We start from the raw sequence: 113,618 nt of genomic DNA on the forward strand, positions 1-113,618 counted from the left end.
GAGACGAGCTGACGGCAACGCAGGTTCAGTGGCAGGCCCCCACTCGCAGGGGCCGAGGCAGTTGACGGCGACGCGGGTTCGGTGGCCGGAGTTGGCGCATCGGCCGAGGCTCCAGAGGCGCGAGCTGGTGTCGGCGGGCTGACGGCGCCCGGCCGGGAGCGGAGCGCGTTCCGTTCTGTGGGCGGCCGCGAAGTCACCCGGCGCCGCTCGGCATCCGACCCCTGACGCGGAGCCCGATCCGTGCCGTGACCGACCGTGCGCTCGCCCGCTGCCGCCGCGCGCCGACAACGCTCGACCCGACACGAAGCCCGACCAGTGCCGTGCGCGTCCGCGAACTCGCCCGCTGCCGGCACCCGGAGCCTCCGCCCCGTCAGACCGACAGGCTCCGCGTGATCGCCCGGGCCGCCGCGCACAGCCGGGCCCCGATGCGGTCCACGTCCAGGCGGCGGGTGCCGCCGGTGACGGAGATCGCGGCGATCGGGCGGGAACCGCGGTCGGCGGCGTAGACGGGGGCCGCGACCGCCGAGATGCCGATCTCGGCCTCCTCCAGGTTGACGCCGTAGCCGCGGGCCCGGGTGAGCGCGAGGTCGCGGGCGAGCTGGCCGGGGAGGACCAGGGTGCGCGGGGTGAGGCGGGGCAGGGTGCGGCGCGGCGGGCGGGGGTCCTGGGCGAGGAAGACCTTGCCGGTGGCGGTGCAGTGGGCGGGGAGCCGGCCGCCGGTGCGGGAGACGATCGGGGTGGCGCGGCGGCCGGTGATCTTCTCCAGGAAGAGGGTGTCGGTGCCGTCCGGGACGGCCAGGTGCACGTTCTCGTGGGTCGCCTCGTGCAGATCGCCCAGGTAGGGCAGCGCCACGTCCCGCAACTCCCGTACGGACGGCGAGGATTGGCCGAGGACGAAGAGGGCGAGCCCGATGCGATAACTGCCGTCCGCCATGCGCTCGACCAGGCCGAGCCGGACCAGTTCGCCGATCAGCCGGTGTGCCGTCGGTTTGGGCAGGCCGGTGCGCACGGCCAGTTCGGCGAGGGAGAGCGCGGTGCCGGCGTCGCCGCAGGCGCGGAGCAGCAACACCCCGCGTGCGAGCACCGACTTCGGCAACTGCACGTCCGTCATGGACCGATGGTGGTCGCATGCGCGCACGGGTGACAAGGTGTGGGTCACGGTGAGTCGCGACCGCAATCGAAGCGGTATCTCTACGAGGTGCGCAGCGGTACGTCGACGAGCATCGGGCGCGTCAAATCGGCTACCCCGGCGACCAGTTCACGCAGGTGGTCCGCGCTCTCCGCCCGGATCGCGTCGACCCCGAAGAAACGCGCGGCCAACGTGAAGTCCAGGGCACCGAGTTCGGTGCCGGGGCAACTACCGTTGCCGCCCATCGCCTTGTAGGTGTCCTGGAGGGTGCGGTAACTGCCGTTGCCCATCACCACGAACAGCACCGGTACTTGCTGGCGCGCCGCGCTCCACAGTCCCTGGAGTCCGAAGAGCGCGCAGCCGTCCCCGAGGACCGAGACGACCGGCCGCCCCGGATCGGCGAGCGAGCGGCCGACGGCGGCGCCGATGCCCCAGCCCAGGCCGCCGCCGACGGTGTGGGTGTAGCTGCCGGGCCGGTCGAGTCGTAGCAGCCGGCGGAGCAACAGGCCCACGGTGATGGCCTCTTCGACGACCACGGCGTCCGGCGGCAGGCCGCGTGCGACGGCGTGGGCGGCGGCCCAGGGGACAAGGGGCGCCGCCGAGTAGGCGGCACGGGCGGCGGACTCGGCGCGGGCCCGTTCGGCGGTGTGCCGTTCGCCGGCGCGCAGGACGCGGGCCTTCGCGGTGTGGTCGGGGACCTGTTCGCGCAGCAGCTCGGCGAGCCGGTGCAGCGAGGGCGCGAGGGCGCCGACCAGACCCGCGTCTGCTGGGAAGTTGCGGCCGATCTCGTCGGCGTCCGAGTCGAGTTGGACGACGGTGATGCCGGGCGGCAGGGCGGGCCCGGGACTGTAGTGGTGGGGCGTGAAGGCGTGGGCGCCGACGATCAGGACGGCGTCGTAGGCCGAGAGGGCGGCCCGGATCGCGTCGTGGCGGGGCGGCAGCATCCCGGCGTAAAGGGGGTGCGTGGCCGGGAAGTTGAGGCAGTCGGCCATCGGCTGGTGGTGAACCGTCGCCCCGCAGGCCTCTGCCGTGCGGACCAGCGCGGCCACCGCGTCCTCCCGGCCCACTCCGTCCCCGGCGACGATCGCGGGACGGGCGGCGCCACCGAGCAGCACGGCGGCCCGGTCGAGTCCGGCGGCGGGTCCCGGCCGGGGCAGTGCGGTGCGGGCGGGTACCTCGACCTCGGTGTCCTCGGTCAGCAGGTCCATGGGCAGGGACAGGAACACCGGTCCGGCGGGCGGCCGCCTGGCCTGCGCGAAGGCGCGGCGCAGGGCGAGGGGCAGGTCGCGGGCGTGCTGGATGTCGTACGTCGCCTTCGCCGCAGGGCGGGCGAGGCCGAGGAGGTCGCCGGAGAGCATGGGGTCCTGCTGGAGGTGGCGGCGGTCCTGCTGGCCGGCCGTGACCACGAGCGGGGTGCGTGAACGGCGGGCGTTGAGCAGGCCGATGAGGCCGTTGGCGAGTCCGGCGGCGATGTGCAGGCTGACGAAGGCGGGGCGGCCGGTGCCGCGCGCGTAGCCGTCGGCCATGGAGACGACGGCGCCCTCGTGGACGCCGAGGACGTACTCGGGGGCGTCTTCGGTCTCCGACAGGGCTGCCAGGAACGGGAGTTCAGTGGTGCCCGGGTTGCCGAAGATCCGGTCCACGCCCTCGCCGCGCAGGATGTCGAGGAGGGCGAGGGCGGGACGGTGACCCATGGGGGCTCCTCGGGGGACGGGACCGCTGACCGGTTCGCCGGTCAGCGTCGGGGTCCCGTCCCCGCGAGGCAAGGGCAGCGTGTCGCTCAGCGATACGTCGACACGTCAGCGCGCGTCGGTGAACCGCTCGCCCTTCTCGGCCTTCTCCACGAGCAGCGCGGGCGGCGTGAACCGCTCCCCGTAGCGCTCGGCGAGCGCACGCGCGCGTGCCACGAAGCCGGGCAGGCCGCCCTCGTAGCCGTTGATGTACTGGAGCACCCCACCGGTCCAACCCGGGAAGCCGATCCCGAAGATGGACCCGATGTTGGCGTCCGCGACGGACGTCAGGACGCCCTCCTCCAGGAGCTTGACCGTGTCGAGCGCCTCCGAGAACAGCATGCGTTCCTGCATGTCCTCGAAGGGGATCTCGGCGCCCTCGCGGGTGAAGTGCTCGCGCAGGCCCGGCCACAGGCCGGCGCGCTTGCCGTCGTCGCCGTAGTCGTAGAAGCCCGCGCCGCCGCTGCGCCCGGTGCGCCCGAACTCGTCGACCATGCGGTCGATGACGGCCTCGGCGGGGTGTCCCGGCCAGGTGCCGCCCGCTTCCTCCACGGCCCTCTTGGACTCGTTGCGGATCTTGCGCGGGAGGGTGAGCGTCAACTCGTCCATGAGGGAAAGGACCTTGGCCGGGTAGCCCGCCTGCGCGGCGGCCTGTTCGATCGACGCGGGCTCGATGCCCTCGCCGACCATCGCGACGCCCTCGTTGATGAACTGGCCGATCACCCGTGAGGTGAAGAAGCCGCGCGAGTCGTTGACGACGATCGGTGTCTTCTTGATCTGCCGGACCAGGTCGAAGGCGCGCGCGAGGGCCTCGTCGCCGGTGCGCTCGCCCTTGATGATCTCGACGAGGGGCATCTTGTCGACGGGCGAGAAGAAGTGCAGCCCGATGAAGTCGGCCTGGCGCTCGACGCCTTCGGCGAGGACGGTGATGGGGAGGGTGGAGGTGTTGGAGCAGAGCAGCGCGTCGGGCTCGACGATGTGCTGGATCTCCTGGAACACCTTGTGCTTGAGGGAGGTGTCCTCGAAAACGGCCTCGATCACCGCGTCGCAGCCAGCGAGTTGCTGTGGATCGGCGGTGGCGGTGATGCGGGCGAGCAGCGCGTCGGCCTTCTCCTGGGTCGTACGACCGCGGGAGACGGCCTTGGCGCACAGCTTCTCGGAGTACGCCTTGCCCTTTGCCGCCGCCTCCGGAGTGACGTCCTTCAGGACGACGTCGATGCCCGCGCGGGCGCACGAGTAGGCGATGCCGGCGCCCATCATCCCGGCGCCGAGGACGGCGACCTTGCGGACCGGGCGGGACTCGATGCCCTTGGGGCGGTTGGCCCCGGAGTTGACGGCCTGGAGGTCGAAGAAGAACGCCTGGATCATGTTCTTCGAGGTCTGCCCGGCGGCCAGCTCGACGAAGTAGCGGGCCTCGATGAGCTGGGCGGTCTCGAAGTCGACCTGGGCGCCCTCGACGGCGGCGGCGAGGATGTTGCGCGGGGCCGGGTAGGGGGCGCCGTTGGTCTGCTTGCGCAGGCTGGCGGGGAAGGCGGGCAGGTTGGCCGCGAACTTGGGGTTGGCCGGGGTGCCGCCCGGGATGCGGTAGCCGGGCTTGTCCCAGGGCTGGGCCGACTCGGGGTTGGCGTCGATGAAGGCGCGGGCCTTGGCGATCAACTCGTCCGGGGTGGCAGCCACTTCGTGGACGAGGCCGTTGTCGAGGGCGCGCCGCGGGCTGTACTGGGTGCCCTGGAGGAGGACCTTCAGCAGGGCGTCGGTGATGCCCAGCAGGCGTACCGTGCGGACGACTCCGCCGCCTCCGGGGAGCAGGCCGAGGGTGACCTCCGGGCAGCCGATCTTCGAGCCGGGCGCGTCCAGGGCGATGCGGTGGTGGCAGGCGAGGGCGAGTTCGTAACCGCCGCCCAGGGCCGCGCCGTTGAGCGCGGCGACGACCGGCTTGCCGAGGGTCTCGATGCGGCGCAGGTTCCGCTTGATGGCGAGGCCGCCGTCGAGCAGTTCCTGCGCGGTGTCCGGGGTGACGCGGATCAGGTCGCGCAGGTCGCCGCCCGCGAAGAAGGTCTTCTTGGCGGAGGTGAAGATGATGCCCCGGATGGACTCCTGCTCGGCTTCGAGGCGGTCGGTGACCGCGGCGAGGGAGTCGCGGAAGGCCGCGTTCATGGTGTTCGCGGACTGGTCGGGGTCGTCGAGGACGAGGGTGACGACGCCGGTGTCGTCCTGTTCCCAGCGGATGGTGGTGCTCTCGGTCATGAGGGGGTTCTCCGTAGAAGTCTCTGGTCGCCGCGGAAGCCTCGGGTGGCCGCAGAATTCCCTGTCGGCCGCTGGGGAGTTCAGATGCGCTCGACGATCGTGGCGATGCCCATGCCGCCGCCGACGCACAGCGTGGCGAGGCCGTAGCGCTTGTCCTGGCGCTCCAGTTCGTCGACGAGCGTGCCGAGGATGATCGCGCCGGTGGCGCCGAGCGGGTGGCCGAGCGCGATGGCGCCGCCGTTGACGTTGACCTTGTCCAGGGACAGGCCCATGTCCCGCACGAAGCGCAGGACGACCGCCGCGAAGGCCTCGTTGATCTCGACGAGGTCGATGTCGTCGATGGTCAGGCCGGCCTTGGCGAGGGCCTTGCGGGTGGCCGGGGCGGGCCCGGTGAGCATGATGGTCGGCTCGGAGCCGGAGACTGCGGCGGAGACGATCCGCGCGCGCGGGGTGAGGCCGTAGCGCTCGCCGACCTCCTTGGAGCCGATGGCGACGAGGGAGGCGCCGTCGACGATGCCCGAGGAGTTGCCCGCGTGGTGGACGTGGTCGATCTTCTCCACCCAGTGGTACTTCTGCAGGGCCACGGCGTCGAAGCCGCCGAGTTCGCCGATGTCCGCGAAGGACGGCTTGAGCCGGGCGAGGGAGTCGGCGGTGGTGCCGGGGCGCAGGTGCTCGTCGTGGTCGAGGACGATCAGGCCGCTGCGGTCCTTCACCGGCACCACGGACCGCTCGAAGCGGCCCTCCTTCCAGGCCGTGGCCGCGCGTTCCTGCGAGAGGGCCGCGTACTCGTCCACGTCACGCCGCGAGAATCCCTCGATCGTGGCGATCAGGTCGGCGCCGATGCCCTGGGGCACGAAGTTGACGGCGAGGTTCGTCATCGGGTCGTTGAACCAGGCGCCGCCGTCCGAGGCCATCGGCACCCGGGACATCGACTCGACGCCACCGGCGAGGACGAGGTCCTCCCAGCCCGAACGCACCTTGGCGGCGGCCATGTTGACGGCCTCCAGACCCGAGGCACAGAAGCGGTTCTCCTGTACGCCGGCCACCGTGTCCGGGAGTCCGGCGGCCACGGCGGCGATCCGGGCGATGTCGGAGCCCTGGTCGCCGACCGGTCCGACGACGCCGAGCACGATGTCGTCGATCGCGGCCGGGTCCAGGTCCGGGAAACGGTCGCGGATCTCGTGGATGAGTCCGACGACCAGGTCGATGGGCTTCGTGCCGTGCAGGGATCCGTTCGCCTTGCCGCGCCCGCGCGGGGTGCGGATCGCGTCGTAGACATACGCTTCGGTGCTCACTGCCAAGCCTTTCACTGAGGGTTTTCGAGGACGTGTCGAGGTGTTCCCCGATCAGCGTCCTCAACGACGTCGGCAAGCCGGGGGACGTCCCAGTCACGGGCCACGTCCGAGGTGTCGGCGCCCGGCAGGGCGGGCCCGCCGCGCACCGAGGTGGGGGTTCCGGAGAACCGGGGTGCGGGGGCGGGCTGGGTGATCCCGCCGTGTTCGGTGAAGGTCCCGCGCGCGGCGAGGTGCGGGTGCTTCGGGGCCTCGCGGAGCGACAGCACGGGCGCCACGCACGCGTCCGTGCCCTCGAAGACGACGGTCCACTCGTCTCGCGTACGACTGCGGAAGCGGGCCGCGACCGCCTCGCGCAGCTCGCCCCAGCGCGCCCAGTCCCGGCGGGCGTCCGCGAAGTCGGCGAGGCCGAGGAGGCGCGTGAACTCGTCGTAGAACTGCGGCTCCAGGGCGCCCACCGCCATGTGCCTGCCGTCGGCGGTCTCGTAGGTGCCGTAGTACGGGCAGCCGCCGTCGAGGAGGTTGGCGGCGCGCCGGTCCTGCCAGTGGCCGGCGGAGAGCATGCCGTGGATCATCGCGGAGAGGTGGGCGGTGCCGTCGACGATGGCCGCGTCGACGACCTGGCCGGTGCCGGTCACGCGCGCGTGGTGCAGCGCGGCGAGGACGCCGACGACGAGGTAGAGCGAGCCGCCCGCGTAGTCGCCGAGCAGGTTGGCGGGCGCGGGCGGGGGCTCCTCCGGGCTGCCGATCATGCCGAGGGTGCCAGTCAGCGCGATGTACGCGATGTCGTGCCCGGCGCGGTCGGCCAGGGGGCCGTCCTGGCCCCAGCCGGTCATGCGGCCGTAGACGAGCCGGGGGTTGCGGGCGCGGCAGGCCTCGGGGCCGACGCCGAGGCGCTCGGTCACGCCGGGGCGGTTGCCCTCGATCAGGATGTCGGCGCGTTCGACCAGGTCGAGCACGCGCGCGGGGCCGTCGGATGCCTTCAGGTCGACGAGGACCGAGCGCTTGTTGCGGTTGGTGATGTCGTGCTCGGGAGGCACCCCGAGTCCGGGGCCGCCGGGCCGGTCGACGCGGACGACGTCGGCGCCGAGGTCGGCGAGGAGCATGGCCGCGAAGGGGCCGGGGCCGATCCCGGCCAGCTCGACCACGCGCACGCCGGAGAGCGGGCCGTGCCCGGGCGTCGTTGCCGCTGTCATCCAGCCCCCCAGCTGTGACACAACTGATGTAACACCAATGATGTTAGGAACGCGTTCCACTCGACACAAGACCCTGACGAGCAAGCGCTTAGTCAAAGTACCGCCGTCGACCACACCTAGCCACGGCCGTCCGCGTCCAGCTCGGCGATCAGGCGCTTCGGGGCGATCGCCCGGTAGCTCTCCTCCACCCAGTCGCACAGCAGCTCGGCGGCCGGGGCGCCCTCCTCGGCGAGCGGTATGCGCACCCAGCCCGCCTTGCCGAGGCCGTAGCCTGCGGGTTCGGCGCCGGGTGCGGTGAGCGCGTGGGTGTGGGCGGTCTCGTCCTTGAGCTTGACCGTGAGCGCGAGCGGGTAGCTGCCGTCGTCGACGCCCAGGAAGACGAACACCTTCTTGTTGACCTTCGCGACGCTCTCACCCCACGGGAACTCCTCGACGGCACCCGGCAGCCCGAGGGCGAACTCACGCACTTTCGCCCACTTCTTGAGGGCGTTCCTGGGCACGGCCACCTGATACCTCCGGGCTCGTCGTCGGGCTCCGCGCTCTTCACGCTAGCCTCAGCCACCGACAGCGGCGCGGGCTGCGGGACCCAGGAGTGTCATGAGCAGGCTGAACAGGACGGACCGTCCCTACGACATCGTGCTCTTCGGAGCCACGGGCTTCGTCGGCGCGCTCACCGCGGAGTACCTCGCCGCGCACGCGCCCCAGGGCCTGCGCTGGGCGATCGCCGGCCGCGACGAGCTGAAACTGAAGCGGCTGCGCGAACGGCTGCCCGGCGGCACGGCGGTGGGCGTCCTGCGCGCCGACGTCGCCGACCCGGCCTCCCTGCGCGAACTCGCCGAGCACGCGCGCGTGGTGGCCACGACGGTCGGCCCCTATGTGACCTACGGCGAGGATCTCGTCGCCGCCTGCGCGGACACCGGCGCCGACTATCTCGACCTCAGTGGTGAGCCGGAGTTCGTCGACCTGACGTACGTCCGTCACGACGCACGCGCGCGTGAGACCGGCGCACGGCTGGTGCACGCGGCCGGCTTCGACTCGATCCCGCACGACCTGGGGGCGTATTTCACCGTCCAGCAGTTGCCGGAGGGGGTTCCCCTGACGGTGGACGGTTTCGTGACCGCCGACGCCATGTTCTCCGGCGGTACGTTCGCCACGGCGCTGACCCAACTCGGGCGCGGCCGGCAGGTGCTGGCCGCCGCGCGGGACCGGCGGCGCCACGAACCGCGGCTGGTGGGACGCCGGGCCACCGCACCCTCCGGGGCACCGCGGTTCGCCGGGGAGGTCGGCTCCTGGGCGGTACCCCTGCCGACCATCGACCCGCAGATCGTTCAACGATCCGCGAAGGCCCTGGACCGCTACGGCCCCGACTTCCGCTACCGCCACTACGCGGCCGTACGGCACCTGCCCGTGGCGCTCGGCGGTGTCACGGCCGTCGGCGCCCTGGCCACCGCCGCTCAACTCCCGCCCGCCCGCCGCTGGTTGTCCGACCGCCTCAAGCCCGGCAACGGACCGAGCCCGGAGAAGCGCGCCAAGAGCTGGTTCTCCGTGAAGTTCGTCGGCGAGGGCGGCGGCCGACGCGTCTTCACCGAGGTCTCGGGCGGCGACCCCGGCTACGACGAGACGGCGAAGATGTTCGCGGAAGCGGCCCTCTCCCTCGCCCTCGACGAACTCCCGCCCACCGCGGGCCAGGTGACGACGGCGACCGCGCTGGGCAACGCCCTCATCGAGCGCCTGCGCGCGGCGGGCATCGTGTTCCGGGTGGCGGCGATCCGGTGAGTGTGTCGGTTCCGCGTGTCACGATGGGCGCCATGGAGACGCCGTACACCGACTGGATCACCGTCGCGGCCTACGAGAACCTGCCCGGCCGCCCCTCGCCGTGGGCGGCCACGCGCGCTTGACTGCGTGAGCGCGGCATCGACTGGATGCCCTTCGCCCAGGACGAGTTGAGCTGGGGTCTCGCCTGCGCCATCGGGCCCGACGGCCACTGGCACGGCTGGTTCGACGTCCGGGTGCGCGCCGACGCGCTGCGGCGCCTCGGACTCCATCCGGACCAGCCCACCGCCGAGGTCGTCGGCCCGTCCCCGCCGGGCTGGTGGCACGCCGACGCGGAACGCCGGGCCTCGAACTGCCGCCACTGATCCGGGAGTTCGAAGTACCCCTCGGGATGGTCTATAGTTGATCACGAGCCGGTCGCCGGAACACCCGGAGCCTGGTTACGCGTTGGTGGTCCAAGGAAAGACGTCCCGCTTCCTGCGGGGAGATGCAGGTGCAAGGCCTGCCCGGCGCTCAAGTCCGAGCCCCACACCGGTTGTTGCGGTGTGGGGCTCGTGTGTTTCCCGCCCCCGCACGCGCGCCCGGCTCACGGCCACAGCGTGTAGATCATTCCGCCGATCCAGGCGAAGCCCGCCGCCACGGACAGGGCGAGCGCGATCGTCACGGCGCGCTCGATCGGCTGGCTCGGGTGGGCAACGGGCTTCGGGGAACGGTGAGTTGTCATGCGGCACAGCCTGCCGATCACCCGGGTGCGGCCACATCCGTACAAGTACTCAGAACAGGTACTCAGAAGCGCCACGCCCCACGTACTCAGGCGGTGGCCTCCCGCAGTGCCCGCCGGCACAGCGCGTCCGCCCTGCGGGTCGTCTCCGGGAGGCGGTACTCCGGGGTCAACGCGAGGGTGTGGGCACAGGCGTTGTCGAGGGTCACCCGGTGTCCGACGGAGACGAAGACCGGTTTCACGCCCTCGCGGGTGCGCAGCGCGCGGCCGACCTCCTCGGCGTCCGCACGGAGCGGGGACGCGGAGCCGCGCGGGGCGCCCGGGTCGTCGTAGGTGAAGGTGAAGGGGTTCTTCGCGACGCCGATCGTGGGCAGGCCGGTGAGGACGCCGAGGTGGCTGGCGAGGCCGAAGCGGCGCGGGTGGGCCAGGCCGTAGCCGTCGCACACGACCAGGCCCGGCGGGCACGGCAGGGCGTCCAACGCGGCCAGCACCGTGGGGATTTCACGGAAGGCGAGCAGGCCCGGCACGTACGGGAACGAGACCGTGCCGACGGCCGTGGCCTCGGCGACGACCGTGAGGTCCGCCGCGTCCAGCACGACCGCCGCTGCCACGACCACGTCCCGCTCGTCGTCGTAGGCGACGTCGACTCCCGTGACATGCCCGGCCCTTGGCGGCGGCCCCGGTTCGTCGGTCACCACCCGCTCCCGCAACTCGTCCTGGACGGCGCGGGCCTGCTCCTCGGTCGCGGGCCAGCCCGCGGGAATGCGTACGGTCGTCATGGTGGTGCCGAGCGTACGGGGATCTTCGGCGGCGGGTGCCAACAAAATACGCCGCACTCGCCGCACCGCCCATGGCCCTCAGTCCTCCAGCCGCGCCACGCGCCCCTTCTCCCCCGCCGCCCAGCAGCCCAGGTCGGCCGCGCAGTCCACGGTGTCGTACGAGCCGGTGTCGACGGTCTTCCAGGTGCGGCCCGCGTCGGTCGTGACGTCCGTGCCCGTGGGGCCGACCGCGAGGGCTGTGGAGCGGCTGTGGGGCAGCCAGGTCACGCCGGAGCGGTAGGCGGGCGGCGGGGTCGTGGCGGGAGCCCAGGTGCGGCCGCCGTCGCCGGTGACGGCCGCCGCGAGCGGTGACGGCTGGTCGGCGTTGTAGTCGCCGCCGACCGCGAGTCCGTGCGTACGGTCGCGGAAGGCGAGCGCGAAGACACCGCGTGCGGGGTCGCCGGCCGGGATCGGCGTGTCGGTCGCCGTCCAGGTGAGGCCTCGATCGGCGGAGTGCAGGACACGCGCGCGTGCACCCCCGCCGGTGGCCAGCCAGACGTCCCGGGGCCCGGAGCTCACCAGGCACTGGCCGCTGGCCGCGAAGCCCGCCTCGCCGTCGAGCGCGGCCGGCATCCCGGTGTTGGGCAGCACCTTCCAGGAACGGCCGCCGTCGCCGGTCGACAGAATGCGGAACTTCCCGTCCACCGGGTCGCTCATCGCGAGACCGTGGCGGCTGTCGAAGAAGGTCATGCAGTCGTAGAAGGCGTTCGCGTCGGTGTTGCGGAAGGACTCCGTCCAGGTCGTCCCGCCGTCGTCGGTGCGGTAGACGCGGGACGCCTCGCCCTCGCCGATGGCCAGCACGACCGCGCGGCGCGCGTCGAACGCCTCGACGTCCCGGAACTGGAGGTCTGCCGTACCCGGCGGGGAGACGTTCCGCCAGCTGGCCCCGCCGTCGGTGGTGCGCAGCACGGTGCCCGCGGTGCCGGCCACCCACGCGGTGTTCCGGCTGACCGCCGACAGTCCCCGGAAGCGCACACCGGCGGCCCCGCTGTCCTTGAGCTCCCAGTGCGGCGCCCGGTGCGCCGTGTCCCGTGCCTGCGCCGGTACGGCGGTCAGTACGGCCAGTGCCGCCGCGCACATCACCCCGGCCGCCGCTCTCCGGTACGTACGTCCCACCCGTCGCGTGTTCCCCATGCGCCTCATGGCGGGCGAAGCTAGCCCACTCCCAGGAGGCCGTCCAGATGGCCCACGCCCGCCTTGGGCGCATATGGGCGACGGTGACAGAGGTCACTGGAAATTCATGTGCACGGATTGGCTCGTTCCGGCGTCTCTTCCAGTGCGGACCCATCCACCCGGAGGTCCGTTCCGGAGTCCTTTCGGGAGTCCTTCCGGCCGTCACCGCAGTCCGCACCGCCGTCACACAAGGGAGCAAGGCGTTGTCCATCGCAATCGAGCAGCAAGTAGAGGCCCGCCTCGTCGCCGCCGCACCGCGGATGCCGAGCATTCCCGCCACCCTGCACTACGACCGGCGCGACCCCTTCGCCGTCCGGATGACCTTCCCGGCGCCGGCCACCCTGGAGGGCGTCGAGGTCTGCTGGACCTTCGCCCGTGAACTCCTGGCGGCCGGTCTGCACGGCGCCGAGGGCCACGGCGACGTCCGGGTGCGGCCCTACGGCTTCGACCGCACCGTCCTGGAGTTCCACGCCCCCGAGGGGACCGCCGTCGTGCATGTCCGCTCGACCGAGATCCGCCGCTTCCTGCGGGCCACCGGCGAGCTGGTGCCCGCCGGTCTCGAACACCTCCAGCTCGACCTGGACCACGACCTCGCCGAGCTGATGCGGGACGCCTGCTGAGCCGACACCCCTACCCCAGCAGCGAGTTCAGCTCGCCGTAGCCCAGGCCTCCCACGACCGCGTCGTAGGTACCCGTGTCCAGCAGCTCCCGCGTGGCACGGCGGACCACGGCGTACGCGGCCAGGGCGACGCTGGAGCCCGCGCTCACGCGGGCGACGCCCAGCGCGGCCAGTTCGGCGACCGGCGGTGCGCCGGGGCCGACCAGCACATTGAGCGGACCGTCGATCCCGTCGGCGAGTTCCTTGACCGTTCCCGGTTCGACGGCCCCGGGGACGAAGATCCCGTCCGCGCCCGCGGCCCGGAAGGCGGCGGCCCGCTCCAGGGTCGCGTCCACTCCCCCGGCGCCCCGCAGAAACGTGTCGATGCGCGCGTTGACGAACAGCGCCACCCCCTCCGCGTCTGCGGCCTCCCGCGCGGCGGCGATCCGCTCGGCCTGCTCCGCGACCGGACGCAGGACGCCCTCACCGCCGTAGAGCGCGTCCTCGATGTTCACCCCCACCGCGCCCGCCGCGAGCACCGCGCGGACCGTGTCGGCGACGCCCGCCGGGTCCTTCGCGAAGCCGCTCTCGATGTCGGCGCTCACCGGCACGTTCACGGTCGAGGTGATGCGGGCGACCGCTGCCATGGACCGGTCCAGGTCCAGCCGGTCGCCGTCCGCGACGCCCAGGGCCCAGGCGAGGCCCGCGCTGGTGGTCGCCACGGCGGCGGCGCCGGCGTCCTCGACGAGGCGGGCGCTGGCGGCGTCCCAGGCGTTCGGCAGGACGAGCGGACGCCCCGGCACATGCAGCGCGCGGAAGGCCAGCGCCCGGTCACGGAGAATGTTCTGGTTCGTCATACGGCCCACTCAAGCAGCCGCCGGCGCCCGTCGGCTGGCAGGAATCCGACATCGACGTGTCGGCCGGGAGGCGCCGTTTTAATTGCGTTGACAGGCGACAGCGGCCCTCCGTAGCGTTTCTCCCGGTCCTGTTGCCGTCGATTGGAGAAGGACGTTGCTCGTCTGAGGTTCTGAGACACCGCGTCACACACCCCTGAGGTGTGTCCGTCGTGTTCGACCTCGGCGTCCGAGCCGTCCTCCGGAACAGGGCCTTCTCTCTGCCCTCCGGGACCAGCCTCCCGCCCCGCGGTGTCTCGCAACGCGTCTGCCCCGACCGCATCGAGCACCCGCGAGGCCCGCATGAGTTCTTCCGTCACCTGTACGTCCCTCTCCTTCGCCTGGTCCGACGGCACCCCCGTCCTCGAAGACCTCGACGTCGCCTTCGGCCCCGGCCGAACCGGGCTCGTCGGCGTCAACGGATCAGGGAAATCAACCCTGTTGAAGCTGATCGCGGGCGAACTCACCCCGCTCGACGGCACCGTGCGGGTCGCCGGCGAGGTCGGCCACCTCCCGCAGAACGTCACGCTCGACACCGCCCTGCGCGTCGACGAGACCCTCGACATCGCCGCGCGCCGGGCCGCCCTGCACGCCATCGAGGCCGGTGACGCGGCCGAGGAGCACTTCGAGACGCTCGGCGACGACTGGGACGTAGAGGAGCGCGCCCTGGCCACACTCGGCGAACTCGGCCTGGGACACATCGACTTGGACCGCACCATCGGCGAGGTGTCCGGCGGCGAGTCGGTCCTGCTGCGGCTGGCCGCGCTGCTGCTCGACCGGCCGGACGTCCTGCTCCTCGACGAGCCGACCAACAACCTCGACCTGTACGCACGCAAGCGGCTGTACGCGGCCGTCGCGTCCTGGCCGGGAGTGATGATCGTGGTCAGCCACGACCGCGAACTCCTGGACCTCGTCGACCAGATCGCCGATCTGCGCTCCGGCGGGATCACCTGGTACGGCGGCAACTTCTCCGCCTACGAGGAGGCCCTCGCCACCGAACAGGAGGCAGCCGAACGGATGGTGCGCGTCGCCGAGTCCGACTTCCGCAAACAGAAACGTGAACTGGTCGACGCCCAGGTCAAGTTGGCCCACCGCAGGCGGTACGGGCAGAAGATGTACGACCAGAAGCGCGAGCCGAAGATCATCATGCAGGCGCGCAGGCGGTCGGCGCAGGAGTCCGCGGGAAAGCACCGCATCATGCACGAGGAGCGGCTCACCGAGGCGAAGGAACGGCTCGACGAGGCGGTGGAGGCCGTACGGGACGACGACGAGATCCGCGTCGACCTGCCGTACACGGCCGTACCGCCGGGCCGTACGGTCCTGACCGTCCTGGACCTCGAACTCGCCTACGGCGCGCGGGTGTCCGGGGGGCTCGATCTGCGCGGGCCGGAGCGGATCGCGCTGATCGGGCGCAACGGCGCGGGCAAGACGACGCTGCTGCGCACGATCGCCGGGGAGCTGGCGCCGGTGTCGGGCGAGGCGACGGCGCATGTCCCGCTGCGGTTCCTGCCGCAGCGGCTCGACGTCCTCGACGACGACCTGACCGTGGCCGAGAACGTGGCCCGGTTCGCGCCGGCCGCCACCAACAACCGGGTCCGGGCCCGGCTCGCCCGCTTCCTGTTCCGGGGTGCCCGCGCCGACCAGAAGGCGGCGACGCTGTCCGGCGGCGAACGCTTCCGGGCCGCGCTGGCCGCGCTGATGCTGGCGGAGCCCGCCCCGCAGCTGCTGATGCTGGACGAGCCGACGAACAACCTCGACATGGCGAGCGTGCGGCAGCTCACCACGGCGCTGGAGTCGTACGAGGGCGCGCTGATCGTGGCCAGTCACGATCTGCCGTTCCTGGAGTCCGTCGGCGTCACCCGCTGGCTGCTGCTGGACGGGGAGCTGAAGACGATCACTCCGGAGGAGGTGGAACACCTGGTGTAGGAGGGGGCGGCGCATCTCAGGAGGGGCACAGCCTCACGGGAGGGGTTTTGTCGGCACGGACGGGTGACGCATGATGGCCAACCGGTGCCGCGTCGCCGGCACCGAAACGATCCCGCCGATACGGAGTCCCGCTCGTGCCCAGCCACAAGGCCCTCGTCCGCCGCCCCAGCCCGCGTCTGGCCGAAGGGCTGGTCACGCACATCGAGCGGGAGAAGGTCGACGTCGAGCAAGCCCTCGAGCAGTGGGAGGCGTACGTCCAGGCGCTGCGCACACACGGCTGGGAGACGATCGAGGTGGAGCCCGCCGACGACTTCCCCGACTCCGTGTTCGTCGAGGACACGGTCGTCATGTACAAGAACGTGGCGCTGATCACCCGTCCCGGCGCCGAGTCCCGGCGCGAGGAGACCGGCGGGGTCGAGGAGGCGGTGGCCCGGCTCGGCTGCTCGGTGAACTGGGTCTGGGAACCGGGCACCCTGGAGGGCGGCGACGTCCTCAAGGTCGACGACACGATCTACGTCGGCCGGGGCGGGCGGACGAACGCGGCCGGTGTGCAGCAGCTGCGGGCCGTGTTCGAGCCGCTCGGGGCGCGTGTGGTCGCCGTCCCCGTGAGCAAGGTGCTGCATCTGAAGTCGGCGGTCACCGCGCTGCCCGACGGCACCGTGCTCGGGCACATCCCGAAGGTGGACCGGCCCTCGCTGTTCCCGCGCTTCCTGTCGGTGCCCGAGGAGGCCGGTGCGCACGTGGTGCAGCTCGGCGGCGACAAGCTGCTGATGGCGGCGAGCGCGCCCAAGACGGCCGATCTGCTCGCCGACCTCGGCCTGGAGCCGATCGTGGTGGACATCAGCGAGTTCGAGAAACTCGAAGGCTGTGTGACGTGCCTCTCGGTCAGGCTCCGGGATCTGTACGCCTGACCGGGTGAACGGATCACCCGTTCGGCGCCGGACCTGCGGTCCTGGCGAGGTTCGGGATTCCCCGGCGACGCGGCCTGAACAGCGATCTTTACAGCGTCCTTAACCTACGGTCTCGTAACCTACGGTTTCGTAGCCTACGATTCCGTAAGTTGCACAGACCCCGGCACCGCTCGCCGGTTTGTTCAGATTTGCACCACGTCCCCCTGGAGTCCCCGTGACGATCACTTCCCCGCACCTCGGCAGCCCCGCAGTCTGGACCGACGCCAAGCTGCTGTACGCGTTGGAGGAAGTCGTCGAGACGGAGCTCAACCGGCACCTCAAGGTCACCAAGGACTGGATGCCGCACGAGTACGTGCCCTGGAGCGACGCCCGCAACTTCCCCGGCTTCTTCGAGGACGGCGAGGCCTGGGACAAGGAGCAGTCCAAGGTCACCGAGATCGGCCGCATCGCCCTCGTGGTGAACCTCCTCACCGAGGACAACCTCCCCAGCTACCACCACGAGATCGCCTCCCTGTTCGGCCGCGACGGCGCCTGGGGCACCTGGGTGCACCGCTGGACGGCGGAGGAGGGCCGGCACGGCATCGTCATGCGTGACTACCTGCTCGCCTCCCGCGCGGTCGACCCGGACAAGCTCGAAGCGTTCCGCATGCAGCACATGAGCGAGGGCTTCGAGTCGGACAACCGGCACTCGATGCTGCACTCCGTGGCCTACGTCGCCTTCCAGGAGCTCGCCACGCGCGTCTCGCACCGCAACACCGGACACCAGTCGGGCGACCCGGTCTGCGACCGCATGCTGGCCCGCATCGCGACCGACGAGAACCTCCACATGGTCTTCTACCGCAACCTCCTGAAGGCCGCGTTCGAGCTCGCCCCCGACCTCACCATGCAGGCCGTGCGCGACGTCCTCGTCAACTTCCGGATGCCCGGTCACGGCATGCCCGGCTTCGAGCGCTTCGCCGCCCAGATGGCCATCGGCGAGGTCTACAACCTGCGCATCCACCACGACGACGTCATCCAGCCCGTGCTGCGCTTCCTGAAGGTCATGGACATCGACGGTCTCGGCCCCGAGGGCCTGCGCGCCCAGGAGGAGATCGGCCTCTACATGGGCGGCCTGGACTCCGAGGCGTCCAAGTTCGACGAGAAGCTGGCGACCCGCAAGGCGCGGATGGCGGCGCGCGCGAGCGCCTGACCCGACCGGCCCCGGCCCGCCCGGCGATCTATTTGCCGGTGCGGGCGGCCGCCTTGCTGCGGCATCATGCGGCCATGCGTGAGAACAGCACGTCAGGGGCGGCCGTCGACTTCCTGCTGGGCCTGATCGACGGCGGGGACGCCGAGCGGGTGCGGCGGCGGATCGGGCTGCCGGAGCCGGAGGACGACAGGAGTGCCGAGGCACGGCGCAACGTCCTGATGTGGTCCTGGACGAGGACGCCGGTACCGGCCTCCGTGCTGCTGTGGGTGCTGGAGGAGGACGACCCGGAACTGAATCTCAGCGTCTGGCGGCACGTGTCGGCGGACAACGCGATGCGGCGTGCCATCGTCCGGGGCGTGCCGTTCGGTCCCGCCGGCGAGGGACCGTTGACTGTTGTCGGGGGCCTGGGCCGGGAGCTGGAACCGCCGGTGCCCGAGGACTTCACCCGCTTCGGCCTGGTCGGCGCCCTGCGCGAGGGCACCTCCATGCAGGCCGCGCGGACGGCCGCGTCGATGGTCCTGGGGCGCTCCGACTGGCAGGCGGTCACCGAGGCGGACCGGGACCGCCCACTGCCCGGCTACGCGCGCTGGGCCCTGGCGATACGCCCGGACTGCCCGCCCGCGCTGCGCGCGCAGTTCGGCACGCACCGCAAGTTCACCCACCGGGTCGAGCAGGCCGGAGTGCTGGACGGCCCCGCCGACTACGCGATCTCCTGGAGCCCCGCGTCACACGTGCTGAACGTGCTGTCCACAGGTCAACTGCTGTTCCCCACGCGCGTGGGCGAGGCCGAGGACGCGCTACGGCCGCTGGTGCGCGACCACTTGGCCGACCGCGAGGACGCCTGGGCGGTGCTGGCGCAGCTGATCGACACGTTCCAGGGGAACGCGGCGGAGCTGGTGGTGACGGCGGCCGCGATCGCCTGAGCCGGGCCGAGGGGGGCGGGGCGGCTGGATTCGAACCAGCGTGCCCCGGTTCTGGAGACCGGTGCGTCTGCCTCTGCGCTACGACCCCGCCCTTGGGGCCAGAGCGTAATGCCTTGGCCCGATGTCAGTGGGGCCTGGTACCAATGAGCCATCGGGGGAACTGCGGCGCGGGGGGCGTGGGATGGCGTACGGGGAGCGGGGTCGGCGTACCCCTGTGGTCGATCTCGCCGACCGCAGGGCGCTGGATCGGTACCGGCCGGCCGACCCGGCGAAGGTCGCGGAGGCGCGGCGGCTGAAGGAGGCCGCGCTGCTGGACTTCGGGCTGACCGAGTCGGCGGTGGCGTCCTGGCTGTACGCGAAGTGCCATCACCAGATCCCGACCACCGCGGTGGACACCGCGGCCGTGGTCGCCTCCGGCGACGGCTCCTGCCTGCTGCTCTTCAACCCGGACTTCTTCGTCGGACTCGGCCTGGACGGCGTGAAGTTCGTGCTCTTCCACGAGGCCCGGCACCTGGTGCAGCGGCACCTGTTCGCCGATCCCGAGCTGCGCGAGGACCCGGTGTTCGAGCTGGCCGCCGAGGTCTCCATCAACCATGTCGCCCTGGTCCGGCTCGGCCGCCCCGAGCTGCCCCTCCTGGACGGCCGCCCGACGGGCATCGACCCCCGGAAGATCCACGGCCTGTACCAGGACGACCTCACCGCGCACGGCCTGGAGCCCGTCCCCTACGAGGAGTTCGTCGCGACCGACATGAAGGTCTACGGCGAGCTCAAGCGCATGGCGCATCCTCCGGTCCCGGAGCGGCGGCTGTGCGTGCACCTGCTGGACGGCGGTGTACCGGCCGACCAGGAGACGGTGGACGCGGTGGCCTCGTCCGCGCTGCTGAACTCCCTGCTGGCGGCGCGGCGCGGACACGCGGGCGCGGAGCGGGAGTTGCTCGACCTGATGGGTCGTACGGAGGACGGTTCCGCGCGGGCCGCCCGGATCTGGGGGAACCTGGGCGCCGGCGTCCTGCGCGGCGAGACGGCACGCACGCGTGCGGTCCACTGGTGGCAGCGCTGGCTGGTCGACGTCCTCGGCTCTAAGCTGCGCGACGGCGAGCGGCTGGTGTACCCGAAGAAGCGCGGCGCCCTGCTCGCGGCCCTCGGCCAGGACCCGATGCTCTCCCGGCGCGGCCCGGTCCGCGACAAGGTCCTGGTCATCGCCTACGACACCTCGGGCTCGATGCCCCAGCACGTGATCACCTGGCTCACCGAACTCGTCGGCCGCATCGACGGAGTCGAGGCCCACTGGCTGTCCTTCGACGCCGTGGTCGTGCCGTTCAAGCCCGGCGAGAGGGTCTACGGCGGTGGCGGCACGAGCTTCCAGGCGGTCGCGGACTACGTGGAGGGGCGCACGGAGGTGAACGGCCGCCGGTTCGACGTCACCCCGGACGCGGTCGTGATGCTCACCGACGGGTACGCGCCGCCGATCGCACCCGCCGAGCCGGACAAGTGGATCTGGCTGATCACCGAGGGCGGCAGTGAGTGGCCCGAGACGCACACCCCCGCGATGGACTGCCATCGCGTCACGACAGGATCGCGGTAGATGAGCACGGATACAGGACAGTCGACGACCCCGGCGGCCGGGCGCGACCGGCGTGAGCCGTCGCGTCTGGAGTCCTTCATCGACGCGATGATCGACCTGGGGCAGACCGGGCAGATCTTCGGCGAGCACGGCATCGGCAAGACGGCGACGTTCTTCTCCCACATCGCCCGCGCCCACCCGGGCACCGCGCTGGTGTACGTCCCGGCGGCGAACCTGACACCGGACGACCTGCTGATCAACGCGCCGGTACGGGACCCGGGCACCGGCGAACTGGTGCTGCGGCAGCTGGTGATGAGCCAGTTGAAGCCGGGCACGCCGTTCGTGCTGCTCATCGACGACTCGCTCCAGGCGGGCGACACGATCCAGTCGCAGCTGATGCAGATCGCCTGCAACTGGACGCTCGGCGAGCACGATCTGCGGGCGCTGGGCTGTGTCGGTGTCTTCCTCACGGACAACGAGTCGCTGACCGAGACCTCGGCCCGGCGCGGCGACCTCGCGCTGCTCGACCGCATGGTCACGATGCGGATCACGGCGAACGACACGTCCTGGCGCCGGCATCTGGCCGCCAAGTACCGCCCCTGGGACCTGAATCCGGTGTTCGCCGTGTGGGCGTCGCTCTCCCCCGCGCTGCGCGAGCTGCTGTCCCCGCGCACGCTGGACCATGTCCTGGCCAACGCGAAGGAGGGTTTCCCGCTCCGCTGGGGCCTGCCCCTGATCGACGGCGAGCGGCTGCGGCTGGCCGAGCCGGGCCCCGACGGCAAGCCCGGGCAGAACCGCACGGCGGAGATCCTCGACCGCCTCGCCCAGGCCCTCGGCGTGCCCAACCCGGCCACGGTCCCCGACCCGGTACGGCAGGTGGTGCGGGCCGCGCTGCGCAACCGCTGGACGGTGCTGCTGCAAGGGCCGCCCGGCTGCGGCAAGACGGAGCTGGTCCGGGAGACGGTCCGCGCGGGCCTGGGCCGGGAGCCGCTGTACTTCTCGCTGCCGGTGACGAACGTCGAGGACCTGTGCGCCCCGATCCCGTCGCCGGACGGCACCCTGGGCAATCTGCTGGCCGCGAACTTCACCGGGCCGGACCCCAAGGCGATCGTCTGGGACGAGTACAACCGCCCCAAGGACAAGGCCGCGTTCGCCAAGCTCATGGAGATCACCCAGGAGTGGTCCCTCGCGGGCCGCCGCATCGAGAACCTGCGGGCGCAGATCGCCGTCCAGAACCCGCCGTACCACCTCGGCCGCAAGTTGCTGGTCTCGCGGAACAACATCGCCCAGGCGACCCGGTTCACGGCCTCGCTGACGGTGGAGCCGGAGGACATCCCGGCCAACGAGTGGCTGCTCGCGCGGTACGGCGCGGACGCCGAGACGGTGCTGGAGTGGTGGAAGCACGACATCGACGACGACGGCCGCGCCTGGATCACCAAACGCACCCTGGAGCGGCTCATCAAGCTGCACCGCAAGGGGCTGCCGCTGGAGATGGCGACGGTCTACCTCGGCGACGGCGAGTACGCGCCCGTGCCGCTCACCGCCCTGATCGACCGCTTCAAGGGCCGCACGGTCACCGGCCTGCGCGAACTGGCCCGCGACGCGGACCAGTGGGAGGCCCGGCTGCGCCGCGCCGCCGACCACACCGACGAGGGCGGCGACGACAGTGACGTGGTCCACCAGATCCTCGCCAACGCGGAGCTGTCCCAGCTGAAGAAGCACCGCGCGGTGGTGGCCCGCATGGTCGCCCTGCTCCCGGCGAAGCTCCGGGCGACATATCTGGTGGGGGCGTCGGCCCAGCAACAGCGGTTCTGGACCGACATATTCACCGGGATGGCCCGTCGCTGACCCCGTGCTCGCCCTCCCCGGGGCGCGCCGTGCGGTGCACGCTGCGTACGGCGGCCACGTCGGGGGCGAGCGCCGGTGCCGGGAGGTGGGCGGTGAAGGTCTCCAGGCGGCGTTTGATGCTGGCGGCGATGCCGTGGCCGAGGACGAAGCGGGTGGGGGTGATGGCGCGGGGTGCCGTGTCGAGGAGGCGGTGGGCCTCGCGGCTGCGCATCCCGGTGTGGGACAGCACGAGGTGGGTGAGACGGTGCTCGGCGGCCACGAGAGTGTGGGCGATGGTCTCGGCGGCGGACAGATCGACGTGGTTGTCGGCCGCGCCCAGCACACCCGCCGCCCGGACCCGGCCGAGGTCCAGCAGACCGACCCCGGCCGCGGTGGCCGCCGTCACCAGCCGTGCCGCGGCTGCCGGCCCGATGCCGTTGCTGGCGACGGACAGCCGCGTGAGCCGCCCGTACGGCGCCCGCTCCAGGGCGTCGGCCAGTCGGAGGGCGCCCGCGTCGCCCAACTGGGCGGCGGACACGTAGAGTTCGTCGATCGCGCCCTCGGCGACAACGGCGGCGAGGGGCACGGCGCCCTCCGCGCCCAGCGGGTTGCCGCCGACGAAGAGCCGCTCGATACGGCGCCCGTTGCCGGCGGCGGCCAGCAACGCGTCCGCGAGGACGGTCGTGCCCGCCGGGTCGAGCCCCGTCTGCACCAGGTCCAGTGTGCGCAACGACCGCGCGGACTCGATGAGTTCGGCCCCCGCCCGCCCACCGCCGCTGCCCAGCGGATTGCGCTTGAGCCACACACCGGTCACGACCTGCGGCGAGGCACGCAACCGGTCGGCGATCCGGCAGGCACCACCGGCCGTGATCCCGTTGCAGCCCAGGTAGAGCGTCTCGACCTCACCGCTCCCGGCGGCCACGGCCTCGGCACCCTCGTCGCCGAGCCCGTCCGTACCGAGCAGCAAGTGCCGTACGGGCGACGGTCCTTGGGCCAGTGCCTCGGCGACGCGTGCGGCGCCCTCCGCGCCCAGCCCCTGTTTGCACAGATCGAGCCGCCCGTCCGGCAGCGCCGTCCCCACAGTGAAGTCCAACCGCTCGCCGGCCGGCCTCCCGGCCCGCAACCAGTCGAGCAGCGGCCCGAGTTCGGCGGCCGGGCGCGGCGGGACGTACACCACACCGGCGAAGCCGACCTCGCCCGTGTCCTCCGTGTCCCCGCTCACCACGCCGCCTCCCGATAGTCCTTGAGGAACACCCCGGACACCGGGTCCCCCGACTCGCCGCGCACGATCGGGTCGTAGACGCGGGCCGCGCCGTCCACGATGTCCAGCGGGGTGCGGAAGCCGGACCCGGCGATGCGGCTCTTCTTGGGGGCGGGGTTCTCGTCGGTGATCCAGCCCGTGTCGACGGCGCACATGTGGACGCCCTGTTCGGCGAGTTCGGCGGCGCTGGTGCGGGTGAGCATGTTGAGCGCGGCCTTGGCCATGTTGGTGTGCGGGTGCCCGGCCGTCTTGTTGCGGACGGCGAACCGGCCCTCTACGGCGGTCACGTTGACGACGTACCGGCGCGGATGCGGTGACGCGAGCAGCAGCGGCAGCAGCCGGTCGCACAGCAGGGCGGGGGCGAGCGCGTTGACGAGCTGGGTCTCCAGGACCTCGGCCGGGTCGAGGGCGCCGAGCCGTGCCGACCAGGAGTTCTCCGGGGACGGGTCGGGCAGCAGTCCGGCCTCGTCGGCCTCGCGCAGGGCGACGGGCAGCGCCGAGGCCCCGCCCGCGAGCATCCGCATCGGTGTGAACCCCGGTGCCTGCCGGGCCCCTTCGGGCAGTGCGTCGCGCTCACCGGCGGCCAGCAGGGCGTACGACCGCGGGGGCCGCCGTACGGTCTGGGCGGCGTTGTTGACGAGGATGTCCAGGGGTTCGCCGGTCTGCCGCAACTCCTCGCACAGGCCGAGGACCTGGCGCGGGTCGCGGAGGTCCACCGCGAGCACGGTCAGTCGGTCGAGCCACTTCTCGCTGCCGGGCTCCGCGCGGAAGCGGCGCACGGCGTCGTGCGGGAACCGTGAGGTGACCTGCACCTCCGCGCCGTCCCGCAGCATCATCAGGGCCAGTTGGAAACCGATCTTCACCCGCCCGCCGGTGAGCAGCACCCGGCGCCCGCTCAGATCCGTGCTCAGCGCACGGCGGGCGGTGTTGTCGGCGGCGCACTCGGGGCACAGCCGGTGGTAGAAGGAATCCACCTGTCGATAGGGCGACTTGCAGACATAGCAACCGCGCGGCTTGCGGTACTCACCCTCTGCGTCCGCCTGGGCAAGCTCGCCCGTCGGAGCCAGCGGAGCGTCCTCGCGCCGGTCCACCGCCCCCGTCGCCGTCGCGGCCATCGCCGCCGAGTCGGCCGCGGACATCTCGGCACCACGCGCCTTGCGGCGCCGCAGCCGTCCGTCCCGGGCGAAGGACGCGGCGACCTGCTCCGCGCGCAGGCGCACCGGATCGTCGACGGGCAACTCCCGCAGCCTGCCCACCACGTGGTGGAAGGCCGCGAGTTCCGCCTCGGTGATCCCGCCCTCGTCAGTCATCGATTCCCGCCCCGGCCGTACTCCGAAGTGGGCCCCGGCCGGATTCGAACCGACGTATCCGCCGTGAGAGGGCGGCGAGTCTGCCTCTGCTCTACAGGGCCCGCGAACGCAGCCCGGGGATCGGATTCGAACCGATGTGATTCGTCAGAGCACGACGTGCGCCTGCCTCTGCGCTACGCCCGGGTGCGCCCCCGGATCCTAACCGCACGCCCCCAGGCGAGCGGCATCGATAAACGCCCCGGTACCCGTCAGCGCGAGGAGCGTCTAAGCTCCAGGCGCTCCTTCTCCGAGAGGCCGCCCCACACGCCGAAGCGTTCGTCGTTGTCGAGGGCGTACTCCAGGCAGACGGAGCGGATGGGGCACATGCCGCAGATGCGTTTGGCCTCCCGGACGGAGCTGCCGGGCTCGGGGAAGAAGAAGTCCGCCCCGGTCTGCGCGCACAACGCCTCCTGCTGCCAGTCCAGGTCGGGCGCGGTGATCGTGTCGATGTGCATGACCAGAAGCGTGCAGTGCGGTGAAAAACGTTCGATCAACGCGGGATCAACGCCGCGCTCCGAGGCCTCCGGCCACCCCGATGGTGGCGCCGCGCCCGAACCGGCGCACGGCGGCGCGCGGAACCGGAAGAAAACACGGAGAACTTCCGCGGTCACCGAGGGTGAACAAATCGGTCGAGCCGACTCACCACGCCGCACCGGCAGCGATTGTCAGTGGGCGGTGCAAGACTCGGCAGTGCAGAGAACGGGCCCCCTCAAGTACGGGACCCTTCAATGAGGAGGGCAAAGATGCTCACCACCCGTTTCGTCAACGGCGCTCCCAACTGGCTGGACGTCGGCTCGCCCGACATCGACGGCGCCATCTCCTTCTACGGCGGTCTCTTCGGCTGGCAGTTCCAGTCCGCGGGACCCGAGGCCGGCGGCTACGGCTTCTTCCAACTCGACGGCAAAACGGTCGCTGGCGGTATGCCACTGCCCCCGGAGCACGACTCGTCCGCGTGGACCGTGTACTTCCAGAGCCCGGACGCGGAGGCCACGGCCAAGGCGGTGGAGCAGGCGCACGGCGCGGTCCTGTTCCAGCCGATGGACGTGATGGGCGAGGGGCACATGGCGGTCCTGAGGGACCCGGCGGGCGCCGCGTTCGGCATCTGGCAGCCGGGCCGGACCAAGGGTGTCGACGTGGCGGGCGACCCCGGTTCGCTGACCTGGGTGGAGCTCTACACACCGGACGTCGCCGCGGCCGCCGCCTTCTACCACTCCTCGCTCGGCCTGGAGACCTCGGCCGCGCCCATGCCCGGCGGTGACTACACCTGTCTCAACCCGGCGGGTGCCGGTGAGGAGGCGATGTTCGGGGGTGTCGTCCCGCTCGACTTCGACGCGAACGGCGCGGCCTCGGGGGCGTACTGGCTGGCCTACTTCGAGGTCGCCGACGTGGACGCCACCGTGGCCAAGGCGGTGGAGAGCGGCGGCAAGGTCGCCGTGCCCGCCGCCACCATGGAGGGCGTCGGCCGTATGGCCCAGCTCACCGACCCGCACGGCGCCCGCTTCGCCGTCATCAGGAGCGAGCCGCCGCAGAGCTGACGGCGCGTCCCGGGGGCAGGCCTACGCGGAGGCGCGGCGGACCAGTGTGGTCGGCAGGATCACACTGGACGGCGCGCCTCCGACGCCCTCGCTGGTGGCCCGGCGGTCGAGGCCGCGCAGCAGCAGGCGGGCCATCAACCGGCCCATCTCCTCTATGTCCTGACGGACCGTCGTGAGCGGCGGCTCGGTCTGCTCGGCGACCGGCAGCATGTCGTCGAAGCCGATCACGGCCACGTCCTCGGGCACCCGCAGCCCCTCCTCGCGCAGCACCTTCATGGCGCCGTAGGCGGTGAGGTCGTTGGCGGCGAACACGGCGTCCACGTCGGGGCAGCGGTCGAGGAGTTCCCGCATGGCGCGCTCACCGCCGCCCGGGGTGAAGTCGCTCTCCACGATCAGCCGGGGGTCGGCGTCGACCATGACGTCCCGGAACCCGTCGAGCCGGTCCACCGCGGACGTCTGGTCGAGGGCGCCGGTGATGTGCGCGATCCGGGTGCGGCCGAGCGCGACGAGATGGCGTACGGCCTCGCGGGCACCGCCCCGGTTGTCGCAGTCGACGTACACGGTGGGCCCGGTCGCGCGGGTTCCCTCGCTCCAGGAGGGCCGGCCGCCGAACACCGTGGGGACACCGGCCCGTTGGATCAGTCCGGGCAGCGGGTCGTCGAGGTGGAGGGAGAAGACGAGCGCGCCGTCCACATGTCCGCCGGCGAGATAGCGGCCGACGCGGGCGTGGTCGGCACGGCCCTCCGTGAGGAGCAGCACGAGTTGGGAGTCGTGAGCCGTCAACTCCTTGCTGATACCCCTCAGTTGCATGGCGAAGAAGGGGTCGGCGAAGACCCGGGTCTCCGGTTCGGCGATCACCACGGCGATGGCGTCGTGCCGCCTGGTCACCAGGGAGCGGGCGGCCTGGTTGGGGACGTAGCCGAGTTCCTCCACGGCCTGCCGGACCCGTTCGACGAGCGATTCCCGCACCCCGTCCCCGCCGTTGACCACCCGGGACACGGTGGCCCGCGACACCCCCGCCCGCGCGGCCACGGCCTCCAACGTGGGGCGCGGTGCTGTCTCGGTCACTTCTGGACCCCTCCTCGATGCTGCGGATCAGGATAGCCGCGGGCGAAGCGGACGGTGAGAGCGCTCCCAACTCGACAAGATCCCATGGTTCACCCCAGCAGATTCACCCGCCGCCCGACCCCGTCCCCCTCCGCCCGCCGGTACGCCAGCCAGGCGAGTGCCAGGTCCTGCCAGGGCAGGCCGAGGGGGGCGTACACGGAGCGGGCGGTGGCTTCGGTGCGGCCCGGATGGTCGCCGCGCAGTACGTCGCCGAGTGTCGTGTCGATGTCGGACGCTGCCAACGCGTCTACGGACGCGACCAGTCGGCGATCGTCCACGACGACGAGCGCCGCGTCGAGCAGATCGGCGGCCAGTTCCCACCTGCCGGGTTCGTCGGCGGCGAGGCTGGTGAAGTGCTGGCCCGCACGGGTGTCCGCGAGGGACAGCGGTGGGGTGCGGGACCAGGTCGCGAGGAGCACGATGTCGGCGGCCGAGGCCACCTCCGTCGCCGAGCCCAGCACCTTGCCGCCGTTCCGTAGGGCGAGGTCGGTCGCGCGGTCGAAGTCCGTGTCGTGGACGAGGAGTTGACCGTACGGCCGCAGGACGTCCAGCCCCCGGAGCATCGACTCGGCCTGCGCACCGGCTCCGATCACGCCCACCACCGCGTCCTCCGCCGGGTGCGCGAGAACGTGGGTGCCGAGGGCCGCCGCCAGTCCGGTCCGCCAGGCGGTCACCGTCGCCGCGTCGAGGAGGGCGAGCAACTCCCCGTTCGTGCCGTCGCGCAGGCACATCACGCTCCCCGACCCGGCCCCCGCGCACTTCACCACGTGGAGGGAAGCGGTGGCGGTACCGGGGAACAACGGCGGTTCCGTGCGCGCCCGTTGAACCGGAACCGCCGTGGCCGCCCCCGTGGTGAGGAAGCCGTGCCGCAGCGCGGCTAGGCAGGCCGCGGGTTCGAAGAGGGCGTCGAGGTCCCCTCGCGTCAGCAGGCGGGGCATCCCGTCAGGATCCCTCGGGATCCTTCTTCGCACGGCTCGGCTGCACCCGCTTGGGCTCCCCCGGCATCTTCGGGTACTCCGGCGGATACGGCAGATCGCCTAGCCCGTGGTCGTGTTCGTCGCGGCGCGCGAGTTCGAGGAGGGCGTCGAGGGAGTAGCGGTGGTCGTCCATGTCGGCGTGCACGTCGCCGAGTTCGGCGAAACGGGCCGGCATGGTCGCCAGGTCGAAGTCACGGGGGTGCGCGGTACCCACCTCGTCCCAGCTCAGCGGGGCCGAGACGGGGGCGTGCGGGCGGGGTCGTACGGAGTAGGCGGAGGCGATGGTGCGGTCGCGGGCGGTCTGGTTGTAGTCGACGAAGATGCGTTCGCCGCGCTCCTCCTTCCACCACTTGATCGTCACCTGCTCGGGCATCCGGCGTTCCAGTTCGCGGCCGACGGCGATGGCCGCGCGGCGGACCTGGGTGAAGGTCCAGTTGGGTTCGATGGGGACGAAGACGTGCAGGCCGCGTCCGCCGGAGGTCTTGGGGAAGCCCTTCAGACCGCCGAACTCGTCGAGTACGGCACGGAGTTCGTGGGCGGCGCGGACGGCGTCGTCGTAGTCGGTGCCGGGCTGCGGGTCGAGGTCGATGCGGAGTTCGTCGGGGCTGTCGACGTCGTCGCGGCGCACCGGCCAGGGGTGGAAGGTGAGCGTGCCGTACTGGGCGGCCCACAGGACGGCGGCCTCCTCGGTGGGGCACATCTCGTCGGCGCTGCGTCCGCTGGGGAAGGTGATGTGGGCGCGCGGAATCCAGTCGGGCATGTTCTTGGGCGCCCGTTTCTGGAAGAAGTTCTCGCCCTCGACGCCGTCCGGGTAGCGCTCCAGGGTGGTGGGGCGGTCGCGCAGGGCGCGCAGGATTCCGGGGCCGACCGCGAGGTAGTAGCGGGCGAGGTCCAGCTTGGTGAAGCCGCGCTCCGGGAAGAAGATCTTGTCGGGACTGGACAGCCGTACGGTCCGGCCGCCCGCCTCCAGTTCCACCGCTTCGCCCATGCGAGCCACGGTAGGCCCGCCGCCCGGACATCGCACACCGGGCGACAAGCGACGTACGAGCGCAGAATCGGAACCATGGATCTGCCGGTGATGCCGCCCGTGAAGCCGATGCTCGCCAAGTCGGTGGCGAGGATTCCGCCGGGCATGCACTACGAGGCGAAGTGGGACGGCTTCCGGGCGATCGTGTTCCGCGACGGCGCCGAGGTCGAGCTGGGCAGCCGTACCGGAAAGCCGTTGACCAGGTATTTTCCCGAGCTGGTCGAGGCGTTGAAGGAGCGGGTGCCACAGCGCTGTGTGCTGGACGGGGAGATCGTGATCGCGCGGGAGGGGCGGCTCGACTTCGACGCGCTGACCGAGCGCATCCACCCGGCCGAGTCGCGGGTGCGGACGCTGGCCGGGCGGACCCCGGCGTCCTTCGTCGCCTTCGACCTGCTGGCCCTGGCCGACGAGTCGCTGGTGGACGTGCCGCTCGCCGACCGCAGGGCGCTCCTCGCCCGGGCGCTGTCGGGTGTGACCGCACCTGTGCACCTCGCGCCCGCGACCACCGACATCGAGGTGGCGCGGCGGTGGTTCGAGCAGTACGAGGGGGCCGGGCTCGACGGTGTCGTGGCGAAGCCGCTGGATCTGCGCTACCGCCAGGACGAGCGCGCCATGTTCAAGATCAAGCACGAGCGGACGGCGGACGTCGTGGTCGCCGGGTACCGCCTGCACAAGAGCGGGCCCGTGGTGGGTTCGCTCCTGCTCGGTCTTCACGACGACCGGGGCACCCTGCAGCACGTGGGCGTGTCCGCCGCCTTCACCATGAAGCGGCGCGCCGAGCTGATCGAGGAGTTGGAGCCGCTGCGCATGGACGACCCCGCGGGACATCCGTGGGCGGCCTGGGCGGAGGAGGCCGCCCATGAGAGCGCACGGCTGCCGGGGGCGCCGAGCCGCTGGTCGGGCAAGAAGGACCTCTCCTGGGTGCCGCTGCGGCCGGAGCGGGTGGCCGAGGTGGCGTACGACCACATGGAGAACGGCGCGCGCTTCCGGCACACGGCGCGTTTCCGCCGCTGGCGCCCGGACCGCACGCCCGAGAGCTGCACCTACGCACAGCTGGAGGAGCCGGTCCGCTACGACCTCGCGGAGATCCTGAGACCTCCGGACTGAATCCTTCCGGATCTTCCGGTGGGCCGATCGGCCCATTCGACGCGCACAAACACAACCGAGCGGGTATGGCCACCAATGAACTTATAAGCGCACAATCGAAAACACAGACTGGTGGCAACGGTGGGCATGGGACAGAAGGCGCCCCGGCGTCGCGGCGCGAGACGAGCGGCGCTGCTGGCCGCCACGATGACGGCCTCCCTCGCGGTGGGCTGCACGGCGCATCACGGCGCCACCGTCGACGACGGACGCGGACAGACCCAGTCCCCCACGCAGAGCCCGGCCGAGAGCCCGAGCTCGGTCGCCCCCGCCGCCGGTCCGGTGCTCGCGGTGAAGATCGACAACGTGCCCGCGGCCCGGCCGCAGACGGGCCTGGACTCGGCGGACATCGTCTACGCCGAGCAGGTCGAGGGCGGACTCAGCCGGCTGATGGCGGTGTTCGCCACCAAGCTGCCCAAGTCCGTCGGACCGGTACGCAGCGCCCGGGTGTCCGATCTGGAGCTGCTGCGCCAGTTCGACGACCCGACGCTCGCCTTCTCCGGGGCCCAGCACAAGCTGCTGCCGCTGATCGACAAGGCACCGCTGCGGTCCGCGTCGCCCGACGAGGTGGCGAGCGCCTACTACCGGGGTGTCGACAAGTCCGCCCCGCACAACCTCTATCTGCGCCCGAACAAACTGCTCTCGTCCGCCCCCGGCGCGGCGGCCCTGACGACCGGTTTCCACTACGGCGCGGCTCCCGCGGGCGGAAAGACCACCACCTCCCGCACCGTGCGCTATCCGGCGGCCCGCTTCACCTTCACCTGGTCCGGGTCGCGGCACCGCTGGCTGGTCACCGAGGACGGCACGCCCACCGTGACGACCGCCGGCAAGCGGCTGGCCCCGGCGACGGTCGTCGTCCAGTACGTGAAGATCCAGAAGTCCGTCTATCACGACGTCCTCGGCAACAACACGCCGTACACCGTGACCGTCGGCTCCGGGAAGGCGGACGTGCTGCGGGACGGCCGTACCTTCAGTGTCGACTGGAAGCGGCCGGAGGCGACGGGCGGAACGGAGTTCACCACCTCCGACGGCACGCCCGTGAACTTCGCCAAGGGCCAGGTCTGGGTGGTGTTCGCGAAGGCCTGACAGCAGTGGCCCGAGCGTCAGCGGTGGGCGGCGAGGGGCTCCGTGGGGTTGCGGAGCCCCTCCGCCGCGTCCGAGACCCGTTGGATGAGGTCGAGGAAGACGCCCTGTTCCTCGGCGGAGAGCGGGGCCAGGAAGACCTGGTTCATCCGGGCGGTGCGGACGGCGAGCTTGCGGTGGACGCGCCGGCCGTCGTCGGTGAGGCAGAGCAGGAAACGGCGGCCGTCGCGCGCGTCACGTACCTTGTCGAGGAGGCCGCGGCCGCTCAGCCGGCTGATCACCTCGGCGACGGTGGACCGGTCCAGGCCCACCCGCTCGCCCACCGTGCGCTGGTCGAGCCCCGGTTCGGCGACGAGCGCGTTGAGCACCGCGAACTGCGGGGAGGTGATCTCCTCGGAGACCATCGTGTTCCACAGCAGGTAGTGCGCCTGCTGGAGCCGCCGGGCGAGGTGCCCGGGGTGAATGGTGAGATCCACCGCGCCCATGTGCCCTCCCGAAGTCATATTCGTCCGTGCACTGAACGATACCCGGGGACCCTGGGGCCGAGTCCAGACCTGTGCACGGAGCCGACCTGGGGCTTCTCTCAGGTCTTGACGCGAGGGCCCCGCAGTGGCAGCGTGAAGGAAACTTCACCGAAATGCTCAGTGCCCTGACGAACTGCGGCGATCTTGACCGCATGGACTGCTGACCGGGCGCTCGGACGGGACGGAGCTTCACGGATGGACAAGGTGGTCGCCACCGCCCTGGAGGCAGTGGCCGATGTGCCGGACGGAGCGACACTGGCCGTCGGCGGCTTCGGGCTGAGCGGTGTACCGAACGTGCTGATCCAGGCGCTGTACGAGCGCGGGGTCGGCTCGCTGGGCGTGGTCTCCAACAACTGCGGGGCACTGGAGTCCGGCCTCGCCGTGCTGCTGGCCGCCGGCCGGATCGCCCGGGTGACCGGCTCCTACATCGGCGCCAACAAGGAGTTCGCCCGCCAGTACCTGGCCGGGGAACTGGAGGTCGAGCTGATCCCCCAGGGCACCCTGGCGGAGCGGCTGCGCGCGGGCGGGGCGGGCATCCCCGCCTTCTACACCCCTGCGGGGGTCGGCACCCAGGTCGCCGAGGGCGGACTGCCCTGGCGCTACGACGGCTCCGGCGGCGTCTCCCTCGCCTCCCCGCCGAAGGAGGTACGGGACTTCGACGGCACCGAGTACGTGCTGGAGCGCGGCATCCGCACCGACTTCGCCCTGGTGCGGGCCGCGAAGGGCGACCGGCACGGCAACCTCGTCTTCAACAGGTCGACCCGCAACTTCAACCCCCTCGCCGCCATGGCGGGCCGGGTGACGATCGCCGAGGTCGAGGAGCTGGTCGAGCCCGGCGCGATCGACCCGGACGCGGTGCATCTGCCGGGGATCTTCGTGCAGCGGGTGGTGGCCCTCACCCCCGAACAGGCCGCCGACAAGCGGATCGAGCAGCGGACGGTGAGCAGCTGATGGCCTGGACACGCGAGCAGATGGCGGCCCGCGCGGCGCGCGAACTTCAGGACGGACAGTACGTCAATCTCGGCATCGGACTGCCGACCCTGATCCCCAACTACCTCCCGCCGGGCGTCGAGGTGATCCTCGAGTCCGAGAACGGCATCCTCGGCACCGGCCCGTATCCGACCGAGGACCAGGTCGACCCGGATCTGATCAACGCAGGCAAGGAGACCGTGACGGTCCTGCCCGGCGCCTCCTTCTTCGACTCCGCGCTCTCCTTCGGGATGATCCGGGGCGGTCACATAGACGTCGCCGTGCTGGGCGCGATGCAGGTGTCGGCCGGGGGCGACCTCGCGAACTGGGCGATCCCCGGCAAGCTGATCACCGGGATCGGCGGGGCGATGGACCTCGTCCACGGCGCCCGCACGGTCATCGTCGTGATGACCCATGTGGCCAAGGACGGCTCCCCGAAGATCCTCAAGGAGTGCGCGCTGCCCCTCACCGGGAAGGCGTGCGTGAACCGGGTCATCACCGATCTCGGTGTGATCGACGTGACGCCGGAGGGGCTGGTGCTGACCGAGACCGCGCCCGGTGTGACCGTCGAGGAGATCGTCGCCAGGACCGACGCCGAACTGACCATCACGGAGGGCCTGTTGTGAACACCGTCTACATCGTCGACGCCGTCCGCACCCCGTTCGGCAAGTACAGCGGAGGCCTCGCCTCGGTCCGCCCCGACGACCTGGCGGCCCACGCCCTCCGCGAACTCCTCGCCCGTACCCCGGACTTGGACCCGGCCCGCGTCGAGGACGTCTACTTCGGCAACGCCAACGGCGCCGGGGAGGAGAACCGCGACGTGGCCCGCATGGCCGGCCTCCTCGCGGGTCTGCCCACCTCCGTGCCGGGCGTGACCGTCAACCGGCTGTGCGCCTCCGGCCTGGAGGCGGTGATCCAGGCGGCCCGCGCCATCGCGGTCGGGGACGCCTCCATCGCCGTCGCGGGCGGGGTGGAGTCGATGACCCGGGCGCCGTACGTCCTGCCCAAGTCGGACCGCCCCTTCCCCGCAGGGCACACCGAGCTGTACTCGACCACGCTCGGCTGGCGCATGGTCAACCCGGCCATGAACCCGCAGTGGACCATCCCGCTCGGTGAGAGCGCCGAGCTGATCGCCGACAAGCACAAGATCAGCCGCGAGCAGCAGGACGAGTTCGCGCTCGCCAGCCACAGGAAGGCGGCCGACGCACAGGCCGCGGGGCTCTTCGACGGCGAGATCGCCGCCGTCCCGGTCCCGCAGCGCAAGGGCGACCCGGTCGCCTTCGCCGCCGACGAATGCGTACGGCCGGACGCCTCCCTGGCGGCGATGGCCAGGCTCAAGCCGTCGTTCCGCACGGAGAACGGGACCGTGACCGCAGGCAACGCCTCACCGCTCAACGACGGTGCCGCCGCGCTGCTGCTGACCGACGAGGAGGGTCTCAGGGCCACCGGCCGTCAGCCCCTCGCCCGGGTCTCGGCGACCGGTGTGCACGCGCTCGACCCGGACTACTTCGGGCTCGCTCCCGTCGAGGCCGTGAACCGCGCACTCGCCAAGGCGGGCAAGGGATTTGACGATCTGTCGGTCCTCGAACTCAACGAGGCCTTCGCCGCCCAGGTGCTCGGATGTGTCGCGGAATGGCCGGAGTTCGACCCCGCGATCCTCAACCCCCAGGGTGGTGCCATCGCATTGGGCCACCCCCTCGGCGCCTCCGGTGCCCGGCTCGCCGGCACCGTCGCCCACCAACTCGCCCGCAAAGGGTCAGGAGTTGGTGTCGCCACCCTCTGCATCGGCGTGGGCCAGGGCCTCGCCCTTGTCCTCGAACGGTAGGAACCCCCCATGGCTCTCACCCAGCACGACATCGACCTCGAAATAGCGGCCGAGCACGCGACGTACGAGAAGCGGATCGCGGACGGCGCCCCGGTCGAGCACCACCCGCGCCGCGACTACGCCCCCTACCGCTCCTCACTCCTGCGCCACCCGAAACAGCCGCCGGTCACCATCGACGTGTCGAAGGACCCGGAGCTGGTGGAGCTCGCCTCCCCCGCCTTCGGTGAGCGGGACATCACCGAGATCGACAACGACCTGACCCGCCAGCACAACGGGGAACCGATCGGCGAGCGGATCACCGTCTCCGGACGGCTGTTGGACCGGTCCGGACGGCCGATCCGCGGCCAGCTGGTCGAGATCTGGCAGGCCAACTCGGCCGGCCGCTACGCGCACCAGCGCGAGCAGCACGACGCCCCGCTCGACCCCAACTTCACCGGTGTGGGGCGGACGTTGACCGACGACGAGGGCAACTACCGCTTCACCACGATCCAGCCGGGCCCCTACCCCTGGCGCAACCACCTCAACGCCTGGCGTCCGGCACACATCCACTTCTCCATGTTCGGCACGGCGTTCACCCAACGGCTCGTGACGCAGATGTACTTCCCGAGCGATCCGCTGTTCCCCTACGACCCGATCATCCAGTCGGTGACGGACGACGCGGCCCGGCAGCGCCTCGTCGCGACCTACGACCACAGTCTGTCCGTGCCCGAGTTCTCGATGGGCTACCACTGGGACATCGTGCTCGACGGCCCGCACGCCACCTGGATCGAAGAAGGACGCTGACCCGCCATGACGAAGATCGACACGAGCCGCCCGGAGTCCGTGCTGCCGACCCCGTCGCACACGGTCGGCCCCTTCTACGGCTACGCGCTCCCGTTCCCCGGCGGCGGCGACATCGCCCCGGTCGGACACCCGGACACCATCACCGTCCAGGGATACGTCTACGACGGCGAGGGCAATCCGCTGCCGGACGCCTTCGTGGAGCTGTGGGGTCCGGACCCCGAGGGCAATCTGTCCACGACCGACGGCTCGATCCGGCGCGACCCGGCCAGCGGCGGCTATCTCGGCCGCAACGGCGTGGAGTTCACCGGCTGGGGCCGCATCCAGACGGACGCCAACGGCCACTGGTACGCACGGACACTGCGCCCCGGCGCGCGCGGGCAGAACGCCCCGTACCTCAGCGCGTGCGTGTTCGCGCGCGGGCTGCTGGTACACCTCTTCACCCGGATCTACCTCCCGGGCGACGAGGCCGCACTCGCCGGTGACCCGCTGCTGTCCGGGCTGGACCCGGCGCGGCGCGACACGCTGATCGCGCAGGACGACGGCCGGGGCACCTACCGTTTCGACATCCGCCTTCAAGGCGAAGGCGAGACGGTCTTCCTGGAGTTCCAGTGACTTTTGCCGACCCGTCGGACACCGGCCTGCTCGCCCCCGGGTGGACCGGCTCCCCCGCCGCGTCCGCGACCGGCGACACCGCGTACCTACGAGCGCTGCTCGACGCGGAGGCCGCGCTCACCCGCGCCCAGGCGGCGCTGGGCCTCGCCCCCGCCGAGGCCGCGACGGCGGTGACGGCCGCGGCCGACGTGGCCCGCTTCGACGTACGGTCCCTCGCGGAGCGCGCCCGCGGCGGCGGCAACCCGGTGATCCCGCTGGTCGCCGATCTGACGAAGGCGGTCGGCACGGAGTACGGCCCCTACGTCCACCGGGGCGCGACCAGCCAGGACATCATGGACACCGCGACGATGCTGGTCGCCGCCCGCACCCTGGACCTGGTCCTGGCCGACCTCACGCGTACGGAGGTCGCGCTGGCGGGGCTGGCCGCCGCCCACCGCGACACCGCGCTGCCGGGCCGCACACTCACCCAGCACGCCGTACCGACGACCTTCGGTCTGAAGGCCGCCGGATGGCGGTCGCTGGTGCTCGACGCACGGGACCGGGTGCGGGTGGTGCGGGACCGGCTGCCCGTCCAACTCGGTGGCGCTGCAGGCACATTGGCGGCTTTCTCGGCATACGGCGCCGAGGACCCGCTCGCGCTGCCGGAGGCGTACGCGCTTGAACTCGGCCTGGCCGCACCGCTGTTGCCCTGGCACACACTGCGCACGCCGATCGCCGATCTCGCCGGGTGCCTGGCCTTCACGGCGGGCGCGCTGGGCAAGCTCGCCGCCGATGTGCTCGTCCTGGGCCGCACCGAGATCGCCGAGGTCTCGGAAGGCAGCGGCGGGGGTTCGTCGGCCATGCCGCACAAGGCGAATCCCGTACGGTCCACACTGATCGCCGCCGCCGCACGGCAGGCACCGCAGCTCGCGGCCGTCCTGTACGGCTCGTTGGTCGCCGAGGACGAGCGGCCGGCCGGGGCCTGGCACGCCGAGTGGGAGCCGTTGCGCGCATTGCTGCGGCTGGTCGGCGGTGCGGCGCGCGATGCCGTCGAACTTGTCGAGGGGCTGCGGGTGCACCCGGATGTGATGCGTGAACACCTCGATGTCACCCACGGGTTGATCGTCTCCGAGCGGCTGTCCGCCGAGCTGGCACCGTTGCTCGGGCGGGCCCGGGCGAAGGAGCTGCTCACGGAGGCCGCGCGGCGGACGTACACGGAGGACCGTCCGCTGGCGGAACTGCTCGCCGAGGAGCCCGAGTTGAAGGACCTCGATCTCTCCGCACTCACCGACCCCGCCCGCTACACGGGTTCCGCCGGAGCCCTCACCGACCGTGCGCTGGAGCGACGTTGACCGAGAAGCTGCTCAACTTCCGTGCCGAGGGACCCACTTCCGCTCCCCCGCTGCTGCTCGGGCCCTCGCTGGGTACGTCGTACGCGCTCTGGGACAAGGTCGCGCCCGAACTGTCCATCACCCACCGGGTGATCCGCTGGGACCTGCCGGGACACGGTGGTTCGGCACCGGATCCGATCGGCCCCGGGGCGACCGTCGGTGACCTCGCCGATCTGGTGCTCGCGCTCGCCGACTCGCTCGGGATCGGCCAATTCGCCTACGCGGGCGTGTCGTTGGGCGGGGCGGTCGGACTGCACCTGGCTGTGCACCACCCGGAGCGGGTGTCGTCGCTCGCCGTCATCTGTTCCTCGGCGCACTTCAACGGGGCGAAGCCGTGGGAGGAACGGGCCGCGCGAGTACGGAGCGAGGGGCTGGGCTGGCTGGCCGACAACGCCGACTCCCGTTGGTTCACGCCCGGGTTCACCGTGCCGGAGCTGGTGGCCGACCAGCGGGCCGCCGACCCGGCCGCGTACGCCGCGTGCTGTGACGCGCTGGCCGCGTTCGACCTGCGGTCGCGGCTCTCCGAGATCGGTGCGCGCACGCTGGTGATCGCGGGGCGTGAGGATCCGGCGACGCCGCCGGCGCATCTGCGGGAGATCGCCGACGCGGTGGCGGGCGCGGCCCTGGTCGAGATTCCGGGCGCCTCGCATCTGGCGCCCGCGCAGTGCCCGGAGGCCGTCCTCACGGCGCTGCGCGCGCACCTGGACGGGGGTGCGAGGCGGGGAATGGCGGTACGGCGCGAAGTACTCGGCGACGAGCACGTGGACCGGGCGCAGGCCCGGCAGACGCCGTTCACCGCGCGCTATCAGGACTTCATCTCGCGGTACGCGTGGGGGGAGATCTGGACCGACACCACGTTGTCGCGGCGCGAGCGGAGCATGGTCACGCTGACGGCGTTGATCGCACACGGGCACTACGACGAACTGGCGATGCATGTGCGGGCGGCTCGACGCAATGGGCTGACGGCGGAGGAGATCGGGGCTGTGCTGTTGCAGAGTGCGGTGTATTGCGGGGTGCCTGCGGCGAACTCGGCGTTCGCCGTGGCGCAGCGGGTGTTGGAGGAAGACGGCGACTGAGGGGGTGGGGGTGGCGTTGTGAGTCGGGTGCGGCTGCGTCGTGGCTGGTCGCGCAGTTCCCCGCGCCCCTAAAGACGTGGGTCGGCCCGCGTTTTTAAGGAGCGCGGATTTCCCCGCGCGCCTAAAGACATGGGTCGGCCCGCGTTTTTAAGGAGCGCGGACTTCCCCGCGCGCCTAAAGACATGGGCCAGCCTGTGTCTTTAAGGAACGCAGATTTCCTCTGACGCCTAAAAACTTGGGCCAGCCTGTGTCTTTAAGGAACGCGGACTTCCTCGCGCACCTAAAAACTTGGGCCAGCCTGTGTCTTTAAGGAGCGCGGATTTCGTCGGGCACCTAAAAACTTGGGCCAGCGTGTGCTTTTAGGGGCGCGGGGAACTGCGCGACCAGCCCCCACCGGCCCGCAGCCGAAAGACGACTCACCGCAATCCCCGCCCCGTCTCCAAGACCTCCCTCGCCTGCGTAGCGAGGCCGTCCGCGCCGCACGAACGCGCCAGTGTCAGACCCCTGTTGATCTCCGCCACCGACCGCGCAGCGATCCCGTACTCCACCCGCGCCGCAGCATGCTCGTACTGGCAGGGCGAGGACTCCAGGTAGGCGACCGCCTGGGCGGCCAGCCGAACCGCGCGCTGACCGGTCTCCAGCGCGGCAGCGCACCGCAGGGCCTCGCCGATGGCCGTGTCCGTGCCGAAGCGTTCGGCGCGGCGGCGGGCGTCGGAGGCGAGCTGGGCGGCGCGGGTCGGGTCCTCGACGGCGAGGGCCCGGGCGAGGTCGACGGCCCACGGGACCAGGACCGGGTTGTGGTGGCTGCGTGCGCTCGCGGCCTTCCCGGCCTCTTCCAGTTCGTTGATGCCTTCCTTGGTCCGGCCGACGGCGATCAGGAGCCGGCCGCGCACACAGCGGGGATCGGGCAGCACGATGGTGGACGGGTACGGCGGTGCGAAGCCGTACTGTTCGGCGATCGCCCAGGCCTCCTCGACATGGCCGCGGGCAAGCAGCGTGTCGACCAGGTTGCAGGTCGCCGACCAGTACAGGGGCAGTCCGCGGCCGACCCGCTCGGCCAGCCGCAGGGACTCGCGCAGCGAGATCTCCGCCTCCCGGAGCCGGCCGCGCCTGCGCAGGCCGAGGCCGAGATAGGCGTGCGCCAGCGAGAGGTGGCCGCCGCTCCAGCCGGCCGTCTCGTAGGCGCGCAGCGCTTCGTTGTAGAGGCTCTCCGCGCGGTCCAGGCGGTCCGTGTAGGCGTAGGCGCTGGCCAGCATCATGAGGATCTCGAGGCCCCACTCGGTGTCGGTCCAGCCGAGGCCCGGGGCGAGCCGTCCGTTGACGAGGGCGCGGTCGCAGACCTCGACGACCTCCTCGGCGTTCTCGCCGTGGGTCATGGCGTCGAAGCCGCGCAGGATGAACAGGGCGCGCTCGGAGTTGTCGCGGCCGGTGCAGGTGGCGGCGAGTTCGGCGAGCCGCTCGGAGCGTCCCGGGGAGGTGCCCTCGCCGGCGTGGATGCCCTCCCACATGTACTGCACGGCCTGCAGCCGCATCCGGGCGGTGCCCTGTTCGTGCCGGGCGGCCTCCGCCTCGACGGTGCGGACGGCCTCCTCCAGCTGGTTGTTGTGGGTCAGCGCCTGGGACAGCCGGAAGACGGCGTCCACGCGCGCGTGCCCGTCGAGGCCGGGCATGGCGAGGGCGCTCTGGATGTGGCCGATGGTGGTGGCGGGCGCGGTGAGCAGGGTGGCGCAGCCCAGTTCGTAGAGCACGCTCGCGTGGGTCTCGGCGAGCGGCGGCTCCACCAGGGCGCGCTCCAGACAGCGGCGGGCGGCGTCGGGCGCGCCGATGGAGAGGTGTTCCCTGGCGGCCTCGCGCAGCTGCTCGACGAGTTCCTGGTCCTCCTCCGGGTGTACCTGGAGGAGGTGCCGTGAGGCGGCCGCGGCGCCGCGCCCGGAGTCGGTGACGACCTGGGCGGCGATGCCGTGCATGGCCGTACGCCAGCCGCCCGGGATGGAGTCGTAGACGGCGCTGGCGATCAGCGGGTGGACGAACTCGAGCTCGCCGACGTCGCCCTGGGAGGCGGCGGGGTCGGGGGGCGGTGAGGATGCGTTCGCTGCGCAGGAGTTCGGCGCAGCGGTCCGCCTCGTCGCCGGTGATGGTGGCGAGCCGGGCGACCAGTTTCACGGAGATGCCGGTGCCGAGGATGGCGGCGGCCCAGGCGAACCGGGTGGCCTCGGTGCCGAGGCCGTCGAGGCGGGCGACGAGTCCGCCGCCGCGCGAGGAGCGGTTCAGGGCGCGGAGTTCGGCGGCCGAGCCCTCGACCGGGGCGAGTTGGCTGTCCTGCACCTTGGCGAGGAGTTCGACGGTCTCGTACGGGTTTCCGCCGGTGACCGCCCACACCTCGCGGCAGAACGCGTCGTCGGCGTGCGGGCCGACGGTGGCGCGGGTGAGGCCCGCGGTCGCCGGCGGGGTCAGAGCGCTCAGCTGGGCGACGGGGTGGCCGGTGAGGGCGGCGATCGCGTCCAGGTACCGGCCGCGCTCGCCGGTGATCTCGCCGGGCCTGCGGGCGACCACGACGAGGACGGACAGGTCGTCGAGTCGCTCGGCGAACGCGGCGAGCCAGCGCAGGGTCTCCTGGTCGGCCCAGTGGGCGTCGTCGATCAGCAGGACGAGGGGCCACTCGCGTTTGGCGAGCCTGCGTACGGCGGCGACCAGGCCGTCGCACACGCCCTGCGGGTCGGCCTGCCGTTCGCCGGGTTCGGCGATGCCGAGGGCGGGGCCCGCGATGTCGTACCAGTCGCCGAGGTACTCGCGCGCCTCCTCGGGCATCAGCGAGAGCAGGGCGGGCTGCAGCAGCTGCCGTACGACGTTGAAGGGGACGGACTTGAGGGTCTCGCCGCCGCGGGCCTGCCAGACCACGCAGTTGCGCTCCTCGGCGATACGGCGGGTCTCCGCCAGCAGCGCGGTCTTCCCGAACCCCGCCTCGCCCCGGACGACCAGCAGACTGCCCGAGGACGACTGGTCCGCGCACAGGGCCTCGATCGCCTCCACGACACCGGCGACCTCTTCGTCGCGCTCCCACAGGGAGGCCGAGGTGGCCTCCGGGGGCCGGTCCTCCGTCATCCCGATTCCTCCCCGAGTAGGCCGAACGACGTACAGATCTCGAGCGTAGCCGCCCGGCTGCCACGGCGGAGGGCGGTCCGGGCAGCTGTTGCCGTATCGGGTGACGGCGGGGTACACGGGCGTGACGAACAGTCAGAAGGCGTCGAAATAAGGCCACTTTCGATCGATCGCGCAACTCCATGAACAGGCCTGCCGCACTCTCGGGCGACGGCCCCGGACCGGGCACGCGCGGCGGGTGACGGCCGGGCGCGCGATCGTCGGCGGCGCCGGTGGCGCCGTCGCGGCCGGATCCTCTCATCCCGCTTTCACCGACGCCTCATACGGTAGGGACATGACGCAGGTGACTCCTCCCGGGTGGTACCCCGATCCCGGGCAGACGAATGACGGTCCCGCCACCGAGCGCTGGTGGGACGGCAAGGCATGGACGGACCGGACCCGCCCGGCCGGGTCGGCCGCCGAATGGGGTCCCCCGACCGAGCCGCCGTTCCCCGGGGCGTACCCGGCGTATCCCGCGCAGCCCCCGGGCGCGCCGCGCCGCAATCTGCGCACCGGCATAGCCGTGGCGGTGGCCGTCGCGGTCCTGACGGCCATCGGTGTCGGTGCCTACGCGCTGTCCGGCAACGGCAGCGGGAACGGCAACCAGGCCGGCACGCAGCAGGCGCCGAACGGGCAGGGCGGTGTCGGCGGCCAGGGCGGCCCCGAGGGACAGGGCGGCACGGGCGGGCAGGGCAATCCCTTCGGCGGGTCCGGCGGGTCCGGCGGAACGGGTGGTTCCGGCGGTACGGGCGGTGCGACGCCCGCGCCCAGCCAGTCCGCGCAGCCGAAGGTCGAGGCCGGCGGCACCGTGACCGACTCGCTCGACGGCATCAGCTTCACCGTGCCGTCCGACTGGTACGGCCAGGTCATCGAGGTCGGCGCGCAGGTCACGTCGAACACCTCGTACAAGTGCCCCGGCAACACCGCACAGACCTGCACCAACGGCGGGGCGTACTCGGCCCCCGCGGTCGTGCTGGGCACCAAGGGCACCACCGCCGAGGAGGTCGCGAAGGCGGACATCGCCGCCAACGCCAAGGAGTCCTACGGCGGTACGACCTACGGCAGCATCACCTCGCACCAGGTGCTCGCCTCCAAGGCCGTCACCGTCGCCGGGCAGAAGGGCTACCTGGTCCGCTGGAAGGCGGTCACCAGCAAGGGCGCGGACGGCTATGTCGAGTCGCTCGCGTTCCCCTCGCCGGCCAGCGCGAGCCAGATCGTGGTCGTCCGCTTCGGCGTCGACGTCGGCCAGAAGGAGTCCGTCATCGACGAGATCACCGCCAACATCAAGGCGGCCTCGGGCGGCGGCGACGGCACGACGATCTGACCTCCCGCACACAGTCGGCCGGGTGGGGCGCCTCTCCGCTCAAGAGGAACCCCACCCGGCCGGGGGGTGCGCGCCGCCCCCGTCCCCACGGTGCGGCGCGACCAGGTCACCGTCCAGTCATCCCATGGACGGCGGCCTGATTCTCAGGGCGACCCGGACAGGCCCAATGCGGGCAGCACCGCGGCCTCCACGAATCTGACGAGGTAGTCGGGGTCGGCGTAGCAGCCCTCCAGGACGGGGCGGGCCCGCAGGACGCCGAAGATCTGGGCGGGGACGTACGGCAGCGCCGGGTGGTCGGCCGGGATCTCGCCGCGTTCCACACCTCGGCGCAGGATGTCCTCCAGCGCGGTGATCTCGGGGTGGACGAGCGCTTCGCGCAGTGCCTGGGCGAGTTCGCTGTCCTGGGTGACGGCGTGACCGAGGGCCGCGACGAGTTTGGTGTCCTTCGCCGACCAGGCGCCCGCGGCCCGCGCGGCCTGGCGCAGGTCCTCCGCGAGGGAGCCGGTGTCGATGCCGGTGAAGTGCGCCCGGCGGTTGGCGCGCAGCGCGGCGGCGACGAACTGGGGCTTGGTCCCCCACTGCCGGTACAGCGTGGACTTGCTGCACCGGGTGCTGCTGGCGACGCCCTCCATGCTGACGGAGTCGTAGCCGCATTCTCTTATCTGGTCGAGCACGGCGTCGAAGAACTCCCGCTCACGCTCGGGCGTGATCTTGGAGCGGCGCGAGGCGGCGACCGTGTCCGGTGCGTCCTCAGCCTGCGACGTCATGGCTCTTCTCCTCACTCGGCCCGCGGACCCGGGGTCCGCTCTCCAGTGTGTCTCGTTTCGCTATCGATACGCCAGTGTACCGGTACTCCACCGTATCGGTACCATCTCGTATCGGTACACTGGCGTATCGGAACGGACTCGTACCGATGAGTTCGGGCCGCCGGAAGGGTCACAAGCCCTGCCAGCACCACCACACGCACCACCGTCAGCGAAGGGGCCGGGGGATGAATGCCCGCACCGAGCCTGCAGAGAAGGGGACCAGCGCGATAGCGCGGCCCCCGCTCGTCCGTGAGCTCCTGCTCGTCGCAGGACTCTTCCTCGTCTACAAGTTCGGCCGCCAGCTGGCGACGGGCCACACCGGTGAGGCCCTGCACAACGCCCACCGCGTCTGGGACCTGGAACGGACCCTGCATCTCCCCGGCGAGGGCGCCGTGCAGTCGGTGCTGCTGCACAACGACACCCTCGTGCACCTCGCGAACACCTTCTACGCGACCGTCCACTTCCCGGCCACCGTGGCCTTCCTGGTCTGGCTGTACCTGCGGCGCCCCGCGCACTACGTCTGGGCCCGCCGGGTCCTGGCGACGGTCACCTCGGCCGCCCTGGTCCTGCCCTTCGTGTTCCCGCTCGCGCCCCCGCGCATGCTGGCCGCGACGGGCCTGGTCGACACCGCGAAGGTCTACGGCCCCTCGGTGTACGGCCCGCCGACCAGCGACCACCTCTCGAACCAGTTCGCGGCGATGCCCTCGCTGCACTTCGGCTGGGCCCTGATGGTCGCGATCGGCCTGATCGTCGCCACGCGGTCACGCTGGCGCTGGCTGTGGCTGCTGCACCCGCTGGTCACCCTGGTCGTGATCGTGGGCACGGCGAACCACTACTGGCTCGACGCGATCGTCGCCACCGCGATGCTCGGCATCGCCCTCGCGCTGATCCACCCGCCGCACCGCACGGCGAGCACGGCGGGCCGCGGTCAGCCGGAGCTCGCCCCGGAGAAGCAGCCGGTTCTCGTCGGAGCGGGCCGATGAACGCCACCCTGGTCGCCGTCGGCCTCTCCCTCTTCTCGGCCGTCGCCTACGCGGCCGCCGCCGTGGCGCAGGAGCGGCTGGCGTCCCGCAACTCCGACGCGGGCATGCTCCGGCTGCTCGCCACCGGCTCCTGGTGGTGGACGGTCGTGCTGAACGCGTCGGCCGCGCTGCTGCACGTCGTGGCCCTGAAGTACGGCCCGCTGACCGTCGTACAGCCGCTGGGCGCGCTCACCCTGGTCGCCGCCGTGCCGATGGGCGCGCGGGTGGCCGGGCGGCGGGTCAGCGCGAGCGAATGGCGGGGCACCGCGCTCACCCTGCTCGGCCTGTCGGCCCTGCTGGTCACGGCATCCGGACCGCAGCCGGACCAAGTCCTCACCGTTCCCCAGGCGTTGGCGGTCGCGGGCGCGACGTCCGCGCTGATCGGCCTGCTGGCCCGGCGCGGTGCGAAGCCCGGTCTACGGCATGCTTCGGCGTCCGGTGTCGCCTCGGGTGTCGCCTCCGCGCTCACGCAGACCGTGACGGTCGCGGCGACGGACCGCTCGGGCCCGCTGCTGAGCATGCAGGTGGTCGGAGTCGCCCTGCTGGTCGCGGTGTTCGCGGCGGGCGGGCTGCTGCTGTCGCAGACCGCCTACCGGGGCGGCCTCGGCGCTCCGCTCGCGGTGGTGACCCTGGCGAACCCGCTGGCCGCCGCCGCGATCGGCCTGGCCCTGCTCGGCGAACGCCTCCAGGGCGGCGCGGCCGGCATCCTCCTCGCGCTGGCGGGGGCCGGACTCGCGTCCTGGGGTGTGGTGCTGCTGACCCGGGTCACCCCGGTCGTGCCGCTGCCGAACGAGTACGGCGACCACGATCATCCCGTGGCCGCCGTCCTGGCGCTGGAGCCCGAATCGGCCTCCCTGGAACCGGCGTTGATGCCCAGGCAGCCGAACCGACGGTCCGAGCCGGGGCATCTCACCGCGCTGTGACCGGGGTCAGCCCAGGCCCCGCGAGTCCTGCTTGAGGGCGGTGTCGACGGTCAGCGCCGTCGCCACCACCAGGCTCAGCAGCGGCTCGGGCAGCTGGTAGTGGATCTGCAGGACGTAGTTGTCCGCGGTGGTGAACATCGTCTTGGCGAGGCCTTCCCAGGTCTTGGTGATCCGGGCGACCTCGTTGTCCGCGTGGTCGACGATGGCGAAGTTCCAGGCCCGCCAGTTCTCGGCCTTGATCGCGCCGATCTGCTGGCCGTTCACCATCAGCCCGAAGTTGATCTTCCCGATCATGTTCTGCTGGACGATCTCGCCCACCGGCGAGCCGTCCGGACGGGACACGATCACCCGGGACTTCATGAGCTTCGCGGGCCGGGTCAGCACCAACTGCGGCTGTCCGTGGGCGTCCCGGATCTCCAGCCGGTGCGTCATGAACTGGTCGAGGCTGGAGACGAAGCGCAGCGCCTTCTTCAGCGCGCTCTGGCCTATCTCGGTCACGGTGCCTATCAGATTGCCGTTCTGATCCATGACCTTGTACTCGTTGGTCAGCTCGATCAGCTTGGCCTTCTGGTTCACCACGAGCACCGGCTCGCTGAACAGGCTGCCGCCGCCGGGGCCGCCACCGGCGACCCCGGCCTGCTGCTGCACCTGGCGCTGCACCCGCGGGTCCGGCCCCGCCTGCTGCTGGGGCACGGACTGCGGCTGCGGCTTGGCGCCCTGCGCCTGCTGGTCCGCGTTGGTGTGCTCGGTCCACTTCGCGCCGTCCCAGTAGCGGAGGGTCTGGGGCGCTCCGTGCGGATCCGGGTACCAGCCTGCAGGTGTGTTCGAATGCGTGGTCACCGGGGCACACTACCGCGAGTGCCCCGGAATTCAACCGGCTCTACGACAGCGGTCATGCCCGTCCGATCGCCGGGTCGCTGACCCCCGGGCGGCCGTTCTCGACATGTCCGGCGAATCGCCGCAGGAAGCCCGCGTCGCCGTCGGAGGTGACCGTCAGGTCGTACCACCGCTTGCTCGCGCCCAGGTCGAAGGTGTGCCGGACGGTGGCGCCCGCCCGCACCCTCACGGTCTGCGTCTTGCCGCCGTAGCCGTTGACGACCCTCAACTGCACCGTGCCGGAGCCCTTGTTGGTGAAGGTCAGCTCGACGTCGTCGCCGCAGTCGCGGGCGGTGACCTCGGGTCCGGCGGTCCTGCCCGGGCCCTTGAAGACGCGCAGGAAGCCGTTCGGGCCGTGCACGGTGAGGTCGTACGAGCCGTTCGAGTACGCCGAGTTCCAGGTGTCCGAGACGGTCTTGCCGGCCTCGGTGGTGTAACTCCAGGGCCCGTCCGTGCGGTTGCCGGAGGTGACCAGGAAGTTGGCGCCGGCCTTCGCACCGGAGGCGAAGGCGAGCGTGAACTTGCCGGCCGCCGTGTCCGCCGAACCGTCCACCGCAGACGCGTACTTGAGCGGGCGGGCCGGGCGCAGTCCGCGCTCCTGCTTCGGCAGCACGGGGTTGGCGGGCGGGGTCGGCACGTAGTCGGGGTGGCGGTTCTTGTCCGGCGGCTGGTAGCCGTCGGTGTCCGGCAGCGGGACCTTCTTGACGTCCTTGTGGGAGAAGTCGAAGGCGGTGGTCAGGTCGCCGCAGATCGCGCGCCGCCACGGCGAGATGTTGGGCTCGTGGACGCCGAAGCGGCGCTCCATGAAGCGGATCACCGAGGTGTGGTCGAAGGTCTCCGAGCAGACGTAACCGCCCTTGCTCCAGGGCGAGACGACGATCATCGGGACGCGCTGGCCGAGGCCGTAGGGACCGGCGGGGTGGCCGGCGTTGCCCGCGAAGAGGTCGGGGCCGACGTCGACGGTCGACTTGCCCTGCGCGGCCGAACCCGGCGCGAACGGCGGCACGAGGTGGTCGAAGAAGCCGTCGTTCTCGTCGTAGGTGATGAACAGGGCCGTCTTCGCCCACACCTTGGGGTCGGAGGTCAGCGCGTCCAGGACCTGGGAGACGTACCAGGCGCCGTAGTTGGCGGGCCAGTTGGGGTGCTCGGTGAAGGCCTCGGGCGCGACGATCCAGGAGATCTTCGGCAGCTTGCCGCCCTTGACGTCGGCCTTCAGCTGGTCGAAGAAGCCCTCGCCCTTGGTGGCGTCGGTGCCGGTGCGGGCCTTGTCGTAGAGCGGGTCGCCGGGCTGGGCGTTCTGGAACTGCTTGAAGTAGAGCAGCGAGTTGTCGCCGTAGTTGCCGCGGTAGGCGTCCTGGATCCAGCCCCAGCCGCCGGCCGCGTCGAGGCCGTCGCCGACGTCCTGGTAGATCTTCCAGGAGACGCCCGCCTTTTCGAGGCGTTCGGGGTAGGTCGTCCAGCTGTAGCCGGCCTCGTCGTTGCCGAGGACGGGGCCGCCGCCCTGGCCGTCGTTTCCGGTGTAACCCGTCCACAGGTAGTACCGGTTGGGGTCCGTGGAGCCGATGAACGAGCAGTGGTAGGCGTCGCAGATGGTGAAGGAGTCGGCGAGCGCGTAGTGGAACGGGATGTCCTCACGGGTCAGGTACGCCATCGTCGTGGAGCCCTTGGATGGCACCCACTTGTCGTACTTGCCGCCGTCGAACGCGGCGTGCCCGTCGTTCCAGCCGTGCGGGAGGTCCTGGATGAACTGCAGGCCCAGGTCGTCCGCCTCGGGGCGGAACGGGAGGATGTCCTTCGTGCCGTCCGACTGGTACCAGACCGGTTTGCCGTCCTGCCGGGTCACGACCGGACGCGGGTCGCCGAAGCCCCGGACACCTCTGAGCGAACCGAAGTAGTGGTCGAAGGACCGGTTCTCCTGCATCAGGACGACGATGTGCTCGACGTCCTCGATGCTTCCGGAACGGTGGTTCGCCGGGAGTGCGGCGGCCCGCTCGATGCTGTTCGACAGCGCGGTGAACGCCGTTGTGGCGCCCGCGAGTTGCAGAAAGCGACGCCGGTTGACTTCGGACATGGGTGAGGCACCTCTCATCCTGACGCGCGGCCGGCCGGAACATGGCGAAATGCGCGCGGTGCGAGTGTTCCAAGAGCAACAAACGTCAGGGAAGGGTCTGGTGGCGCCCATGTGAAACTCGCCCGTACGTGCGGGGGCGGAGCGTCACGTGGTGGCGAGGGCCTCCGTCGGGGTCAGGCGGGATGCCCTGATCGAGGGGTAGACGCCGGCGGCCATGCCGATCAGGACGGCGCCGCCGAATCCGCCCGCCACCGCCGGCAGCGGGATCACCGGCGGCCAGCCCTGACAGGCGGCGTAACCGACGGTCGCCAGGACGCCGAGGACGGTTCCGGCCAGCCCGCCGAGGCAGGACAGCGCCACCGACTCGGTGAGGAACTGCCCGCGGATCTGGCCCTTGTTGGCACCCAGCGCCCGCCGCAGTCCGATCTCCTTTCGGCGTTCGAGAACCGAGATGACCATGGTGTTGGCCACCCCGATCCCGCCCACCAGCAGGGCCACTCCGGCGAGGCCGAGGAAGAGCGCGGAGAACGTCGTCTGCGTGGCGCGCTTCGCGGCGAGGGCGTCGGAGGGACGGCTGACCTGCACCATGCCGGGGAGCTCGGGGTAGATGGTCGGGGCGAGCACATTGCGGACGGCGTCGATGCCGTCCTCCCTGGCCTTGACGTAGATGACGGTGGGGTGGCCGGTGAAGCCCAGTTGGGTGCGCGCGGCGTCCCAGCCGACCAGGACCGCGCGGTCGATGTCGGGCGAGAGCGGGGTCTGCGCGAGGACGCCGATGACCGTGAACCAGCGGTGGTTGATGTAGATCTGCGGAGCGGGCCGCCCCGGCACCACCTTCGCGATGCCCATCCGGGTGGCGGCCACCGAGCCGAGCACGGCCGTGGGGAACCGGTCGGTGGACGCGCTCAGGAAACGCCCGGACCGGACCTCGGCGTTGATCGCCCGCAGCAGGTTCGTCCTGCTGGCCAGCACGGCAAGACCCGCGTAGTCGTCGGCGTCGACGCGGTCGTTGCGGAACACCTCGGCGTGGGTGTTGGCCACCGCGCTGGCGACGGTGACGGGGCCGATGCGGCGGACCATGTCCACGGACTGGGGCGGGAGTTGGACCGGTGGTGTCTGGTTGGGCACGGGGACGGCCTGGAGCATGTTGGTGCCCAGCGCGGAGAGCTGGTTCATCAGCGCCTTCTGGCTGGACGCCGGGATCCCGGTCACCACGATCATCGTGGCGATGCCGATCGAGATGCCCAGCGCGGACAGCGCCGCCCGCATCCGGCGGGTGTGGATGCCGAGCAGTCCCAGGCGCAGGATGTCCAGCGGGGCCAGCCGTACCGGCCTGGTGTCGGCGACGGCCAGGGCGGCGGTCGGCCTCGGTGCGGTGGTGGTCATGACCGGCGTTCCCCATGGAGGTCGGTGAAGGTGTCCCTGCGGATGGCGAGGGTGTCGTCGGTGAGGTCGGCCATGTCGATGGCCTGGGTGTCTTCTCCGACGTCGTCGCTACGGACGTCGGCGACCAGCCGCCCGTCGAGGATCTCCACCCTGCGGGGCAGCCGTGCGGCGATGTCCCGGTCATGGGTGATGATCGCGATGGTGGTGCCCTCGTCGTTCAGGGTGGTCAACACCTCAAGTACGGCACGGCCGTTGGCGGTGTCGAGGGCGCCGGTGGGCTCGTCCGCGAGGACCAGTGCCGGGCGGTTGACCAACGCGCGGGCGATGGCGACCCGTTGGCGTTCGCCGCCGGAGAGCTGGTTCGGCAGATGCCCGGCGCGGCGCGCGAGGCCCACCCGGGCCAGTGCCTCCCGGGCGAGCGGAGCGCGCTGCCGGCGCGGAACTCCCGCGTAGAGCAGGCCTGTTGCGACGTTCTCGGCGGCGGTCAGTCCGTCGGTGAGGTGGAACTGCTGGAACACGAAGCCGAGTTGGCGTCCGCGCAGCGCGGAGAGCCTGCGGTCGGAGAGGGTCGCGACGTCGTGGCCGCCGATCTCGACGGTGCCGCTGGTGGGCCGGTCCAGGGTGCCCATGATGTTCAGCAGGGTCGACTTGCCGGACCCGGACGGGCCGACGATGGCGAGGAGTTCGCCCTCCTCGACGGTGAGCGAGACACCGTCCAGGGCCTTCACCCCGCCGGGATACTCCATGCCCGCGTCGATCACGGCCAGTACCGGTCGGCTCTTCACGAGGTGGTCTCCACCTTCAGCCCGGCCGTGACACCGGCGCCGCTGATCTCGACCAGACCCTTGGCGAACATCCCCGTGTTCACCGCGATCAGCCTGCCGCCGGGCAGCTGGACGGCGTAGCCGCCCTCGCTCAGCGCCAGCAGCGCGCCGACCGGCACGGCGAGCACACCCTTGCGGCTCTCCGAGGTGAACGCCACCTGCACCGGGGCCGAGGTCAGCCTCCGGACCGCCCCGGTGTCGGGCACCGAGACGGTGACCGTGAGCTGCGCGGGGGCCGAACCGCCGGTGTCCCCCTGGGAGTTGTCGGCGGCGGCGGTGGAACCGACCACGTCGACGGTCCCCTTGACGGTGGAGTTGTCCGGCAGGGTCACCGTGACACGGTCGCCCCGGGACACCGTGCCGACCTGGGTCGCGTCGACCGGCACGGACACCTTCTTGACGGTGGAACTGACCGTCATCAGGGCCCCGGTGGCGTCGTCGCCGCTCTGCGCCTGCACCGCGCCGACCCGCACCTCGCCGGACTGCACCGTCACGTCCCCGATGCCGAGCACTCCGGTGGCGGGCATCCCGATGTGGGCCTGCCAGCGCCGGATCGCGGCGATCAGGTCGGCGGTGAGCACGCCGTCGCCCTCCTTCACCTCGACGGAGGTCGCTGTGGGGGTGGGAGTAGGGCTCACGGAGGGCGTGGCCGTAGCTCCCGCCTTGTCGGCGCCCTCGGAGGAACTGTCGTCAGCCGTGGCCGGGTGCTGAGTGACCCACGTCCCCGCCCCCGGCTGGACCCCGATGTCGTAGCCGAGCTTCTTGAGGTTGTCGGCGATCACCCGGACGTCGGGCCCGGTGGTGCCCCGCGCGTTCAGCGTGCGGTACAGAGGCGTGCCGCCGTAGAACACCGGCACGGGGACGTTGTCCACCTTGTACAGGGCGCGGCCCCGGGAGACCGTGGCCCCGGGGGCGGGCAGCCAGGTGACCAGTCCGGACTTGGCGCCCTTGACCGGGGCGGCCTTGCTGTAGCCGAGGGTGCCGCTGAGGGTCTGGGCGTTGGACAGGTCGGTCCTCGTCACCGTGGCGGTGCCGACCCGGGCCGAGTCGGCGGCCGTCGTGCTCGGTTTCGCGTTCCCGTCCTGCCATACGGTGACGCCGAGCGCGGTCGCCGTGACGCCGGCCAGGGCCACGGCCCCGATCTTCAGGCGGCGCCTGCCGCGGCGGGGGCGGGTGTCGTCGTCGGTCGTCGTCACTTGTACGCCTTCAACTGGCAGTCGTGGTCGAGCTTCGACTGCTGGGCCTGGGTCAGGGAGGTCTGTCCGTCGTAGTTCCAGCCGGAGCCGTCGGACAGCCCCTTGACCTTCAGGCCGCCGTCGTTGAGGCAGCGGATGTAGGCGCGGAAGTCGTCCATGTAGTGCGGGTTCCTGGCCGGGTCCAACTCCGGTGGCTGGAGCGGGAGTTTCGGGAGGCAGGCCTTGCGCGCGGCGGCGGAGTTCCTGTCGGAGCCGCCCCCGGGGTACCACTGCTTCGAACCCGGCTTGTAGCCGCCCGGGGCACCGTGGTCGCGCAGGCAGTCGAAGTAGATGCCGGTCAGCCGGGTCTGCTCCGCCTCGGAGGTGTCCAGCCTCAGCTGGGGGCGGCCCGACTCCGCGGCGGTACTCTCCGACGCCGTGGCACCGCTCGCCTTCGGTGTCTCGATGGAGGCGACGCCCTTGTCCTCGGCCGCCGCCTTGCCGTCCCCGCCCGAGCCGCCGCCGCAGGCGGACAGGAGGACCAGCGCGACTGTCGCGGCCATACCGGCCGGCGCGGCGGACCGCCTTCGATGAGTGAGTTTCGCCATGGCGGCACCGTGGCCGGAGCTTATGAAGATCCTGTCAGGCCACCGTCAGGCTCCTGTCTGATGTCGCGGGGGCGACCTTAGGGTGAGCGGCGTGAACGCATATGTCCTGGTGGCCGAGGACGACGTCAAACAGGCCGAGGTGATCCGCCGCTACCTGGAACGCGAGGGCCACTCCTCCCTCGTCGTCCACGACGGGCGCGCGGCGATCGACGAGGTGCGGCGCCGGCAGCCGGACCTCCTCGTCCTCGACGTGATGATGCCGTTCGTCGACGGTCTGGACGTGTGCCGGGTGCTGCGCCGGGAGTGCGAGGTTCCGGTGCTGATGCTGACCGCGCGCAGCACCGAGGAGGATCTGCTGCTCGGCCTCGACCTGGGCGCCGACGACTACATGACGAAGCCGTACAGCCCGCGCGAGCTGATGGCCCGTATCCGCACCCTGCTGCGGCGCACCCGGGCCACGGTCGCGCTGGACGATCCGGTGATCCGGATCGGCGCGCTCGCCATAGACCCGGTCCGCCGTACCGTCGGCCTCGACGGACGCCAAGTGGTGTGCACGCCCGGGGAGTTCGAGATCCTCGCGGCAATGGCCGCCGAACCGGAACGGGTCTTCACCCGCCGCCAACTCCTCGCTCTGACAAGGGGGTTCGACCGCTACATCACCGAACGGACCATCGACGTACACATCCTGAACCTGCGCAAGAAGATAGAAGCCGTCCCCCGCCAACCCGCCTATCTGCAGACCGTGTACGGCGTCGGCTACAAGCTCGTCGACGGCAGCCGTGCGCGCTGAGACGGAGAGCGGCGGCGAGGGGCGGCCCAGAACCCGGGTCCGGGCCAAAGTGCCCCTGCACAGAAGCCTGTTGGTCCGCCTGCTGGCCACCTCCGTGATGATCGCCGTCTGTTCGGTCGCGGCCACCGCCTGGCTGGCGGCGCGCACCACGAGCAGCGCCATCCAGCAGGAACAGGGCCAACTCCTGTCCTCCGACACACAGATCTACGACACTCTCGTCGGCTATGCCGCCACGCACCGCGACTGGACCGGCGTCTCCCCCACCCTGCGCCGGCTCGCGGAGCGCACCGGACGCCGGATCACCCTGACCACGCAGAGCCACCGCACGCTCGCCACCTCGGCCGCCTCGGCCGCCGCCCTTCCCACCAGGGCGTCGGCGGTCGTGGACCCCCTGCACACCGACGCGGCCCTGCTGCCCGGCACCGCGGCGGACCGCATCGACCCGCGTGCCGTCGGCCCGTACCGGCTGACCGCGGCCGAGCGGAAGGTCCTGCGCGGCATGGCGGAGAAGATCCGCTTCTGCATGGGAGGCCCCAGTGGCGTCGGCACCCTTGTCGAGGCGCCGAGCGGCCGGACCTCCCTCAAGTTCCCGGACGGCATGCTGGGCGGGTCCGACAGGGAGTACAGCTGCGGCGTCGACCAGCTCTCCGCTCCCGTCCGGTCCGAGATCGGGCCGCTCGACCGGCTCAACGTCATGGTCAACGACTGTCTGGCGCAGCGGAACCAGCAGCCCGTGAAGGTCGGCCTCGACTTCGTCCTCAGCGTGTCGGGCGACAGCGGAACCGCCCAGTCCTGCGTCGACACCGCCCGCCGCGACCAGCTCGCCCCCTATGTGGCACCGGCCGCGCTGCTGTACGTCACCACTCCGGCCGGTTCGACGGCCGCGCCCGGCTTCCGTTTCACCTCCGCCAACACCGCCCGTCTCGCCGGGGTCGCGGGGCTGGTGCTGCTGGTCACCGTGGCCGTCACGGTCGTCGTCGGCACGCGGCTGGTGCGGCCGCTGCGCGCGCTGGCCGAGGCGGCCCGGCGTCCGGTGCAGGAACACCAGCGGGTGCCGGTGACGACCAACGACGAGATCGGCTATCTCGCCGCCGCGTTCAACGACCTCTCGCAGCGCCGCGAACGCGTGGAGGGCCAGCGCAAGGCGATGGTCAGCGATGTCGCCCATGAACTGCGCACTCCGCTGAGCACCATCCGCGGCTGGCTGGAGGCCGTCCAGGACGGCATCGCCACCTCCGACCAGGCCCTCGTCGACTCCCTGCTCGAAGAGGCGCTGCTGCTCCAGCACATCGTCGACGACCTCCAGGACCTCGCGGAGGCCGACGCGGGCCAGCTGCGCGTCCACCCCGAACCGCTGCGCGTCCGCGATCTCCTCGACCATGTCGCCACCGCCCACCAGGCCCGCGCCGACACGGCAGGGGTCTCCCTCACCACCCGCGTCGACGGCGACCCCGAGCTGTCGGGCGACCCCGTACGGCTGCGGCAGGTGGTCGGCAACCTGGTGTCCAACGCGCTACGGCACACCCCCGCAGGCGGCAGCGTCACTCTGCGGGCCCGCAGAGCCGGGGACGTGGTGACGATCGAGGTCGCCGACACCGGTACCGGCATCCCGGCCGAGGACCTGCCGCGCGTCTTCGACCGCTTCTGGCGCGCCGAGAAGTCCCGCAACCGCCGCACCGGCGGCAGCGGTCTGGGCCTCGCCATCGTCCGCCGCCTGACGGAGGCGCACGGCGGGACGGTGACGGTGACCAGCACGGTCGGCGCCGGCACGGTCTTCACCGTCCGCCTGCCGGTGTGAGCCCTCGGCACGAACCCTTTTCTACGACCCTCAGCGCGCGGCGGTCGGCGGTGGCAGGCGCATTCCGGCGAGGTCCGGCGGGACCGGGGTGTCGGGCCGGAAGAAGGGGGCCGATGGGCCGTCCAGGGCGGTGGCGGGGGCGTCGGTGAGCCGGAACCGGTCGCGCAGCCGGCCGTAGAAGTCGGTGGGGCGCAGCCGGATGAGGCGGACCCGCTGCGGGGAGCGGAAGACGCCGATCCAGTCGCCGGGGTCCAGGACACCGCGGAGTTGGCCGTCGACGCTGACGGCGGCCTGTCCGGAGTGGGGCAGCACGCGCAGGCCGACGGGTTCGTCGGGGGCGGCGACGACGCTGCGGTCGAAGGTCATGTGCGGGGCGATGGGCGTGAAGACGACGGCGTCCATGTGGGGCGAGAGGACGGGTCCGCCGGCGGCGAAGCTGTAGGCCGTGGACCCGGTGGGGGTGGCAACGGCCAGGGCGTCGGCCGAGTAGCTCGCCAGCAGCCCGCCGGCGAGGTAGACGCCGACGCTGACCTGCCGGTCGCGGGCGAGCTTCTCCAGGACGACGTCGTTGAGGGCGGTGACGTCCAGCGCGCACCCCCAGCCGCCGCCCTCCGTGGTCTCGGGCCTGACCTGCGGCGGCGGCAGCATCGGCCCGCGGCCGTAGCGCAGCAGGGCCTCCATCTCCTCGGGGATGTCCAGGGGCCGGGAGGCGCGCATGGTCAGCGTCATGCGTTCCTCCACGATGGCCCGCCCCTCGTGCACGGCGTCGAGGGCGTCGCCGATGTCGCAGGCCGGGACCTCGGTGAGGAAGCCGACCTTGCCGAGGTCGACGCCGAGGACCTCGGCCCCGCTCTTGACGGCGATGCGGGCCCCGCGCAGGAAGGTGCCGTCGCCGCCGAGGGTGACGACGAGATCGGGCCTGCCCGCCGCCTCGGACTCCTCGCGTCCGGCGCGCCGGTGCTGGTCCTTGGCCCACACGTCGATCTCCGTGCAGCGGACGCCGTGCGCCTCGCTCCACGCGTGCACGTCGCGCGCCGCGTCCCGGGCGGTGGCCCGTCCCTGGTGCACGACGAGACCGATACGACGTACGGGCATGGGGTCCTCCGTGAGGTCGAGTCAGGCCCTACAGAAGGTACTGCCACTTGGCCGTGCGGCCCTTGATGTCGACGGTCGGGGCGTCGAGGGTTCCGGCCCGGTCACAGGTGTGCGGTCGCCCCCGCCTTCTTCGGCTCGGCGCCCAGCGCCCGCAGCGTCTCGAAGGCCGCCGCCGTGGAGCTCGCGGGTTCGGCCTGGTAGACGACGAGTTGCTGGTGCGAAGCGCCGTTGACGGTGAACGCGGCGAACGCGATGTGCAGATCGCCGACGTCCGGATGCTTGAGGTGCTTGCCCTCCTGGGACTTGGACTTGACGTCGTGCAGCTGCCAGAGCTCGGTGAACTCCTCGCTGGCGTCGGACAGTTCGGCGACCACCTCGGCGATCCGGGCCGATTCCGGATCGTGCCCGTACGCGGCCCTGAGCTCGGCGACACAGGAGTGCGCGGCCCGCTCCCACTCCTGGTAGAACTCGCGCCCAGCCGGGTCGACGAACACATTGCGGGCGAGGTTGTCGAAGGCGTCGAACCCGCTGTGCAGCGCCGTGGCAAGGGAGTTGCCCGCGAGGATGTCGAGGGCCGGGCCGAGGACGAAGGCGGGGCTGTACTCCCAGCTGTCCATCAACTGCAGTAGCTGCGCGCCGACTTGGGCCTCGCTCCGGCCGTGCGGGCGCTGCGAGGGCGCGAGGCAGAGGCGGTTGAGATGGTCGGCGGACTCCGCGTCCAGCTTCAGCGCCTGGGCCACCGCCTCCAGCACCTGCGGGGAGGGGCTGTTCTCGCGTCCCTGCTCCAGCCTGATGTAGTAGTCGGAGCTGACTCCGGCGAGCAGCGCGACTTCCTCCCTGCGCAGTCCCGGCACCCGGCGGCGCCCGTACTCGGGCAGACCGACGTCCTGGGGCTTGAGAGCCTCGCGGCGGGCCCGGAGGAAATCGCCCAAAGGGGTCCCATTGCTCATGCGGCAAGACTAAGTGCTTTTCGTTCGATGAGAAGGCCCGGTCGTCCACGACTGCACCAGGTTCCCCACGCTTCACACACGGTGATTCGCCGCCGGCCCGGCCCTTTCACGTCACCCGGGGAGCCGCGGTCCTGGGTGCGACGCACCCACCGTCGACCGCACTTCTCCAGGCGTTTTCCGCCTAGCCTCGGCGGTATGGACAACGATACGCGCCCCGACCCGGTGGAAGGACTGGGTCGCTTCCTCCGCTCCCGCAGGGAACGCGTCAGCCCCGCCGACGCGGGCCTGCCCGGCTCCGGCCGCCGCAGGGTCCCCGGGCTGCGGCGCGACGAGGTCGCGGCGCTCGCGGGGGTCAGCGCCGGCTACTACAGCCGGCTGGAGCAGGGCCGTGAACTCAGCCCTTCGGTACGGGTGTTGGAGGCGATGGCCCGTGCGCTGCGCCTCGGGGACGAGGACCGACGGGAGCTGTTCAGGCTGGCGCGGCCCACGGCCCGGCGCACGAAGTCTCCGGTGCGGGTCGAGCGGGTCCGCCCGCATCTGCGGCAGCTGATCGAGAGCTGGACCAGGACACCGGCCTTCGTCATCGGCCACGCCCAGGACCTGCTGGCCACCAACTCCCTGACCGACGCCCTCTACGGCGACTTCGCCCAGCGGGACAACGTGCTGCGGATGCTGTTCCTGGACCCGGCCGCGAAGACGTTCTACCGGAACGCGGAGCGGGCCAAGGACCGTGCGGTCGCCGACCTCCAGCAGACCGCCGCGAGCACCCCCGAGGATCCCCGCATCCTGGAGCTCGTCGGTGAACTGTCGGTGCGCAGCGCCGAGTTCCGCTCGCTGTGGGCCCGTGAGTACACGCGGGTCCCGCCGTACGAGGTGAAGCGGATGCGGCATTCCGTGGTGGGGGAACTGGAGTTGCGGCACGAGGCCCTCACCATCCGCAGCGCGCCCGGGCAGCAGCTCATCATCCTCCAGGCGGAGCCGGACTCCCCCTCGGCGGACGCCCTGGCCCTGCTGGGCTCGCTCAGCGCGCCCGAGGTGCCGCACCAGCAGAATCCGGCACAGGACGCCCAGTAAAAGCACGGTCCTTTGCCGCGTCGGCTTTTACCGGGAATTCCGCTCGACAGCGTCCAGTATCCGGTCCAGAACATCGCCGAAAAGGCGTACCTCGTCGGGTGTCAGCGGATCGAAAACGAGCTGCCGCACATTTTCCGCGTGCCCGGGTGCGGCGGCCTCGATCGCTTCCCGGCCCTTTTCCGTCAGCCGCACCATGGAGCCGCGCGCGTCGTCGGCGCAGGCCTCGCGGGTGACCAGCCCGCGCTTCTCCATGCGGCTGATCTGGTGGGACAGCCGGCTGCGCTCCCAGTCCACCTCGGCGCCGAGGTCCCGTGCCCGTAGCACACCGTCGGCGGACTCCGACAGGGGCGCCAGGAGCGCGTAGTCCGCCGCCGAAAGACCCGAATCGCGCTGTAGTTGCTGGTCCTGGGCCCGTTGCAGGGTGCGGCGCAGCGTCCGGTACTTCGCCCAGACCTCGGCCTGGTCGGGGGTGAGCCATCGGGGTTCGGACATGCCGTCACCGTACCAGCTTGTTGACATGTCACCGACTTTGCGGTCCAGTGCCCGTTCCTGGGTGTGGGACTCCCAGGAAAACCGCTGCCTTCATAGCTCCTCGGTGGAGGGACAGACTCATTTACGTCAACAGGGAATCCCCCCACCAGGGGAAGCGACGAAAGAGGTTTTCCCCATGGCTACGTGGTTCGTCACCGGCGCCTCCCGTGGAATCGGCGCGGAAATCGCCCGGGCCGCGCTGGCAGGCGGTAACAATGTCGTGGTCGCCGTACGGAATCCGGAGCGGGTGCCGGACGACCTGAAGAAGTCCGAGAAGGTGTTCGCGGTCGCTCTGGACGTCACGGACAACGACAGCATCCCGCAGGCGGTCGAGGCCGCCGTGAAGCGGTTCGGCGGTATCGACGTCCTGGTGAACAACGCCGGCCGCGGTCTGCTCGGCGCGCTGGAGGAGATCACCGACGCGGAGGCCCGCTCGCTGTTCGATCTGAACGTCTTCGGTCTGATCAATGTCACCCGCGCCGTGCTGCCCGTGATGCGCGAGCAGGGTTCCGGCAAGCTCGTGCACATCGGTTCCCGCTCGGGCTTCGAGGGCGAGCCCGGCGTCAGCCTGTACTGCGCCTCGAAGTTCGCGGTCGCGGGGATCAGCGAGGCGCTCTCCGCGGAGATGGCGCCGTTCGGCATCCAGTCGATGGTGGTCGAACCGGGCGTGTTCCGCACCGACTTCCTCGACGCGAGCTCGCTCTCGGTGGCCGCGAACCGTATCGCCGACTACGACGACACCCCGGCCCACGTGACGCTGGACTGGATCGACCGGGCCAACCACGCCCAGCTCGGCGACCCGGTGCGCGGCGCCGCGCTCATCGTCGAGGTCGCCGGCACCGAGAAGCTGCCCACGCACCTCTACCTCGGCCGCGACACCCTGGAGCGACTGGAGGTCAAGTACCGGCAGGTGCAGGACGACCTGGCCCCGTGGCGTGAGAAGTCCGCGGCCACCGCGCACGACGACGCGGCCTGACACGCCGTCAAACACCAACCCCCGCACACTCTTCCGCACAGAGATCGTGGTCTTGTGATGTCCGCTTCCGCCCTGCTCACCGGTACCCCGCCGGCCGGCCGCGTCGCCGTCGTCTCCGGCGCCTCCAGCGGCATGGGTGCCGTCACCGCCGAACGCCTCGCCGAACTCGGCGCCACCGTGGTGGTGTTGGCCCGCCGCAAGGAGCGCCTGGACAGCCCGGTCAAGAACATCGAGGCGGCCGGCGGCACCGCGCTCGCCCTGGCCGTCGACGTCACCGACCGGGCGGCCGTCCAGAGCGCCGCCGACCAGGTCGCCGAGCGCTTCGGCAAGGCCGACCTGGTGTTCAACAACGCCGGTGTCCAACTCATCTCCGGTATCGAGGAGTTGGGGGTCGACGACTGGCAGCGCCAGATCGACCTCAACATCAGCGGGCTGATGAACGTGATCGCCGCCTTCCTCCCCCACCTGACGGAGTCCGCAGCCGCCGGCAAGCCGGCCGACCTGATCAACACCTCGTCGATCGCGGCCACCCGCATCCTGACGAAGTTCTCGATCTACTCCGGCACCAAGGCCTACATCACCCATCTCACCCGGCTGCTGCGGGTCGAGCTCGGCCAGAAGATGGTCCGCGTGGCCACCATCGAGCCCGGCATGGTCGACACCGAGCTCCCCGACCACGTCACGGACGCCGACGCGTCGAAGCTGATGGCCGACCTCATCCACGACATCGACGTCCTGCAGAGCGCCGACATCGCCGAGACCGTCGCCTTCATGGCCGCCGTACCGCGCCACGTCAACCTGACCGAGATCACGATCCTGCCCACCGCGCAGGCCATCTGAGCTCCGCCCCGGCGCCATTGGTTGACACGACAACAAGTGTGATGTTTTGTTGACACGTCAACGAGGACAGCGAACTCCCGGCAGACCGGAGGGCCCGACATGAACATCACGGTGATCGGACGAGGACACGTCGGCGGCGGTCTGGCCCGGCTGTGGGAGAAGGCCGGACACCAGGTCAGGACGCTGGGCCGGGACGGCGGTGACGCCTCGGACGCGGACGTGGTGGTCGTGGCCGTCCCCGGCGGCCTCATCGCCGAGGCGCTCGCAGGCGTCACCGGGCTCGGCGGCCAGGTGACCATCGACGCGACGAACCTCTACGGCGACCGCGACGAGTCCTTCCCCTCGCTCGCGCACCAGGTCAAGTCGATCGTCGGCGGCCCGACCGCGAAGTCCTTCAACACCGTCTTCGCCTCGGCGTACGACCAGATCGGCACGCAGCGCGTCACCCCGAGCAACCTCTACGCCGCCGAGCCCGCCGCGAAGGACATCACCGCGCGCCTCATCGCCGACGCCGGCTTCGACCCGCTCCACGTCGGCGACCTCACCCCGGGCGCCCGGCTGCTGGAGGACAGCTCCGGCCTGACCCGCGCCCTGGCGGGCCGGCTCGGTGGACCGTTCTTCTACCGGTACGGCCGCCCCGGCGAACTGTAGAACCGCCTTACGTCCGGCGGCAGTTCACGCCCCCGACTGGATGTCCCCCCGCGTGGACGACGCGATGGTGTCGCGGTGTGCGAAGTCGCCCGGGGGGATGCCGGGGTGGTGGCCCAGGGGCGCCGAGGGAGCGGCGACCGAGGGCCCGAGGGTGAGGCGGGAGACGATGCGGTAGCGGTCGCCGCGGTAGATCGAGTGGACGTACTCGACGGGCCGACCTGTCGTGTCCGAGGTGAGGCGTTCGAAGAGCAGGGCCGGGGAGAGTTCGGGGACGTCGAGGAGTTCGGCCTCGGCCTTGGTGACGACCGTCGGCTCGATGGCCTGGACCGCCTCCTGGACGTGCACGCCGTGCTGTTCCCGCAGGTGTTCGTAGAGGTCGCCGGCCTCCAACTCCTGTGCGGACAGGGTGGGTACGAGATCGGCCCTGATGTGCAGGTGCTCGATGGCCATCGGGGCGCCGTCGACCAGCCGCAGCCGCGCCACGTACACGATCTCGGCGGCGGGCGAGAGGCGCAGCCTGCGCCCCACCCGGGCGCCGGCCGGGATGGTGGTGAACTCCAGCAGCCGGCTCGACCAGGCCCCGGAGGCCTGCGGCGCCGTCATGGTCCGCTCGCCGGAGACGAGTTCCTGGGTGATCTTCTCGGGCGCCACGAACATGCCGCGCCCGTGCTCCCGCACCAGCAGCCCCGCGGCGACGAGTTCGTCGACCGCCGCGCGCAAGGTCGGCCGGGACACGCCGAGTTGGGCACAGAGGGCACGCTCGGAGGGGATCGGGTCCCCCGGGTGCTGCGACTCGACGAGGTCGAGGATGAAGTCGCGGACCCGCTCCCGTTTGAGTACCGCCCCTGGCGCGTCGGCCTTCATGTCGCACTCCCTCGTACGCGGATTCCCCGGCCGACCTGTTGACCAGTTGACCAGCGATTGCCCCGCGGTTCGCCCTCTTGACCGGGGAAGTGTAACCACCATCGGCCGGTGATCATCCGGTTCTTGAGCGATATATGTGCCAAATCCCTTGGCAGCAGAGGGGGTTGACGCCCGCATTGGTCTATGCCACCTTCGTCCCCACATCGAGAGGTGAGCTGTCCAGTGGACTTCACTGGTCAGGTGGTCAGTTCATGTCCTCCAGGGGTGAACCGTGCAGCTCCGTATGTTCGCCGGCGTGTCCGTGCTCGTGATGACAGCAGCGCTGAGTGCCTGCAGCGGCTCTTCCGATACCTCCGACGGCAGTTCCGGGGAGTCCGGGGGAAACACCACCATCGACGTCTGGCTGATGCGTGACAGCGTCTCCGCCGCGTTCCAGAACGAGTTCGTCAAGGGCTTCGAGGCCGCCCACCCGGACATCAGGGTCAAGGTGCAGATCCAGGAGTGGGACGGCATCGGCGAGAAGGTCACCGCCGCCCTGGCCAGCAACGACGCACCGGACGTCATCGAGACCGGCAACACCCAAGTCGCCCAGTTCGCGCAGAGCGGCGGGCTGCTCGACCTCAGCGACAAGGTCGACGACCTCGGCGGGAAGACCTGGCTCAAGGGCCTCGCCGAGCCGGGCGCCTACGACGGCAAGCAGTACGGCATCCCGTACTACGCGGCCAACCGTGTCGTCATCTACCGCACCGACCTCTTCAAGCAGGCCGGCGTCGACGCGTCCGCGATCAAGACCCGGGACCAGTGGATCGCCGCCACCAAGAAGCTCAACTCCGGTGGCACACAGGGAATTTACCTGCCCGGCCAGAACTGGTACACGCTCTCCGGCTTCATCTGGGACGAGGGCGGCGACCTCGCCGTCCAGTCCGGCGGCAAGTGGAAGGGCGCGCTGGACACCCCGGCGGCGATCCGCGGCATGCGGTTCTACGAGCAGCTGCAGGCCCTCGGCAAGGGCCCCAAGGACTCCGACGAGGCCAACCCGCCGCAGGCCGACGTCATGGCCAAGGGGAAGGTCGCCCAGGTCGTCTCGACTCCGGGCGGCGCCAACGTCGTCATCCAGAACAACCCCGCCCTGAAGGGCAAGTTGGGCTTCTTCCCGATCCCGGGCAAGACCGCCACGACGCCCGGCGCGGTCTTCACCGGCGGCTCCGACCTGGTCGTCCCGACCGCGTCCACCAAGCAGGACGCGGCCTACACGTTCATCAAGGAACTCACCGGCGACACCTGGCAGAAGAAGCTCGCGCTCGCCATGAGCTACGTCCCGAACAAGACCACCCTGGCCTCCGCCGTCGCCTCCGACGCGGGCGCCGCGGCCATGGCGGTCGGCGCCGCGCAGGGCCACGCCACGCCCAACACCCCGGGCTGGGCCGCCGTGGAGGCGAAGAACCCGATCAAGGACTACATGACGGCCGTACTCACCGGCGGCGACATCGAAAAGAAGGCCGCCACCGCGTCCGAGGCCATCACCGCGGCCATGAACTCCGGTTCCTGAAGCGCCCGTTGACCGGAAGGAGGAGCGCCGTGTCGAGCGTCCGAGAACAGATCGCATCCCGTCCCTCGCTCGGCCCCGGACAGCATCGGGAGACCTCCGACACGGCGTCGCGCCGCCCGTCGCAGTCCTCCGGCCGGGGAATCTGGCCGTACCTCCTGATCGCGCCCGCCGTGCTCGGCACGCTCTATCTGCTCGTGTATCCCCTGATCCGTGCCGTGGTGATCTCGCTTCAGGACTTCGGACTGCGCCAACTCATCCTGGGGCACGCGAAGTTCGTCGGCTTCCGCAACTACGGGACGCTGCTGGGCGACAGCGCCTTCTGGGAGGTCGTACGGCGCACGTTCCTCTTCATGGCGATCAACGTCGTACTGATCATGACGCTGTCCACACTGGTCGCGCTGATGGTCGAGCGGCTCGGTCGGTGCGGGCGGACCACGGTGCTCAGCGCGCTGGTGCTGACCTGGGCGATGCCGGTGATCTCGGCAACGACGGTCTTCCAGTGGCTGTTCCACTCGGAGTTCGGGATCGTCAACGAGGTGCTGACCGGGCTGGGGTTCGAGTCCTTCGACCGCTATCCCTGGTTCGCCCACGGACCGGCCGCCTTCGCCATCGTCGTCGCACTCGTGGTCTGGCAGTCCGTGCCCTTCGCGGCGATCACGCTGTACTCGGCGCTCACCACCGTCCCCGTCGAGCTGTACGAGTCGGCGCGCATCGACGGTGCGTCGGGGCCGCGGATCTTCCGCTCGGTCACCTTCCCGATGATCCGGCCGATCTTCCTGCTGGTGTTCTCCCTCGAAGTGATCTGGACCTTCAAGGCGTTCGTGCAGATCTGGGTGATGACCAACGGCGGACCCGGCGACGCCACCACGATCCTGCCCGTGTACGCGGTGCAGACCGCCCTCTCCCACCAGCGCTACGACCTCGGTTCGGCGGCCTCCATGGTCACCGTCGTCCTGATGTCGGGCGTGCTGGTCTTCTACTTCCGCCAGATGTTCCGCCAGGAGGACGAGCTCGCATGAGCACCACCCGGCCCCGGATCCGCCGTCTGCCCCTGAACGCCGCCGCCTTCCTCACGGTCCTGGTGTGCCTGTTCCCGGTGTACTGGATGGTCGCGACCGCGTTCACCCCGACCCGTGACATCCAGTCCGACAACCCCCGCATCATTCCCGCGAGTTGGACCCTCGACCACTTCCGTACGGCCGTCGGCGCCGCCGGTTTCGGACTGTTCTGGCGCAACAGCGTCCTCGTCACGCTGAGCGCGGTCCTGCTCGCCCTCGTCATCGCGCTCGGCTCGGCCTACGCGGTCGCCCGGATGAGGTGGAAGGGGCGCCGGCAGTTCATGCTGATGGTGTTCATCGCGCAGATGGCGCCCTGGGAGTCACTGATCATCCCGGTGTACATCATCTCCCGCGACACCGACATGCTGGACCGGCTGCCGACGCTGACGCTCGTCTACTTCATGATGACGCTGCCGTTCACGATCATCGTGCTGCGCGGCTTCATCGGCACGATCCCCCCGGAGCTGGAGGAGTCCGCACAGGTCGACGGCTGCACCCGGTTCGGCGCGTTCCGGCGCATCGCGTTCCCGCTGCTCGCCCCTGGACTGATGGCCACCTCGCTGTTCGGCTACATCACGGCCTGGAACGAGTTCACCTACGCCAACTTCCTGATCATCAAGCAGCAGGACCACCGCACGCTGCCCGTGTGGCTGTCCTCGTTCCAGAACGTCTTCGGCACCGACTGGGGCGCCACCATGGCGGCCTCGACTCTCTTCGCGGCACCGGCACTTGTGATCTTCCTGCTGCTCCAGCGCCATGTCACCTCCGGCTTCGCGGCCGGCGCGGTCAAGGGCTGACCCCCGCACCCCCCACCCGCCCCCGTCCCGGAGACGATCCATGCCCGCACAGTCCTCCGTGCTCTCCCTCGTCCCCCGACCCACCAAGTCCGCACTCAGGCCCGGGCACTTCACGCTCGACGCCGGCACCGCGCTGCGCGTCGGCGCGGGCGCCGAACCGGCCGCGGACCTGCTGCGCACCCTCCTCGCCCCCGCCACCGGACTGCCCCTGGAGGCCTCCCCCGACGGGCAGTTGACCCTCACACTCGACCCCGACCTGGCCGGTCTCGGCGAGGAGGGCTACGGGCTCACCGTCGCCCAGCACGCCGTCCTGCTGCGCGCAGCGCACCTCACCGGACTGCTGCGCGGAATCCAGACGATCCGTCAACTCCTGCCCCCGCAGGCCCTGTCGGCGCGTCCGCAGCGCGACACGGAGTGGCTGGTGCCCTGCGTCGAGATCACCGACCTCCCCCGGCACCCGTGGCGCGGTGCGATGCTGGACGTGGCCCGCCATTTCCAACCCGTCTCCTATCTCCGCCGGTACGTCGACCTGCTGGCCCTGCACAAGATCGGCGTGTTCCATCTCCACCTCACGGACGACCAGGGCTGGCGCATGCCGGTGGCCGCCTACCCCAAGCTCACCGAGATCGGCGGCCACCGCGCCGAGTCCCAACAGGGCCCGGCCGGAAGCGACTTGTACGACGGCGTCCCGCACGGAGGGTCGTACACCCGCGCCGAACTCGCCGGCCTGGTGGAGTACGCGGCGGCTCGCGGGGTGACCGTGATGCCGGAGATAGAGATGCCCGGGCATGTGCGGGCCGCCCTGGCCGCCTATCCCGAACTGGGCAACCACCCGGAGCGCAGCCTCGACGTCTGGACCAGGTGGGGCGTGTGCGACACCGTCCTCGGCGTCCACGACGAGGTCCTCGACTTCTGCCGTACCGTCCTCGACGAGGTGATGGACGTCTTCCCCTCGCCGTACATCCACGTCGGCGGCGAGGAGTGCCCCACCGCCGAGTGGACGCACAGTGCCGCGGCGCGCGAACGGGCGCAGGCGCTGGGCCTGTCGAGTCCCGCAGCCCTGCACGGCTGGTTCCTCGGGCGGATCGGCGAGTTCCTCGTCCGGCACGGGCGGCGCCCGGTCGGCTGGGCCGAGACGGGGGCCGAACTGCCCCTGGACTTCACGGTGATGACCTGGCGCGACGCGGCACACACCCTGACGGCGGCCCGGCGCGGCCACCAGGTGGTGAGCGCCTACCACCGGGCGACCTACCTCGACTACGCCCAGTCCGAGGACCCGCGCGAGCCCCCGGCCCAGCCCGGCAAGGTCGTCGATCTGCGGACCGTGCACTCCCACGACCCCGTCCCCGAGGACGCGGATGCTCCGGCGGCACGTCAAGTGCTGGGCACCCAGACCCAGTTGTGGACCGAGTTCGTCACGACGCCCGAGCGCATCGAGTACCTCACCTATCCCCGCCTGTGTGCGCTGGCCGACCGCGCCTGGAGCGGTCCAACCGACTGGGACGACTTCCGCGCCCGGCTCGACGGACACACGGCCCGGCTCGACGCGCTCGACGTCCGGTACCACCCCTGACCCGTACCGCCCATGTCCCACCCCTGATCTGTCCCGTTCCGGAATCACCCCACCTTTCTGGAGAGGCACGACATGAGACACGACACGCGACACGACACGAGGTTCGCGAAGACCAGGCTGCGCGCCGCCGCGTCCGCCGCCGTGGCGGTGGCCCTGGGCGCCGCCGCGCTCACCGCCATGCCGTCCACCGCGAGCGCGGCCGGCGGCGGACTGAGCGTCCAGTACCGCACCAGCGCCACGGGCGCCACCGCCGACCAGTCCGAGCCCTGGTTCAAGGTGAAGAACACCGGCTCCACCACAGTGCAGTTGGCGAACGTCAAGCTCCGCTACTACTTCAAGGCGGACTCGGCGAGCGCGAGTTACCGCTTCGCGTGTTCCTGGGCGGTCAAGGGCTGCGCCAACATCACGGGTACCTTCGGTACCCTCGCCAACCCGACGGCCACGGCGGACCGTTACCTCGAAATCGGCTTCACCTCCGGCGCCGGCACCCTCGCGCCGGGCACCGACACCAGTGACATGCAGCTGCGCTTCTACCAGTCGACGTGGCAGACCCTGAACCAGAGCGACGACTACTCCTTCGGCGCCTCGCAGACGTCGTACGCCGACTGGTCGAAGGTCACGGCACAGCTGTCCGGCACCACCCTGTGGGGCACGGCCCCCGCCGGCAACGACCCGACGAACCCGCCCACCGACCCGCCGACCGATCCCCCGGCCACCGGCGCCACGCTGTTCGACGACTTCAACTACAGCGCCTACAACGACCCGAAGATCGCCGCGCACGGCTGGAGCGTCCGCTCGACCTCCGGCGGTCCCGGTGTCTCCGGCGCCACCTGGGCGCCCGAGAACGTCACCTTCGCCAGCACCAACGGCAGCTCCGTGATGAACCTGGAGACCTCGACCTCGGGCACCGGCGAGAGCACCAAACAGACCGAAGTCGTCACCAACACAAGGAAGTTCAAGAACGGCACCTACGCGGCCCGGGTCAAGTTCAACGACGCGCCCAAGTACGGGCCGGACGGCGACCACCTCGTCCAGACCTTCTTCACCATCAACGACCTCACGGCACCGATGGCGGACGACTACTCCGAGTACGACTTCGAGTACCTTCCCAACGGCGGCTGGGGCGAGTCGTCCAACATCCTCTACACGACGTCCTGGGAGACCTACCAGGCCGACCCGTGGGTGGCGGTCAACCAGCACACCGAGGGCCGGCAGAGCTACAACGGCTGGCACGACCTGGTGCTGACCATCGACAACAACAACATCAAGTACTACATCGACGGCCAGCTCTTCGGCACCCACGACGCCGCGTACCTCCCGGAGCGGCCGATGTCGATCAACTTCAACCAGTGGCTGATCGACTTCGGCGGCCTCACCAGCTCCACCGCACGCGCATACGACGAGCAGGTCGACTACGTCCTGCACGTCAAGGACCAGGTCCTCACCCCGGCGCAGGTCGCCGCGAAGGTGGCTGCGTACCGGGGCGCGGGCACCACGTTCGAGGACACCGTGCCCAGCAGCTGAGCACGGAGCGCGGCAGGGCGCGCACTCGGCGTACGGGATCCGAGTGCGCGCCCCGCCGTCGCCTAAGCTCCGGGCCATGCGCGTATTGGTCCTGGAGGACGATCTCGAGCTGGGACCCGTCGTCGCAGATCGGCTGCGGGGTGCGGGGTTCGCGGTCGACCTCGCACGGACGCTGGCCGAGGCCGACCTCAAGCTGTCCGTGAATCGCTACGACTGTGTCGTGGCCGATCGCTCGGTCCCGGACGGCGACTCCCTCACGCTGCTCGCCGCGCGGCGCCGGGCGGGATCGGTGCTGCCCTTCCTGCTGCTGACCGCGCTGGACGCGGTGAGCGACCGGGTGGCCGGCTTCGAGCACGGGGCGGACGACTACCTGGTGAAGCCGTTCGCCTTCGCCGAACTCGTCGTACGGGTAAGGGCGTTGTGCCGCAGGGAGCAACCCGCGCGGCCCTCGCTGCTGCGGGCGGGCGACCTGGAGGTCGATCTGCCGCGCCGCCGGGTGGCCCGGGCCGGGGTGCTGCTCAGCCTGTCCGCCAAGGAGTTCGCGGTGCTCGAACTGCTGATGCTGCGGGCGGGCGAGGTCGTCACGCGCAGCGAACTGATCGAGAGCTGCTGGGACGAGGCGAGCGAGCCGATGTCCAATGTGGTGGACGTCCTGATCGGGCAGTTGCGCAGACGCCTCGGGCCGCCGGACCCGATCGGGACGGTGCGCGGGGTCGGCTACCGCCTCGGCGGCGAGGCATGAAGCGCCAGCCCGAGGCCCCGTCGCCTGCGGTGGCCCGGCTGCGGCGCACCCGCCGGCTGATGACGCTCCTCTTCGCCTCGACGACGGCGGCCTGTCTCGTCGTACTCGCCGTGGTCGCGATCCGTATCGATGCCGCGTCCCGCCGTTCCGGCCTCGACCACGAGGTGGGCAGCCGCGCGGCGGGGCTGTCTCGGGCGGTCTGGTTCGACGCGGGCGTGCTGCACCTGGAGCCGCTGCGCGAGGACGAACTCGCCCAGGGCGCCCAGGCGTTGGCCGTCCTGCAGGCGGCGCCCGGGAAGAAGCCGACCTTGCGGAACGTCGTACCCGGACGGTCGTCGCTGCCCGACGCGGACCAGTTGGACGAGGTCTGGCACAGCGTCCTGGACGAGCAGGGAACGGTCCAAGTCAGCGCCTCCGCCGCCAAGGGCGGGCGGCTGCGGTGGGCGGCGGCGCCGGTCTGGGACGGGGACCGGATCGGGGCGGCGGTACTCGTCGGCACGGAACTGGCGCGCAGCGAACACGATCACGACCTCCTCGTGCGCTGGCTGGCCCTCGGCTGCACGGCGCTGGTGTGCTGTGCGGCGGCGGTAGGACATCTGCTGTCCGGGCGGGCCATGCGTCCCGCGCTGCGCGGGCTCGGCCAGCAGGAGCAGTTCCTGGCCGAGGCGGCGCACGAGCTGCGGACGCCGCTGGCGACCCTGCGACTCACCGTCGAGCGCGGCGGCTCCTCCGACGAGGCGCTACGGCTCGTCGACCGGCTGAGCCGGCTGGTCACCGGGCTGCTCGCCAGGGCGCGGCTGGAGTCGGGCGCGCAGCGGGTCGAGCTGGTGCCGTTGCGCCTGGACCAGCTGGTGGAGACGACGGTCGAAGAGCTGCCGGACCACGACAGCGTCACCGTGACGGCCGAGCCGGTGGTGGTGCGCGGCGATCCCGACCTGCTGGCGCAGGCGGTACGGAACCTGGTGGAGAACGCCCAGCGGCATGGCGGCCCGGCCGGTTCGCCGGTGGAGGTCGGCGTCACGCCGGGGCTGGTCACGGTCCGCGACCACGGGGACGGCGTACCGCTCGCGGACCGGGAGCGCGTGTTCGCACGCGGGGTCACCGGGACCGGTCCAGGCACGGGCGCGGGCCTGGCCATCGTCCGCTGGGTCGCCGGTCTGCATCACGGCACGGCCCGCCTCACGGACGCACCCGGCGGCGGCCTGCTCGCCGAACTCCGGCTGCCGGCGGACCCGCCCCCGACGTCCTCATCGTCATCTCATGAAGGCCCCGGCACCGTGGGCGCATGAACGCACTGCGCAGCCCTGTACTGCTGGTCAGCACCGCCGCCGCGAGCATCGGCGCGGTAATCGTCGCCATGAACGTGTACGACACGACGAGCGCGCCGCCCGCCGCCGAGGCGGTCGTCCGGGTCGACCAGGTCGGCTATGTGCGCGGCGAGACAAAGCGGGCCTATGTGATGGGACCCACTAAGGCGCTCGCGGGGGCCCGCTTCAAGGTCGTGGACGCGAAGGACAAGGACAAGGTGGTCACGGCGGGTCGGCTCGGTGCCGTCACCGGTCACTGGAACGCCAAGTACCCGTCCGTGCGGACCGTCGACCTCTCCGCGCTGAACACCCCCGGCACCTACCGCGTCGTCCTGACCGGCACCGCCGCCGGCCGCTCCCCCGCCTTCCGGATCGCCGACGCGAGCGAGCTGATGACCCCGTTGGTCCGGGACAACGTCCGCTTTCTCCAGGCCCAGCGCGACGGCGCCGACGTGCTGCCAGGGGTCCTCAGGCACGGCCCGTCCCATCTGGCCGACGAGCACGCGACCGTGTACGCCGACCCGCACTACGACGAGGCGGGCGAGGAACTGCTCGACGAGCGGCTGACCCCGACGGGTGTCACGGTCGACGCCTCGGGCGGCTGGTTCGACGCGGGCGACTTCCTGAAGTTCACCGGCACCACCTCCTACTCGACCGCCGAACTCCTGCTCGCCGAAAGGGACTTGCCGGCGATGCCCGCGCTGTCCGCCGAGGCCGACCACGGGCTGGAGTGGCTGGACAGGATGTGGGACGGCGACAGTGGAACGCTCTACGCCCAGGTCGGTATCGGCGCGGGCAACGACAACGTGCGCACGGACCACGACGTCTGGCGACTGCCGGAGGCCGACGACCGGCTCGATGTGTCGCCCGGCGACCCGGACTACACGATCAAGCACCGGCCGGTGTTCCGGGCCAACGCGCCGGGCGAGCCGATCACTCCGAGTCTGGCCGGACGGGTGGCGGCGGTGTTCGCCCTCGCGGCGCAGCGCACGGCCGACTCCGACCCTGACCTTGCCCGGGAGTGGCTGGAGAAGGCCGCCGCCGTGTACGACCAGGCCGACACCGACCCTGACCCGGACGAGCCGCTCGTCACCGCCTTCCCCAGCGGCTTCTACCCCGAGGACTCCTGGCAGGACGACCTGGAGTTCGCCGGTGCCGAACTGGCGCTGGCCGCGCGGGAGTTGGGTGACGACCGGGAGGGCGACTGGACGGCCGACGCGGCCCACTGGGCCCGCGCCTATCTGGACTCCGACGCCAAGGGCACCCTCAACGTCGCGGACGTCAGCGCGCTGGCCCATGTCGACCTGGCCAGCGCCCTGGACGGCGACCGCGGCAACGGCGTAGGCGCGGCAGACCTCTACAAGGACTTGCGGCGCCAGTTGGAGGACGGGGTCGAGCGCGCCGGGCACGATCCGTTCGGCGCCGGTGCGGTCTACGACGACTTCGACGCCGTACCGCACACGTTCGGGCTGGTGGCCACCGCTCAGCTCTACGCCAAGGCGACCGGGGACACCCGCTTCGCGGCCTTCGCGGGCAGGCAGCGGGGCTGGGCGCTCGGCGCCAACCCGTGGGGCACCAGCTTCGTGATCGGCGCGGGCGAGGTCTATCCGCACTGCCCGGAACACCAGTTGGCCAACCTGCGCGGCAGCCTCGACGGCAAGGGCGCGATCCTGCGGGGCGCGGTGGTCAACGGCCCCAACGCGGCTGACAAACTCACCGACTTGAACGGTTTCCCGACCATGAAGAAGTGCACCGCCGGGCCGCCGAGCGGCGCCTGGACCGATTTCGACGGCAAGGGTTCGCGGTACGTGGACGACGTGGGCGCCTGGCAGACGGTGGAGCCCTCGCTCGACTTCACCACGACGGCCCTGCTGGCCTTCGCCCTGACGGCGCAGGACGAAGGCCACTAGGACCGGTCCATGTCAGGACGTGACGTAGCAGGACTTGCTCACGTTCGGAAGCGGGTCGGAACCGAAGGCGGCCGTCGTGCAGCTCGTACCACCGCTGAAGGTCTTGTAGAGGAAGCGGCCCCGGGCGCCGTAGGCGACGGTCTGCTGTCCGCTGAAGGAGCAAGTGCCGCCTTCCGCCGAGCAGTTGGAGGCGTAGCCGACCGGGCCGCCGGTGGCGGTGTAACAGACCTTCGACTCACCGGAGATGGGGTCGCCGAACACGGCGTCGGTGCACGCGGTGTCGCCGGTCGCGGTGGCCGTGGTGAAGGCTCCGTAGGCGCCGTACATCACCGGCTGTCCCGCCACCGCCGCACAAGTCCCGTTCTGGTCCGCGCACTTGGTCCAGCCACCGGCCGGGGCACCGGCGGGCGGCAGATAGCAGGACTTGGCGACACCGTCGATGGGATCGCCGAAGTGGGCGTTGGAACAGTCCACGGAGCCGTTGGTGACCTGGTGGACGAAGTTGCCGTTGGCTCCGTAGGCGACGTCACGGTTGTAGCCGGGCACGGAGCAGGTGCCGCCCTCGGCCGCGCAGACGGTGTAGCCGGGCGGGCCGCCCGCGTCGGCGACGTAGCAGGACTTGACGAGGTTCGCGGCCGGGTCGCCGCCGAAAGAGTCGTTGGAGCAGGCGGTGCTGCTGGTCACGGTCTTGTACGTGTACGTCCCTGCGCCGTAGGCCACCGAGCGGGTGCCGCTGAAGGAGCAGGTGCCGCCCTCGCCCGCGCACCGGGTGTAGCCCGCGCGCAGGGCGCCGGTGCCGGGTTCGGCGGGCGGTGCCGGGTTGCCGAGGCCGGTGGCGGAGACGGTGTAGCTGCCGGGGGCGACGCCGGTGAGGTAGACGTAGGTGTCGTCCTGGCTGCCGCCGGTGATGCCGGAGGTGGGCGTGAAGGTTCCGTTGCTCCAGACGGTCGCGCCGTTCACGGTCACCGTGATGTTCCCGCCGAGCTTGGGGACGCCGATCCGGCCGGTGCTGCCGGACGGGCTGGAGAGGGTGGCCGAGTAGGTGCCGGCCGACCCGTTCCGGGACCAGGACGCGTTGATCGCGCCCTGGGGCATGGTGATGCGGCCCTGGGCGCTGGTCAGGTCGCCGGGGTGCGGGACGAAGCGGTAGGCGCCGGTCGCCGACTCGGGCGCGGTGCCGAGCACGTCGAAGGTGAGCGTCGAGGTGGGCGCGGTGGACCAGCCGTGCGCGAGGCTCATGAACGAACCGCCGTACGCGAGGCCGCCGTCGGACTGGATGCCCTCCCAGAACGTGCTCTTGGTGCCGATGTCGCTGTCGAGCATGTGGCCCCAGGTGCGGCGGATCTGGTCCAGGGCGGTGTAGTCGTCGTTGGCGGTGAAGCGCGCGTTCAGCTCCATGCCGCCGGCGAACGGCGAGACGTTGCCGCCCCATTCGGGCGTGGTCGGGCCGTAGATGCCCCAGTTGTTGCCGAGCCCGGCGACGATGCTCTTCGACTTGGCCGTGGAGTCGCTCAACCCGTACCAGACGGCAAGGGAGTTGCCGTCCTGCGGGTAGAGGCCGCTGGTCGGGTTGTCCTTGTACATGCCCTTCGAGGCGTCCCACAGCCGGGAGTTGGCCGCGGTCTTGAGGGCGTCGGCCTTGCTGTTCCAGCTCGCTGCAAGGGCGCTGTCGCCCTCGACGGCGGCGAGGGTCGCGCCGCCCCGGAGGGCGCCGTACAGCAGCGCGTTGGCGGAGATGTTCTCGCCGCCCTGGCCGACCCGGGCCCAGTCCTGGGTGCGGGTCACGTTGAGCAGGTTGTTGCCGTCGATCTTGTTGGTGATGAAGGCCATCCCCCGCTTGTAGTTGGACCATTCGGAGTCCAGCCACGACCGGTCGGCGGTGTACGTGTAGTACGTGGACGTCCCCAGCAGCGTCCACGTGTGGTACGTGTCCGAGCCGGTGAGGTTGAACGGCGGCCCGGACCACGGGATTTCACCCGCCGACGACTGCGCGTCGTACATCGTGGTGAGCGCGTTGCGGGTCGAGGTGAGGTCGTTCGAGTACGCGTACTGCGTGGGGACGGCGATGCCCATGTCGCCGGGCCACACCGTACGGTCGCGCTTCGCGCCGTCGACCAGGACGGAGTCCCCGACACCCACGGTGGCGCTGTTGTCCCAGGCCGAGGAGGGCGGCGGCCAGGCGCGGCCCTGGTTGGAGGCGATGGTGTTCAACTGCACGGTGTACGCCCCGGCGTACCAGATGCGGTTGAGCAACTCGTCGCTGGACGTGAAGTAGTTGGCGTAGTCGGCCGGGTTGCTCTTCCCCGGTGCGGCGGTGAAGTTGAGGCTGACGCCCGTGAGGTCCACCCAGCCCGAGCTGTCCAGGAAGACCGTCAAGTAGCGGAAGCCGCCACGGAGTTGGGCGATCGGCACGGTGTACGTTCCGTTGGCGCTCGGCGTGGCGTACAGGGCGCCGTCCTCGCCGTCGCGGCCGCTGCTGCGGTCGCTGTTGTTGCCCACGTACAGGGACGACTCGCTGAAGGCCAGGCCGACGCGTTGGCCGCTGGAGCTGGTGCTGCCGAATGACAACGTTACCAATCCGCCGACCTCTTTCCCGAAGTCGAGCGTGACGGCGGACTGCGAGCCGGAGATCCGGGTCGCCTGTCCGTTCAGCACGTTCGTCGGGTTCGCGACGCTGCCGGAGGTGCGGTAGACGGCGGTCGGCTTGAGGGTGCGCGAGGTCGGCGAGTAGTTCACGGCGTCAAGTGCCGCCTTGGGGGCGGGCGTTGCGTCCGTCGGTGCCGCCCCGGCGGACAGGGCCGGGGTCACGGCCAGCGCGGCGGCCACCACCACGGTGAGCCCGACTAGTCGCCCTGGTCTGGGCTTTCGGTTCAGCGCTGGCCTGCGACGGCGCATGAGTGCCTCCCGGATCGGTGGGGGAACCAGTCGCCCAACTGGACAACCAGGCAGGTGAATCGATTCAACCGGATCGAACACGGAAGCCTGGAGCTGGAGGAGCGACGGGTGCGCGAGATGACTCGCCGAAGTTCGCACCGATGATGGGCGCCGGGAGGGCGGGTGTCAACCCATCGCGACAGCCTTCAACTCCCGGGTAAAAAGCGCACCTTACGACATTGACAGGGCCGCACCAAGCCGGTTCACTGCGTCGAGTACGGGTAGAGGTATGGACCTTTGATCCAGCGCTGAATCCATTCACACCCGGCGTCCCCCATCGTGAAATCGAGGCGAGTTTCCGGTGTCCCTACATGGCTTCGACATCGTTGTCAGACCACGGTTCCTCAGCTTTCTCCTGACGGCCGCCCTCGCGTTCGTGGCGCTCGTCCCGGCCGCGACGCAGGCGTCCGCCGCGACCCAGGTGTGCGTCCTGGCCTGCGACACGCTGGACCCTTCGCAGGCAAAGCAGGAAACGTTTCCAGTCCCGGACAAGACACTCAACGGCCGGCGTGTGCAGCTCCACGTCTCCGACGCGGACGACATGGCGTGGGCCAGTATCGACAACGGCTCGACCGGTGACACGGTCTGGTTGGACCGGTCCTGGGACGGCGGCGCCACCTGGGACGGACTGCTCGGCAAGGCGAGCATCCCGAGCACCTGGACCGGCACCAGGACGCTGATGTACAACATCACCGACCCGCGCAACCACAAGCGCGGCCTGGTCCGGGCCTGCGGCGACGCGGCCGGCGTGGGCTGCACGAACTGGGTCTACCCCACCGTCTGCGACACCCTCTGCGACGCCACGGGCGCGGGCCAGGCGGCGGGCGACGACCAGCCGGTACCGTCGACCACCCTCTACGGCCGCACGATCCGGCTGCACGTGGACCAGAAGAACTCCATGGCCTGGGCGAGCATCGACACGGGCGGCGCAGGTGACGAGATCTGGTTGGACCGGTCCTGGGACGGCGGTGCGACCTGGCCGGACGGCTCCTCCCTCGGCCGTACCAGCACCCCGTCCGGGGCCACCACCACCCGCACCACGATGTACGCCACCCGCGATCCGCGCGGTCTCCTCTACGGTGGCGCGGTCCGCGCCTGCGGCCGGGAGGCGAGCCACAACGAGGGCAGCTGCACCGCGTGGTACCGGCCCGTGCCGAGCAGGGCGCGCGCGGCGGCGGACGCGCTGATGACGTCGTACGACCCCTACAACGGCTGGTGGCCCAGCAGTTGGTGGAACTCGGCGGCCACCCTCACCTCCGTCATCGACTTCGCGAAGACCACCGGCACGCACGACTACGACTGGATCATCGCCCGCACCTTCGACCAGAACAAGGGCGTCTTCCCGGCCGGGACGCGCAGCTCGGACGCGATCGAGGGGGACTTCATCAGCCGGTCCATCGACGACTCGGGCTGGTGGGCGATCGCGTGGATCGACGCCTACGACTACACGCACGACGCGCGCTATCTCAACGAGGCCGTCACCATCGCCAATTACGTGCAGCAGTACTGGGACACGGGCACCTGCGGCGGCGGGGTGTGGTGGGACCGGGAGAAGACCTACAAGAACGCGGTGACCAACGGGCAGTACCTGTGGCTGACCACCGCGCTGCACCAGCGGATCGCGGGTGACACGGTGTGGCTGCAGCGGGCGAAGACCTCGGCCGCCTGGTACAAGGCCAGCGGGATGATCAACTCCTCGGGTCTGGTCAACGACGGACTGTCCTCGTCCTGCGCCAACAACGGCTCCACCGTGTGGAGTTACAACCAGGGGCTGGCCATCGGCGCCTTCACGGAGCTGTGGAAGTCGACCGGGGACAGTTCGCTGCTGACCACCGCGAAGACCATGGCGAACGCCGCGATCAGCAGCTCCCAGCTGACCGTCGGCGGGGTGCTCACCGAGTCCTGCGATGTCGGCTCGGCGTCCTGCGACGACAACCAGAAGCAGTTCAAGGGCATCTTCATGCGGAACTTCGCCGACCTCGCGAACGTGACCGGCTCCAGCACCTACCGCGCCTACATCCAGAAACAGGCCGACACGCTGTGGGCGCAGGACCGGTCCAACCTCAACGCGCTCGGTGAACGCTGGGCGGGCACCAGCCCGAACCAGACCGACTGGCGCACGCAGGCCAGTGCGCTCGGGGCGCTGACGGCCGCCGCGGGCTGAGCGGTCGCAGGGTGGGTGCGGGACACCTGGGGTAACGGCGGCCTGGTTGCGTCCCTCGGACGCGACCAGGCTTGCCACGAAGGAGCCACCCACTTGAGGAGCAGGCGATGAGCACCACCCACACGGATTCCGTGACCTGGAACGGTCCAGCCTTCGACGAGATCGTCAAGAACGACGCGGGGCGTCCCGTCCTGTTCACCGACGCCCGGGTCCTGACCATGGACCCGCTGATCGGCACCCTGACCGGCGCCGACGTGCTGCTGGTCGGCGCCCTGCTCGTGGGCGTCGGCCCGGGCATCGTCACGGCGGCGCAGGACGACAACGCCATCGTCGTCGACTGCACCGGCATGACGGTGGTGCCGGCCGTCGTGGACACGGTCGCCCTGGTCGGCGGGCGCGGGCACCGTGCCGAGTACGTCGCGACGCTCACGCCCGGGAACACCGGCGACCTGCTCGTCGTACCCGATGAACTCGCCCCCGACGTGGCGGGTGCGGTGGCCACGCTGCTGACCCGGCCGGAGGAGGTCCGCGCCCTCGTGGCGAACGGCAAGCCGGTCCTCTGGTCCGGCGCCGACGCCCCCGGCCGGGCCACCGCGCCCGAGGCGGGCATCCCGGCCGCCCAGGACCTGACCGGCAGCCCGCGCGTCGGCGTCTGGATGGACGAGAACGACTTCCTGCACCAGGAGTTGACCGCCGGCGGCCGCTACGACGAGACCCGCGGTGGCCGCCCGCACGCCTACGAGGGCCGCTACTGGATCGACGGCGACCGCATCGACTACCTCGACGACCTCGGCTTCTGGGCCTTCGGCGAGTTCCGGGGCGACGAGTTGCACCACGCGGGTTACGCGATGCGGCTCGGGGCGCGCTCCCGGTCGTAGCGGATCACTGGAACCCGGCGCGGAGTCGGGCTTCCGATCCCGGGTCCGTTCGCGGGTGGAGGTCCAGGGCCGCCAACGCGGCGCCGAGCAGCGGCGGTTGGGTGCACACCACCGGGCGGACGTCGGGGACGGCTGCCCTGAGCCGCTGTTCGACGTCGTCGAGGAGGGCCCGGTGGCCGGCCGCCAACACACTGCCGCCGAGCACCACTTCGGGCTCCGGGGCGGTGGCGAGCTGGAGGCGGCACAGGACGGTCAGGGCCATTCTCGCGATCTCCGCCGCAAGGCGTTCGACCAGTTCGGTCGCGATCTGGTCACCGTCGTCGCGGGCCGCGAAGACCGCCGGGCAGAGTTCGCTCAGGCGGAGTGCGGGGAGGTCGCCGCTGTGCAGGGCGGCGGTGACGTCGGCGACCGTGGCGAGACCGAAGTGGTCAACTACCAGCACGTGCAGAGCGGTTCGCGGGCCCCGGCCGTCCTCCGCCCTGGCCGCGTGCCACAGCGCCGAGGTGCCCATGTCGATGCCGCCACCCCAGTCCCCGGAGATCCGGCCGAGCGCGGCGAAGCCGGTGGTGCGTCCGTCGGGGGCGACGCCGACGCAGTTGATGCCGGTGCCGCAGACCACGCCGACGCCCCAGGGTCGGCTGGCCCCGGCGCGCAGGACGGCGTAGGAGTCGTTGTCGACGCGCTGGGTGACGGCCCAGCGGCGGGCGCCGACGGCCTCGCGCAACGCCTTGACCTCGTGCGGCAGATCGGCGCCGGCGAGGAAGGCGGTGATGCCGTCCACCACGGTGTCGGCGCCGACCCCCGCCTCGGCCATGGCCTCGGCGCGCAACGCGGCCAGTACGTCCATGGCCGTGTCGAGGCCCACCGCCTGCGGGCGGAATCCGCCGCCCCGGGCGCGGCCCAGGATCGTACCGTCCGTGGTCAGTACGGCGATGTCGGTCTTGGAGTTGCCGCCGTCGACGGCCAGCATCAGATCCGAACTCATCACGCCCACCACAGGTGTTCGCGGTTGGCGGCGACTAGCTTGGCCGCCAACTCCTCGGCGACCGAGACCTGTCCGATGAGCGGGTGCGCGAGCAGCGCGGTCGCGACCCGGTCGGCTCCGCCGCGCAGGGCGGCTTCCAGGGCGAGTTCCTCGTACGCCGTCACATGGGCGATGAGTCCGGCGAACAGCGGCTCTACGGCGGTGACGGGCAAGGGAGTTGCGCCGTGCGCGCCGATGCGGGAGGGGACCTCGATGACGGCGTCGTCGGGGAGGAAGGGCAGGGTGCCGTTGTTGCGGACGTTGGCGACGCGGACGTCGCCGGTGTCGGTGGTGAGGGCGTGGACCAGTTGGACGGCGGCCTCGGAGTAGTAGGCGCCGCCGCGCCTGTCGAGGAGTGCGGGCTTCTCGGTGAGGGCCGGGTCCGCGTACATCTTCAGCAAGTCGCCCTCCATCGACGCGACTTGCTCGGCGCGGGACGGCTCGGTGAGTTGTTCGCGGAGGACCTCGTCGTGGGCGTAGTAGTAGCGCAGGTAGTAGGAGGGGACGACGCCGAGGCGGCGGACCACGTCGAGGGGCATGCGCAGCCGGTCGGCGAGGGCCTGGCCGTGTTCGTCGAGGAGGCGCGGCAGGACGTCGACGCCGTCGAGCCGTACGCTCCGTTCCCAGGTCAGGTGGTTGAGACCGACGTGGTCCAGGGTGATCCGCTCGTGGTCGACGCCGAGCCAGTCGGCGAAGGTGCGCTGGAAGCCGATGGCGACGTTGCACAGGCCGACCGCCTTGTGCCCGGCGTCGAGGAGGGCGCGGGTGACGATGCCGACCGGGTTGGTGAAGTCGACGATCCAGGCGTTCGGGGCGCGCCGGGCAACGCGTTCGGCGAGGTCGAGGACGACCGGTACGGTGCGCAGCGCCTTGGCCAACCCCCCTGCGCCTGTGGTCTCTTGACCGATGCAGCCGCACTCGTGCGGGAGGGTCTCGTCGATGTGCCGGGCGGCCTGGCCGCCGATGCGGAGCTGGAAGAGGACGGCGTCGGTGCCGTCGATGCCGGCGTCCGGGTCGGCGGTGGTGGTGATCTTCGCGGGGCTGCCCTGGCGGGCCAGGATGCGGCGGGCGAACGGGGCGACGACGTCGAGGCGTTCGGGGTCGGGGTCGACGAGGGCGATCTCGGTGACGGGCAGTCCCAACCGGGCGAATCCGTCGACCAGTTCGGGGGTGTACGTGGATCCGCCGCCGACAACGGTGATCTTCAACCTTTGACTCCTGTCAGTGTGACGCCCTCGATGAAGGCCTTTTGCGCGAAGAAGAAGACGATGATCACCGGCGCCATCGCGATGAGGGTCGCGGCCATGGTGAGGTTCCACTGCACCGCGTGGGAGGTCTTGAAGGTGGCCAGGCCCAGGGCCAGGGTCCAGTGGGCGGGCGTCTCGCCGGTGTAGATGAGGGGCCCGTAGTAGTCGTTCCAGGCGTTGAAGAAGGAGAACAGGCCGACCGCGACGAGCGCGGGGCGCATCATCGGCAGCACCACCCGGGTGAGCACGCGCAGTTCGCCGCAGCCGTCGATACGGGCCGCGTTGAGGTAGTCCTCGGGGACGGTGAGCAGGAACTGCCGCAGCAGGAACACCGAGAAGGCGTCGCCGAACAGGGAGGGGAGGACCAACGGCCAGATGGTGCCGGTGAGATGGAGCCCCGCCCACATCAAGTACATCGGAATGACCAGGACTTGGGGCGGCAGCATCATCATGGTGATGACGCAGAGGAACGCGGTGTTGCGTCCCTTGAAGCGGAGCCGGGCCAGCGCGTAGGCGATGGGGACGCTGGAGAGCAGGGTGGCGGCGGTGGCGGCGACCGCGTAGAGCACGGTGTTGACCAGCCAGGTGCCGACGGGTGCGGTGGCGAAGACGGTGCGGTAGTTGGACCACTGCCAGTGGTGGGGCCAGAGGTTGGTGGTGAGGGACTGGCCGTCGGTCATGACGGACGTCAGGAAGATGAACACGATCGGGCCGATGAAGGCGCAGGCCAGGCCGACGGCGACGGCGTGTTCGGCGATCCAGACCAGCTTGCGCCGCCGGCTCGCCCGGCCGCGCGCGGCCTGGTGGGGTGATGCGGCGCGGGTCCGGCGGGCGGGGGCGGGTGCGTAGGTCGTCGTCATCGCGGCGGCTCCTCGATGTCGAAGCCGGAGGCGCGGCGGAGCAGGACGACGGTGAAGGCCATCGCCACCACGAAGAGCACCACGGCCAGCGCGCAGGCGTAGCCCGCGTGGAACTGGTTGAAGCCGGCGATGTAGAGCTGCTGCGGGAAGGTGAGCGTGGAGCCGTCCGGATAGCCGGGCGCGGGCTGGATGTTGCCGTTGGCGACCTGTGAGGCGACCGTCGCCTGGGTGAAGTACTGGAGTCCGGCGATCACCCCGGTGACGGTCGCGAACAGCACGACCGGTGAGATCGTCGGGAGGGTGACGTAGCGGAAGCGGTGCCAGGAGCCGGCGCCGTCCAGTTCGGCGGCCTCGTACAGTTCGGCCGGGACTTCCAGCAGGGCGGCCAGGAAGATGACCATCATGGTGCCGCTGCCCCACAGAGCGAGCAGTGTCAGGGCGGGTTTGGACCAGTCCGGCGAGTTGAACCACAGCGGTCCGTGGATGCCGAGCAGGCCCAGGATCCGGTTCACCGGGCCGGAGTTGGGGTTGAACATGCAGACGAAGGCGACGGTCGCGGCGACCGGCGGGGCCAGCGCGGGCAGATAGAACAGGGTGCGGAACAGGCTCGCCCCGGCCTTGAGGCGGGCGGTGACCATGGCCACGCCGAGGGCGAAGAGCACCTGCGCCGGCACCATGACGGCCACCAGCCAGCCGGTGTTGCGGATCGCGTGCCAGATCAGCGGGTCGCCGTCCAGCAGATAGCGGTAGTTGCGCAGGCCGACGAAGCGGGCCGGGGAGATCATGTTGGAGTTGGTGAAGGACAGCCAGACCGTCATCACCAGGGGGTAGATCAGGAAGACGGCGAAGCCGATCAGCCCGGGGGCGAGGAAGAGCAGGACGCGCAGTCGGTTGCGGCGCAGGCGGCCCCTCAACGGCGCCGGGGCGAGCTGGAGTTGGGTGGCCATGACGGTCACTGCCCCAGCTTGAGCGCGGCGTTGTTCTGCTTGTCGACGGCGGCGAGACCCGCCTTGAGGTCGGGTACGGAGCCGTTCTGCCACTTCTCCACGAAGTGACCGAAGTTGGTGAGATAGGCGCCGCCGTCGGCGCTCGCCGGTGTCGTGGTGGTGAGCGGGTTCTTGAACACCTGGAGGAACGGCGCGAAGTTCGGGTCCTTGGAGAGCCCCAGCGCGGGCGAGTCGAGCGCGGCCTTGGTGGTGGGGACGTTGCCGATGGCGTCGGCGAGGGTGGTCAGCGCGTCGGTGTCGGTGGTGAGGAACTTGATCAACTTCCAGGCGGCGCCCGGGTGTTTGGCGCCGCGCGGCATGCCGATGACGTTGCCGCCGACGTAACCGGCGCCGTACAGCTCGGACTTGCCGTCGGCGGCGGGCATCACCGCGGTGCCGTAGTCGATGTCGGCCTTGTCGTTCTTGATGAACGAGTTGCGCCACTCGCCGTCCACCATCATGGCCAGCTTGCCGGTCTCGAAGGCGTTCTGGGCGGAGAACTCGTCGCCCATGCCGGCCTTGAAGGTGACCAGCTTCTTCGCGCCGAACCAGTCGACCAAGCTCTTCTGCCAGGTCAGCGCCTGGGCGAAGGCGGGGTCGCCGCCGACGTTGGACTGGCCGTCGGCCGTGAGCCACTTGCCGCCCCAGCTGGGGACGAGGTGCTCGGTGAGCATCTCGTAGGCGCCCAAGTAGGGCATGAACCCGGCGGTCTTGATGGAGCCGTCCGCGTTGAAGGTGGTCAGCTTCTTGGTGTCCGCCGCCAGTTCGGACATGGTCTTGGGCGGGGAGGTTATCCCGGCCTTCGCGAACAGCTTCTTGTTGTAGTACAGGCCGAAGGTGTCGGCGAGCCAGGGCATCGTGCAGCGCTTGCCGCCGAACGCCGTGTAGGACTGGACGGCCTTCGGGATCTGGGACAGGTCGACGTGGTCGGCCTTGATGTCCGGGTTCAGGTCTTGGAACGCTCCACTGGAACACCAGCCGCCGACGTTCGCGGCGTTGAACGAGGACGCCACGTCGGGCGCGGTGCCGCCGCGGATGGCCTGGTTGACCTTGTCGTCGGTCTGGGCGGCGACGGCCTTGACCGTGATGTAGGGATAGTTCTTGTGGAACTTGGCGAGCACGGCGTTCACGGAGGCGATCTCGTGCGGGGAGCTGAGACCGTGCCAGAAGGTGATGGTGACGGGTGTGGTGTCGTCGGCGCCGGTGTCCGCCTTCGACGCGGTGCCGCCGGTGGTGCATGCTGCGGCCAGCAGGGCCGTGGCCGCGAGCAGCGACGCGGCGACGGTACGGCGGGGGCGGCGGGTGGTGCGGGTGACGGGTCCGCCACGGGACTCGGACATGGGACCTCCGGCGAATTTGCTTACCACTTATTGACCAGTGGGCACATGTTGGGGCACTATTTGGGGACTGTCAAGCAAGCATTTCGGAAGCAACCCGCAGGAAAGATGAACCACTGGTAAGGAAAGTTGGTAGGAATGGTCAGCGGTGAGAGCCGTTGGGAGAAGCGCGAACGCATCCGCACCCACCTCCTGGATTTGATCGAGGAGACCGGCACCGGACGCCCCCTCCCGGGCGAACGACAGCTGTGCGAGGAACTCGGGGTCTCCCGCCCCACGTTGCGCGCGGTCGTCGACGACTTCGTCCGTGACGGTCTGCTGGTGCGGGAGCACGGACGCGGTGTGTTCGTCGCCCGGGCCAAGGTCGCCCAGCACCTCGGCGGCGGCTCCCCCGGGCAGCCGCAGACACTGGGCGTCGGCGGGGTGGACGGCACCTGGGCCAGCCGCACCCTGGACTTCAAGACCGTCGCGGCGGGGCCCCGGATCGGCCGCCGGCTGGGTATCGCGCCCAGCGAGCAGATCCTGCGGATCCTCCGGCTGCGGACCGTGGACGGCGACCCGATGTGTGTGGAGACGCTGCATGTGCCGCACGCGCTGGTGCCCGGTCTGACCGCCCGCGACCTGGAGACCGACTCCTTCTACCGGCTGCTCGGCCGCCGCTACCAGATCCTGCTGGCCGACGCCACGCAGAGCATCGAGCCGACCGTGGTCGACGAGTGGGAGGCCGAGCTCCTCGGCGTGTCCGTGCACACCCCCGCCCTGCTGTTCGAGCGGGCGGCCAGGGACGCCGAGGGCCGGGTGGTCGAGTTCACCCGCTCCGTCTACCGGGGTGACCGCTACCGCATCTTCACCAGGCTCTCGCTGGCCGGCCGTCCCGACGGCGGACGCGTCGTCGACGGCTCCTGGTCGGCCGCCACCACGGTCCCCGGCGCCGACACCCTGGCCTTCGACCCCTACTGGAGCAACTGACCGCTCCCGTCCCCCAGTTCACCGCGCCGGTCCCCCGGCCGACGCGGCGATCCCGCACGCCCCTCCGCACGTGAATCCCTACCAGAAAGGACCGCTCATGCTCCGTCACGCACTCACCGTGACCGGCGTCGTGGCCTCCACGGTCACCACGCTGCTCGCCTGTACGGCCTCGGTCCCGGCCGGCGCCAGCCCCTCCGCCACCTCGGGCGTCCAGCTCCAGACCTGGCTGTACCCCGGCTCGACGGGCGACTCCACATGCACCGCCAAGAACGAGTACGCGGACAACAGGGTGAAGAACGGCGCCCTCAACCCCGAGTACTGGTCGGTCGGCAGCAACGGCGCGGTCACCCTGGAGACCACCGCCAACGGCACCTGCAACACCTACAGCGCGGCCAACGTCGCCGACCTCAAGGCCCACTCCGCCTACCAGTACCCCACGCTCTCCGGCATGACCACCGCCGACGTCCGCGCCCTGGTCAGCACCAACGCCAAGCGCACGGCGGCCGTCTCCAAGGTCACCTCCCTCGTCAGCGACGCCGGGCTCAGCGGCGTCGACGTCGACCTGGAGGACTACTGGTCCTGGAGCACCGCCGACTTCGCCAACTACAAGACGTTCCTGGGGCAGTTGGCGACCGCCCTGCACGCCAAGGGCAAGCGCCTCCAGGTCGACGCTCCGGCGATGACGGAGGACGCCGCGTTCTACGACTACGCGGCGGTGGCCGCCACCGGCGTGGACGACGTGGTGATCATGGCGTACGACGAGGAGTTCGACACCGCCGCCGGCGCCCGCTGCCTGCCCATCAGCCCCTACGACTGGCTGAAGAAGGTCACCAAGTACGCGCAGAGCAAGATCCCCGACCCCAACCGCCTGATCATCGGTGTCCCCTCCTACGGCTACAGCGCCCCCGACCCCTGCGACCTCAACTCCGTGACGGGCAACATCCAGTTCAGCGACATGAAGAAGAGCCCCGGCTTCTCCAGCGACCCGGCCACGATTGAGAGCCGCCGGGACGCGTCTTCGGGCGAGATCCGCTGGACCTCCGGCGGTGTCCTCTACGACTACGTCGACAGCGTCGCCATGGACCGCAAGTTGGCTGTCCTCAAGGGCCTCGGCGTCACCAAGGTGTCGGTGTGGTCGCTGGGCGGCGGGAACCCCTGGTTCTCCAACTGACCCGAGCGAGCGGGGCGCTCCCGGGAGCGCCCCGAACTCCCCTCAGGCGACCGGGGTGTTGAGGACGTGGTCGCGGGAGGCGTTGACCTCGGCACGCAGGGCGGTCAGGTCCACGTCCAAGACCTGCCCGTCCCACTTGCGCGGCTGCCCGTCGACGAAAACGGCGCTGATGTTCCGGGCGTCGGAGCCCAACACCAGGGTGCCGATGGGGTCGTTGAGGGGCATGTTGTTGAGGTCCTCGGCCCTGACCACCAGCAGGTCGGCCTTCTTGCCGACGGTCAGCGAGCCGGTGACGTCGCCGAGCCCGTTGGTCCGGGCGCCCTGGAGGGTGGCGAAGTCGAGGACGTCGCGCGTGGTGATCCGGGAGAGCTCGCCACCGGTGCCGTAGGCGGCGTTGACCGCGCGCATCCGCTGGATGGCGAGCAGGGCCCGCATCTGGGTGAACAGGTCGCTGGCGAGGGCGACTTCGACGTCGATGCTCAGGCCGGGGCGGATGCCGACGGCGAGCGCCTCGTCCACGGCGGGGATCGCCGTCTCCAGTCCGATCTGCGCGTCGGAGGTGGGCGCCAGTGCGACCGTGGTGCCCGACTCCCCCATCGCCTTCCAGGCTTCGGCGGTCAGACCCGTGGCGTGGATCAGGGTGACATCGGGGCCGAGGATGCCGTGCTCGGCCCAGGACAGCACGGCCCGTGAGGACGCCTCGCCGAAGACCGCGTCGACGCTCACTCCGATGCCCAAGTCTGCTGCGGTGCGAGCTAGTTCGGGGCCGTAGGCGAGGGCGGGTCCGGCGATCTCGTCGGTGGCCAGGGTCGCCAGGCGGAGGGTGAGCAGCTGGTCGTCGCTGCTGAAGTACCGGTCCTTGAGGCGGGTCAGGTCGGCGGGCCACTGGCGGTCCCAGTTCCCGAAGTGCGGGCCCATGGAGGCGTGGACGCCGCGGATACCGGTGTCGCGGAGGGCCTCGATCGCCGCCTCGGAGTGTTCGCGGGTACGGGAGTTGTGCGAGAAGTCGAGCATCGTGGTGATGCCGCTGTCGAGTGCGGTGAGCGCCGCGAGTCTGGTGCCGATGTACATGTCCTCGGGCCGGTAGACGGTGGCGTACCCCGCGAGGGTGGTCATCACATAGCCGCCGAGGTCGTCGACGTCGGGCATGATCCGGCGCAACTGGGCTTCCCAGGCGTGCCGGTGGGTGTCGACGAAGCCGGGGGCCAGGATGGTGCCGGAGGCGTCGACGACCACCGCTCCGTCCGCGCTGAGGCCCGGTCCGATCGCGGCGATGGTGTCGCCCTCGACGAGCACGTCGCCCTGGAGCGTGCCCAGTTCGGGGTCCATCGTGACGACGGTCGCGCCGGTGAAGAGGATGCGGCGGGCGGGGTCGGCGGACTGGCGGCGGAGCCGGGCGAGGACAGCGGCGCCGGTGGTGTCGTGGGTGTTCATGAAGGTCCCCTTTCAAGAGGGTTGGGACGGTGGCGAGTTGACCCGGAGAGGTGGTTCAGTGCCTGCCCAGCCGGACTTCCTCCACGTCGAGCACTTCCTGCACGCTGCGCAGGACGATGTCGTCGATCCGGCCGCTGTCGCGGAGGTCGGTGAGGGTGTCGCGCTTGACCTGGAGCAGGGCGAGCTGGAGGTGGCGCAGGCTCTCGCGGCGGTGCGCGGAGTCGGGTGCGGGGGCGGTGCGGTCCTCGATGTCCTGGACCATGCGCGCGGTGTCCTCCTCGGGCACCCCGAACCGCTCGGCCAGTTCCGGCAGGGCGTCGAGCGCGGCGCTGCTCAACCGGCAGCGGGCGAGGGTGAGTTCGGCGCTCTTGTCCGCGTCGGCGGGGAAACGGGCGCGGCGGACCACGGCCGGCAGGGTGGGGCCCAGCAGAGCGAGGGTGACGACGATGACGACCGTGGTGATGAACACGACGGCGTCGCGCTGCCCGACGGCATGTCCGTCGGCGGTCGTCGCGGGCACGGTCAGTGCGGCGGCCAGCGAGATCGCACCGCGCATCCCGGCCCAGGCCAGCGGCAGCCGTTGCGGGGCGGTGATCCGGCGGTCCCGTTGCTGGGGACGCCGGTCGAGGAGCCGTACCAGATAGGGCACCGAGTAGAACCACAGCAGCCGGGTGCCGAGCACCGCCACGCTCACGGCTAGACCGGCGGTGGTCGCCTGCAGCAGCGAGACGGAGGTCAACGCCCTTACAGCGGCGGGCAGTTGGATGCCGACGAGGACGAACAGGGCGCCGTTGAGCAGATAACTGGCCACCTCCCAGAAGGCGACGGCCTGGATACGGGCCTCGGAGCCGATGACCCGCGGCCCGAACCACGAGGACACCAGACCGCAGACGACGACCGCCAACACACCGGAGACATGCAGGAGTTCGGCGGGGAGGTAGGCGAGGAAAGGGGTCGCGACGCTCAGGACGCTGTGCAGCAGCGGCTCGGTCAGCCGGCACCTGACCTGGATCAGGAGCAGGGCGACGGCCGCACCGATCAGGATGCCACCGGCGTACGACTCGACGAAGGCGAGCGCCGTGCCGGACCAGGAGAAGAGGTGCTCGCCGGTGACGACGTCGATCGTCACGGCCAGCAGGACCAGCTCGGTCCCGTCGTTGAGGAGGCTCTCGGTGCGCAGCACGGTCAGGATGCGGCGCGGCATGGCCCTGGCGACCGCGGCGACGGCCGCCGCGTCCGTCGGGGCGAGGACGGCGCCGAGAACGAAGGCGATCGGCCAGCCGTAGCCCAGCGTGTGGGCCACGACGGCGACCGAGACTGCGGTGGCGAGGACCAGACCGGTGCACTGGAGCGCGATGCTGCGGAAGTTGGTGCGGATCTCCCGCACCGAGGAGGTCAGCGCCTCCCAGTACAGCAGCGCGGGCAGGAAGAGGAACAGGACGACGTCCGGAGACAGCGCGAACGACGCGAAGGACGGGGTCAGTCCCACGAGAGCGCCCGCGGCGAGGAGCAACAGGGGCTCGCTCAGGCCGGTGCGCCGCGACAGCCAGCCCATCAGGAGGACGGCGACCGCTACGACGACGATCAGTTCGAGGCTGTCCATGGCCGTGCCGGGTTACGCGCGGTACAGGACGAGGTGCTCGTGGAAGAGCACGCCGTCGCGGACGTCACCGGTGGCGGTGAAGCCGGTGTCGTCGACGTAGTCGATGTGGTTGCCGGTGACGGTGTAGCTGCCGGTGTAGGCGCTCTGCCGGTTGCCGCGGGCCTCGTCGTAGCGGCCGTCGGGCAGGAGCTCCTGCCGGATGTGGCCGTCGGCGGTGACCCACATGCCGACGAAGGGGTGCGGTGCTGCGTTCGTGTTCATGGCTCCACGGTCGCGGTCCCGCGCGGGGCCAACCAGGCCACGCCTCTCCTGGGTGCACGGCACCCACCCTCAGTGGACCGGTCCTACGGCGGAGGCGTCGAAGGCGTGGGTCACCTCGGGGGCGGTGCCGGGCAGCAGCAGGGCGCGGGCCTTGTCCTCGAAGGAGCGGTCGGTGGTGGTGAGGCGGTTGTGGTGCTGGGCGAGGTGTTCGGCCCAGGAGCCGACGAGGTAGTTCTCGATGAACCGGCCGGGTTCGTTGCCGTCCTGGAAGAGGCCCCAGGTGAGCGCGCCGGTCCGGCGGCGGGAGCGGGCGACGTTGTCCATCGCGTCGACGAACGCGGGACTGTCGTCCGGTGCGACGCGATAGACGACGGAGACCAGGACCGGTCCATCGGAGGGGCCGGGCACGAAGACCAGCGGCGGGGTGGGCCAGTGGTCGGACAGGGTGGGATCGATGCCCTCCATGCCGTAGAGCCGCCAGCGGCGGAGGCTGAGCGCGCTCAGCAGCATGACGGCGGTGCCGATGAGGAGGGCCGTGGTGAGGCCCAGCCATTGGACCAGGGCGCCCCACACGGGGGCGGCGACGGCCTGGCCGCCCTGGAAGACCAGCAGGTAGACGGCGAGTCCGCGGGCCCTGACCCATCCGGGCAGCCGCGTCTGGATCGCCGCGTTGAGGGTGGACAGGACGCCGATCCAGGCCACTCCGGCGGGCAGCAGCACGAGGACCGCGAGCCAGGTGAGGTGCACGGTGGCGAGGACCAGCAGGACGAGGGCGAACACGACGGCACCGGCGGCCAGGATGCCGTTGATGCCGAGGCGTTCACGCAGCCACGGCAGTGCGAACGCGCCGCCCACCGCGCCGAACCCGACCGCGCCGAGCAGCAGGCCGTAACCCCCCGACCCCATGCCGAGCGAGTCCGCGGCGATCAGCGGGAGCAGGGACCACAGAGCCGCCGCGCCGGGGATGAACAGGGCGGTGCGCAGGAGGACGCGCCGGATGCCTGGAGCGTTCCAGACGTAGCGGCGGCCCGCGTACAGCGCGGTCAGCAGCCGTTCGCGCTCGGCGGCGGGGACGGTGGTCTTCGGGCGGTGCCACAGCAGCAGTACGGCGGCGATCCCGAGGAACGAGAGCGCGTTGAAGCCGAACACCCACCCCGCGCCGGCCGCCGCGACCACGACACCGCCGAGCGCGGGACCGACCGCCCGCGCGAGGTTCATGTTCACCGCCCCCAGCGCGGACGCCTGCCCCAACTGCTCCCGCTCCACCAGCTCCGGCTGGATGGCCTGCCACGACGGCCCCATCAGAGCCGTACCACAGCCCAGGAGGAACGTGAGAGCCAGCAGCGGTACGGCGGACAGCGCGTCCGCGAAGGCGAGTACGGTCAGCACCGCCGACACGGCGAACATCGCGAACTGCGCGACCAGCAGCAGCCCGCGCCGGTCGAACCGGTCGGCGAGGACGCCAGAGGGCAGCGCCAGCAGCACGATCGGCAGACTCGACGCCGTCTGCACCAGGGTGACCATGGTCGCCCCGTGTCCGAGCAGCAGCCACTGGGCGCCGACCGTCTGCATCCAGGTGCCGATGTTCGACACGAACTGGGCGATCCACAGGGCCCGGAACACGGGGCGGGCCAACGGTGCCCAGGCCGAGGCGGACCGCGCGGTGCCCCCGGTCGTCGTACTGGCGCTCATGGTGCTGCTCCGGAGGGTGAAGTGGACGGTCGGGAATGAAGGTACGCCCGCCGGTCAGAAGCAGCCGTCCAACGGGTCCAGCGCACCGCCGAGTTGGTGCGGCACGGACGGTACGTGGTCGAAGTCGCCGCGCCGCTCGCGCCAGGCGCGCTGCTCCTCGGACTCGGTGGCCGCGTCGGTGAGGGCATGGGCCTGCCGTGCGCCCGTCGCCGCCTGGAAGCCGCCGAAGCGGGCGACCGGGCTCCAGGCGGGGCTGATCTCCGGGAGCGGGGCGGCGATGTTCTCGTAGTCGCCGGCCGCGTGCACGACCTTGCCGCCCGCGACGGTCACGAGGGCCTCGATGCGGTCGATGTCCTCGTCGGCGACGGAGAAGTAGTCGGCGGACAGGATCGCCAGGTCGCCGTACTTGCCCTCGGTGATGGTGCCCTTGACGTCGGCCTCGCCGGTGAGGTGGGCGCCCGCGCTGGTGTACATCTCCAGGGCGGTGGATCGGTCCACGCGGTTCTCGGCCGGGTAGAGGAGCGTGTCGCCGATGGTGCGGCCGGTCACCAGCCAGGACAGGGAGAGCCAGGGGTTGTAACTGGAGACGCGGGTGGCGTCGGTGCCGGCGGCCACGAGCAGGCCGGTGTCGCGCATGGCGCGGATCGGGGGCGCGGTCGCGGCGCGCTCGGCGCCGTAGCGGTCGATGAACGCCTTGCCCTGGAACATCATGCGGTTCTGCACGGAGACGGCGCCGCCGAGTGCCTTGATCCGGTCCAAGCTGTCCTGGCTGACGGTCTCGGCGTGGTCGAACAGCCAGCGCGTCCCGGCCGGGAAGGCGCCGTCCGCGGCGATCTTCTCGAAGACGTCGAGGTCCTGGCGGATGGTCTCGTCGTAGGTGGCGTGGAGGCGGAAACCCCAGCCGTTGTCGAGGAGGAGCCGGGCCGCCGCCTCCAGGTCCTGGCTTGCGCGGGCGGTGAGTTGGGGGCGGGGTTCGGCGAAGTTCTCGAAGTCGGCCGGGGACCATGCGAGGTTCTCGCCGGCGCCGTTGCAGCGCAGCCATTCGTCGCCGTCGCCGGGGCTGACCATGCCGACCCAGCGGCGCAGGTCGTCGAGTTCCTGCCCGGCGGTCTGCGGGAACAGGTGGTAGGCGACACGGACCGTGAGTTCGCCGCGCTCGGCGAGTTCGGTGACGGCCGCGTAGTTGTCGGGGAAGTTCTGGAACCCGCCGGCGGCGTCGATGGCGCTGGTGATGCCGAAGCGGTTCAGTTCGCGCAAGTAGTGGCGGGTGGAGCCGAGTTGGTCCTCGGGGGCGAGGATCGGTCCCTTGGCGAGGGTGGAGTAGAGCAGTCCGGCGGCGGGCGCGGCGAGCAGGACGCCGGTGGGGTTGCCCGCGAAGTCGCGGACGATCTCGCCGCCGGGCGGGTTCGGCGAGTCACGTGTGAAGCCGACGGCCTCCAGCGCGGCCCGGTTGAGGATCGCCGACTGGTACAGGTGCAGGACGAACACAGGGGTGTCGGGGGCGGCAGCGTTCAGCTCGGAGACGGTGGGCAACCGCTTCTCCGCGAACTGCTCGCCGGTCCAGCCGCCGACCACCCGTACCCACTGGCCTGTCGGCGTGCGCTCGGCCTGCTCCCGCAGCATCCGCAGCGCGGTGCGCAAGGACCGTACGCCGTCCCAGCGCAGTTCGAGGAGGTAGTTCAACCCGCCCCGGATGACGTGCAGATGGGAGTCGTTGAGGCCGGGGATCACCCGGCGGCCGAGCGCGTCCACGACGCGGGTGTCCGGGCCGATGTGCGGGGCCACGGTCGCGTCGTCTCCTACGGCGCTGAAGACACCGTCGGTGATGGCCACGGCGGAAGCCGCCGGGCGGGCGGGGTCGCCGGTGTGGATACGACCGTTGCGGACGACGAGTTGCGCGGGATGCCGGACCCCGTCGTAGGGGCGTATGCCGCCCACGGGCATGGTGCTGCTGGACACGTCGGCTCCTGAGAGGTCGGTCGGCTGGTGGCGTCTCGACGCTAGGTTTGCGAGGATGGATCGGTCCAACACATGGTTCTGCTGGAATCAATCGGTCAGACGGATGGATGAGACCCATGGACCTGCGCCACCTGAGGTACTTCCTCGCCGTCGCCGAGACCCGCAACTTCACGCAGGCGGCGGCCAGTTGCTATGTCGCGCAGTCCGCCCTGAGCCAGCAGATCGCCCGGCTGGAGAAGGAGGTCGGCGCCCAGTTGTTCAGCCGGACCAGCCGTTCCGTACGGCTCACGGCCGCCGGGGAACTCCTCGAACCGCTGGCCCGTCGCATCCTCGCCGACGTCGACAACGCGCAGGCGGCCCTCGACGCGCTGTCCGGGCTGCGGCGCGGGCGGCTGCGTCTTGGACTGGTCCAAACACGCGCCTCCTCGGTCGACCTGGTCGAGGTGATGGCCGACTACCACGCCCGCTACCCGGGCATCGACTTCCATGTCACCAACGCGCCCAGCGCGCAGATGGCCGCGTCGGTCCTGGCCGGGGACCTCGACATCGCGGTCGTGGGCCTTGGACCGCGCCAAGTCCCGGAAGGGCTCGACCACTTGGTGCTGGCCGTCGACCCGCTGGTCCTGATCGTGCCCGCCGACCATGCCCTGGCCGACCGCGACACCGTCGACCTCGCCGACCTGCCGGAGACCCACCAGCTCATCCAGTTCACCCGGGGCAGCGGGCTGCGCCGCCAGGTGGAGGCGGCCTTCGCGCGCGCCGGGGTGGAGCCCGGCCAGCACTTCCAGGTCGGCCAGATCCACGACATGGTCCGGCTGGCCGCGCGGGGCATCGGCGTGACGGTCGTCCCGCGCTCGTCCGTGTTCACCGACTCCGCGCCGGGCACCGATCCCCAGGGCTCCCTGCCGTACGGCGCCCGCGCGCTCCGGGTCGCCGACGAGGCGGCCGTGCACACGATCTGCGTGGTCCACGACAGCAAGCGGCTGGCACCGGCCGCCGCCGCGTTCCTCGAGGTGGTGGAACGGCACGCGGTCGGCGGTCGGGGCGATCAATCGGCGTAGCAGATCGCTGCGTCCGCATCCATATGTTGGACGGAACGCTCCCGTGGGGCGAGGCTCGTAGAGAGCCGGGAGACCGGGAGACCTCCAGCGATGGGAGCACTGCATGTCCGCCGTACTGCGGGACGCGTGGGCCACGGTCGTCCCCGACATGAAGGACCGGCACGGCCCGCTCCCTCCCCTGATGCTCGGGCTCACGGTGGTGACCGGGCTCGTGGACGCCTTCAGCTATCTCGTCCTGGGCCATGTCTTCGTCGCCAACATGACCGGCAACGTCGTCTTTTCCGGCTTCGCGATCGCCGGCGCGGCGGGCTTCTCCCTGGCAGCGTCCCTCGCCGCGCTGGCCGCGTTCGCCACGGGCGCCCTGCTCGGCGGGCGGCTCGCCCACGGGGCCGGCGCCCATCGTGGACGGGTCCTGCACCTGGCGCTGCTGCTGGAGACGGCCCTGGTGCTGGCGGCGTACGTCGTCGCGCAGACCACGGACACCGCGCACGCGAGTGGAGCGGTCCAATACACCTTGATCGCCCTCCTCGGCCTGGCGATGGGCGTGCAGAACGCCACCGCCCGCGCCCTGGCCGTACCCGATCTGACCACGACCGTACTGACGCTCACCATCACCGGAGTAGCGGCGGACAGCCGGCTCGCGGGCGGCAAGGGCAGCAGGATCGGCCGCCGGCTGCTGTCGGCGGCGGCGATGTTCGCGGGCGGTCTGGCCGGTGCCGTCGCGGTCGAGCACGGCGGCGGGGCCCTGCCCCTGCTGTTCGCCACGCTGGTGCTGGTGGCGGCCTCCGGCACCGCGTTCGCGCTGACCCGCTCCGACGCCTCGTGGACGAAGCCGCTGTGAACGCGAACCGCCGCACGCTGCACTCGGCCCTCCTCGAACTCGCCCTGACAGCACTGATGTTGTTCATCGTGGCCACCACGGTCCGCTGGCTGCTGGGCACCCTCGACCCGGCGGCGGGCGGCTGGTGGAACGTTCCAGAGGGCCGGCTCCTCGCCGTGGCCCCCCTCTCCGGCTACACGGTCACCGCCGTCATGCTCTCCCCCTGGGGCCGGGTGACCGGCGGCCACATCAACCCGGCGATCACCCTCGCGATGTGGCGCTACGGCCGCACACCCGGCCGCGATGTCGCGCCGTTCATCGCGGGACAACTGATCGGTTCGCTGCTCGGCATCGCGGCCGGACGACTCGTCTGGGGGCCGGTGTTCGCCTCCCCCGCCGTGGAGTACGCGGTCATCAGGCCTGCTCCCGGCTGGAGTTGGGCAGCGGTGGCCGTCGTCGAGGCCGCCACGATGTTCGTCATCGTGGCCGTCGCCGGGATCGGCGTCTCCAGCCGCCGACTCGGCCCGTTCACCCCCTGGGCGGTCGGCACGATGATCGCCGCCCAGATCCTCGCCTTCGGCACCCTGTCGGGCGGAATCGCCAACCCTGCACGGGAGTTCGGCCCTGCGCTGTTCTCCGGAGACCTCTCCCTCCTGCCGGTCTATCTGCTCGCCCCGCCGTTCGGCGCGCTCGCGGCGACGGTCGTGATCAACCGGATCAACACCCGCCGCCGCGCCCTCGCACGGACACCGGCCGACCGCGCGGTGGCCGCGGCTCCGCAGCCGTAGCCGTACGCCCTCCGCCAGGACGAGACCATCGGAAACATAAGGATCTGCCGGTGGCCACCCGCCAAAGGAGTCGGACTTGCTCCGAACGCGGGGAGAAGTCGGAGCCTTGCTTCCGATCAGATGGGCTGCGGCTCGAAGTCCCAGTAGGGGCGTGCGCCGGAGCGCATGTAGTCGGCTTGATGATGATCCGGTCCATGGCTTGCGGCCAAGGCAGCGAGCGCCGTGCCTTGCAGGACGTCCGCCTCCTCGTTCCTGCCCAACGCGCGCAGATCCTGGGCAAGACCGGCCTGGACGTTGGCAGTCAGGACATGACCGGCACCCACCGCGGCAATCGACCGCGTAAGAGCGTCTGTGCCCAGTCGTACCGCGCCTTCGATGTCTCCCGTCGCAGCCATCGCCGATGCACAGTTCATCGCGCAACCCACGACCCATACATGGCCGCGCCCTATCTCCGTCTCCAACGCGCGCATCGACTGCTCGGCCAGCCGACGCGCGGCCTCCGTCTCCCCTTCGTCGAGGAGAAACAGTGCGCAGTCGTTGCGGGCGCCGATCGTGTACGGGTGCTGCTCGCCCAGCCGCTGCGCGTACGCTTCGGCGGTCGCCTCGGCCAGCTCGCGGGCCTTGGCCCGGTCACCGAACACCCGGAGCAGCATCGCGTAGTCCAAGGAGACCAAGAGCACATCGGGATGGTCTGCGCCGCTGACCAGGATGAGTCGGCGACGGGCTTCGCGCATGATCGCACGCGCCTTTTCCAGATCGCCGTCGCGGCGCAGGCAAAGAGCAAGGTTGTGCTCGGCCAGGAGAGTCTGGCGATGCGCCCTGTCGAGCGTTCTGCGGAGCAGGCGCACGTTGTACTCCTGCAGGCTGCGGGCCTCTCGCAGCCTGCCCAGCAGCCGCAGCATCCGGGCCGTGTAGGCCCCGGACTGGAGGGTGCGCCGCTCGCGTGACCCGAGGAGTGCGACCCGGCGGTCGTACACCTCGCGGTGCATGACGCAGGAATCGTCGTAGTGCCCCTGAAGCCCGAGGGCGATGGCCAGGTTGGTGCGGAACTGCAGGGTTTGCGGCACGTACTGGTCACCCAGTCGATCCTGCGCGTGGCGCACTGTCTCCTCGTAGAGCTTGCGCGCCTCGTCGTACCGGCCCCGCGCCATGAGTGTGCCGCCGAGCCCGTCCTTGGCGCGCAACAACTCGATCCCATTGGTACCAGCCTCTTCCAAGCGCTCCAGGATGCCCCTGCCTGCTTCCTCCGCCTCCTCGTAACGGCCGAGGCCACGCAGCATCAGGGCCTCCTGCCGAGCGGCAGTCAGCACGTTTCGGTCAGTCGGTCCGGAGGTGGGCCGCCATTGGCCCAACACCCTCTGGGTAAGCACCCGACCGTCCTGGTACTCGCCACGCACGCGCAGATACTGGATGCAGTTCAGCAGGAGTCGGCGTACGTCGCCGTCGTCCGAGTCCAGGGCACCGGAAGACTCCAGGTGCGGAAGGATGTCGGCGTAGCAGTGCCAGTTGCCGACGGTCCCCGGCTCTCCGGGGTCGGCGGCGACGAGGATCCGGGCGGCTGTCGTCGCGAACTCGTGCTCGGTGCCGGGCGAAAGACTGTCGCGGACGAAACGGCGGAAGCTGCGGTGGATCCGCAGCGATACGACGCTGGCGAAGCCCTGCTGCGAGTCGGTGGCGAACTCCACTCTCATCGAGGTCAGTTCGGAGATCGACAGCAATGCCGCATCCCAGCCTCCCGGTTCGCTGACCAACCCGGCCAAACGGATGGACAGATCACTGGGGCGGGCCGAGCGCAGCAGTCGGACCGGAACCAGGTCGGGAGAGAAGAACATCAACAGGAGCAGCAGTTCGTGGGTCGGGGGCGAGTCGGCCAGAGAGTCGAGGGTCTTCGCCCACACGTTGCGATGGGCCAGCGGAGTATCGGCGTCCACGCCCGGCGCGGCGTCGTCGGAACCCGCACGAAGTGGCCCCCGCCTCCTGAGGGCGCCGAGGTAATCCGTGATGTCGGCGCCTGAGTTGGCATCGATCCAGGCAGCACCCTGGTCGATGACGAGCGGGAGATGTTCCAGGGCATCGGCCAGTTCTCCGGCCTGCGCCTCGGTCATGCGTGGAGCCCGGCGACAGACAAAGGCGACACTCTCGTCCCGCTCGAAAGGCGGCAGTTCCCACAGCACGATTCCGAGGCGGGACCATTGTGTGTTCTGCGCCGTGATCACCACCTGGCCGCGCCCGTGGGGCAGCAGAGCCGCGATACCGTCGACGTCCTCGGCGCCGTCGAAGACGATCAGCCAGCGGCCTTTCTCATCCCGTTCCAGTGCTTTCTGCACCGCTTCGATCTGCCCCGTCAGCTGATCCCCCTCGCCCAGACCCACTTCCCTGGCCAGTGCCGCGAACCCGGCCCGGGCAGCCGCCTTCGTCGCGGACGGCACCCACCAGATCAGGTCGTACTCGCCTGCGAAGCGTCGGGCGTACTCGGCTGCGGCCTGGCTCTTGCCGATGCCCGCCTGGCCGTGCAGCAGCACCCGGCGGCCCTGACCGCCGCCCGAGGTCAGCACATCGTGCACGTCGTCCAGGAGGTCCTCGCGGCCGGTGAACCGCGGGTTGCGGCGCGGGGCGTTGGTCACGTCGGGCGGATCTTCGGGATAGCGCGGGCCTTCCTCCTGGCGCATGTAGGGTGATTTCGGTACCAGACCCACCGTGGCCAGTACCCGGCGCCGGGCCTCCTCCGGGCCGATTCCGCGCAGGGTCACCGCGCCGAGGCTCACCGCTTCGTCGGGCAGGGCCCGCGTGGTCACGGTGACCGCTCCCACTCGGACGTGGAGCTGGGGCATCACCTTGTGCAGGACCTGCGCCCATTCCCGGTTGCGTCCGGTGTCGAACCGCAGATACCAGTCGTCCAGCACCAGCACGACGCGTCCGGGTTGCGCGAAGAAGTCCCGCAGCGCTTCCACGTCCGGCAGTCGACTGAGCGGGGACCACCGCACGTCGGCGACCGTGCAGCCCTCTTCTGCGAGGACCCAGGCGATCCACTGCGCCCAGCCGTTGCTCACTCCGGCATAGACGAGGGAGACGGGTGGCGGGCAGGCCGATCGACCTGTTGTCATGGGCCGGCTCCTGGGAGGTCTTTCGAGAATTCGGCGGCTCATTTCCGATGATGCATCAAATCTGGTGATTCATCGGTCAGTTGCTGGATGAACCAGCAACTGAAGCAGCCGTCTTCCGGTATCTCACAGCGGCTGCGGTTCGAAGTCCCAGTAAGGGCGGACCCGCCGCTGGGCGTCGCGGGTATGCGGATGCTCGGATCCCAAGGTGTCGCTCAGCGTTCGTACCGCTGTCTGTTCGTGACCTGTTGCCTCGGCTGCCTGCCCCAGGGTCCGCAGGTCATCGGCCAGGGCCGTCCTCGCCGACAGGGTCATCGGATGCGCGGGGCCGAGCAACCCGAGCGCGCGCCGAACAGTGTCACGGCTCAGCTCCTGGGCGCCGGAGACGTCGTCGGTGCGGCTACGCGCGGCGCTCAGGTTCAGTGCACAGCCCAGCGTCCACGGATGGTCCCGGCCCACCGCCACGGTCATGTCCCGCAGCGCCGCCTCGGCATGGCGGAGTGAGTCGACGTGACCGCCCACGTGCCCGAGCGCCAGCCCCAGGTTTCCCCAGGTGCCGATGGTGTACGGATGCTGGGGGCCCAGCAACTCGGTGTAGCGCTGCGCGACGGACTCCGCGGAGCGCACGGCCGCACCAAGCTCGCCGTACTCCCGCAGGAAGGTGGCGTAGTCGGCCTCCGCCACCAGCGTGTCGGGATGTCGGGGGCCCAGCACATGCGCCGCGCGGCGAGCTGCCCCGGACAGCCGTTCGCCCGCGCCTGCGATGTCTCCGGCCCGGCGTCGGGACAGGCCCAGCTGGTGTTCGGCCATGATGAACTGCGGATGGTTCTCGTCCGAGATCTGGCGCAGCGTCCGGACAATCTGCTCCAGCCTGGAGACGGCCTCCGGATAGTCGCCCAGCAGACGGATCAGTCGCGCGTACACGGTGCCCGAGTGCAGCGTGAGGTAGTGGCGGGAGCGCAGTCTGCGCTGCCGGATCTGCAGGACGTCACGGTGGATCTCCCGGGCCTCGGTGTACTGGCCGAGCAGCATCAGGGCGAGGCCGAGATTGTGCCGGGAGGCCAGTGTCTGCGGGGCCTCGGTACCGAACTGTTCGGCAAAGTGCTCCGCCGCTTCGGCGAACAGAGACCGGGCCTCGCCGAACCGGCCGAGGGCGAGCAGAGTGCTGCCCAGCCCGTCCTTGGCCCGCAGCAGTTCGGGATGGCCGTCGGGCCGGACGGCGGCGAGTCGCCCGACGACCGACCGGCCCAGTTCCTCGGCCTCGGCATAACGTCCGTCCTGGCGTCGGAGGTGGCCCAGTTTGTGATGCAGGGAAAGCAGGGCACCGTGCGTGGGATCCAACCGCTCCCGCCAATGCGCGAGTACGTCGTCGCAGAGTCTCAGGGCCGTGCGGTACTCGCCCCGAACCCGCAGGTACTCGATGCAGTTCAGCACCAGCTCCTGTACGGGCGTCCGGGTCGAGTCGAATGCGCCCGCGGCTTCCAGATGTGGGATCAGCAACGCGTAACGTTCCCAGTCGCGGGTGTCGGTCGGCCGTCGTGGATCGGCACCGACCAGCACCTGGCATACCGTGTCCGCGTACGACTGCTGGTCCTGCGGGCTCAGGTTCTCGCGCAGGAACCTGTGGTAGAGCCGGTGCATCCGGACCTGTTCCACGGCAGGGTTCTCCGCCAGGTCCTGCTCGTAGTCCAGTCGCACCGCCGTGTACTCGGACAACCGACGCAACGCCAGATGCCAAGCGCGCGAGTCATGGACCAACTTGTCCAGTGATTCGGGCAGGTCCCCGTAGCGGACTTCGGTAAGCAGCCGGACCGGGATCTCGTTGGGCGAGAAGAAGGCCAGCAGGCTCAGCAGCTGGGACGCCTCCGGGTGCTGCTCCCGCAGGCTGTCCAGAGTGGTGGTCCAGGCCTCCGGGAATCTCTGCGGGTATTCCGTCTGCTCTCGCGCACTGCCCGGAGTGTCGTCCAGCCGTCGTAGGTACTCCGCCACCGGGACATCGTTGGCACCCAGCCAGGCGGCCGTCTGGGCCAGCAGCAGAGGGAGATCGTGCACGGTCGCAGCCAACGAGTCCGCCTCCTGCGGGGTGATCCGCGGCGCGCGACGGCGCACGTAGGCGACGCTCTCCACCCGGGTGAACGGGCGGATGTCGATGATGCCGACGCCGGGCATGGCGGGCCAGTCCCTGGTGGTAGAGGTGAGCAGCACATGGCCGTTGCGTTCCGGCAACAGGTCGGTCAGCTGGGATGCGTCCTCCGCACCGTCGAAGACCAACAGCCAGCGCGCGTGTTCGTCATGGCGCACGGCCTCGTGGACTGCCCGGATCCGCTCGCCGATGCGCTCGCCCACGGTGAGTCCCAGGCGGGACGCGAGCGCGGCGAGACGCTCTCGTGCGTTGGCGCGATGAGTGGCGTCGATCCACCACACCACGTCGTAGTCGTTCCCGAAGCGGTGGGTGTATTCGGCGGCGATCTGGGTCTTGCCCGTGCCGCTGACTCCGTGCAGCACCACGCGGCTCGCGACCGCGCCGTCGGCCGGCCGGGCCGTCAGCAGCTCGCGGATCTGCTCCAGTTCGGCGTCCCGGCCGGTGAAGCGGCGATTGCGCCGGGGGATTTCGAGCACCCGGGGCGGCTCGTTCGGGAACCGGGGCGCGATCCTGGCCGAGGGTCGAATCGGTTCCGCCGTGTCGATCGAGAGCCTACGGAGCAGCCGTCGGACGGCCTCCTGCTCGTCGAGGTCGCGCAGATCGGCGGGATCGAGCAGGGACACCGAATCGGGCACCGGCTGAGTGGCCACCGTGACTGCCGCGAACCGGTCGGCGTGCAGAGGCACCATCTGCCGGAGCACACGCTGCCAATCCTCCTCGGCTATGGGCCCGAGCCCGAAGTACCAGTTGTCCAGCACCAGAAGGATGTTTCCCTCGGCAGCCAGCAGCGCACCGAACTCCTCTTCGAACGGCGCCTCAACCCGAGGGTCCCAGCGCACCATGGACACTGCATGGCCACGCGCCCGCAACTGATACGCGATCCAGGAGGCCCAGGGCCGGTTGAACCCCGCGTAGCTCACGGTGAAGTGCCGGCCATTCCGCTTGCGCCGGTTTTCCATACGCCTGGTCCCCTCAGCGGACGCCGTGCCGGATGCCATGTCCTCGTGGTGGTTCAGATGGGCTGGGGCTCGAAGTCCCAGTAAGGTCTGTTCATTTCCTGCGCAGACCGGGTGTGCGGATGTTGCGGCCCAAGAGTGTCCCGAAGTGCCGCGACAGTCCGGCGCCGCAGCTCCTCGGCCTCACCGACCTCACCCAGCTCGCGCAGGTCCCAGGCCTGGGCGATGGCAGCGGCAAGGGTGAAGGGGTGCTGCGCTCCGAGTTGGCGGGTCGCCGACTCGACGAGTTCCGTGTCGTGGACGACGGCGCTGCGGGTGTATCCCGACAGAGCGAGCATGGCGGCGTGATTGAGCCGGCAGCCCAGCGTCCAGGGGTGCTCGTCACCAACTGCTCGGACCATCAAGCGCCATGCGGTGCGCGCGGAGGCCTCCGCCTCGCCCCGCTCGCCGCCCTCGGCCCACTGGGCCAGGGCCACGTTGCCGAGTGAGCCCGCGGCGTATGGGTGATCGGGTCCGAGGAGACGCAGATAGTGGTCGGCAACGGTACGGGCCAGCGCTTGGGCCTCGCGGGCTCTGCCGCCCCGCAGCAGCGTGGCCCGGTCGGCCGCCATCATCAGCGTCTCGGGATGAAGTTCGCCCTGGGTCTGCTGAGAGCGTGTGAGGATGCTGGTGAACAGGGACGCCGCCTCGTCGATCTGCCCGTCCCGGCGCAGGCACTGGGCGAGATTGTGCTCGGCGCGCAGGGTCTGCGGATGCAGTGGGCCCAGAACACGGCTGTGCAGCCTGGCATTCGGCTCCTGGACGGACAGAGCCTCTCGGTACCGGCCGAGCAGTCTCGTCATCCAGGCCACGTGCAGACCCGAGTTCAACGTGTCGAGGTGGTCCGCACCGAGCGAACCGCTCCGCAGCTCGAACAACTCTCGGTGGATGTCCAGGGATTCCCGGTAGTGGCCGAGCAGGCCGAGAGTAAGGGCCATGTTGCTCTTGGCGCTGAGTGCCCGTCCGTCGTGGGGGCCGGACCGGCTGGCCCGGCCCTGCCAGACCTCCTCGAACAGCTCGCGGGAGCGGGAGAAGCGGCCCAGCGCCATCAAGGTGCCGCCCAGCCCGTCCTTGGCCCGCAGCAGATCGGGGTCGTCCGGCTCGCGCAGGTCTGAGAGCAGGTCCACCACAGCGACTCCGACCGCCTCGGCGTCCCGGTAACGCCCCATCCTGCGCAGCAGGTTGGCGTGCTGGTGCACCAGCACCAGCATGTCCCGGTCGGTTCCCGGAATGCGGGGCCGCCAGCGGGTCACTGCCTGTTCGCACACACGCAGACCGATGTCGTACTCGCCCCTCAGGCGCAGGTTGTCGATGCAGTCGAGGAGCAGCCTGCGTACCCCTGCCTCGTCCCGGTCCAGTACGCCCGCCGTGTCGAGATGCGGAATCAGCTCGATGTACGCCGGCCAGTCACGCCGGTCCGCGGGGCGGCCGGGATTGGCGGCAGCCAGCACCGCGCAGGCGGCGCGGGACATGTCCGAGCGGGTGCCGTGGCTCAGGTTGGCGCGGATGAAGCGGTGGTAGAGGCGGTGCATCTGGGCCGACTCGACGCCGTACTCCAGGGTGGGGTCAACCGTGTAGTTGAGGTGAATCGCAGTGAGGTCGGCCAGCCCCGCCAGCGCTGCCTGCCACCTGGTGGAGTCGGACACCGTGTCGGCGATGGTGCCGGGAAACGCGGTGACGGGCGCGGCCGCGATGAGGCGCAGGGGGATGGCGTCCGGGGAGAACATCGCCATCAGCTCGATGAGTTTCTCCGCCGCCGGATCGCGCTCGCGCAGGCGGTTGAGCAGCAGCGCCCAGGAACGCACGAAGCCCACCGGGTAGTCGTCCTCGGCCCTCACCTCCAGTTCTGCCGGGGACAACCGCCGCAGCGCGTCGAGGTATTCGTCGACCGGTTCGTCGGGGTTGGCGACCAGCCATGCGGTGGTCTGTGCCAGCACGATCGGCAAGTCCTGCGCGGCTTCCGCCAGTTGCTCCGCCTGCGCCGCGGTGGCCGCCGGCACCCTGCGGTGGATGAAGGCAGTGCTCTCCATTCTGCTGAACGGCCGGACCGTGTATTCCTGGAAGCCCAACCCAACCGCCCAGTCACGGCTGAGACTGGTAATGAGTACGTCACCCCGCCCCTCCGGCAGAAGATGGCGGATCTCGGCCACGTCGTCCGCCGCGTCGAATATCAGCAGCCAGCGCTGACGCGACGTACTGCGGGCGCGCAACGCCGCGCGCACGGCGCGGATGCGTTCGCCGACGTCCTGGCCTGCTGCCAGCTCGAGATGGACCGCGAGCGCTGCGAACTCCTCGCGGGCAGTCGTCCGTTGGGTGGCCCTCACCCACCAGACGACGTCGTACGCGTCGCCGTAGCGGTGCGCGTACTCAGTGGCCAACTGGCTCTTGCCGACGCCGGAGATCCCGTGCAGCACCACACGTGCGCCCGTCGGGCCGGGTTCCGCCAGAAGCTCGGACAGCTCCTCCAGATCGTCCTTGCGTCCGGTGAAGTGGGCGTTGCGCCTCGGCGCCTCCCGGACCTGGGGGGAGTCGTTGGGAAAGCGCGGCCCGTCAGGGGACTCCGGCGGGTCTCCCGGGGGAACACCGAGCCGTTCGAGGATTTTGCTTCGTGCTTCCTCCTCTCCCAGTCCGGCCACGTCGACCAGGCGCAGTACGTTCGTGGCGGCCGGCAGCGGCTGATAGGACAGCGCGATGGCCGCGAAGCGCTCTGTATGCGGACCCACGATCGCCCGGAATGCCTCCGCCCAGGCCTGTCCGCTGTGCAGGTCGAGCCGTAAGGCACGCTCGTTGATCAGCAGCACCACCTGGCCCGGGGCGGCCAGCAGGGCTCCGAGCGACTCGGCTGGCGCGCGCGAGGCGGTGTCCCAGTGCAGCACGGTGGTGGTGCAGCCGACCCGCTCCAGCTGATGGGCCGTCCACATCGCCCAGGGACGACTCTCGCCGGCGTAGCAGATGCTGATGTGCCGTGGGGTGGGTCGCTCCGGCGTGGTGTCGCTCTCCGCCTCCGGTCCCGTCCCACGGCCGGCCGGAAGGCCCGTACCGGTCTGCGCAAGGACCGGGCGGGGCAGTACGTACGTCGCTCCGTCCGCCGTGTTCAGCCGGCCTCCTTCCGGTCCCACCCACTCCTCGACCGCCGCTTCTCGGCCGACGAGGACGGTCCTGACGGACGCCGTCGTGACCAGTTCCACCACGCGTGGATCCGTGTCCGGCACGGTGATGGCGAACCCACCGGTTCCCAGCGGGGTGTCGCTGAGCATCAGCCGGGGACCGTCCCAGCTGAGGTGCAGCCGCGCCTTCGGCAGCCCGTCCGCGATGACGGCGACGTCGGCGAGGGTCAGGCGTGCCGGCCGGGACGGTGCCGGTTGGTGGCCGGAGCGTCGGACCGCGGAGAGGGTCCACAACTGCCAGGCGGTGGTGGAGCGCTGCACCCGCTCCGGCAGGGTGTCCCAGGCACTGGCGAACCAGCGGGCGATGCCCTCACGATCTTCCTCGACCAGCGCGCGCAGCGCGGGCTGGAGGGAGTCGTCGATCTGCTGGTCGGCGTCCGGGGCTCCACTGACCGCCTGCCAGGTCGCTGTCTCCTGGACGATCATGGCCGGGCTGCGTCCGGCGCGCATCTGCTGGAACGTGGGCCAAAGTCGGTGGATCGGGTCGTCCTCCCCGGCTCGACGCAGCCGTTCACCGAGTTCGGCGCGCAGTTCGTCGATGATGTGCGTGTTCAGGACGATGTAGCCGAAGCCCCGGTGCTCGACCAGGTCGCCGAACCAGAGATCCACTTCCGCGCCGACGTCGAGGCCGGGCGCGACGCGCAGTCGCACCGCCCGCATCAGCTCCGGTTCGATCCGTGCGGCGATGCTCAGCAGCACGGCCAGTACTCGGCCCGGTCGCTGCTCCGGAGTCACCTCCGGGCCCCCAGCGCCTTACCGACGGTGGTTCCACGGTCCCAGGTGACCATGGAGAGCAGCCCACGGGCCCAGCGCGGCCAGTACCGCTCGGGCAGCGGGACGAGGGCAACAGGCTCGCAACCGCGCTGGCGGATCACCTCGACGGAGGCCCGCCACTCCTGCTCGGTGGCACGCCAGGGGTTGAGCGGGGGGCCACCGGCTCCGAGATCGGAGAGGATCAGTACCCGCACGCCCGGCCTCGGCGGCCGGTACGGCCGTTGCCAGGTGGCCCGTGTACCGGGACCCGCGCCGCGCAGCGGCACGTCCGCGAAGCGCAGGACCTGCGTGCCGGCAACACCGGCAATGGCCCGCACATGGCCGATCACGTCCTCCACATCGCGCGCGAAGGGCTCCATCGCGCCGGAGGTGTCGGCGAGGATCTGTACGCCGTAGCGCAGGGTCGGCAGGGGCAGCCGGGGAATGGCGGTCAGCGGCCGGGCGCGGGCCAGTTCCTCCGTGGCGCGCTCGACGTCGAGTTCGCCCTCGCGCGTGATTCTGGCCAGCATCATGGTGAGCAGTGCGGCCGTGGAACGAGGCGCGAGGAGCGGTAAGTGCGGGGGCCGCTCGGGATACTCGCCCGGACCGGGTGGCGGCTCCAGTAAGGGGGTGGTCCAGCGGCGGCGGGGCCGAGTCTGCTCCTCCACGGGGACCAGGACGGTGATCGTGTCCGCCTGGGCGGGTTGGTCGCGGCGCCCGAACACCGACTGGTCGCTGTTCGGCTGGGGCTGGTCGGTGCTGTCTTCCGCGGCCGGTGCCTGCCATGCGGGTTCGTCCGCACCCGGCAGCTCCGGCCGCTGCTGCTCGGTTTCGCCCGTTTCGCCGCTGAGACCGAGCAGGGCCGCGATACGCACGAAGTCCTCCGGGGACCGGGTGCCGAGGGCACGGGCGGCCCTGACGACGTCCCCGAGCCACGCCTCGCCCGTCACTTGCGGTCACCCGCCATCTGCTGCGGCTTGATCAGCACGTTCTTGGTGAGGAGTTGCCACTCGCTCCCACCCGGCCTGATGTCCAGCGACCGGCACGCGAGCAGGGCATCGAGATACTCGGCGGTGCTGGGACGGCGCACGTCCTGCTTGTCGGCCTGCTCCCGCACTTTCATGAGTTCGTCGGCCACCGCCTCCGCGAGGGCCGTGTCGTCCGGCGTCACCTCGCCGGGCCAGGTGGCCATGTGCTTCTCCGCGATGCTGAGCAGCATGGCCTTGTCGTGCTCCGGAAGCACATGAACCACACAGCGCCGCAACAGCGCCTGCGGAAGCTCGCGTTCCTCGTTGGTGGTCAGGACGACAAGATGACGGGCCCGGTGTACCTCCTCCCTCGACGGTTCCTCCGGGTCCAAGGCCTCTTCGGTGCGGACCTCCGTGCCGATCTCCGCCACGGTGAACCGGTGCGAGCCGAGCGGGACCAGGAGGCTGTTCGGCACATCCGGATCGGCCTTGTCGATCTCGTCGATGAGGACGACGGCGTGATCGGGACTACGCCCGGAGTTGGTCTCTTCAAAGGGGTCCGGAGCGGGGTCGGAGACCTCGATGTCCCCGGTCCTCCCTCGTCTGCGGGCCGACTTCGGTGCCAACGCCCACCAGAGCACGCCCGGTTGGACGTAGCTGGCGTCGTCCGGTGTCTCACCGCGGCTCACCGCGACCTGGGCGTCTCCGAGCCTGCGAACGCTGTCGAAGGTCCAGAGGAGTTCTCGCGGCTGGGTGCGATAGGTCACCACATGTTCGTAGTAGCGCCAGCGCAGCTCGTTGGCGATGAAGGGCGCAAGTGAGGACTTGCCGGATCCCGGCATTCCTCTGAGCAGCAGGGGGCGTCCCGTGGCGAGAGCAACGTTCACAGCGAAGCGAAGTTCGTCCGGCATCACATACACGCGGCCGTCGCTGCGGTCCGGCATGTCGAGCCATCCGGTGTCCGGCGGGCCGTCGGGCTCCCGCTGCGCACGGGTCTGCTCTGCGCTCACCATGCCCCCCTGTCGCTCGGCCGCAGTCGATCGCTCACGCGCCGTACCACACCCTGGACCAGAGTCTCATGACCCGCCTCGAACGGCGGGTCGAGAACCAGTACTTCGTCGGGGTTTCCCGGCCAGCTCTCGCGTACGTTCACGCCTCGGCCGGGAATGACCAGAACGTGCATCCAGGGGATCCTCTCGTGCAGTTGCACAACAACTCGGTGCACGATGCCCAGCTCACATTTCTTGGCGTCCAGCACGAGGAAGAACCGTCCGGAGTCCCGCGGTTCCTCCGGATGATCCAGGTCCTGGTCCTGCTCTAGGCCTATTGCCCACTTCACCGCCCGCTCGCACTGGTACAGCAACGACGTCTCGGGATCGTCCTCGCCGGCCGGACCGGCCGCGGCCTTGGCTATGTAGTAGCTCGTGACGTCGACGCAGAAGGCCCGGGCCAGGTACTGCTCACCGATCAGCGGACTGTCGACATTGAGGATGACGACTCGCCGGGTGGAACCGTCGGTCTCCTGCACAATCCGTCGGGCCGCGTCGCGATCGACCCACACAGGCAGCACCATCGTGGCCAGTTTCTGGGCCCGGTCGCTGTCGAGACCACCCATCCAGGCCTCGAACACCGCGTTGGCCAGCTTCTCGATGTCATGGGTGTCGAGCATCTGCGAGGCCAGCAGCACGGGAGCAAATCCGGGGATCAGTTCGTCGTGCTCCTCTGGGGGAACACCGAGCCTCCGGGCGATCCTGGCGAAGACCTCCGGGTCCCTGATCTCTCTGAGCTGGATGCCGATGTTGGTGAGCCAGGCACTCACGACATCGTCCACCAGCTGCAGAATCTGCGGGAACAGCCCGACGATCCGGGTTGCCTCCTCCGGAGAACACCGCCCGACCCTCGCCACGTCGTCGGCGGCCAGGTAGCCCAGCGAGGAGCCTCTCAACTGTCCGGCGTTCACTTCGCCCACCAGGACCGTGACCAGGACCATGCTCGGGTGCAGCGTCTTGCGCCAGTGCAGGATGTTGGTCTCCCGCCGCACCCAGGAGGAGTCGAGCGCGGCTTGGTTGACGAGAACGAGGGCCGCGTCGCACTCTCCGAGGAACTTGGCGAGCTTCAACTGCCAGGGTTGGCCGGGCTGCTGGACACGGACGTCGAGCAGGACTTCGTAGTTCCGCTCCCGCAGGCCGTCCGCGATGACGTCCCGCAACCGGGCCGTTTGCAGGTCGGAGCTGGTGCTGTGGCTGATGAACACCTTGACCACCCTCGCCCCGCCTTCAGTCCGCGATCCACTTGGCCATCCAGCCCTCGTTCTGCACCGACACGACATGCTCCGTCCGTTCGACCAGCAGGTCCGCGTCCTCCTCCGTGGGGTGGTCGCACCGCTGCCACCAGTGCAGCAGCCGCTCCAACTCACCTGCTGCCGTGCTGAACTCGATCTGCTGGGCGACGTAGCGCGCGGAGGCTCCGTGCGAGAGCACCGCAGCCGAGACTGCGGCGACAACGGGAATCCAAGCCGCCGCCTGCCCCAGCTGAAGGGCTCCGGCCAGGCCGCCCAGGACCACCGCCACGGCGGCAAGTGTCTGGCCCCAGCGTTCGACGAGCCGAGCCCGGCTCGCCATCTCGTGCGCCTTGGGGCGGTAGTAGCGTTCGAGCTGGTGCCGCAGCCGTCCCGTGACGTAGCTCGCCGAGTCGGTAACCGCTGGCAGCGGGCGTACGGCCGGCCGTATGCCGTGGATCGTGGGCTCGAGGTCGGCGGCTTCGGCGAGCACCATGTCGGTCTGGCTGCGCAGTTCGGCGTCGCGTTCCGCCAGCCGGCGATACCGGCCCAGTCCTGCCAGATAGACGTACGCCTGGCTCTTGAGTTCCTCGGACACCGAGCGCAGGCGGATCCAGTCTCGCACCCGGTCGGGCGCCGCGCCCCGGCCGACAAGCGGTGCCGATCCCGCCGCCAGCAGCGCCAGGAAGGCGAACGCCCGGCCCGCTTGTGGGGACGGAGCCATGAGTTGTGCTGAGGCGGTGCCCAGCACTCCTGCCGCGATCCCCGCACTCAGCACTGCGAGGCGTGCCCGGGCGATCGCCACCTTGTAGCGATTCGCCGCTTGCGACCAGACGCTCTGGGCCCGCCAGATCTCTTCTGCTGCGGACACTCCCCCGACGGTGTTCACAGCAGGATTCTGACGCGGCTTCAACTGCCGTGCAATCAGAACCCGTTCAATCAGGGAGCAAAGAGCCCAGACCGAGAACCGGTTCGATTCTGCGTGCGACGTGTCTGATGAGCACTTCGAGGTCGGCGCAGTACACCGATCTGTTGCGGAATCCGCTGCCCTTCAGGTAACGATGGGCATAGTGGCCTCCCCCACAGACTTGCAGGACTGGGCAGGACAGGCATTCGTCGGCGAGCGCGCCGGTACCCAACTGCCGTGCGACGATGCCGGGATGCTCCAGTACGTCGTCGAAACTGTGGCGGAAGACGGTCATGCCCGTCGAGGGCGCTCTCTGGTAGGCGGTCTTCAGTGAATCGACCTGCTCGATGGAACCGTCCGTATCCACCAGTACGGCGACGATGGGCGAAAGTCCGACGGCCTCGGCGCCGCTCGGCAATCCGAGGAGCAGTCCGATGATTTCGGTGAAGAGCCGGATCCGGGTGCGATAGCGGCCGTCGTCGAACCAACGGTCGAAGGCCCGGGCGAGCCATTCGCCGTAGGGTGCCGAACCGGCGGTGGAGGGACCTTTGCCCGGCGGCGGCGATGCCCAGTTCGCGTGCGGCAGCAAGAGATCCAGGGCGGCCGGCCGGAACTCCATCAGAGAGTCGTAGACATCCTCGGGATCCAGGTCGAGGTCGATGGTGCACAAGATCCCGGCGTACACCTCGGGATGCTCTGCGAGCACCGCGAGCCCGCGGGTGACGGCACCCCAAGAAGGTCGGCCGGCGTGGTCGACCCGCCGCTTGTTGTGCTCCGCACGACCGCCGTCGAGGCTGACTCCCACTCGGATTCCGGACGACGCCAGCCGCCGCACCATGGGCTCCGTCAGCAGAGTGCCGTTCGTCTGGACGTTCGCCTGCACCTCGCAGAGCGTCCCAGAAACCGCCCGTACCGCGGCATGGACCTCCGCGATCTGCCGCAGGGCCGTCTCCGCTCCACCCAGCAACGGCTCCCCGCCGTGCAGTTCTACCCGGATGCGCCGCAATCCATGGGCCGCCACATGCTCAGCGATCCGTTGGGCGCTGCGCTTGAGAACGTTGTCCGGGATACGGGACGGCCGGTCCCGCCAGGAGTCGTCCGCGGCGTTGTACACGTAGCAGTAGGTGCACAAGAGGTTGCAGCGGCTGTGGAGTTTGAGCACGAACTGCCGAAAAGGGACTGGCGGAGTGCCCGCTCGGCGAAGCGCGGGCACGTCCAACAGCCGATGCGGCCAAGGAGCGGACGCATGCACGTCGGTCGAGGCCCCGGCTCCTCCCTGCACACCGTGGCTCACTTCAGGGACTGTCCTCGTAATACCCGACCGGCTCAGCCGTCTGCCTGTCCCGCTCCAGCAGTTGGCGCAGCACCTCCGCGAGCACCGGGTGGTTCATGCCGCGCCTGGCAATGTCCAGGCCTCCGTCCCCAGGGGGACCGGGCCGGGCGGCCACGGCAGGACCGACGGCCACGAGGCGGTCCTCGCGCCGAGGATTCGACACTGTGCTCCCTTCGCGATCGGCCACGAGAGCGTGGTCGCGCAGTCCCATGCTTTCCGCAACACGGCGACGCGCCAATGGTAGAGGCAGTGCGCACGTCCCGAGTCGCTATCGCCCCTTCATGGTGATTGCGTCCTCGGAAACCGAGTGCGCATTCGACTCGAACCAGACGATCCCTTCCGACCACAGGCCGGGCGAGCACCCGGATCCATGCCCGGACCATGGCTCTGACCAGTCTTTTCACGGAAGTTCTTCCGTCTGGCAGAAGGCACCTTGCAGAGCCGTCCCACCCGTCGGAACTCTGGACTCAACCACGGCAAGCGGGGCGACGACGCCCCGCCGACAGGGACGGGAACTCCAATGCCGCACATGACCGCCTTCGCCAGGAACCAGTGGTACGTCGCCGCCTACAGCCACGAGGTCGGCCGTGATCTGCTCGGCCGGACGATCCTCGGCGAGCCGCTTGTCTTCTACCGCACCGAGGACGGCGGCACCCCCGTGGCGCTGCACGACCGGTGTGTGCACCGGCGGTTCCCGCTCTCCGAGAGCCGGCTCGACGGGGACCGGATCGTGTGCGGGTACCACGGGTTCACGTACGACACGACGGGCGGCTGCGTGTACGTGCCGGGGCAGAAACGCATCCCCCGCACCGCCCGCGTCGCCTCGTACCCGGTGGTCGAGCAGGACGCGCTGGTCTGGGTGTGGATCGGTGACCCGGCGCTCGCCGACCCGCAGGTCATCCCCCGCGCCCCGCACCTCGCCTCCCCCGAGTGGGTCACGGTCAGCGGCATGGAGCCGATCGACGCCGACTACGGCCTCCTCGTCGACAACCTCCTCGACCTCTCCCACGAGACGTATCTGCACGGCGGCTACATCGGCTCCCCCGAGGTCGCCGAGACGCCGATCACCACGGAGGTCGACGAGGGAGCCGGTGTCGTACGGGTGAGCCGGCACATGGACGACGCCGAGTGCCCGCCGTTCTACGCCAGGTCGACCGGGATACAGGGGCGGATCACCCGCTGGCAGGACATCGAGTACCACGCGCCCTGCCTCTACCTCCTGCACAGCCGCATCGCCCCGGTCGGCGTCCTCCCCGAGGCGGACGGCAGCGACCCGAACGGCTTCCACACCGAGATCACCTACGCCATCACCCCCTCCTCGGACGGCAAGGTGTACGACTTCTGGGCGGTCTCGCGCGACTGGGCCACGGACGACGCCGAGGTCACCGAGTTCCTGCGGAGCAACAACCACACCGTCGTCATGCAGGACGTGGACGCCCTCAACCTCCTTCAGCGCACGCTGGGTTCGGAGCGCGCCGGCTATCAGGAGCTGAGCATCAACATCGACACCGGCGGTCTCGCCGCCCGCCGTATCCTCGCCCGGCTGGTCGAGGAGGGCGCCAAGCCGGTGGAGAAGGTCCAGTGACCGCTCCGACCGGCGAGGTCTACCGCATCGACTGGCTGCCCGGCACCGACGTCCTGCACGGCACCTGTCACTGCGGACGCGAGCACACGTCGCAGGATCCGATCGAGATGTGGGAGTGGATGCTCGCCCACCCCCGGGGCCACTCGGTCGACGAGCCGCAGGGAGCCGACGCATGACCGCGCACGAGGCCGAACTCGCCTCCGACCGAGGCGAGTTCGCATCCGAGGCGGAACTCGTCGCCGCCCGGCGGGAGTTCGCGGCCGACACCGAACTCGTCGTCGAACGGCGCGAGTCCGCGGCCGACGGCGTGCTCGCCCTCACCCTGCGCCACCCGCTCGGCGAGCAACTGCCCCTCTGGGAGCCGGGCGCCCACATCGACGTCGTGCTCGGCCCGGGTCTGGAGCGCCAGTACTCGCTGTGCGGCGACCCGGCGGACCGTACGGCGTGGCGGATCGCGGTGCTGCGGG

94 protein-coding genes, 3 tRNA genes and 1 pseudogene (1 of these 98 running past the window's edge) are annotated in these 113,618 nt (G+C 70.7%); 46 read left to right on the plus strand and 52 right to left on the minus strand.

Annotation, left to right across the window (positions count from 1 at the left end; genetic code table 11):
- Positions 1-370: 370 nt before the first annotated feature.
- The 6 genes from SSP08S_RS21685 to SSP08S_RS21710 form a co-directional block, all read right to left on the minus strand.
- Complete coding sequence (locus SSP08S_RS21685) at positions 371-1,111, minus strand: IclR family transcriptional regulator (protein ID WP_019069730.1); 741 nt, start codon at positions 1,109-1,111, stop codon at positions 371-373.
- An 80-nt stretch (positions 1,112-1,191) separates the two neighbouring features.
- The gene (locus SSP08S_RS21690) at positions 1,192-2,823 is read right to left on the minus strand and encodes a thiamine pyrophosphate-binding protein (RefSeq protein ID WP_019069731.1); all 1,632 of its coding nucleotides are present in this window, start codon (positions 2,821-2,823) and stop codon (positions 1,192-1,194) included.
- Positions 2,824-2,928: 105 nt separating this feature from the next.
- On the minus strand, positions 2,929-5,106 hold the full coding sequence (locus tag SSP08S_RS21695) for a 3-hydroxyacyl-CoA dehydrogenase NAD-binding domain-containing protein (RefSeq protein ID WP_019069732.1): 2,178 nt from the start codon (positions 5,104-5,106) through the stop codon (positions 2,929-2,931).
- 80 nt (positions 5,107-5,186) lie between these two features.
- The gene (locus tag SSP08S_RS21700; protein WP_019069733.1) at positions 5,187-6,401 is read right to left on the minus strand and encodes an acetyl-CoA C-acetyltransferase; all 1,215 of its coding nucleotides are present in this window, start codon (positions 6,399-6,401) and stop codon (positions 5,187-5,189) included.
- A gap of 11 nt (positions 6,402-6,412) precedes the next feature.
- Positions 6,413-7,594, minus strand: coding sequence for a CaiB/BaiF CoA transferase family protein (locus SSP08S_RS21705; protein WP_086021989.1), 1,182 nt, complete (start codon positions 7,592-7,594; stop codon positions 6,413-6,415).
- 116 nt (positions 7,595-7,710) lie between these two features.
- Positions 7,711-8,100, minus strand: a complete 390-nt coding sequence (locus SSP08S_RS21710; RefSeq protein ID WP_019069735.1) for an MmcQ/YjbR family DNA-binding protein — start codon at positions 8,098-8,100, stop codon at positions 7,711-7,713.
- Positions 8,101-8,191: 91 nt separating this feature from the next.
- Here SSP08S_RS21710 and SSP08S_RS21715 point away from each other — a divergent pair, with 91 nt between their 5' ends.
- Both SSP08S_RS21715 and SSP08S_RS21725 read left to right on the plus strand, forming a co-directional pair.
- Entirely contained in the window at positions 8,192-9,370 is a 1,179-nt protein-coding gene (locus tag SSP08S_RS21715) for a saccharopine dehydrogenase family protein (RefSeq protein WP_019069736.1), read from the plus strand.
- 146 nt (positions 9,371-9,516) lie between these two features.
- Positions 9,517-9,732 carry a hypothetical protein gene (locus SSP08S_RS21725; RefSeq protein WP_019069738.1) on the plus strand — a complete coding sequence of 72 codons (216 nt, stop codon included), beginning with the start codon at positions 9,517-9,519 and terminating at the stop codon, positions 9,730-9,732.
- Positions 9,733-9,953: 221 nt separating this feature from the next.
- Here the strand turns inward: SSP08S_RS21725 and mmpA are convergent, their stop codons facing one another.
- From mmpA to SSP08S_RS21740, 3 genes are all read right to left on the minus strand, one after another.
- Entirely contained in the window at positions 9,954-10,091 is a 138-nt protein-coding gene (gene mmpA / locus SSP08S_RS62400; RefSeq protein ID WP_162473534.1) for a morphogenic membrane protein MmpA, read from the minus strand.
- Between the two features lie 86 nt (positions 10,092-10,177).
- Complete coding sequence (locus SSP08S_RS21735) at positions 10,178-10,867, minus strand: endonuclease V (protein WP_026178718.1); 690 nt, start codon at positions 10,865-10,867, stop codon at positions 10,178-10,180.
- 78 nt (positions 10,868-10,945) lie between these two features.
- Positions 10,946-12,040, minus strand: coding sequence for a WD40/YVTN/BNR-like repeat-containing protein (locus tag SSP08S_RS21740; protein WP_078532487.1), 1,095 nt, complete (start codon positions 12,038-12,040; stop codon positions 10,946-10,948).
- Between the two features lie 242 nt (positions 12,041-12,282).
- Between SSP08S_RS21740 and ssgD the strand changes: the two genes are divergently transcribed.
- Positions 12,283-12,699, plus strand: a complete 417-nt coding sequence (gene ssgD / locus SSP08S_RS21745; protein ID WP_019069742.1) for a spore wall synthesis regulator SsgD — start codon at positions 12,283-12,285, stop codon at positions 12,697-12,699.
- A 10-nt stretch (positions 12,700-12,709) separates the two neighbouring features.
- On the opposite strand, the gene SSP08S_RS21750 is transcribed toward ssgD, so the two are convergent.
- Positions 12,710-13,534, minus strand: a complete 825-nt coding sequence (locus SSP08S_RS21750) for an isocitrate lyase/PEP mutase family protein (RefSeq protein WP_019069743.1) — start codon at positions 13,532-13,534, stop codon at positions 12,710-12,712.
- A 339-nt stretch (positions 13,535-13,873) separates the two neighbouring features.
- Between SSP08S_RS21750 and SSP08S_RS21755 the strand changes: the two genes are divergently transcribed.
- The 4 genes from SSP08S_RS21755 (at position 13,874) to SSP08S_RS21770 (ending at position 18,519) form a co-directional block, all read left to right on the plus strand.
- Complete coding sequence (locus SSP08S_RS21755) at positions 13,874-15,496, plus strand: ABC-F family ATP-binding cassette domain-containing protein (protein ID WP_019069744.1); 1,623 nt, start codon at positions 13,874-13,876, stop codon at positions 15,494-15,496.
- A gap of 134 nt (positions 15,497-15,630) precedes the next feature.
- Positions 15,631-16,407, plus strand: a complete 777-nt coding sequence (ddaH, locus tag SSP08S_RS21760) for a dimethylargininase (RefSeq protein WP_019069745.1) — start codon at positions 15,631-15,633, stop codon at positions 16,405-16,407.
- 214 nt (positions 16,408-16,621) lie between these two features.
- Positions 16,622-17,596 carry an acyl-ACP desaturase gene (locus SSP08S_RS21765; RefSeq protein ID WP_019069746.1) on the plus strand — a complete coding sequence of 325 codons (975 nt, stop codon included), beginning with the start codon at positions 16,622-16,624 and terminating at the stop codon, positions 17,594-17,596.
- 74 nt (positions 17,597-17,670) lie between these two features.
- The gene (locus SSP08S_RS21770) at positions 17,671-18,519 is read left to right on the plus strand and encodes a hypothetical protein (RefSeq protein ID WP_019069747.1); all 849 of its coding nucleotides are present in this window, start codon (positions 17,671-17,673) and stop codon (positions 18,517-18,519) included.
- A gap of 14 nt (positions 18,520-18,533) precedes the next feature.
- On the opposite strand, the gene SSP08S_RS21775 is transcribed toward SSP08S_RS21770, so the two are convergent.
- Positions 18,534-18,609, minus strand: a tRNA-Trp gene (locus tag SSP08S_RS21775).
- A gap of 91 nt (positions 18,610-18,700) precedes the next feature.
- Here SSP08S_RS21775 and SSP08S_RS21780 point away from each other — a divergent pair.
- Together SSP08S_RS21780 and SSP08S_RS21785 are read left to right on the plus strand one after the other, a co-directional pair.
- Positions 18,701-20,104, plus strand: a complete 1,404-nt coding sequence (locus SSP08S_RS21780; protein WP_026178719.1) for a DUF2201 family putative metallopeptidase — start codon at positions 18,701-18,703, stop codon at positions 20,102-20,104.
- Positions 20,105-21,931: a MoxR family ATPase gene (locus tag SSP08S_RS21785; RefSeq protein ID WP_019069749.1), complete on the plus strand. Its 1,827-nt coding sequence runs from the start codon at positions 20,105-20,107 to the stop codon at positions 21,929-21,931. It abuts the gene before it with no gap.
- Here the strand turns inward: SSP08S_RS21785 and SSP08S_RS21790 are convergent.
- From SSP08S_RS21790 to SSP08S_RS21805, 5 genes are all read right to left on the minus strand, one after another.
- Positions 21,909-23,132, minus strand: coding sequence for a leucine-rich repeat domain-containing protein (locus tag SSP08S_RS21790; RefSeq protein WP_245607932.1), 1,224 nt, complete (start codon positions 23,130-23,132; stop codon positions 21,909-21,911). The two genes, SSP08S_RS21785 and SSP08S_RS21790, sit on opposite strands and share 23 nt — an antisense overlap.
- Positions 23,129-24,481 carry an SDR family NAD(P)-dependent oxidoreductase gene (locus SSP08S_RS21795; protein WP_019069751.1) on the minus strand — a complete coding sequence of 451 codons (1,353 nt, stop codon included), beginning with the start codon at positions 24,479-24,481 and terminating at the stop codon, positions 23,129-23,131. Before SSP08S_RS21795 ends, SSP08S_RS21790 begins: the two co-directional genes overlap by 4 nt.
- Before the next feature lie 29 nt (positions 24,482-24,510).
- A tRNA-Glu gene (locus SSP08S_RS21800) sits at positions 24,511-24,582 on the minus strand.
- A 10-nt stretch (positions 24,583-24,592) separates the two neighbouring features.
- Positions 24,593-24,665: transfer RNA gene (locus SSP08S_RS61780), tRNA-OTHER, on the minus strand.
- A 64-nt stretch (positions 24,666-24,729) separates the two neighbouring features.
- A complete protein-coding gene (locus SSP08S_RS21805; protein WP_019069752.1) occupies positions 24,730-24,975 on the minus strand; it encodes a WhiB family transcriptional regulator in 246 nt (81 codons plus the stop codon).
- A 288-nt stretch (positions 24,976-25,263) separates the two neighbouring features.
- On the opposite strand from SSP08S_RS21805, the gene SSP08S_RS21810 reads away from it, so the two are divergent.
- A complete protein-coding gene (locus tag SSP08S_RS21810; protein ID WP_019069753.1) occupies positions 25,264-26,055 on the plus strand; it encodes a VOC family protein in 792 nt (263 codons plus the stop codon).
- A gap of 21 nt (positions 26,056-26,076) precedes the next feature.
- On the opposite strand, the gene SSP08S_RS21815 is transcribed toward SSP08S_RS21810, so the two are convergent.
- The 3 genes from SSP08S_RS21815 to ligD all read right to left on the minus strand — a co-directional run bounded on the left by SSP08S_RS21815 (position 26,077) and on the right by ligD (position 29,127).
- A complete protein-coding gene (locus SSP08S_RS21815; protein WP_019069754.1) occupies positions 26,077-27,123 on the minus strand; it encodes a LacI family DNA-binding transcriptional regulator in 1,047 nt (348 codons plus the stop codon).
- A gap of 89 nt (positions 27,124-27,212) precedes the next feature.
- Positions 27,213-28,100, minus strand: coding sequence for an NAD(P)-binding domain-containing protein (locus tag SSP08S_RS21820; RefSeq protein WP_019069755.1), 888 nt, complete (start codon positions 28,098-28,100; stop codon positions 27,213-27,215).
- 4 nt (positions 28,101-28,104) lie between these two features.
- Positions 28,105-29,127 (minus strand): non-homologous end-joining DNA ligase, encoded by a 1,023-nt coding sequence (gene ligD, locus SSP08S_RS21825; RefSeq protein WP_019069756.1) that lies wholly within the window; start codon positions 29,125-29,127, stop codon positions 28,105-28,107.
- Positions 29,128-29,202: 75 nt separating this feature from the next.
- Between ligD and SSP08S_RS21830 the strand changes: the two genes are divergently transcribed.
- Complete coding sequence (locus tag SSP08S_RS21830; protein WP_019069757.1) at positions 29,203-30,273, plus strand: ATP-dependent DNA ligase; 1,071 nt, start codon at positions 29,203-29,205, stop codon at positions 30,271-30,273.
- A 126-nt stretch (positions 30,274-30,399) separates the two neighbouring features.
- A complete protein-coding gene (locus tag SSP08S_RS21835; RefSeq protein WP_019069758.1) occupies positions 30,400-31,395 on the plus strand; it encodes a DUF3048 domain-containing protein in 996 nt (331 codons plus the stop codon).
- A 17-nt stretch (positions 31,396-31,412) separates the two neighbouring features.
- On the opposite strand, the gene SSP08S_RS21840 is transcribed toward SSP08S_RS21835, so the two are convergent.
- The gene (locus tag SSP08S_RS21840) at positions 31,413-31,877 is read right to left on the minus strand and encodes a MarR family winged helix-turn-helix transcriptional regulator (RefSeq protein WP_019069759.1); all 465 of its coding nucleotides are present in this window, start codon (positions 31,875-31,877) and stop codon (positions 31,413-31,415) included.
- A 234-nt stretch (positions 31,878-32,111) separates the two neighbouring features.
- Between SSP08S_RS21840 and SSP08S_RS21845 the strand changes: the two genes are divergently transcribed.
- From SSP08S_RS21845 to pcaDC, 7 genes are read left to right on the plus strand one after another with little or no spacing between them, the layout of a single operon-like run.
- Positions 32,112-32,867: a CoA transferase subunit A gene (locus SSP08S_RS21845; protein WP_019069760.1), complete on the plus strand. Its 756-nt coding sequence runs from the start codon at positions 32,112-32,114 to the stop codon at positions 32,865-32,867.
- The gene (locus SSP08S_RS21850) at positions 32,867-33,511 is read left to right on the plus strand and encodes a CoA transferase subunit B (protein WP_019069761.1); all 645 of its coding nucleotides are present in this window, start codon (positions 32,867-32,869) and stop codon (positions 33,509-33,511) included. The genes SSP08S_RS21845 and SSP08S_RS21850 overlap by 1 nt, the downstream gene beginning before the upstream one ends.
- On the plus strand, positions 33,508-34,710 hold the full coding sequence (locus SSP08S_RS21855; RefSeq protein WP_019069762.1) for a thiolase family protein: 1,203 nt from the start codon (positions 33,508-33,510) through the stop codon (positions 34,708-34,710). Before SSP08S_RS21850 ends, SSP08S_RS21855 begins: the two co-directional genes overlap by 4 nt.
- Positions 34,711-34,719: 9 nt before the next feature.
- Positions 34,720-35,493, plus strand: a complete 774-nt coding sequence (pcaH, locus tag SSP08S_RS21860) for a protocatechuate 3,4-dioxygenase subunit beta (protein ID WP_019069763.1) — start codon at positions 34,720-34,722, stop codon at positions 35,491-35,493.
- 6 nt (positions 35,494-35,499) lie between these two features.
- Positions 35,500-36,105 (plus strand): protocatechuate 3,4-dioxygenase subunit alpha, encoded by a 606-nt coding sequence (gene pcaG / locus SSP08S_RS21865; RefSeq protein WP_019069764.1) that lies wholly within the window; start codon positions 35,500-35,502, stop codon positions 36,103-36,105.
- Positions 36,102-37,436 carry a 3-carboxy-cis,cis-muconate cycloisomerase gene (gene pcaB, locus SSP08S_RS21870; protein WP_019069765.1) on the plus strand — a complete coding sequence of 445 codons (1,335 nt, stop codon included), beginning with the start codon at positions 36,102-36,104 and terminating at the stop codon, positions 37,434-37,436. Before pcaG ends, pcaB begins: the two co-directional genes overlap by 4 nt.
- Positions 37,433-38,551, plus strand: coding sequence for a bifunctional 3-oxoadipate enol-lactonase/4-carboxymuconolactone decarboxylase PcaDC (gene pcaDC / locus SSP08S_RS21875; RefSeq protein ID WP_019069766.1), 1,119 nt, complete (start codon positions 37,433-37,435; stop codon positions 38,549-38,551). Before pcaB ends, pcaDC begins: the two co-directional genes overlap by 4 nt.
- A 416-nt stretch (positions 38,552-38,967) precedes the next feature.
- Here pcaDC and SSP08S_RS55660 read toward each other — a convergent pair.
- Positions 38,968-41,653: pseudogene (locus SSP08S_RS55660) on the minus strand (ATP-binding protein).
- Between the two features lie 331 nt (positions 41,654-41,984).
- On the opposite strand from SSP08S_RS55660, the gene SSP08S_RS21885 reads away from it, so the two are divergent.
- On the plus strand, positions 41,985-43,013 hold the full coding sequence (locus tag SSP08S_RS21885; RefSeq protein WP_019069768.1) for a DUF2510 domain-containing protein: 1,029 nt from the start codon (positions 41,985-41,987) through the stop codon (positions 43,011-43,013).
- 143 nt (positions 43,014-43,156) lie between these two features.
- Here SSP08S_RS21885 and SSP08S_RS21890 read toward each other — a convergent pair whose 3' ends face one another.
- Complete coding sequence (locus SSP08S_RS21890; RefSeq protein WP_019069769.1) at positions 43,157-43,780, minus strand: TetR/AcrR family transcriptional regulator; 624 nt, start codon at positions 43,778-43,780, stop codon at positions 43,157-43,159.
- Between the two features lie 224 nt (positions 43,781-44,004).
- Here SSP08S_RS21890 and SSP08S_RS21895 point away from each other — a divergent pair, with 224 nt between their 5' ends.
- Positions 44,005-44,802, plus strand: a complete 798-nt coding sequence (locus SSP08S_RS21895) for a phosphatase PAP2 family protein (RefSeq protein ID WP_019069770.1) — start codon at positions 44,005-44,007, stop codon at positions 44,800-44,802.
- Positions 44,799-45,764: a DMT family protein gene (locus SSP08S_RS21900; RefSeq protein ID WP_019069771.1), complete on the plus strand. Its 966-nt coding sequence runs from the start codon at positions 44,799-44,801 to the stop codon at positions 45,762-45,764. Before SSP08S_RS21895 ends, SSP08S_RS21900 begins: the two co-directional genes overlap by 4 nt.
- 6 nt (positions 45,765-45,770) lie before the next feature.
- On the opposite strand, the gene SSP08S_RS21905 is transcribed toward SSP08S_RS21900, so the two are convergent.
- The 6 genes from SSP08S_RS21905 to SSP08S_RS58225 all read right to left on the minus strand — a co-directional run bounded on the left by SSP08S_RS21905 (position 45,771) and on the right by SSP08S_RS58225 (position 52,704).
- Complete coding sequence (locus SSP08S_RS21905; protein WP_019069772.1) at positions 45,771-46,604, minus strand: LURP-one-related family protein; 834 nt, start codon at positions 46,602-46,604, stop codon at positions 45,771-45,773.
- Between the two features lie 52 nt (positions 46,605-46,656).
- Positions 46,657-48,711 carry a phosphocholine-specific phospholipase C gene (locus SSP08S_RS21910; RefSeq protein WP_019069773.1) on the minus strand — a complete coding sequence of 685 codons (2,055 nt, stop codon included), beginning with the start codon at positions 48,709-48,711 and terminating at the stop codon, positions 46,657-46,659.
- A 144-nt stretch (positions 48,712-48,855) separates the two neighbouring features.
- Positions 48,856-50,097: an ABC transporter permease gene (locus tag SSP08S_RS21915; protein WP_019069774.1), complete on the minus strand. Its 1,242-nt coding sequence runs from the start codon at positions 50,095-50,097 to the stop codon at positions 48,856-48,858.
- Positions 50,094-50,843 (minus strand): ABC transporter ATP-binding protein, encoded by a 750-nt coding sequence (locus SSP08S_RS21920; RefSeq protein WP_078532489.1) that lies wholly within the window; start codon positions 50,841-50,843, stop codon positions 50,094-50,096. Before SSP08S_RS21920 ends, SSP08S_RS21915 begins: the two co-directional genes overlap by 4 nt.
- A 35-nt stretch (positions 50,844-50,878) precedes the next feature.
- Positions 50,879-52,117 carry an efflux RND transporter periplasmic adaptor subunit gene (locus SSP08S_RS21925; protein ID WP_019069776.1) on the minus strand — a complete coding sequence of 413 codons (1,239 nt, stop codon included), beginning with the start codon at positions 52,115-52,117 and terminating at the stop codon, positions 50,879-50,881.
- Positions 52,114-52,704, minus strand: coding sequence for a hypothetical protein (locus SSP08S_RS58225; protein ID WP_051105955.1), 591 nt, complete (start codon positions 52,702-52,704; stop codon positions 52,114-52,116). The genes SSP08S_RS21925 and SSP08S_RS58225 overlap by 4 nt, the downstream gene beginning before the upstream one ends.
- Positions 52,705-52,795: 91 nt before the next feature.
- On the opposite strand from SSP08S_RS58225, the gene SSP08S_RS21935 reads away from it, so the two are divergent.
- Together SSP08S_RS21935 and SSP08S_RS21940 are read left to right on the plus strand one after the other, a co-directional pair.
- The gene (locus tag SSP08S_RS21935; RefSeq protein ID WP_019069778.1) at positions 52,796-53,494 is read left to right on the plus strand and encodes a response regulator transcription factor; all 699 of its coding nucleotides are present in this window, start codon (positions 52,796-52,798) and stop codon (positions 53,492-53,494) included.
- 97 nt (positions 53,495-53,591) lie between these two features.
- A complete protein-coding gene (locus tag SSP08S_RS21940) occupies positions 53,592-55,292 on the plus strand; it encodes a sensor histidine kinase (RefSeq protein ID WP_051105957.1) in 1,701 nt (566 codons plus the stop codon).
- A gap of 30 nt (positions 55,293-55,322) precedes the next feature.
- On the opposite strand, the gene SSP08S_RS21945 is transcribed toward SSP08S_RS21940, so the two are convergent.
- On the minus strand, positions 55,323-56,387 hold the full coding sequence (locus SSP08S_RS21945; protein ID WP_019069780.1) for an NAD(+)/NADH kinase: 1,065 nt from the start codon (positions 56,385-56,387) through the stop codon (positions 55,323-55,325).
- Between the two features lie 101 nt (positions 56,388-56,488).
- Positions 56,489-57,337 carry a helix-turn-helix transcriptional regulator gene (locus SSP08S_RS21950; RefSeq protein WP_026178722.1) on the minus strand — a complete coding sequence of 283 codons (849 nt, stop codon included), beginning with the start codon at positions 57,335-57,337 and terminating at the stop codon, positions 56,489-56,491.
- Positions 57,338-57,532: 195 nt separating this feature from the next.
- Here SSP08S_RS21950 and SSP08S_RS21955 point away from each other — a divergent pair, with 195 nt between their 5' ends.
- Positions 57,533-58,411: a helix-turn-helix transcriptional regulator gene (locus tag SSP08S_RS21955; RefSeq protein ID WP_026178723.1), complete on the plus strand. Its 879-nt coding sequence runs from the start codon at positions 57,533-57,535 to the stop codon at positions 58,409-58,411.
- A 27-nt stretch (positions 58,412-58,438) separates the two neighbouring features.
- On the opposite strand, the gene SSP08S_RS21960 is transcribed toward SSP08S_RS21955, so the two are convergent.
- The gene (locus SSP08S_RS21960; protein WP_019069783.1) at positions 58,439-58,903 is read right to left on the minus strand and encodes a MarR family winged helix-turn-helix transcriptional regulator; all 465 of its coding nucleotides are present in this window, start codon (positions 58,901-58,903) and stop codon (positions 58,439-58,441) included.
- A 175-nt stretch (positions 58,904-59,078) separates the two neighbouring features.
- On the opposite strand from SSP08S_RS21960, the gene SSP08S_RS21965 reads away from it, so the two are divergent.
- From SSP08S_RS21965 to SSP08S_RS21975, 3 genes are all read left to right on the plus strand, one after another.
- Positions 59,079-59,918, plus strand: a complete 840-nt coding sequence (locus tag SSP08S_RS21965; protein ID WP_019069784.1) for an SDR family NAD(P)-dependent oxidoreductase — start codon at positions 59,079-59,081, stop codon at positions 59,916-59,918.
- 57 nt (positions 59,919-59,975) lie between these two features.
- Positions 59,976-60,758: an SDR family oxidoreductase gene (locus SSP08S_RS21970; protein WP_019069785.1), complete on the plus strand. Its 783-nt coding sequence runs from the start codon at positions 59,976-59,978 to the stop codon at positions 60,756-60,758.
- Positions 60,759-60,857: 99 nt separating this feature from the next.
- Entirely contained in the window at positions 60,858-61,409 is a 552-nt protein-coding gene (locus tag SSP08S_RS21975) for a dinucleotide-binding protein (protein ID WP_019069786.1), read from the plus strand.
- Positions 61,410-61,433: 24 nt separating this feature from the next.
- On the opposite strand, the gene SSP08S_RS21980 is transcribed toward SSP08S_RS21975, so the two are convergent.
- Positions 61,434-62,273: a GntR family transcriptional regulator gene (locus tag SSP08S_RS21980; RefSeq protein ID WP_019069787.1), complete on the minus strand. Its 840-nt coding sequence runs from the start codon at positions 62,271-62,273 to the stop codon at positions 61,434-61,436.
- Positions 62,274-62,556: 283 nt separating this feature from the next.
- Between SSP08S_RS21980 and SSP08S_RS21985 the strand changes: the two genes are divergently transcribed.
- From SSP08S_RS21985 to SSP08S_RS22020, 8 genes are all read left to right on the plus strand, one after another.
- Positions 62,557-63,822 carry an extracellular solute-binding protein gene (locus SSP08S_RS21985; RefSeq protein ID WP_019069788.1) on the plus strand — a complete coding sequence of 422 codons (1,266 nt, stop codon included), beginning with the start codon at positions 62,557-62,559 and terminating at the stop codon, positions 63,820-63,822.
- Positions 63,823-63,962: 140 nt separating this feature from the next.
- Positions 63,963-64,841, plus strand: a complete 879-nt coding sequence (locus tag SSP08S_RS21990) for a carbohydrate ABC transporter permease (RefSeq protein ID WP_245607936.1) — start codon at positions 63,963-63,965, stop codon at positions 64,839-64,841.
- A complete protein-coding gene (locus tag SSP08S_RS21995) occupies positions 64,838-65,677 on the plus strand; it encodes a carbohydrate ABC transporter permease (protein ID WP_019069790.1) in 840 nt (279 codons plus the stop codon). The genes SSP08S_RS21990 and SSP08S_RS21995 overlap by 4 nt, the downstream gene beginning before the upstream one ends.
- Positions 65,678-65,717: 40 nt before the next feature.
- Positions 65,718-67,250 carry a beta-N-acetylhexosaminidase gene (locus SSP08S_RS22000; protein ID WP_019069791.1) on the plus strand — a complete coding sequence of 511 codons (1,533 nt, stop codon included), beginning with the start codon at positions 65,718-65,720 and terminating at the stop codon, positions 67,248-67,250.
- Positions 67,251-67,322: 72 nt separating this feature from the next.
- Positions 67,323-68,774: a cellulose binding domain-containing protein gene (locus tag SSP08S_RS22005; RefSeq protein WP_019069792.1), complete on the plus strand. Its 1,452-nt coding sequence runs from the start codon at positions 67,323-67,325 to the stop codon at positions 68,772-68,774.
- A 76-nt stretch (positions 68,775-68,850) separates the two neighbouring features.
- A complete protein-coding gene (locus tag SSP08S_RS22010; protein ID WP_019069793.1) occupies positions 68,851-69,516 on the plus strand; it encodes a winged helix-turn-helix domain-containing protein in 666 nt (221 codons plus the stop codon).
- Positions 69,513-70,805, plus strand: a complete 1,293-nt coding sequence (locus SSP08S_RS22015; RefSeq protein ID WP_245607933.1) for a sensor histidine kinase — start codon at positions 69,513-69,515, stop codon at positions 70,803-70,805. The genes SSP08S_RS22010 and SSP08S_RS22015 overlap by 4 nt, the downstream gene beginning before the upstream one ends.
- A complete protein-coding gene (locus SSP08S_RS22020) occupies positions 70,802-72,733 on the plus strand; it encodes a glycoside hydrolase family 9 protein (RefSeq protein WP_019069795.1) in 1,932 nt (643 codons plus the stop codon). The genes SSP08S_RS22015 and SSP08S_RS22020 overlap by 4 nt, the downstream gene beginning before the upstream one ends.
- A 12-nt stretch (positions 72,734-72,745) precedes the next feature.
- On the opposite strand, the gene SSP08S_RS22025 is transcribed toward SSP08S_RS22020, so the two are convergent.
- A complete protein-coding gene (locus SSP08S_RS22025) occupies positions 72,746-75,565 on the minus strand; it encodes an alpha-L-rhamnosidase-related protein (RefSeq protein ID WP_019069796.1) in 2,820 nt (939 codons plus the stop codon).
- Positions 75,566-75,968: 403 nt separating this feature from the next.
- Here SSP08S_RS22025 and SSP08S_RS22030 point away from each other — a divergent pair, with 403 nt between their 5' ends.
- Entirely contained in the window at positions 75,969-77,831 is a 1,863-nt protein-coding gene (locus SSP08S_RS22030) for a glycoside hydrolase family 76 protein (protein WP_019069797.1), read from the plus strand.
- A 107-nt stretch (positions 77,832-77,938) separates the two neighbouring features.
- The gene (locus SSP08S_RS22035; RefSeq protein WP_019069798.1) at positions 77,939-78,709 is read left to right on the plus strand and encodes an Atu4866 domain-containing protein; all 771 of its coding nucleotides are present in this window, start codon (positions 77,939-77,941) and stop codon (positions 78,707-78,709) included.
- 4 nt (positions 78,710-78,713) lie between these two features.
- On the opposite strand, the gene SSP08S_RS22040 is transcribed toward SSP08S_RS22035, so the two are convergent.
- The 5 genes from SSP08S_RS22040 to SSP08S_RS22060 are packed head-to-tail and all read right to left on the minus strand — an operon-like array spanning position 78,714 to position 84,166.
- The gene (locus SSP08S_RS22040; RefSeq protein WP_043259609.1) at positions 78,714-79,694 is read right to left on the minus strand and encodes an N-acetylglucosamine kinase; all 981 of its coding nucleotides are present in this window, start codon (positions 79,692-79,694) and stop codon (positions 78,714-78,716) included.
- Positions 79,694-80,941: a 6-phospho-beta-glucosidase gene (locus tag SSP08S_RS22045; RefSeq protein ID WP_019069800.1), complete on the minus strand. Its 1,248-nt coding sequence runs from the start codon at positions 80,939-80,941 to the stop codon at positions 79,694-79,696. The genes SSP08S_RS22040 and SSP08S_RS22045 overlap by 1 nt, the downstream gene beginning before the upstream one ends.
- On the minus strand, positions 80,938-81,840 hold the full coding sequence (locus SSP08S_RS22050) for a carbohydrate ABC transporter permease (RefSeq protein ID WP_019069801.1): 903 nt from the start codon (positions 81,838-81,840) through the stop codon (positions 80,938-80,940). Before SSP08S_RS22050 ends, SSP08S_RS22045 begins: the two co-directional genes overlap by 4 nt.
- Positions 81,837-82,787, minus strand: a complete 951-nt coding sequence (locus tag SSP08S_RS22055; RefSeq protein WP_019069802.1) for a carbohydrate ABC transporter permease — start codon at positions 82,785-82,787, stop codon at positions 81,837-81,839. Before SSP08S_RS22055 ends, SSP08S_RS22050 begins: the two co-directional genes overlap by 4 nt.
- A gap of 5 nt (positions 82,788-82,792) precedes the next feature.
- Complete coding sequence (locus tag SSP08S_RS22060; RefSeq protein WP_019069803.1) at positions 82,793-84,166, minus strand: ABC transporter substrate-binding protein; 1,374 nt, start codon at positions 84,164-84,166, stop codon at positions 82,793-82,795.
- Positions 84,167-84,301: 135 nt separating this feature from the next.
- Here SSP08S_RS22060 and SSP08S_RS22065 point away from each other — a divergent pair, with 135 nt between their 5' ends.
- Together SSP08S_RS22065 and SSP08S_RS22070 are read left to right on the plus strand one after the other, a co-directional pair.
- A complete protein-coding gene (locus tag SSP08S_RS22065) occupies positions 84,302-85,132 on the plus strand; it encodes a GntR family transcriptional regulator (protein ID WP_019069804.1) in 831 nt (276 codons plus the stop codon).
- A gap of 97 nt (positions 85,133-85,229) precedes the next feature.
- Positions 85,230-86,303 (plus strand): glycosyl hydrolase family 18 protein, encoded by a 1,074-nt coding sequence (locus SSP08S_RS22070; protein WP_019069805.1) that lies wholly within the window; start codon positions 85,230-85,232, stop codon positions 86,301-86,303.
- Between the two features lie 42 nt (positions 86,304-86,345).
- Here the strand turns inward: SSP08S_RS22070 and SSP08S_RS22075 are convergent, their stop codons facing one another.
- From SSP08S_RS22075 to SSP08S_RS22095, 5 genes are all read right to left on the minus strand, one after another.
- A complete protein-coding gene (locus tag SSP08S_RS22075) occupies positions 86,346-87,737 on the minus strand; it encodes an amidohydrolase family protein (protein ID WP_019069806.1) in 1,392 nt (463 codons plus the stop codon).
- A 55-nt stretch (positions 87,738-87,792) separates the two neighbouring features.
- A complete protein-coding gene (locus SSP08S_RS22080) occupies positions 87,793-89,340 on the minus strand; it encodes a Na+/H+ antiporter (protein ID WP_019069807.1) in 1,548 nt (515 codons plus the stop codon).
- Positions 89,341-89,352: 12 nt separating this feature from the next.
- Positions 89,353-89,601 carry an Atu4866 domain-containing protein gene (locus tag SSP08S_RS22085; protein ID WP_019069808.1) on the minus strand — a complete coding sequence of 83 codons (249 nt, stop codon included), beginning with the start codon at positions 89,599-89,601 and terminating at the stop codon, positions 89,353-89,355.
- A gap of 69 nt (positions 89,602-89,670) precedes the next feature.
- Positions 89,671-91,293 carry an MFS transporter gene (locus SSP08S_RS22090; RefSeq protein ID WP_019069809.1) on the minus strand — a complete coding sequence of 541 codons (1,623 nt, stop codon included), beginning with the start codon at positions 91,291-91,293 and terminating at the stop codon, positions 89,671-89,673.
- A 54-nt stretch (positions 91,294-91,347) separates the two neighbouring features.
- Positions 91,348-93,237, minus strand: coding sequence for an amidohydrolase (locus tag SSP08S_RS22095; RefSeq protein WP_043259611.1), 1,890 nt, complete (start codon positions 93,235-93,237; stop codon positions 91,348-91,350).
- 131 nt (positions 93,238-93,368) lie between these two features.
- Between SSP08S_RS22095 and SSP08S_RS22100 the strand changes: the two genes are divergently transcribed.
- The 3 genes from SSP08S_RS22100 (at position 93,369) to SSP08S_RS22110 (ending at position 95,921) form a co-directional block, all read left to right on the plus strand.
- Positions 93,369-94,313, plus strand: a complete 945-nt coding sequence (locus tag SSP08S_RS22100) for a LysR family transcriptional regulator (protein WP_019069811.1) — start codon at positions 93,369-93,371, stop codon at positions 94,311-94,313.
- A 103-nt stretch (positions 94,314-94,416) separates the two neighbouring features.
- Entirely contained in the window at positions 94,417-95,154 is a 738-nt protein-coding gene (locus SSP08S_RS22105; protein ID WP_019069812.1) for a YoaK family protein, read from the plus strand.
- Positions 95,151-95,921 (plus strand): MIP/aquaporin family protein, encoded by a 771-nt coding sequence (locus SSP08S_RS22110; RefSeq protein WP_019069813.1) that lies wholly within the window; start codon positions 95,151-95,153, stop codon positions 95,919-95,921. The genes SSP08S_RS22105 and SSP08S_RS22110 overlap by 4 nt, the downstream gene beginning before the upstream one ends.
- A 116-nt stretch (positions 95,922-96,037) precedes the next feature.
- On the opposite strand, the gene fxsT (SSP08S_RS22115) is transcribed toward SSP08S_RS22110, so the two are convergent.
- From fxsT (SSP08S_RS22115) to SSP08S_RS61785, 9 genes are all read right to left on the minus strand, one after another.
- On the minus strand, positions 96,038-99,025 hold the full coding sequence (fxsT, locus tag SSP08S_RS22115; RefSeq protein WP_026178725.1) for an FxSxx-COOH system tetratricopeptide repeat protein: 2,988 nt from the start codon (positions 99,023-99,025) through the stop codon (positions 96,038-96,040).
- Between the two features lie 123 nt (positions 99,026-99,148).
- A complete protein-coding gene (gene fxsT / locus SSP08S_RS22120) occupies positions 99,149-102,163 on the minus strand; it encodes an FxSxx-COOH system tetratricopeptide repeat protein (RefSeq protein WP_369407097.1) in 3,015 nt (1,004 codons plus the stop codon).
- Between the two features lie 14 nt (positions 102,164-102,177).
- Positions 102,178-106,062: an FxSxx-COOH system tetratricopeptide repeat protein gene (gene fxsT / locus SSP08S_RS55670; RefSeq protein WP_245607934.1), complete on the minus strand. Its 3,885-nt coding sequence runs from the start codon at positions 106,060-106,062 to the stop codon at positions 102,178-102,180.
- Positions 106,059-107,030, minus strand: coding sequence for a hypothetical protein (locus SSP08S_RS58230; RefSeq protein ID WP_019069817.1), 972 nt, complete (start codon positions 107,028-107,030; stop codon positions 106,059-106,061). Before SSP08S_RS58230 ends, fxsT (SSP08S_RS55670) begins: the two co-directional genes overlap by 4 nt.
- Positions 107,027-108,061 (minus strand): AAA family ATPase, encoded by a 1,035-nt coding sequence (locus SSP08S_RS22135; RefSeq protein WP_019069818.1) that lies wholly within the window; start codon positions 108,059-108,061, stop codon positions 107,027-107,029. The genes SSP08S_RS58230 and SSP08S_RS22135 overlap by 4 nt, the downstream gene beginning before the upstream one ends.
- Complete coding sequence (locus SSP08S_RS22140) at positions 108,055-109,302, minus strand: toll/interleukin-1 receptor domain-containing protein (RefSeq protein WP_102133389.1); 1,248 nt, start codon at positions 109,300-109,302, stop codon at positions 108,055-108,057. The genes SSP08S_RS22135 and SSP08S_RS22140 overlap by 7 nt, the downstream gene beginning before the upstream one ends.
- A 22-nt stretch (positions 109,303-109,324) precedes the next feature.
- Positions 109,325-110,197, minus strand: coding sequence for a DUF4231 domain-containing protein (locus SSP08S_RS22145; protein ID WP_026178726.1), 873 nt, complete (start codon positions 110,195-110,197; stop codon positions 109,325-109,327).
- 64 nt (positions 110,198-110,261) lie between these two features.
- On the minus strand, positions 110,262-111,515 hold the full coding sequence (locus SSP08S_RS22150; RefSeq protein WP_043259614.1) for an FxsB family cyclophane-forming radical SAM/SPASM peptide maturase: 1,254 nt from the start codon (positions 111,513-111,515) through the stop codon (positions 110,262-110,264).
- 13 nt (positions 111,516-111,528) lie between these two features.
- Positions 111,529-111,699, minus strand: a complete 171-nt coding sequence (locus SSP08S_RS61785) for a hypothetical protein (protein WP_158697189.1) — start codon at positions 111,697-111,699, stop codon at positions 111,529-111,531.
- Between the two features lie 387 nt (positions 111,700-112,086).
- Between SSP08S_RS61785 and SSP08S_RS22160 the strand changes: the two genes are divergently transcribed.
- The 3 genes in view from SSP08S_RS22160 to SSP08S_RS22170 are tightly spaced (each overlapping or abutting the next) and all read left to right on the plus strand, a layout consistent with a single transcriptional unit that may run on beyond the window.
- Positions 112,087-113,151, plus strand: coding sequence for an aromatic ring-hydroxylating dioxygenase subunit alpha (locus tag SSP08S_RS22160; RefSeq protein WP_019069823.1), 1,065 nt, complete (start codon positions 112,087-112,089; stop codon positions 113,149-113,151).
- The gene (locus SSP08S_RS22165; protein WP_019069824.1) at positions 113,148-113,327 is read left to right on the plus strand and encodes a hypothetical protein; all 180 of its coding nucleotides are present in this window, start codon (positions 113,148-113,150) and stop codon (positions 113,325-113,327) included. The genes SSP08S_RS22160 and SSP08S_RS22165 overlap by 4 nt, the downstream gene beginning before the upstream one ends.
- A protein-coding gene (locus tag SSP08S_RS22170) for a PDR/VanB family oxidoreductase (RefSeq protein ID WP_019069825.1) crosses the window boundary here: on the plus strand, positions 113,324-113,618 show its 5' end (the start). Its footprint extends 719 nt past the window's final position; 295 of the gene's 1,014 nt are visible here — the first part of the coding sequence; the start codon lies at positions 113,324-113,326; its stop codon lies off the right edge, out of view. Before SSP08S_RS22165 ends, SSP08S_RS22170 begins: the two co-directional genes overlap by 4 nt.

Origin of the sequence: Streptomyces hokutonensis (assembly GCF_000376565.1) — a bacterium.
GTDB lineage: Bacteria > Actinomycetota > Actinomycetes > Streptomycetales > Streptomycetaceae > Streptomyces > Streptomyces hokutonensis.

Excerpts from the sequence above, each read along its gene's own strand:
- SSP08S_RS21685 (WP_019069730.1), bottom strand. The coding sequence starts at position 1,111 with ATGACGGACGTGCAGTTGCCGAAGTCGGTGCTCGCACGCGGGGTGTTG.
- SSP08S_RS21690 (WP_019069731.1), bottom strand. The coding sequence starts at position 2,823 with ATGGGTCACCGTCCCGCCCTCGCCCTCCTCGACATCCTGCGCGGCGAG.
- SSP08S_RS21695 (WP_019069732.1), bottom strand. The coding sequence starts at position 5,106 with ATGACCGAGAGCACCACCATCCGCTGGGAACAGGACGACACCGGCGTC.
- SSP08S_RS21705 (WP_086021989.1), bottom strand. The coding sequence starts at position 7,594 with ATGACAGCGGCAACGACGCCCGGGCACGGCCCGCTCTCCGGCGTGCGC.
- SSP08S_RS21715 (WP_019069736.1), top strand. The coding sequence starts at position 8,192 with ATGAGCAGGCTGAACAGGACGGACCGTCCCTACGACATCGTGCTCTTC.
- SSP08S_RS21725 (WP_019069738.1), top strand. The coding sequence starts at position 9,517 with ATGCCCTTCGCCCAGGACGAGTTGAGCTGGGGTCTCGCCTGCGCCATC.
- mmpA (WP_162473534.1), bottom strand. The coding sequence starts at position 10,091 with ATGACAACTCACCGTTCCCCGAAGCCCGTTGCCCACCCGAGCCAGCCG.
- SSP08S_RS21735 (WP_026178718.1), bottom strand. The coding sequence starts at position 10,867 with ATGACGACCGTACGCATTCCCGCGGGCTGGCCCGCGACCGAGGAGCAG.
- SSP08S_RS21740 (WP_078532487.1), bottom strand. The coding sequence starts at position 12,040 with ATGGGGAACACGCGACGGGTGGGACGTACGTACCGGAGAGCGGCGGCC.
- SSP08S_RS21750 (WP_019069743.1), bottom strand. The coding sequence starts at position 13,534 with ATGACGAACCAGAACATTCTCCGTGACCGGGCGCTGGCCTTCCGCGCG.
- SSP08S_RS21755 (WP_019069744.1), top strand. The coding sequence starts at position 13,874 with ATGAGTTCTTCCGTCACCTGTACGTCCCTCTCCTTCGCCTGGTCCGAC.
- SSP08S_RS21770 (WP_019069747.1), top strand. The coding sequence starts at position 17,671 with ATGCGTGAGAACAGCACGTCAGGGGCGGCCGTCGACTTCCTGCTGGGC.
- SSP08S_RS21780 (WP_026178719.1), top strand. The coding sequence starts at position 18,701 with ATGGCGTACGGGGAGCGGGGTCGGCGTACCCCTGTGGTCGATCTCGCC.
- SSP08S_RS21785 (WP_019069749.1), top strand. The coding sequence starts at position 20,105 with ATGAGCACGGATACAGGACAGTCGACGACCCCGGCGGCCGGGCGCGAC.
- SSP08S_RS21795 (WP_019069751.1), bottom strand. The coding sequence starts at position 24,481 with ATGACTGACGAGGGCGGGATCACCGAGGCGGAACTCGCGGCCTTCCAC.
- SSP08S_RS21805 (WP_019069752.1), bottom strand. The coding sequence starts at position 24,975 with ATGCACATCGACACGATCACCGCGCCCGACCTGGACTGGCAGCAGGAG.
- SSP08S_RS21810 (WP_019069753.1), top strand. The coding sequence starts at position 25,264 with ATGCTCACCACCCGTTTCGTCAACGGCGCTCCCAACTGGCTGGACGTC.
- SSP08S_RS21820 (WP_019069755.1), bottom strand. The coding sequence starts at position 28,100 with ATGCCCCGCCTGCTGACGCGAGGGGACCTCGACGCCCTCTTCGAACCC.
- ligD (WP_019069756.1), bottom strand. The coding sequence starts at position 29,127 with ATGGGCGAAGCGGTGGAACTGGAGGCGGGCGGCCGGACCGTACGGCTG.
- SSP08S_RS21830 (WP_019069757.1), top strand. The coding sequence starts at position 29,203 with ATGGATCTGCCGGTGATGCCGCCCGTGAAGCCGATGCTCGCCAAGTCG.
- SSP08S_RS21835 (WP_019069758.1), top strand. The coding sequence starts at position 30,400 with ATGGGACAGAAGGCGCCCCGGCGTCGCGGCGCGAGACGAGCGGCGCTG.
- SSP08S_RS21840 (WP_019069759.1), bottom strand. The coding sequence starts at position 31,877 with ATGGGCGCGGTGGATCTCACCATTCACCCCGGGCACCTCGCCCGGCGG.
- SSP08S_RS21845 (WP_019069760.1), top strand. The coding sequence starts at position 32,112 with ATGGACAAGGTGGTCGCCACCGCCCTGGAGGCAGTGGCCGATGTGCCG.
- SSP08S_RS21850 (WP_019069761.1), top strand. The coding sequence starts at position 32,867 with ATGGCCTGGACACGCGAGCAGATGGCGGCCCGCGCGGCGCGCGAACTT.
- pcaH (WP_019069763.1), top strand. The coding sequence starts at position 34,720 with ATGGCTCTCACCCAGCACGACATCGACCTCGAAATAGCGGCCGAGCAC.
- pcaG (WP_019069764.1), top strand. The coding sequence starts at position 35,500 with ATGACGAAGATCGACACGAGCCGCCCGGAGTCCGTGCTGCCGACCCCG.
- SSP08S_RS21885 (WP_019069768.1), top strand. The coding sequence starts at position 41,985 with ATGACGCAGGTGACTCCTCCCGGGTGGTACCCCGATCCCGGGCAGACG.
- SSP08S_RS21890 (WP_019069769.1), bottom strand. The coding sequence starts at position 43,780 with ATGACGTCGCAGGCTGAGGACGCACCGGACACGGTCGCCGCCTCGCGC.
- SSP08S_RS21895 (WP_019069770.1), top strand. The coding sequence starts at position 44,005 with ATGAATGCCCGCACCGAGCCTGCAGAGAAGGGGACCAGCGCGATAGCG.
- SSP08S_RS21900 (WP_019069771.1), top strand. The coding sequence starts at position 44,799 with ATGAACGCCACCCTGGTCGCCGTCGGCCTCTCCCTCTTCTCGGCCGTC.
- SSP08S_RS21910 (WP_019069773.1), bottom strand. The coding sequence starts at position 48,711 with ATGTCCGAAGTCAACCGGCGTCGCTTTCTGCAACTCGCGGGCGCCACA.
- SSP08S_RS21915 (WP_019069774.1), bottom strand. The coding sequence starts at position 50,097 with ATGACCACCACCGCACCGAGGCCGACCGCCGCCCTGGCCGTCGCCGAC.
- SSP08S_RS21920 (WP_078532489.1), bottom strand. The coding sequence starts at position 50,843 with ATGGAGTATCCCGGCGGGGTGAAGGCCCTGGACGGTGTCTCGCTCACC.
- SSP08S_RS58225 (WP_051105955.1), bottom strand. The coding sequence starts at position 52,704 with ATGGCGAAACTCACTCATCGAAGGCGGTCCGCCGCGCCGGCCGGTATG.
- SSP08S_RS21940 (WP_051105957.1), top strand. The coding sequence starts at position 53,592 with ATGATCGCCGTCTGTTCGGTCGCGGCCACCGCCTGGCTGGCGGCGCGC.
- SSP08S_RS21945 (WP_019069780.1), bottom strand. The coding sequence starts at position 56,387 with ATGCCCGTACGTCGTATCGGTCTCGTCGTGCACCAGGGACGGGCCACC.
- SSP08S_RS21950 (WP_026178722.1), bottom strand. The coding sequence starts at position 57,337 with ATGAGCAATGGGACCCCTTTGGGCGATTTCCTCCGGGCCCGCCGCGAG.
- SSP08S_RS21955 (WP_026178723.1), top strand. The coding sequence starts at position 57,533 with ATGGACAACGATACGCGCCCCGACCCGGTGGAAGGACTGGGTCGCTTC.
- SSP08S_RS21960 (WP_019069783.1), bottom strand. The coding sequence starts at position 58,903 with ATGTCCGAACCCCGATGGCTCACCCCCGACCAGGCCGAGGTCTGGGCG.
- SSP08S_RS21965 (WP_019069784.1), top strand. The coding sequence starts at position 59,079 with ATGGCTACGTGGTTCGTCACCGGCGCCTCCCGTGGAATCGGCGCGGAA.
- SSP08S_RS21970 (WP_019069785.1), top strand. The coding sequence starts at position 59,976 with ATGTCCGCTTCCGCCCTGCTCACCGGTACCCCGCCGGCCGGCCGCGTC.
- SSP08S_RS21975 (WP_019069786.1), top strand. The coding sequence starts at position 60,858 with ATGAACATCACGGTGATCGGACGAGGACACGTCGGCGGCGGTCTGGCC.
- SSP08S_RS21980 (WP_019069787.1), bottom strand. The coding sequence starts at position 62,273 with ATGAAGGCCGACGCGCCAGGGGCGGTACTCAAACGGGAGCGGGTCCGC.
- SSP08S_RS21985 (WP_019069788.1), top strand. The coding sequence starts at position 62,557 with ATGTTCGCCGGCGTGTCCGTGCTCGTGATGACAGCAGCGCTGAGTGCC.
- SSP08S_RS21995 (WP_019069790.1), top strand. The coding sequence starts at position 64,838 with ATGAGCACCACCCGGCCCCGGATCCGCCGTCTGCCCCTGAACGCCGCC.
- SSP08S_RS22000 (WP_019069791.1), top strand. The coding sequence starts at position 65,718 with ATGCCCGCACAGTCCTCCGTGCTCTCCCTCGTCCCCCGACCCACCAAG.
- SSP08S_RS22005 (WP_019069792.1), top strand. The coding sequence starts at position 67,323 with ATGAGACACGACACGCGACACGACACGAGGTTCGCGAAGACCAGGCTG.
- SSP08S_RS22010 (WP_019069793.1), top strand. The coding sequence starts at position 68,851 with ATGCGCGTATTGGTCCTGGAGGACGATCTCGAGCTGGGACCCGTCGTC.
- SSP08S_RS22015 (WP_245607933.1), top strand. The coding sequence starts at position 69,513 with ATGAAGCGCCAGCCCGAGGCCCCGTCGCCTGCGGTGGCCCGGCTGCGG.
- SSP08S_RS22020 (WP_019069795.1), top strand. The coding sequence starts at position 70,802 with ATGAACGCACTGCGCAGCCCTGTACTGCTGGTCAGCACCGCCGCCGCG.
- SSP08S_RS22035 (WP_019069798.1), top strand. The coding sequence starts at position 77,939 with ATGAGCACCACCCACACGGATTCCGTGACCTGGAACGGTCCAGCCTTC.
- SSP08S_RS22040 (WP_043259609.1), bottom strand. The coding sequence starts at position 79,694 with ATGAGTTCGGATCTGATGCTGGCCGTCGACGGCGGCAACTCCAAGACC.
- SSP08S_RS22050 (WP_019069801.1), bottom strand. The coding sequence starts at position 81,840 with ATGACGACGACCTACGCACCCGCCCCCGCCCGCCGGACCCGCGCCGCA.
- SSP08S_RS22055 (WP_019069802.1), bottom strand. The coding sequence starts at position 82,787 with ATGGCCACCCAACTCCAGCTCGCCCCGGCGCCGTTGAGGGGCCGCCTG.
- SSP08S_RS22060 (WP_019069803.1), bottom strand. The coding sequence starts at position 84,166 with ATGTCCGAGTCCCGTGGCGGACCCGTCACCCGCACCACCCGCCGCCCC.
- SSP08S_RS22065 (WP_019069804.1), top strand. The coding sequence starts at position 84,302 with ATGGTCAGCGGTGAGAGCCGTTGGGAGAAGCGCGAACGCATCCGCACC.
- SSP08S_RS22070 (WP_019069805.1), top strand. The coding sequence starts at position 85,230 with ATGCTCCGTCACGCACTCACCGTGACCGGCGTCGTGGCCTCCACGGTC.
- SSP08S_RS22075 (WP_019069806.1), bottom strand. The coding sequence starts at position 87,737 with ATGAACACCCACGACACCACCGGCGCCGCTGTCCTCGCCCGGCTCCGC.
- SSP08S_RS22080 (WP_019069807.1), bottom strand. The coding sequence starts at position 89,340 with ATGGACAGCCTCGAACTGATCGTCGTCGTAGCGGTCGCCGTCCTCCTG.
- SSP08S_RS22085 (WP_019069808.1), bottom strand. The coding sequence starts at position 89,601 with ATGAACACGAACGCAGCACCGCACCCCTTCGTCGGCATGTGGGTCACC.
- SSP08S_RS22090 (WP_019069809.1), bottom strand. The coding sequence starts at position 91,293 with ATGAGCGCCAGTACGACGACCGGGGGCACCGCGCGGTCCGCCTCGGCC.
- SSP08S_RS22095 (WP_043259611.1), bottom strand. The coding sequence starts at position 93,237 with ATGCCCGTGGGCGGCATACGCCCCTACGACGGGGTCCGGCATCCCGCG.
- SSP08S_RS22100 (WP_019069811.1), top strand. The coding sequence starts at position 93,369 with ATGGACCTGCGCCACCTGAGGTACTTCCTCGCCGTCGCCGAGACCCGC.
- SSP08S_RS22105 (WP_019069812.1), top strand. The coding sequence starts at position 94,417 with ATGTCCGCCGTACTGCGGGACGCGTGGGCCACGGTCGTCCCCGACATG.
- fxsT (WP_026178725.1), bottom strand. The coding sequence starts at position 99,025 with ATGACAACAGGTCGATCGGCCTGCCCGCCACCCGTCTCCCTCGTCTAT.
- fxsT (WP_369407097.1), bottom strand. The coding sequence starts at position 102,163 with ATGGCATCCGGCACGGCGTCCGCTGAGGGGACCAGGCGTATGGAAAAC.
- SSP08S_RS22135 (WP_019069818.1), bottom strand. The coding sequence starts at position 108,061 with ATGGTGAGCGCAGAGCAGACCCGTGCGCAGCGGGAGCCCGACGGCCCG.
- SSP08S_RS22160 (WP_019069823.1), top strand. The coding sequence starts at position 112,087 with ATGCCGCACATGACCGCCTTCGCCAGGAACCAGTGGTACGTCGCCGCC.